Here is a 111624-nt window from a genome sequence, read left to right on the forward strand (position 1 = left end):
TCGTCGGAGGCGTAGGGCGGGGGAGCGGGGCGGCGCTCGTCCGGACGGAGCCAGAGCCTCATCCCGCGCCTCCCCGTTCCCCGGTCGCTCAGTCGGCCAGGCGCTCGATGACGTGGTCGATGGAGCCGAGCAGCGAGCGGACGTCGTCCGGCTCGATGGCGACGAAGGTCGCCACGCGCAGCTGGTTGCGGCCGAGCTTGCGGTACGGCTCCGTGTCGACGATGCCGTTCGCGCGCAGGATCTTCGCGATCAGCGCGGCGTCGACGGAGGCGTCGAAGTCGACGGTGGCGACGACCTGCGAGCGGTGCTCGGGCACCTCGACGAACGGGGTCGCGACCGGCGAGGCCTCGGCCCAGTCGTAGATCGCCGACGAGGACTCGAGGGTGCGCGCCGACGCCCAGGCCAGTCCGCCGCTCTCGTTCATCCACTGGAGCTGCGACTCCATCAGCAGCAGAGTGGAAAGGGCCGGGGTGTTCAGCGTCTGGTTCAGGCGCGAATTGTCGACGGCGTTCTGCAGGCTCAGGAACTCGGGGATGTAGCGGCCGCTCGCCGCGATCCGCTCGATCCGCTCGATCGCGGCCGGCGAGAAGAGGCCGAACCACAGGCCGCCGTCCGAGGCGAAGTTCTTCTGCGGAGCGAAGTAGTAGACGTCGGCCTCGGCCGCGTCGAAGTCGATGCCGCCGGCGGCGCTGGTCGCGTCGATCACCGTGAGCGCGCCCTCGTCGCCGTGCACGCGGCGGACCGGCGCCATGACGCCGGTGGAGGTCTCGTTGTGCGGCCAGGCGTAGACGTCGACGCCCTCGAGGACCTCGACCTCGCTGCGCGATCCGGCCGGGGCCGAGACGACGTGCGCGGGCTCGAGGAACGGCGCGGACGCCGCCTTCGCGAACTTCTGGCCGAACTCGCCGAAGGTGAGGTTCTCGGCGCGGCGGTCGATCAGCGAGAAGGCGGCCGCGTCCCAGAAGGCGGTGGAGCCACCGTTGCCGAGCAGGACCTCGTAGCCCTCGGGGATGCGGAAGAGCGTCGCGAGGTGCTCGCGCACGGACCCGACCAGGTTCTTCACCGGGGCCTGCCGGTGCGAGGTGCCGAGGAGGTGCGCGCCCTGCGTCGCGAGGTGCGCGAGCTGGTCGTGCCGCACCTTGGACGGGCCGCAGCCGAACCGCCCGTCGTGGGGGAGGAGCTCGCGAGGAATGGTGACGTCCGGCATGCGTTAATACTAGGGTTCCCGGCCCGCCCCGCCTTCGACCATCGGAGGCCCTGCGCCCTGCCCCGTCGACGGAGACGGGACACGGTGCCCAGTAAGGTTGTGCGCGCTGAGACCGGAAGGCTGAGATGACGGATCTGATCGACACGACCGAGATGTACCTGCGCACCATCCTGGAGCTGGAGGAGGAGAACATCATTCCCCTGCGGGCCCGCATCTCCGAGCGGCTCAGCCACTCGGGCCCCACCGTCTCGCAGACCGTCGGCCGGATGGAGCGCGACGGCCTCGTCGTCGTCTCCGGCGATCGCCACCTCGAGCTGACCGGCGACGGACGCCGCAAGGCGATCCACGTCATGCGCAAGCACCGCCTCGCCGAGCGCCTCCTCCACGACGTCATCAAGCTCGACTGGGAGTTCGTGCACGAGGAGGCGTGCCGCTGGGAGCACGTGATGAGCGAGCAGGTGGAGCGCCGCCTCCTCGAGATGCTCGACCACCCCACCGAGTCGCCCTACGGCAACCCGATCCCGGGGCTCGACGAGCTGGGCGACACCCCGGCGTCGCGCTTTGCGGACGGCGTCATCAGCATCCCCCGCTTCGTCGCCGGCTCGGCCGAGCCGCAGCGCGGCACCGTGCGCCGGCTCGGCGAGCCCGCGCAGGTCGACCCGGAGCTGCTGCTGCAGCTCAAGCAGGCCGGCGTCGTCCCCGGGGCCGAGGGCGAGTTCTCGGCGCTCAACGGCTACGTGCTCGTGCGCATCGACGGCGCGGAGGCGGGCATCGAGCTGCCGAACGAGGTCGCTGCGCACATCTTCCTCGTCAGCTGAACGTCCGCTCCACGCGCACTACAGCATCGGAGGGTCGGAGCGGGACACGATCTCGTCTCCGGTTGGTGACAAATCGGTAACGGTCGCTTACGCTCTGTGGAGCCCTGCGCCCGAACCCCGGTCGTGAGGCGCGGGGTCCGACGTCCCTTCCCGTCTCGGACTCCGTGAACGCCGATGCTTCGCGCACTCGAGACGGGACAGCTGCCTGGGCTGGCGGGACGTCGGAGGTCCTCCCCCTTGCCCCAGAACCCCACCACCCCCGCCGGTTCCCCCGACCGGTTCCGCTCCACCCACCCGGACAGCCCCCGCAACGCGTCCTCCTTCGAGAACCGTCCGCCGGTGATCCGCGCCCGCTACACCGACGAGGCGCCCGTCGCCCGCCGGGCCGTGCCCACGGCGCCGTCCCGCCGGGCCGACGTCACCGACTTCGTCCCGACGCCTGCCGGCTCGCCGCGCAAGCGCAGCCGCGGCCGCACGATCGGCAAGGTCGCCATCGTCGGATTCGCCGGAGCGCTCGTCGCGACGATGGCGCTGCCGGCCTACGCCTTCTCGCCCGGCACCGAGAGCGACGGGCTGTTCGCCGCCTCGCAGGCCGACCTTCTGCGACAGGGCGACGCGCAGACCGTCGCCGTCGCCGGGGGAGTGGTCCAGGCCGCGATCGCCCGCGACGGCTTCACCGCCGAGGCCGCGCCGCCGCCGCCCGAGCCGGAGCCGGTCGTCGAGCCCGTCGTCGACACCAGCGACGTCGCCGAGGCCCGCGCCGAGACCGCAGAGAGCTTCAACTCCTACGAGGGCGCCTCGGCCAGCGAGCTCGCGGCGAGCGCGCCGAGCACGAGCTACAGCCTCTCCGCCGTGTTCGACACGGCGCTGCAGTACCAGGGCGTGCCCTACGTCTTCGGCGGTGCGGACCCGAGCGGCTTCGACTGCTCCGGCCTCGTCATGTACGTCTTCGCGCAGTACGGCATCTCGATGCCGCACTCGGCGGCCGGCCAGGCGGCCATGGGCACGCAGATCCCGGTGTCCGAGGCGCAGCCCGGCGACCTGGTGATCATGCCCGGCCACGACGGCTTCTACGCGGGCAACGGCAACATCCTGCACGCGCCGTACGAGGGCGCGAGCGTCCGCGTGCAGCCGATCTGGACGACCGACTACACGATCGTCCGCATCTCCGGCTGACGACGACCGCGAGCATCGGCCGAGAGCCCGTCCCCTCACCGGGGCGGGCTCTTCCGCGTGCCCGGCAGTGCCGGCCCACCGCGCGCCGTGTGAACTGCGGATGACGAAAACCCCGGTTCCTCTGGTGTTCCGGGCGCGAAGGGTTAATCTGAATCTCAGTCCGCTCGCGTGGCGAGCGGAGCGATTCGTCGAGGGACGGAGTGCCGGGATGGCCGAGCGGAACGGGCACCACTGCGTGGGGCTGCGTTCGCGCGTGCGGCGCACCGACGCGATCCGGGCGGGGATCCTCCTCGCCGCACTCCACTCCGCCGACACTCGGATACGGCACCACGTCACCGTGCGGCTCTGCGCCGCGGCCTCGAAGGGCGCCGTCATCACGACGGCGCCCTTTCGCGTGGTCGCGGCGTCTCCGTGCGGCGGCGTGCGACAGCACGGAGGTCACTGATGCGCACACTCGTCCTCAACGCCGGCTACGAGCCGCTCGCGGTGGTGTCGTTCAAGCGGGCGCTGGTGCTGCTGATGACCGAGAAGGCGATGATCATCGTCGCCGACCAGGAGCACCCGGTGCACGGAGCGACCGGCGACTACATCCGGCCCTCGGTGATCGTGCTGACGCGCTACGTCCGCATCCCGAGCTCGCGCAGCGTGCCGGTCTCGCGCCGCGGGGTGCTGCGGCGCGACAACCACCGCTGCGGCTACTGCGGCCAGCACGCCAACACGATCGACCACATCCAGCCGAAGTCGCGCGGCGGGCGGGACACCTGGGAGAACCTCGTCGCCTGCTGCCACCGCTGCAACAACGTCAAGAGCGACCGCACGCCGCTCGAGATGGGCTGGCAGCTGCGCTCCGTGCCGCGGATGCCGCGCGCCGGCTCCTGGCTCGTGCGCGGTGCCGAGCGCACCCAGCCCGAGTGGGACGACTACCTCACGGCGGCGGCCGCCTGACCCCCGCCGCGAGATGCCACTTGTGCACGCCCGACACGGCGTGTCGCGTGCACAAGTGGCATCTCGCGGGGTGCGGGGCGGAGGTGGGGGCGGGGCTACTCGTTGTCGCCGCCGGTGGCCTCGGAGGCGTTGCCGGAGCGGGAGCCGGACCAGGTCCAGTTCGCGACCTCGGGGATGTCCTCGCCGTGCTCGCGGGTGTACGCGCGGGCGCGGATCCGGGCGTCCTGCATCTCCTGGCGGAGGCCCGCCGCCTTCGCGCCGAGGCCGGGTGTGCGGTCGATGACGTCCATCACCAGCGAGTAGCGGTCGAGGTCGTTGAGCATCACCATGTCGAACGGCGTGGTCGTCGTGCCGTTCTCCTTGTAGCCGCGGACGTGCAGGTTGCCGTGGCCGGTGCGCTTGTAGGTCAGCCGGTGGATCAGCCACGGGTAGCCGTGGTACGCGAAGATCACCGGTCGGTCGGGCGTGAAGACCGCGTCGAACTCGCGATCGGAGAGTCCGTGCGGGTGCTCGGACTCGGACATCAGCCGCATCAGGTCGACGACGTTGACGGTGCGGATCGCGAGGTCGGGCAGCGCCTCGCGGAGGATGCTGACGGCCGCGAGGGTCTCGAGGGTCGGCACGTCGCCGGCGCAGGCCATCACCACGTCCGGTGACGCGCCGCGGCGCTCGTTGCTCGCCCACTCCAGGATGCCGAGGCCGCGGGTGCAGTGCGCCACCGCCTCCGCCATGGTGAGCCAGGCGGGAGCGGGCTGCTTGCCGGCGACGACGACGTTGACGTAATCGACGCTGCGGAGGCAGTGGTCGTAGACGGAGAGCAGCGTGTTGGCGTCGAACGGCAGGTAGACGCGCACCACCTCCGGCTTCTTGTTGACGACGTGGTCGATGAAGCCCGGGTCCTGGTGGCTGAAGCCGTTGTGGTCCTGGCGCCAGACGTGGCTGGAGAGCAGGTAGTTGAGGCTCGCGATCGGGCGGCGCCACTCGATGTCGCGGGTGCCGTCCAGCCACTTCGCGTGCTGGTTGAACATCGAGTCGATGATGTGGATGAAGGCCTCGTAGCAGGTGAAGAGCCCGTGCCGGCCGGTGAGCAGGTAGCCCTCGAGCCAGCCCTGGCACTGGTGCTCGGAGAGCACCTCCATCACGCGGCCGGCGCGGGCGAGGTGGTCGTCGAGCGGGCTGAGCTCGGCGTTCCACTGCTTGTCGGTCGCGGCGTAGACGCTCTGCAGCCGGTTGCTGGCGACCTCGTCGGGGCCGAAGATCCGGAAGTTCGCCGGGTTCTCGCGGATGACGTCGGCGAGCCACTCGCCGAGCACCTTCGTCGCCTCCGCGACGGTGCCGCCCGGCTCGTGCACGACGACCTCGTAGCGCCGGAAGTCTGGCAGCCGGAGGGTCTGGCGGAGCAGGCCGCCGTTGGCGTGCGGCGTCGCGCTCATCCGCAGCTCGCCCTCGGGGGCGAGTGAGCGGACACGGTCGGCGATCCCGCCCTCCTCGGTGAAGAGCTCCTCCGGACGGTAGGAGCGCATCCAGGTCTCGAGCAGGCGGGTGTGCGCCTCGGTGTCGCGGGCGTTCGCGAGCGGGACCTGGTGCGCGCGATAGGTGCCCTCGACCTGCACGCCGTCGATCTCCGCGGGGCAGGTCCAGCCCTTCGGGGTCTTCAGGATGATCATCGGCCAGGCCGGGCGGGTGAGGTCGCCCTCGGCGGCGCGCGCCTTGATCGCGGCGATGCGGTCGAGCACGGTGTCGAGGACCGCGGCGAAGCGCTCGTGCACGCGCATCGGGTCCTCGCCGTCGAAGCCGCCCTCGACGGTGAACGGCTCGTGGCCGTAGCCGCGCATGAGACTCTCGAGCTCCTCGTGCGGGATGCGGGCGAGGACCGTCGGGTTGGCGATCTTGAAGCCGTTGAGGTGCAGGATCGGCAGCACGACGCCGTCGGTCGCGGGGTTCACGAACTTGTTCGAGTGCCAGCTGGTGGCGAGCGGGCCGGTCTCGGCCTCGCCGTCGCCGACCACGGCGGCGACCAGCAGGTCCGGATTGTCGAAGGCGGCGCCGTAGGCGTGGCTGAGCGAGTAGCCGAGCTCGCCGCCCTCGTGGATGCTGCCGGGGGTCTCGGGGGCGGCGTGGCTCGGGATGCCGCCGGGGAAGCTGAACTGGCGGAAGAGGCGGCGCAGGCCGTCCTCGGTCTCGTCGATGTGCGAGTAGATCTCGCTGTAGGTGCCGTCGAGGTAGGCGTTGGCGACCATGCCCGGTCCGCCGTGGCCGGGGCCGGTGATGTAGAGGGTCGGCTGCGCGCGCTCGGCGATGGCGCGGTTGAGGTGCGCGTAGATCAGGTTGAGGCCGGGAGTCGTGCCCCAGTGCCCGAGCAGGCGCGGCTTGATGTGCTCCCTCGCGAGGGGCTCGCGCAGCAGCGGATTGGCGAGGAGGTAGATCTGGCCGACCGCGAGGTAGTTCGCGGCGCGCCACCACGCGTCGATCGTGTCGAGGGTGGCGGGGTCGAGCGGACTGTCGTCGCGGGCGGCCCAGACGTGCTGAGCAGCGGCGGTGGTGAGGGATGCGGCCATGCTGCAACGCTCCCAGGCGAGCGGGCGGGGCGGAAGGGCCTTGCGGGCGGCGGGGCCTTGCGGGTGGCGGGGCGCCGTCCGGACGGGGCTGCTCGCCGCAGAACATCAGCTGAGACGGGAGGGCATCGCTCCTCAGCGGACGCCCCCCTCGCTCAGCTGATGTTGTGCGGCCGGATCAGCCGCGCGGGGTGGCTCGGCCCAGGATCAGGGCGCCGAGGACCGCGGACAGGACCGTCGGGACGAGCAGCAGGGCGAAGGCGCCCGTGAAGCCGATGGCCTGGAAGGCGAGCCAGACGGAGTCCCAGCTCTCGGTGAGGGTGAGCAGGGCGATCAGGCCGACGATCAGCGCGGCGAGGGCGAGGAAGAAGACGGTCATCCCCGTGGCCCGCCAGCGGACGAAGACCGCGGCGACGGCCGAGCCGGCGAAGAAGAAGAACAGGAAGAGGCTGAAGACCGCGAAGGTCTGGGCGAGCCAGGAGACGTCGCTGTAGGGGGCGGCGCGGAACATGTAGCCGCCGAGCCCCCAGCCGTTCGTCGCCTGCTCGAGCGCGGACATCGTGGAGTAGAGGACGGTCCAGGCGGCGGACATGCCGAAGAAGGTTAGTGCTGTGCCGAGGGAGTAGTCGCGGCGGGTCGAGCCGTAGCCCAGCGCGAGGGCGAAGGTGACGTTGGTGGCCTGGACGGCGACGACCAGCATGTAGATGAAGATGAAGGTCGTGCCGCCGGTGATCTGCACGCCGGAGTCGCCGCCGGCGGCCGGGACGCCGACCATCCGCAGCACGAGCAGCCAGATGATCAGGCTGCCGACGAAGATCGCGCCGAGGATCGCGAGCGGAGTGACGAGCAGCGTCGCCGGGTTCGCGAGGTGCAGGCGGACGATGCTGAGCAGGCGGTGGCGCGCGACGGAGCGCTGCGGGGCGAGGGCGGTCATGAGGCGGCCTTTCCGGTGGTCAGCTGGACGACGAGCTGCTGGAGCGAGACGGGCTCGAGCTCGAGGCCGCGGTGGCGGGCCTCGTCGCGGTCGGCGGTGCCGAGGTGGGGGAGCGTCGCGGTGGCGAGGCCGCCGACTCCGCTCCGGGAGAGGACCTCCCGGCCCTCGGTGAAGGAGTCGACCGCCGCACGGCTGCCGGTGACGGTCGCGGCGGCACCGCGCAGCTCCTCCGTGTCGCTGTCGACGAGCAGGCGGCCGTCGTCGATGACGAGGACGTGCTCGAGGAGGCTGCTGACCTCGTCGATCAGGTGGGTGGAGAGGACGACGGTGCGCGGGTGCTCGCCGAAGTCGGCGAGCAGGCGGTCGTAGAAGAGCTGCCGGGCGACGGCGTCGAGGCCGAGGTACGGCTCGTCGAAGAAGGTCAGCGGGGCGCGGGAGGCGAGGCCGACGATGACGCCGATCGCGGAGAGCTGGCCGCGGCTGAGCTTCTTGACGCGGCGGTCGAGCGGGAGGCGGAAGTCGACGATGAGCTCTTGGGCGAACTCCTCGTCCCAGCCCTCGAAGAACCAGCGGGCGCTGCGGAGGACGTGCGTGACCTTGAAGTCCTCCGGGTACTTCTGGCTCTCCTTGATGAAGCAGGTGCGGGAGAGGACGGCGGCGTTCTCGACGGGTGTCTCGCCGAAGACGCGGATGCTGCCGGTGCTCGCGAACTCCTGGCCGGTGAGCAGCGACATCAGGGTGGTCTTGCCGGCGCCGTTGCGGCCGAGGAGGCCGTGGATCCGGTTCTCCTCGAGGGTGAAGCTGACGTCGGCGACGGCGTGCGTGCTGCCGTAGCGCTTGCTGAGGCCGGCGACCTCGATGACCGCGCTCATCGCGATCCTCCTTCGATGTCGGTGATCATGGCGGTGAGCTGCTCGCGGGTGAGGCCGAGCTTGGCGGCCTCCGCGAGGAGCGGTGCGACGAACTGGTCGCGGAACTGCGTGCGGCGCTTCTCGACCAGGCGGTCGCGCGCTCCCTCGGCGACGAACATGCCGATCCCCCTCTTCTTGTACAGGACGCCCTCGTCGACGAGCAGGTTCACGCCCTTGCCGGCCGTGGCCGGGTTGATGCGGTGGAACGCGGCGAACTCGTTCGTGGACGGGACCTGGTCCTCCTCGGGCAGCGCGCCCGCGATGATGTCGTTCTCGATCTGCTCGGCGATCTGCAGGAAGATCGGGCGGGAGTCGTCCATGGGGCTCCTTCCCTCGGTGTCGGTGGTTCGTGGTGTGTTGGTTCGTTGGTGCAGTAACTAACCAATCATGCAGCTCGTGCCGTGTCAAGAGCGACGGCTCCGGGCGATCGGTACACTGGACGGCACCGGCCTCTGTAGCTCAATGGAAGAGCGACTCCGTCCTAAGGAGCAGGTTGGGGGTTCGAGTCCCTCCAGGGGCACCACTGCTCTTCTCTCCGCGAATCGCGTCCGGTCGTTCGCCGGATCCCGTTCGGCGGCACGGCAGCTGCGTCCGCGGCGCTCCGGTGGCCACGCTCGATCGAGCACTGTGAGGCGGCGTCAGGCGCCAGTCCGGCGATGCTGAGGGAAGCTCGCCTATCGTTGTCCGCAGAGACCTCGGGTTCCTCGGTCAGTGGTGCGCCGTCCGCCGTCAGCGGAGGTGCGGATGCGCTGGACGGGGCGCGGCGGGAGCCGGCCGGTGTGCGGTGGGCGTCTCGCGTTGCTGCGCTCGCCGATCGTCCCGCTCGCGCTCCTCGCGTTCGCGGTCTACTCGGTCTACTCGATCTCCCGGGCCGACCAGCTGCTCACGGCGGGGTACGACCTCGGCATCTTCGACCAGGCGGTGCGGGCGTACTCGCAGTTCCGTCCGCCGCTCTCGCCGCTGAAAGGCGACGACTTCACCCTGCTCGGCGACCATTTCCATCCGATCCTCGTCGTCCTCGCTCCGCTGTACTGGATCTGGGACGACGCGCGGGTGCTGCTCGTGGCGCAGGCCGCGCTGGTGGCCGGCTCCTCCGTCTTCGTCTGGCGCGTCGCGCGCCGGCGCGTGGGAGTGGGGGCGAGCTGCCTGCTGGCCGTGGGCTATCTCCTCGGCCGGCCTTTGCAGTCGCTGGCCGACTTCGACTTCCACGAGGTCGCGTTCGCGGTGCCGGTCCTCGCCTGGGCGGTCGACGCCTTCGACAGGAGGAGTGATCGCCAGCTCGTCGCCGCGTCGGCGGTCCTCCTCCTGATCCGGGAGGACATGGGGGCGGTGGTGCTGATCCTCGGACTGCTGCGAGCGGCGAGGAGACCGAGGATCGTCGGGGTGCTGCTGGCGTGTTCGGGGGCCGCGGCGTTCGCGGTCGTCGTCGGGGTGGTGATCCCTTCGATCGGCGGACGCGGGTACGCCTACTGGGACTACGGAGCGCTCGGAGCAAGCGGGGGCGAGGTCGTCCGGACGATGCTCGAGCGGCCGTGGATGGTGGTCGGGCTCTTCTTCACGCCGATCGTGAAGACGATGACGCTTCTGGGGCTGCTCTCACCCCTCCTCCTGTTTCCGCTGCTCTCGCCGGTGTCGCTGCTCGCGCTGCCGCTCCTGGCCGAGAGGTTCCTCTCCGACCGGCCCGCGCTCTGGACGAGCGGGTTCCACTACGACGCGCCCGTCTGGGTCGTGCTGGTCCTGGGCGCGATCGACGGGGGAGGACGGCTCCTGCGGCGGCTTCCGTCCTCCGAGTGGAGAGCTCGGTCGGCGCTGGTCGTCGGCGCGGTCGTCTTCGCCGTGCCGGTGATCGGGACGATCGTGTGCCTCGACGACGAGGCCTTCCCGCTGGCGCGGATGGTCACCGGCGATACGTGGTCACGGACGGCGCATCGAAGGGATCAGGTCGCCGCGATCGAGAGGGTGCCGGCGAGCACGTGCATCGCGGCCGACGACCGGCTCGTACCCCTGCTGACGTGGAGCAACCGGGTATCGCTGCCCGGCGTACTCAGTCGGCCGCCCGACTTCCTCCTCCTGGACCTGAGCCAGGAGGAAGCGGGGTCGGTGCGCGGGCTGGAGCTGCGGACGACCACGATCCGCGACGACGCGCTGGCGGACGGGTATCGCGTCGTCGCGAGGTTCGGCGAGGTGGAAGTCCTCGAATCGCCTCAGTACCGAGGACCGTCAGCTGAGTGCGCCCGCTGACGCGTGGGTGCAGCTGGGGCTGCCCGCGTCGGGTGAGGCCGATTCGTCGGCAGTCCGGTCACTCGTCGACCTCGTAGTCGGCGATCTGGTCGATCGTCACCCGGTGGTAGGTGTCGAGCTGCTCCTCGACGCCGTCGGGGCAGAATCCGTCGACGACCTCCACCTTCTTCGATCCCAGCTCCCCGAGGTAGCGGACGCAGAGGAGGACACTGGCGGGTCTCGTTGAGAACGGTCCGCTCGACAGCTGGCCGCGGATGGTGATCAGCGCATCTGCGGTGATATCGGCGCTGGCTCCAAAATAATCGAGGCCGGTGATCCAGTTGCCGCCGGATGAGATGGTCGACTCACCCTTCACCCACAGATCCGCTCCACCGTATGCGGATCGAGCTTCGTTCTCCACTTGCTTCTCGACGCCCGACGGCGTGCGCTGTTCGGCGAAGACCTTGCCCATGTACTCGCCCAGCCAGTGCACACGATAGGCGGCGTCGCGATAAACGAAGTCTGCAACCTTCGACGATGTGCAGGCCGACAGGGCCAGAAGAGTGGCGACGCCAATAGCGACGGAGGTGAAGACCCGTCGACCTGATCCCTCAGTTCCGGCCGGGCGCGAAATATAGCTCGTCATTGGTCAACACCTCTGAGCGCTGCGTGCATGACCTGTGCGTAGAGTGCCGCAACCATGCTGTTCCGGTGGAACGACTGCTCTGAGACGCATACGGGAACGTGGGTGTGTCTGGTTCGATCCGAGGACCTGGAGTCGTCCGCTACTAGCTGAGAGCGCACCGGGCCACTGGTCGCATTCGGGTCCCCGCTCACTCGTCGACCTCGTAATCGGCCAGTTGGTCGACGGTCACCCGCTGGAAGGAGGGAAGCTTCGTCTCGACTCCGTCAGGACAACGTCCCTCAACGGCACTCACTCTCTTCGAGTTGAATTCGCCGAGGTAATGAACGCAGAGGAAGACGCTGGCGGATTCGGATCCGAAGAACTCATCTGACGACGAAGCCGCGATGGTGATCAGGGCGTCAGCGACGATGTGGGTCTCCGATGAGCCCTGGTCGATGCCTGTGATCCAGTTCCCGCCCCACGCGGCGTGCTGTTCGGTGTCGTCCCAGAGTCGGGCACGGGGGACCTCTGCTTCTGATTCGCGCCTGAGTTGCAGTTCGACGCCAGCGAAGTCGCTCTGTTCGGCGTAGACGTCGCCGAGGTACTCAGCGACGGTATGGACTCGGCGCGCTGCTCTGCCGAAGACGAAGACGTCGATCTCGGTCGGTGCGCAGCCGGCGATGAGGAGCAACACACTCCCGACGGCGGTCGCGCTTGCGATCCTGCGTCGAAGCGGTGCTCTTCGATCCATCGGCCGTGGTACTTCTCGCGTCATCGCCTCCGCGGCGATGTCGTCGACGCCGTCGCCGTCGTGGGTCACGTTCGAGAGCGAGACCTTCGGAGTACCGGCGAAGTCCCAGCCGATGGAGGTCGATCCTGCCGAGGTACTGGCCCAGGGTGGACCGGACGCCCGGCGCGAGGGATGCGAGAGGACGCGCATCGAGATCTCCTGATCGATCGGCCGGCCGAGATGCGGCGATTCGGCAAGGGTCCGGCGCGCGACCAGGGGTACGGAAGGGAACGGGAGAGCGCCTGAGGGGAACTGCAAGAAGCACGGTGCCACGCGGTGGTGTCGCGGGGATCATTCGAGGCGGAAATGCATCACTGTGGCAGTTCGCCGCAGTATTGGCGGATTTCGTCGAATCTGTCGTCCGTCGACGAGATTCAGGGTCTCCCTGCGCGGGCGCTCCTTGCTTCCGGGTCGCGGAGGAGGTGGCGTTGATCGTCGATCGAAATGCACATCGGCTGCCAGAACATTGATCGGCGCCGCTTCTGCGATGATCGGGCACCATCGGATGTACGGTGTCCGCACCACGCAGAGTCCGCTCACAATGCCGTTCGCGCTCGACGCGACGTCGAGCTCCTGGCGGCGTGCGGGCACGATCAAAGTGGCCGAATAGTCACTGGCAGACTTCCGGGAGCTTCGATGTCAATCGCGAAACGAATCATTGCTGTCTTCGGCATAGCAGGCGTTCTCGTGGCGTGTGCCGTTGCCGGTGTTCAGGTCGCCTTTGCCGGCCAGCAGGCGACTGGCGCGCGGTCCAGCGAGACCGTGAATCGCGTACCAAGGGCTGTTGCTGAGGACGAATCGGCTCCTGCTCCGAACGTCGCGCATCCTCCGGCAGCAGCGAGCAGCGCAAGCGCGGAGGACGGCGTGCCCCACTACGACGCCTCCAGTGACATCTCGCTGATCGCCTACCCCACGTCGTTCGACTCCGTCGAACTGGCGGCTGCGCGGGAGTGGGTCGAAGTTCAGTCCGAGACGGCGGGGTGCATGCGCGACAAGGGGTTCGATTACGACTTCGTGCTCTGGTGGGATCGACCGCTCTCTCAGAACGGAGAGGGTCTGCCCTCGTCCGACGAGAAGTACGGCTCGCCGGAATTCGAGGCGCTCTACGGCGATCCGTACGCCTCCGACGACGACGTGAGCAGCGGCGCGGGTTGTCGCGGACAAGTCCTCGCGAGGAGAGACGGGTAGGAAGAGAACATCCGCGACCGGTTTGTGCGATGTCCCTGCAGCCGCGAGCGAAGTGGCGAGGGAGGGGGCTTTCAGCGCAGCGCCTCGCCGTGGAACTCGGCGCGGTACTCCGAGGGGCTCGTGCCGTTGATGGCGCGGAACTGGCGGGAGAAGTAGAAGGCGTCGGAGTAGCCGACGGCGCGGGCGATGTCGGCGATCGAGGCGTCGGTGGTGATCAGGAGCTCGCGGGCGCGGGCGCTGCGAAGACGCTTGACGTACTCGACGGCGCTCATGCCGGCGGCCTTCTTGAAGAGGGCGGAGAAGTGCGACGTGCTCATGCCGGCGAGGGTGGCGAGCTCGGTGATACTGGTGGGGGAGTCGAGGTGCTCGCGGAGGTGGTCCTGGGCCATGCGGATCCGGTCGCCCGACTCGAGGGTGCCGCGGGTGCGGTCGGAGGCGAGCTGGGCCAGGAGGTTCCAGGCGGCGCCGCTCGCGGCGTAGAGGCTCGAGTCGGTCTCGTCGCGCTCGAGGGCGGCGACGGCGTGCTCGATCAGGGTCCTCGCGGAGAAGGCGTCGCGCGCGGTGACGACGGGGGACGTCCGCCCGTGGACGACGGCCGAGATCAGGGCGGCGGCATCGGCGCCGGCGACGTGCAGCCACCAGATCGTCCACGGGTCGTCGAAGTCGGCCCAGTACCGGTGCGGGGTGCCCGCGGCGATGACGGCGACCTCGCCGGGATCGACGCGAACGGTCGAGTCCGCGATCGAGACCCAGCCCCGGCCGGCGGTGCAGAGGATCACCACGGCCTCCCGCGTGCCCTCGGGGCGGCTGCGGCCGTGAGCGGCGGCGTGCGGGAAGTGTCCAGCATCCGTCACCAGCAGACGCTCGGTGATCGGGGCCGCGAGCGCCTCGGCCACCCGCGGTTTCGGGAGGACATGCAGGCGCTGGCCGAGGAAGCCGTCGGGGATCAGCATGTCGACGAGTGTAGGTCAGGCTAGAGAATCGTCCAGCTAATGGCGTCCAACGCTTCATTGGTCGGCGCTGGGCGCGTGCCTAGGCTGGCGCCATGCTCACTGCGGAGTACCCCTCGTCCCCCTACCAGCCGGTGCCGCTCGCGGACCACCTCCCCGAGCGCCTCACCATCACCCTCTGGGACTTCTCCTGGTACGTCCGCACCGGACCGGGCGAGCCCTTCGAGGATCTCGACGCGGCCTTCGCCGGCGCCGTCGAACGGGGGTACAACACCATTCGGATCTGCGCGATGCCGTTCCTGCTGTTCGAGTCCGGTCTCGATACCCGGGAGCTCCGGCTCGGACCGCTCGGCGGCTCCTACGCGCAGCGGGTGCGCTGGTACGACGTGGCCGAGCCGACCGTCATCGACGGTCGCGCCCACCTGCTCGCGCTGTTCGCGGCGGCGAAGCGGCACGGGGTGTTCGTCATCGTCTCGTCCTGGGAGTACCAGCAGTCCTCCTCGTTCGCGCTCGAACGGGACTGGTTCGACGCGCTGATGGCGGTGCCGCCGGAGGACCGCGCCGAGCGGCTCGCCGAGGCGCAGGCCGCGCTCGTCGTCTTCCTCGCCGAGCACGACCTCGACGACCGGATCGCCTTCGTCGAGCTGCACAACGAGGTGCAGGCGGGGCACCTCACCGAGGGGCTCGACTACGACCGCGCCGACCTCGACGCGGCGACGCTCGCTCTCACGCCGCGGCTCACCCGCGGCATCGACCGGTTCCACGAGCTGACCGACGGCGTCCCGTGCTCCGTCAACTACGCGCACGTGCCCGTCGGCGGGATGCGCGGGATTCCGTGGAACTCGGACGTGCTCATCCTGCACCCCTACATCTACGGGGTGCTCAACGAGTTCATCGCCGAGTTCGCGCTCCGCAGCCCGGTCGAGGAGTTCGAGCAGGACCTCGCCGCCGAGGCCTTTCTGCTCGAGGGCGCGCCGCCCATCGCGGAGTGGACGCTCCCGGCGGAGGACCAGTGGAAGCTGACCGCGACGATCGTCGGCAAGGGCGAGATCTACGCGCACGACTGGGGCGACGCCGAGCAGATCGACCGCTGGCTGTACGAGCGCTACGGCGCTCACCACCTCGAGATGCGCTCGACGCTGAGGATCTGGATCGCCGTCGCCGCCGACCACGCCGCCCTGCGCGGGGTGCCGCTCGTCTTCGGCGAGGGCTGGGTCGGCTACACGCCGCTCGAGGGCCGCTTCGAGGAGGGGCCGATCGGCGCCGAGTACTGCCGGCTCGCGATGCGCGAGTCGCGGCGGGTCGGCGCCAGGGGATCGATCGTCTGCTCGAACGGCGCACCCCAGCACCCGATGTGGGACGACGTCGCCCTGCAGCGCGAGTGCAACGCGATCTTCGCCGCGCCCGCCTAGGCGGATCCGGCGACGGCACGACCAGCACGACCAGCACGACAGAAGGACCGGCACCACAGCACAGCACGGCCCCCCGGCATCACGGAGTCAAGGAGGACACCATGACCAACGAACAGCGATTCCCGAACCTCACCCGACGAGGCTTCCTGTACGGCGCGACCGCGCTCGGCAGCACCGCGCTCCTCACCGGCTGCATGGGCGGCGGCGGGGGTGGCGGCGGCGCGGGCGGCGGTGGGATCGTCCTGCAGTCCTCCCTCTCCGACCCGGCCCCGAAGGCGGCACTCGAGGCGCTCGTGAAGAGCTACTCGAGCGGCTCCGTCACCCTCAACACGGTGGCGATCGAGCAGTTCCGCGCCCAGCTCTCCACCTATCTCACCTCGGGCAACCCGCCGGACGTGCTCACCTGGTACGCCGGCTCCGTCGCCCGCGACTACGCCGCGCAGGACCTGCTGCTCGACCTCTCCGACCTCTGGACCGGCGACGGCGCCGCGGCCGGCTACTCCGCCGCGCTGAAGGACCTCTCGACCGACGCGAGCGGCAAGCAGATCTTCCTGCCGACGAACTACTACTGGTGGGGCGTCTTCTACCGCAAGTCGGCCTTCGAGGAGTGGGGCGTGGAGGTTCCTACCACCTGGGACGAGTTCATGGCCCTCTGCGAGACGCTGCAGGGCCAGGGGATCGTGCCGCTCTCCAACGGCATCGGCTCCACGCCGTGGATGGCGTCCGGCTGGTTCGACATCCTCAACCTCCGCGTGAACGGCGCGGATTACCACAAGGAGCTCCTGGCCGGGAAGTCGTCGTTCGACTCGACTGAGGTGAAGAACGTCATGAAGTACTACGCCGACATCGTGCCGTTCATGGACCCGAACGCCCCCTCCTACGCCTGGCAGGACGCGGTCACGCCGCTGGTGCAGAAGAAGAACGCGATGTACCTCGTCGGCGCGTTCATCAGCCAGAACATGCCGGAGGGCGAGGGCGACGACCTCGACTTCTTCTCCGTCCCGGTGATCGACGCGAGCATCCCGAGCGCGGAGGAGGCGCCGACCGACGGCTACTTCGCCAGCGCGAAGACGAAGGACGCGGACGCCACCAAGGCCTTCCTCTCCTATCTCGCGGGGGCCGAGAGCCAGTCCGCCTACATCGCGGCCTCGCAGTCGTCGAACCTGCCGACCTCGCCCGACGTCGACACCTCGGTGTTCTCGCCGCTGGTGCAGAAGGGCGTCGCGCTGCTGGCCGGCACCGAGCAGATCACCCAGTTCTTCAACCGCGACTCCTCCGACGACCTGCAGACCACGGCCGACGCGGCGCTCACCAAGTTCATCGCCCAGCCCGGCGAGGTCGACAGCATTCTGAAGGAGTGGCAGACGGCGGCCGACAAGGTCTTCAACCCGTGACCGGGACGACCAGGGCGGCCGCCGTGGAGCGGCCGCCCGCCCCTTCGCCGGGGACGCCGCCGGAGCCGACGGCCCGCCCGCTGGTCCGCTCGGGGAAGGGGCGCCGGATCACCCGGGTGCCCGCGGTGGTCTGGCTCTTCCTGCTCATCCCGCTCGCGGTCGAGCTGGCCTGGGTCTTCTGGCCGGCGATCAACTCCTTCTACCTCTCGCTCACCCGGTGGAACGGGATCGGCGAGCCGGAGTTCATCGGCCTCGAGAACTTCACCGACCTCGGCTCCGACCCGATCTTCGCGACCGCGCTGGTCAACAACGTCATCTGGGTGGTCGGCTTCGGCGGGCTCTCCGTGGCGATCGGGCTGGCGCTCGCCGTCGCTCTGAACAAGCCGCGGCGCGGCGTCGGGATCTACCGCAGCGCGATCTACCTGCCGATGGTCTTCTCGCTCGCGGTGACCGGCCTCTTCTGGCGGGTGATCTACCAGCCGGACGGCGTCGTCAACAGCTTCCTCGGCGGGATCGGCCTGGGCGACCTCGAGCGGCAGTGGCTCGCGGACCCGACGCTCGCGCTCTACGCGGTGCTGGTCGCCGCGGTCTGGCGGCAGTGCGGCTACATCATGGTGCTCTACCTGGCCGGGCTGAAGGGTGTGGACCCGAGCCTCGAGGAGGCCGCGCAGGTCGACGGCGCCTCGCGGACGCAGCGCTTCTGGCGGATCGTGATGCCGCAGCTGAAGGGCGTGAACGGCGTCGTCTTCGCGGTCACCGTGATCGACTCGCTGCGCACCTTCGACATCGTCTGGGCGATGACCCGCGGCGGTCCGTACAACTCGACGCAGCTGCTCTCGACCTACATGTTCCAGGAGAGCTTCACCGTGCTGAACCTCGGCTACGGCTCCGCGATCGCGGTCGTCATCTTCCTGCTCGCGATCGTCTTCATCATCAGCTATCTCGTGCGCGCCACGAAGGAGGAGGACTGAGATGGCCGTCATCGCTCCGGTCGCGCCTGGTCTCGCCGCGCCGACGCTCCCTCGCCGCCGGGTGAAGGGCTCGTGGATCTTCCACGCGATCATGGCGCCGGTCGCGCTGCTCTGGGTGCTGCCGATGCTGTTCGTGCTCTTCGTGGCCGTCCGCAGCTTCGACGACATCACCGGCAACGGGCTCGGCGCCCTGCCGGCGAGCTTCAGCTTCGACGGCTTCGTCACGGTGTTCACGGCCGGGCTGGTCGGCGAGGCGCTGGTGAACAGCCTGATCGTCACGGTCTTCACCGTTTTCCTGTCGCTGCTGCTCGCCTCCTGGGCGGCGTTCGCGCTCAGCCGGTTCCACATCCCGTTCCGCCGGGGGATCCTGCTGCTCATGCTGGCGGGCAACCTGCTGCCCCCGCAGATCCTGCTGATCCCGGTCTCGCGGATCACCGAGAGCCTCGGCATCTACGACACGCTCTTCGCGCTGATCGTGGTGCAGGTCGGCTTCGGGCTCGGCTTCTACACCTTCGTGCTGCACGGCTTCATGCGGTCGATCCCGGCCGAGATCTTCGAGGCGGCGCAGGTCGACGGCGCGGGGGTGCTGCGCACCTACTGGCGGATCCTACTGCCGCTGTGCCGGCCGTCGCTCGCGGCGCTCGGCGCTCTCGCGACGACCTGGATCTGGAACGACCTGATCTGGGCGGTGACCGTGCTGCGGACCGAGACGAACTTCCCGATCACGGCGGCGCTGCTGAACATCCAGGGCGGTTACGTGAGTCAGTGGAACGTGGTCGCCTCGGGGGCGGTGGTCGCGGCGATCCCGACCGCGATCGTGTTCTTCGCGTTCCAGAAGCAGTTCGTCTCGGGGCTGATGGTGGGCTCGAGCAAGTAGACGCAAGTCACGAGGAGAGGGCCGGCTGTTCGCAGCCGGCCCTCTCCTCGTGTGCGCGGTGTGCGCGGCGCGTGACGCCCCCGCCCCCTCAGTCGCGGTGGAAGAGCAGCAGTGCGGGCAGGCTCGTCGCGAAGTAGTCGGTGGAGCCGTCCTCGAGGGTCGCCTGCGGGGCGTCGAAGCGGGGACGCGCCTCGCCGAGCGTCGACGGCGGCGTCGCCGGGTCGAGGCCGAGCGCGGCGCGGGCCGCGTCCCAGGCCGCGAGGGTGCGGCCCTCGCCGCCCTCCCACGGCTGGAAGCGGCGCGACTCGAGGAGCGACAGCGCCTCCTGGGCGCGCCCCGCCTCGATCAGCAGACCGGCGTACTCGACGGTCAGGTCGTCGCGGGAGAGCGTGAGGTCGTGCTCGTCCTCGAGGCGCTCCAGGCGGTCGGCGGCGGAGTGGCCCAGGCGGTCGGCGAGCTGGTCGAGCTCGTAGAGCAGGCGGGCGTCGCGCGGGGCGAGCTCGCGGGCGCGGAGGTAGTGCGCCCAGGCGGCGTCGTCGTCGGCCTCGTCGTTGTAGGCGGCGAGGCCCGCGTTGCGGTGGGTCACGGCGTCGGCGCCGCCGTCCGCGATCGCGCGGCGCCAGTGCTCGGCGGCCTCGGCGCGGCGGCCGGTGTCGTAGAGGAGCATGCCGAGCAGCGACCGCGCGGTGCTGTCGGCGGGGTCCGCCGCGACCACGGCGGTCAGCGCGTCGTGCGCGTCGAGGCCGGCGGGGAAGGCGCGGGTGAGGTCGAGCGCGCGGGTGTCGACGGGCTCGCCGAGCCGGGCCAGGAGGTAGGCGGCGATCGGCGCGGCGTTGCCCGCTCCCGAGGTGCCGGCGTTCCCGCCGGCGACGGCGCGGAGCAGTCGGCGGGCCTCGCCGGTCTCACCGAACGACGCGAGGTCGAGCGCGACGTCGATGCTCTCGTGCGCGTCGGCGGGGTCGGTGCCGGTGAGCGTGCGGGCGAGCTGGTCGAGCGGATCCAGGCGCAGGGTCTCGTGGAGGAACCGCTCGGCCTCGCCGACGCGGCCGAGCGCGCGGAGGCAGACCGCGCGCAGGGCACGGGCGCGGAGGTCGTCGGTGTCGAGACGCAGGGAGGTCGCGAGGTCCTCCAGCGCCGCGGCGTGGTCACCGGCGGCAGCGGAGAGCCTCGCGCTCTCGAACAGGGCGGCGCGCGCCCACTTCCCGTCCCAGGCGGCCTTGCCGAACGCGGCGGCGGCGTCGGTCGTGCGGCCGAGGCGGCGCAGGATCAGCCCGCGCAGGTAGAAGGCCTCGGTGTCGGCGGGGTTGCCGTTGCGGGCGGTGAGGCGCCGGATCGCGGAGTCGGCGTGGGTGAGCGCGTCGGCGTACTCGCCGCGGCGGTAGGCGTGGTCGGCGAGGGCGAGGTGCACTCGCGCGTCGCCGGGATCGCGGCGCAGCGCCTCCTCCCAGTAGGGCAGCGGCGAGCGGGTCGGGTGCCGGTACTGCGCGAGGTGGACGCCGACGAGGTACAGCTCGTCGACGGAGGCGGTCTCGGCGGGTGGCAGCGGCTCGGTCGCGATCTCCGGCTCGGCGTCGTCGAACTCGGCGGGCACCTCGTAATCGAGGAGGGTCGAGCCGTTCGCGACGACCGTGATGCGCAGACCCTCCGGGCCGGTGCGGGTGGTCGGCAGGTCGGCGAGCAGCGGCTGCCCGGGCTCGAGGTCGACGGTCCACTCGTGCAGGACAGCGCCGTCGGCGCGCAGCGTCACGATCGCGGCGGGCACGCGGCGGGTCGTCGCGACGCCCACGCGGAGGATCCCGGCCTCGACGTCGAGGTGCACCGCCGCGTCGCGGGTCGCCTGGTGCGCCACTCCGATGCCGCTGATCGGATACCAGTACTGCGAGAAGGTCTTGGTCTCGCCGGGCATCAGCCAGGAGAAGTCGGGCTGGTTGTCGGTGTAGACGCCCGCCATCAGCTCGACGTAGGGGCCGTCGGCGTCGGTGAGCTGCGCGTCCCAGGCGTGCCCGAACGGGGCGTCGCCCCAGGTCCACTGCTTCTTGCCGGGGGCGAAGCGGCGGTCGGCCCAGTGCACGAAGCCCGCTCCGGCGCGGTGGTCGTAGCCGCCGAAGAAGGAGTCGTCGGTGCGGACGACCATGTAGGAGGTGGGGACCGGGATGTTGCGGTACCAGTCGATCCGGTCGGCGGGCGGGCCGTCCGGCGTCGGTCCGTCGCCGCGCTCGGCCGCGAGGGCGGGGTAGTCGACGCCGTAGTAGGGGCGGTCGGCCGCCGGGAAGGCGGTGATCGCGCGGCGGGCGTGGTCAGCGACGTAGCGGACGTCGCGCGGGAAGAACGACTGGTAGTCGTCGTGCACCCGCGCCGCGACGTTCGCCCACCAGAGGAAGGTGTGCCGCTCGCTGGTGCGGTTGTGCAGGCGCACGTCGAGCTCGACGAGGCTCGAGCCGGGGCGCAGGCGGACGCCGTGCAGGCCCTTCATCCGGCTGAACGGGTCGTGGTCGCTGCACCAGACGACGACCGAGCCGTCGTCGGCGCGCTCGAGGCTCCAGCCGGTGGGCAGGTAGGTGCCGGGGCGGTGGTGCTGCGGCCAGTTGAACTCGACGCCGCCGCTGATCCACGGGCCGGCCAGGCCGACGAGCGCCGGCTTGATGACGGTGTTGCGGTAGAAGAAGTCGTAGCCGGTGGTCTTGTCGTAGCCGGAGTAGATCCGGCCGCCGAGCTCGGGCAGGACGACGACCTGGACGAACTCGTTCTCGAGGACGACGACGCGCCACTCCTGGTCGACGGCCTCGGAGGCGATCCGGTCGATGAAGGGCAGCGGATACACCCGCCCGCTCGAGCCCTGGTAGACGCGGCGGTCGAGGAACATCGGCAGCTGCACCGGCTCCTCGGGGGTGTAGGTCGGGAGGGTGATCGTCGTCTCCCAGACGGCTGCCGCGCCCTGCGCGAGGAGGTCGGCCGCCGCCGGCGGGGGCGCGATGAGCTGCGAGGCTTCTGCGATGACTGCCATGGGACGAGGGTACGGAGCGCGGCGCGCGTGGAGGAATGGGCGATCTGCCGCGTCACCTGGACGATTCGCGGGCGATCGATCCTCTTTCTGACTGCTCCACCGGGTATTCCATGCGGCGGCCTGAACGAACCTGCTCAGTCCGCATCGATTCCCCATCGGAACTCGGCGCGCTCGCCCGGCTCCAGCCAGCGGAGTCCCTCGCCCGAGTTCAGGGCGTCGGGCGGGGCGGTCATCGGCTCGATCGCGATCGCGGGCGGGCGCCGGTCGCGGTCGATGTAGAGCTGCAGGACGGTGAAGGACGCGTCCGCCCAGAGCGCGGTGCGGCCGTGGCCCGGGGCGCTGAGCTCGGCGCGGACCGTGCCGTCGGGGTCACGGTCGAGAGCGGTGAAGCTCGCGTGCCAGGGTGCGTCGCGCTCCGGGACGCCGGCGCGGAGATCGAAGGGCGTGCCCGCGACCGGGAGGCGCTCGCCGGTGGGGAGGTGGCGCTCGTCGAGGACGAGGCGCTCGCGGGCGGGGAGACGGAGGCGCGGCTCGGTCGCGTCGCCGACGCGGAGGTAGGGGTGGACGCCGAGCGCGACCGGGGCGCGCCGGTCCGACTCGTTGACGAGGACGTGGCGGGCGTCGATCCCGGCGGGGCGCAGCCGGTAGCGGACGCTGGTGGTGAGGGTGAAGGGGTAGCCGGGCGGGGAGTCGAGGCGGGCGTGCAGGACGACGCTGTCGGCGGTGCGCTCGCCGACGCGGTAGCGGGTCGTGGCGAGGAGGCCGTGGTTGGCCGAGTGCGTCGCCGGGTCGGTGATCGCGAGCTGCTGGACGGCGCCGTCGAGGAGCCAGCGGCCGTCGCGGACCCGGTTCGGCCAGGGGGCGAGCACCGCGCCCGCGGCGCCGGGCGGCTGGTCGCCGTCGTAAGGCTCGACGAGGGCGCGGCCGCGCACCACGAGGGTCCGGATGCTCGCGGCGACGGGGTTGATCGAGGCGCGGACGGAGCCGTCGGCGCTGACGAGCTCGATGTCGGGCATTCAGACGGCTCCGATCGGGTGCTCGAGAGAGCGCGCGGAGGGCATGCTCGCGAGTGTACGGGCGGCTCGCTCGGCGGGGTGGATCCCGGTGCGCCGAGCGCCTGCGTCTTTCGCAAGCACGGTGAGAGTCGTCCCGGTCCGCTTTCGGTGAAGAGAGCCTTCGTCCCGCGCACTGTTTCGCGCCAGAGCGGTCGAATCACTTGTCCAGGAGCGCGCATTGCAGTTTCATACCCGTATGGCGTCCGCAATGGAGATGGACGCGCTCATAGATGGAGTGACTGACATGAAGAATTCGACGAAAGCACTTGCGACCGGCGCTCTCGTGGCCGCACTGATGGTCGGAGCGACCGGCACTGCGTACGCCGGGACGCAGGACAGTACGTTCAACGAGACTCTGCCGACCTTCCAGATCCCCGGCTGGACGGACGACCAGCACAAGGAGATCTCGAACCGAGACGGACACGTCAGGGTCGGTTCCGTGGGGAGCGATTACGTAGTGGACGTCGAGATGTGCCAGAGCGTACTGCTGGTCTGCGGAACGAAGAGATTCGGGCTGAACGACAGGAGTACTGCCGACCTGCCGAACGGATTCGCCGCCGGTTCGAAGGTGAGGCTGCAGATGCGGGTGGGCGGCGGCGGCAACGTCGTGAAGGTGCAGGTGCAGGGGACGTGGCGAAGCAATTGATGCTTCGTCACGCTCGTGCTCGTCTCCGAGCACGCGATTCGAGCCCGATCGCGGCAGCTGAAAGAGGGTGGGGATACATATGGTCTTCGTCGGTCGCTCCCGTCGAGATCTGACGACGGCGATCAGACGGGAGCTTGTCCGAGGGCGATCTCCGTGGACTCTCTGCGCCGCAGCGGGGATAGTTCTCCTGCCGACTCTGCAAGGAGTCACCGAGACCGCCAACGCGCTTTTCCGAGACGAGGGCGACGTCCTGGTCTCTCTTCTCAATTCGCCCTTGGTCTATGTGTTCCCGTTGCTCGTCGCGCTAGTAGGCTCGCGTTCTCTTGCAGACGATATCGCGCGAAGATCGTTCGTGAACGAGCGGTACCGGCAGCCTTTCTCGGCGCTGCTGTCGGCGAAGATCGTTGCCGCTGCACTCGCTTCGGCGACGGTGTTCTTCCTGCTCGGAGGAATCGCCACCCTCATCGCAGCGGTCGTCTGGCCACTGATCGGGGATCCGGCGATCGATCCCTCTGGCTACCACCCTCTTGTGCCGTTCGAGCAACGGTTCACTTTCGCCGATCTCAGCGGTGGGAGCGTTCTGGTCTTCGGGCTGCTGATGTCGCTCTGGTTCGCTTTCGCGGCGGCGGTCTACTCGGTGCTCACGTCGGCGAGTCTGGTCCTCGTCCCGAACAGAGCCGTCGCCCTGCTTCTGCCGTTCGCGGCGTATTTTGCGATGACCGTCGTACTCTCCGTTCTCCACGAGCCGGCGTTGACGCCGCTGTACTCCGTCTTCCCCGCGGGTCTTCAGCAGTCTCCGTGGCTGGTCGCAGCGTCTCCGACGCTCGTCACGGCTGCAGTCGCGGCCGCGCTCTGGCTGTTCATCGTGCGGCGCCCGAGCGAGAGCAGGCACCTCCTGTGACGGGGCAGAGACTCACCGCGCTGGTCTTCCTGGCGCTCACCGGCGCCTATGCCCTGCACTCGCGCGTCTTCGAGGAGACAGCTACCGGTCGATCGCTGGGCGTCTGGGACCTCCTCATGGACCTGGCCGGCAATCCGTACTACCTCGGCTTCGTCGTCGTTCCGCTGTGGCTGGTGCTGTCGGCGCTGCGGGCGACCCGGACTGCCTCGCCCGGAGCGCTGCTCCGCCACGGGTCGCTCCTCCGAGCCTGGGGCGGGACCCTCACGGGCCTGGCGACGCTGTACGCGAAGGCGGCGGCGGCTGCCCTCGCCGTCTGCCTTGTCTGCGGTGCGGGTCTGCAGCCGACGTCGTTCGCGCCTCCGGAGAGCGTCGCCGCCGTCTTCCGAGCGCACGGCTTCGCTCCGGTCGCGGCCTTGATCGCGCAGGTCGGCCTCCTCGGAGCGTCGCTCTGCGCGACGGCCGCTGTCGTGGTATCCGTCCGCCTGCTCTCCGGCAGGGCCGCCGCTGCCTGGGCGTCGGCCGGCGGGCTCTTCCTCTGGGTCGTCCTCTCGGTGCTCGCTGTCGTTCCGCCGAGTGCGCCCCTCAGCGCGGCCGCCTTCCTCGACGTGGCGGTCGGACTGGAGAGGACCTCCCTTGTCGGGACGGCATCGAGGTCGATGATCGTCCTCCTCGGCGTCGGACTGGTGGTGCGGCTCGCCGCGCGGGCCTCGAGCCATGAGGACCGGGTCGCCGTCTCCGCTCTCCTGGCCGTCTCGGCGCTGCTCGTCCTCTTCTCCTTCCTCGAGGCGTCCGCCGGCCGGGACCTGCTCGAGGTCGCTGGTCTCCTGGTGCCGAGTCCGCTCGGATCGATCGCGGAGTCGATGCAGTACCTGCTCGTCTTCCTCCCGTTCCTCCTGGCCGGCATGATCGGCCGGGGGTCGCCTACACCTCAGCGCGAGCATCACGAGCTCATCAGAGTCGGGAGCCGGGCGGCCCGGCTGCGGCGCGAGGTCGTCCGGAACTCGGCCGGTTCGTTCGCGGCGTGGACGGTCGCGGCTCTGCTCGTGCTCGCCGGCGTCCTCTGCGCGGCCCGGGGAATCGTCCCGCCCTCGCCGGAGTGGATCGCGGCGGCGGGTGTGGTCGCCGCGGGAGGAGTGTGCGCGGCCCTGTACTGCAGCGTCGGGGTCGTCCTGCGCTGCTCGCTCTCGAGTGTTCAGCCGAGGTTCGTCGCCGTGTGCCTCTTCGCCGTCGCCGTCGTCCTGTCCCGCTCGATCTCCCCTCACAACCCGTTCCTCCTCGGCGGACTCGCCGACGACGGCCTGGGCGATGACCGGATCCCTCTGCGGATCGCCGTCCTCGTGGCGTCCCTGCTCGCCCTGTTGCCGCTGGGAAGCGTCGGCTTCCTCGCCCGCACTGCACGAAGAAAGGTCGTGGTCCGGTGGATGTGATCACCCTCGCCGAGGTCGGCAAGAGCTTCGGCCGGAAGGAGATCCTGCGGGACGTGTCCCTCCGGATCGAGGACGGGCGGACCTACGGCCTCGTCGGACCGAACGGCGCCGGCAAATCGGTGCTGCTGCTCCTGATGTGCGGTCTGCTGCGACCCTCGAGCGGCACCGTGGCGATCGATCCGGCCTACCTCTCCCGGGGTCGGGACTACCCCGATCGATTCGGCGTCTCGATCAATGGCCCGGGCTACCTGGCCGGCAGGAGCGCTCGCCAGAACCTCGCCGACCTCGCCGCCATCCGCAAGCAGGTGGGCGAGGACCGCATCGACGAGGTCCTCGAGCAGGTCGGTCTCTCGCCGACGTCGCCGCTGAAGGCGCGGAACTTCTCGCTGGGCATGCTGCAGAAGCTCTCGCTCGCGCAGGCGCTGCTCGAGCACCCCGCCGTCCTCCTGCTCGACGAGCCGTTCAACGCCCTGGACGCGGAATCGGTCGAGCGCCTGCGCGAGATCCTCGTCGCCGAGAAGGCGAAGGGCACGACCATCGTGTTCACCAGTCATCGCGACAGCGACATCGAGATGCTCAGCGATGAGGTGCTGAGGGTCGAGGGCGGCCGGGTGACGAACGGCTGACGACCGTCCGATCGTCGCGCAGCTCGGACGGCGCGTCCTTCAGGCCCGGCGTCCGAATCCGGGTCGGCTAGGACCGCAGGATCGCCTCGAGCTCGGCGACGACGAGGTCGGGCCGGGAGAGGAAGGGGTGGTGGCCGGTCGGCAGGTCGATCGAGCGGGTGGCGCGCTCGGCGTGGAGGCGCTGGAGGCCGACCGAGGTGCTGCGGTCCTCGGTGCAGACCAGGTAGGAGGAGTCGACGCCCTGCCAGCCAGCCACGGAGGTCGGGGTGGTGAAGGCGGCGATCGACTGGGTGGTGACCCGCTCCCAGGCGGCGCGCTGGGTGCTCTCGTCGGCGTCCTGGAGGAAGCGGCTGCCGAAGGAGGCGGCGTCGTAGCCGGCGACGCCGAGCGTGCCGTCGTCGCCGGGGGTGATCGAGACGGGGTCCGTCTCACCGCTCATGATGTCGCCCTGCGCCGAGCCGATGTCGGGGAGGTAGGAGGATATGTAGACGAGGTGGGCGACGGCGGCGTGCGCGCCGGCCTCGGCGATGACGGTGCCGCCGTAGGAGTGGCCGACGACGATCGCCTCGTCGTCATCGACGTCGTCGAGTGCGGTGCGCAGGGCGGCGGCGTCCTCGACCAGGCCTGCGCCCGCGCGGTCAGCCGCTGACTCGCCGCAGGAGGGCAGGGCGACGGCGCGGCTCGCGACACCGGTGCGCTCGAGGAGCAGCTCGGCGGTGCGGTGCCACCACCAGTCGCCGTCGCGGACCAGGGCGCCGTGCACGAAGAGCAGTTCCATGGCAGGAGTCTGCCCGCGATCCTCCGGCGGCGCCTCCCCGGAGGACCCGAGTCCGCTGACAGCGGAGCGCGGGGGCGATCCCGGGTCGGAGCGGGCGCTCTCGGCTTCCCGAGGGCGTTCCACCGGGCTTCGCTCAGGAGGGCCCGCCACTATCGAACCTGTTACCCGACGGAAGGTCCCCTGTGAGCACTCTCAAGCGCATCCTCAGCATGGCGTCGAAGGCGCTCGACTCCAAGAGCTCGTCGAGCTCCTCCTCGCGCCCCGCGACCGGTGGCGGCACGGACTGGCGCGACATGGTCCGCTCGGCCGCGAACGCAGTGACGGGCGACTCCCGACCCGCGTCCTCGAGCACGGCCGCCTCGAACGCCTCGGCGCCCCGCACACCCACCCCCGCCTACGGCTCGCCGCACCCCTCGGCCCGCCCGCAGGACGCCCGGCCCGCCGCCGTCGCGCCGGAGGACCGCGCGGCGATCGCCCGCTACGACTACCTCCTCCGCACCGCCGACCCCGAGCAGCTGGAGCAGGTGCACCGCGACGCGTTCGCCAAGCTGACCCCCGCGCAGCGCGCCCAGGTCGAGGGGCGCCTGCGCGACGAGCTGCCCGCGAACGAGCAGCCGCGCTCCTCCGCCCCGGACGACCTCGCCCGGGCGGCGACGCGCGGCGAGGCGCACAACCCCGGCTTCCTCAAGAGGATGTTCTCCAAGCCGGGCACGAAGGGCGCGCTGGCCGGTGCCGGAGTCGGCGCGGTCGCCGGCGTCGGCCTGGGAGCCGCGGGCGGACTGCTCGCGGCGGTCGCGGGCGGCGCGGTGCTCAGCAGTGTCGCCGGTCCGCTGCTCGCTCAGGCGGCGGGCATGGGGGTCGACTTCGAGAACTTGGCCGGCGGGCTGGGCGAGTTCGGCGATCTGGGCGAGTTCGGCGACATCACCGGCGGCGCGGGCGAGTTCGTCTCCGGCGCCGGCGAGCACGTGTCGGGGCTCGGCGAGCAGGTCTCGGACTTCGGCTCCACCTTCGAGATGCCCGATCTCGGCGGGCTCGGGAACCTCTTCGACCGCTGAGTCAGCGGGCGCGGCGCCGCACGAGGAGTGCGAGCGCCGTGCCCACCACTCCCAGCAGCGCGAGCGCGGCGCCGGTGATCGCGACGGCGGTGGTCGACCAGTCGGGCGCGGAGTCGACGACGGTGAGGTCGAGCAGCTCCCAGCGGCAGGTGCCGCCGAGCGGCCACCAGGACCAGGAGCCGGCGACGAGCGAGCCCTCCTCGGCGGGGACGCGGCTGACGCCGTTGAGGCAGACGTCGTCGAAGCCCTGCGCGGCGAGGGTCGAGTACTGCAGGGCGACCAGCCCGAGGAGGGCGAGGCCGACGACCAGCGCCGTGAGTGCGGTCAGCAGTGCCACGCGGCGCGGGGTGAGGAAGCGGCGTCTCGCGGGGGCGGGGGTCGGCGCGCTCATCCGTCGATGGTGTCATGCGGCGGCTGGGAGGCGGGTACGTCGTGCAGGTGGCTGTTCGTTCTGCAGGTGATCCTGAGGCGAGAGCGCGTTCCGCCGCGTGGCGGTCTCCGGAGACCGCCGATCACCTGCAGATCGAACCGGTGGTGGTCGGGCGGAGGCGGTCGAACGGGGCTCAGAGCCGCTGGCCCGCGAGCCTGAGCGTGACCGCGAGCAGCAGCGCCGCCGCCGCCAGGCCGACCGCGAGGAGGAAGATCCGCGGGTCGTAGCCGGTGACCGCGAGGGGCAGCAGGGCGCCGAGGACGGTGCCGATCTGCACGACGGCCATGTAGGCGCTCGCCCCGGCGCCGGGTCCGCCGCCGCTGGTCCGCTCGAGCAGGAGCAGGCCGATGCTCTGGTAGCCGGCGGCCGCGACCGCGTAGACCGCCTGCGAGAGGAGCAGCGCGAGATAGGACTGGGTGCCCGCGAGGATCGAGAACGCCAGCACCCCTGCGAGGGCGACGACGGCGAGGGTGAGCACGCTGCCGCGGGCCGAGCTGAGCCGGGTCAGCGCGGGCAGTGCGACGAGCTCGAGGACCGCCGACGCGAGCAGCACCGGCGGAACGTGCGCGGCGGGGACGCCGGAGGAGACGGCGAAGAGCGGCAGATAGATCGCTCGGAGGGTGTCGACCGACTTCAGCAGGGCGACCAGGGCCAGGGCCGCGAGGAAGACGAGGGCGAGGCGCGGGCGAGCCGCGGCGGAGGCGACGCGGGCCTCCGGCTCCACTGCGGGGGTCGACGGGCAGCCGGTCGCGCAGACGGTCGTCAGCACGGCCGCGGCGGCCGCGGCGAGCAGGGGATCGAGACCCGCCTGCGCGAGCAGGGCGTAGAGGATCAGGCCGAGGATGTAACCGGAGATCAGTACCGCGCGCATCCGGGCGATCGACGACTCCTGAGTGTCACCGCGACCCTGCGCGGCGACGCGGCCGAAGAGCTGGGGCACGAGGGTGCTGACGAACAGCATCAGCGCGCCGCCCAGGTAGAGCACGAGGACGTGGCCGCCGCTGGCGCGCACGAGCAGGAGCCCGGCCGGGACCGCGAGCGAGGTCGCGAGCAGGGCGGACCGCGGGTAGCCGGCCCGGCGGATCCGCGGCACGAGGAGGGTGTTGTAGCCGATCGCGATCGCGGCGTTCACGACGAAGAAGACCGCGATCTGCACCTTGGCGAGTCCGGCGGCGTTCAGCGCGACGGGCACGCCGACCGCGGTGATGCCGCCGAAGACCGCGTTGCTGAGCAGTGCGCCTGCGAGGGGCCGGGGGAGCCGGGGCGCTGCGGCCGCCGTCGTCGGGAGGGGGTCGCTCGTCACTCGCACTCCTCCGGGCGCGCCCGGATCCCCTCGACGCGGCGGGACCGGGGTCCGCAGCCGTGCTCGGGGATCCTCCGATCGGCCGGTGCCGACCCTCGGCTCGGGAGGAGACGCTAGCCGCGACCGCATCTTGCTCGGAGGCCGCTGGCGCGGGAGACGCGGTCGCCGCGTGCCTCGAGGTGCACCGCCGCGGCGCCGGACACGGCGGAACGGCGACTGCGAGGATGCTCAGAGCATCGGCGACGTACCCTCGGACGCATGGGGTTTCTGTTCTCGCTGCTGACCGTCGTGCTGATGGTGCTGGCGCTCGTGGATGTCGTGCGTCAGCCGGACAACGTGGTCCGCAATCTGCCCAAGATCGTCTGGATCCTGCTGATCGTCTTCATCCCGCTGATCGGCGTGACGATCTGGTTCCTGCTCGGGCACGACTGGAAGAAGGGCGAGGGCGCGTCCTTCGTCCCGGGTGGGCGCACCCGCCGGCCCCGCCGCTCCAAGACGCCGCCGCCGCCGACCATGGTGGTGCGGCCGCCGACGAAGAGCACGGAGGAGCAGCTCGCCGATCTCGAGCGCGAGGAGGCGCACTACGCGCGGCTCGCCGAGGAGCAGCGGCGACTCCGCGAGGGCGAGCGGCCGCAGGACGCCTGAGGCGCCGAGCGGCCGCGCCGGGCGCTAGCCCGCGGCTCCGAAGTTCGACGCCGTCCACTGCACCGAGGCGATCTTCGCCTGGCCCGCGATGCTGGGGTGGAAGTAGTCGGTGGTGCCGATCAGCGCCTTGGTGACGGGCGTCGCGGTGAGCGCGCCGCCGTCGTAGTCGCAGAGGGTGCCTGCGGCGGTGCACGCCTGCTGCAGGGCGGCGTTGTACTGCGTCGTCCGGGTCTTCGCGGCGGTGGCGGAGGCCGAGGCGGCGGTGCTGCTGAGGCGACCGCCGGTCGCGCTGACGCCGCGGGTGGTGCGGCAGAGGTTGCCGGAAGACCAGATCACGGCTCCGAAGCCGCCCTTGACGACGGCCCACTCGGCGGCCACGTTCGGCATCGAGGAGAGGACGATCTTCGCGGCGGGCCAGGTGCTGCGGATCTTCGTGATCGCGGCGCTCGCTCCGGTGCTGAAGGCAGCGGCCGTGGTCATCGTGTAGCCGTCGGCGGCGACCGGGTTCTTCGCGGAGCAGAGGTCGTTGCCGCCGATCAGCAGGGTGACGACGTCGGGGCGGACGCCGGCGGCGACGGCGGCGTCGATCCGCGCGGGGACGCCGGCGATCAGGTCGCCGGTCTGCGCGTAGTTCGCGGTGGTCACCGTGGTGCCCGGGTTCGCGGTGCGCAGGCGGCTGGCGAAGGAGTTGACGGTCGCGTTCGTGCCGGTGGACCAGTTGTTGCGCGGGCAGTCCGCGAACTGGCCGCAGGTGCCGTAGGCCTGGGTGATCGAGTCGCCGAGGCTGAGCACGGACAGGGTCGGGGTCGCGGCGGAGGCGGCGCCCGCGGGCACCACCGCCGCGGCCAGGGCGAGCGCGGCACCGACGGCGAGGGCGCGTACGCGGCGGCTCCCGATGCGGCGCGGGCGGAGGGAGGTGGGGAGGCGCATGAGGGGAACCGCTCTCGGTCGGGGGACGGCGGTGGGGGCCGCCGATCCTGACGTTAGGCCTGCGGGGTCACCGGCGGTCCTGCGCGCGTGGCCCCAGAACGGGGCCCGCCGAGCCCTGCCCTGTCAGCCGGGACGGTCGCCGATCAGCCGCACCCGGCTGAGCGCCCAGACGAGGGCACCGGAGAGGACGAACGCGACCGCGACGATCAGCACCGCGATCGCGACCGCGCCGTAGCCGTTCGCGGGGTCGAGGAACGGGTACGGGACCCAGCCGTCGGTCGCGCCGCGGACGAGGACGACCACCAGCCAGACGATCGGATAGACGGTGACGACCCAGAGGCGGCGCCAGGGCAGGGCCGGCCGATCGGCGACGAGCAGCCAGTCGAGCAGTCCGTAGATCGGGAAGACCACGTGCAGCACCGTGTTGGCCCAGGGCAGCGTCACGCCCCCCGCCGTGCCGATGAGCAGGGTGTTGTAGACGATGCCGACGACGAGGATCCAGCTCGTCGCCGCTCCTCGGACGAGCGTCAGCAGCGGTCCCTGCGGTCGGTCGCCGAGCGCGACCGCCGCGGTGATCAGGAGCACGATCGCCAGGAGGATGTTGCCCTGGATCGTGAAGTAGCCGAAGAAGTTGACCGGCACGATCGGCGTCCGCGAGGCGGTGTCGAGGGCGGTGCCGACGACGGCCGCGAGGACCGTCAGGGCGACGACGAGGCGCAGGACGGCGACCGGGATCCGGGTCGCGCGCGTCCCGAGGGCGGGGGAGGGCGGCGTCATCGCACGAGCGTAGCGAGCGCGGGGCCGGGGCGCGCCCGGCGGGTAGCCTGATCCGATGCTCACCATCGGTGTCGACCTGGCCGCGGAGCCCGTGCGGACGGCGGTCGCCGCGCTGGAGTGGGGCGGCGGCGGGGCGGTCGTCCGCTCGCTGGTGCTCGGCGCCTCCGACGACGACGTCGTCGCCGCGTCCCGGGAGGCGACGACGATCGGCATCGACTGCGCGTTCGGCTGGCCGCTGGAGTTCGCGGCGTTCGTCTCGGCTCACACCCGCCGGGAGGTCAGTGCGCCGCGGACGCTCGCCGGGCGCGACTGGCGGCGACGGCTCGCCTACCGGGAGACCGACCGCGCCGTTCAGAAGGTGACGAAGAGATGGCCGCTGAGCGTGTCGACCGATCGGCTCGGCATGACGGCGATGCGCTGCGCCGAGCTGCTGGACGCCTTCGCGGCGACAGGGGAGGACGTCGACCGCTCCGGGGGAGGCAGGCTCGTCGAGGCGTATCCCGCGGCCGCGCTCCGGCTCTGGGGAGTCGACACCACCGGCTACAAGACGCGGCCCGAGGCGGTGGCGCTCGCCGTCGAGGCGCTGCGCCGGGCGGCGCCGTGGCTGGTGCTGCCGGCGGATGCGGCGGCGCTGATGGCGCGCTCGGACGACGCCTTCGATGCGGTGATCGCGGCGCTGAACGCCCGGGCGCACGCCCTCGGACGGACGGTGCCGGTGCCGGAGGAGCTTCGGGAGGCCGCGCAGGCCGAGGGCTGGATCGCCCTGCCGACCTGCGGGCTGGACGAGCTCGTCGGCTGAGGCGTCAGGCGGACAGCTTGCGGTCGGCGGCCGAGGTGATGGCCTCGGCGGCGCGCTCGGCCTCCTCGACGGTGGCGAAAGGCCCGGTGAAGGCCCCGGTCAGGACGGCTCGTCCGGGTTCGATCTCGAGTCGGAAGCGGGGCAGCTCCGCCCCGGGAACGACGACGATCCGGACTCCGTTGCGACTCCATCGTGCGGGCTGAAGAATGGGGATCTGGGTCATTGGTGCTCTTTCGCGTGCATCGTGCTCGGAAGGCTTCCGCCTCGACCGTGCGTCCTCACGCTAGGTCCGCGGGTGTCCTTCCCGAACGGGGTTGACCTCCCAGGTGCGTGGAGGTAGTCACCGACGGGACACCGTGTCCTGCCTCTCGGCGGCGAGGGCGGACTCGAGCTCGGCGTCGAGGGAGCAGTCCTCGTCCGGCTCGCCGCGACGGGGGAGCGGGGCGGTGAGACCGCGCTGCACGCGGAACCGGTGACCGAGCACGATCCCGACGAGCGCTACCAGGAAGACGGCCAGACCGGTTCCCGCGATCGGGATCGCGACCGTGCCGAGCGCGCCCGGGACGGCGTCTCCCTCGTCGGTGACGGTGAGGGTGACGCGGATCGACTCCGGGACGCCCTGGGCGTCCTGCTCCCGCGCGATCCGGTCGAGGAGGGCCGTGGTGGCGGTGCGGGAGAGCTCGACGGCGCGGGCGGGATCGAACGAGGTTCCGATCACCGAGAGGAACGGCAGGGTGAAGCGGCCGCCGTTCGACTCGTCGCCGCGCGGCTGGGTGGTGCGGCGGACGGCGCCGACGCCGTCGCCCTCCTCGAGCGGACCGGCCTGCTCGGCGACGGTGGCGCGCACCTCCTCGCCGCTGGCGAGGTAGGCGTAGATCACGGCGGTGCTGCTGAGGTCGCTGACCTGGTCGTCCTCGACGCCGGGGACGCGCTCGACCCCGGGGATCTGCGCGGCGTAGGGGTTCTTCGGGCCGCCGCCGAGCAGCACGGTGACGGCGGCGCTGTGCTCGCGGTCGCCGCGGAGGGTGAGCCCCTCGTCGGTGACGGTGAAGTGCACGGCGGTCGCGACGATCACCGCGAGGACGGCGCTCGCGACGACGAGGAGCTTGCAGCGCCAGAGGACGAGGAGGTAGGTCGGCATTTCCACTGCGTCAGCGTGACCGGCGGGACCTTTCGCCAGCCTGAACAGCCTCGGTGTCCTGCGGTCAGCCGGGAGCCGGCAGGCGGATCTCGAGCCGCGCGCCGCCGAGCGGGGAGTCGAGCAGGCGCGCCGTGCCGCCGCCCGCCCGCGCCGCTTCGGCGACGATCGCGAGGCCGAGGCCCGAGCCGCCGGTGTCGCGGGCGCGGGCGTCGTCGCGGCGCTCGAAGCGGAGGAAGACCCGCTCGCGGTCCTCGGCCGGCACGCCCGGGCCGTCGTCGTCGACGCGCAGGACCGCGGTGCCGTCCTCCTCGCGCACGGTGAAGGCGACGACGCCCGCCGCGTGCCGCCGGGCGTTCTCGGCGGCGTTGCGCACGGCGCTGTGCAGCAGCGGCTCGTGCCCGTGCACCTGGGCCGGTCCGACGTCCTCGGTGCGCACGTCGACGCCCAGCGCGCGCAGCCGCGCGGCCTCGGCGAGCACGAGGTCGTCGAGGTCGACGTCCTGCTCGGCTCCCTCGTCGCGCTCGTCCACTCGGGCCAGCAGCAGGAGGCTCGCGACGAGGTGCTGCATCCGCTCGCCCTCGTCCTCGACGACCCGGGCGAGGTCCGCCAGCGGGACCGCCTCCGGATGCCGCAGGGCGACCTGGGCGTGCTGCCGGACGGCCGCGACCGGGGAGCGCAGCTCGTGCGAGGCGTTGGAGACGAAGCGGCGCTGGGCGGCCTGCGAGCGCTCGAGGCGGTCGAGCAGGCCGTTCATCGTGCGGGCCAGGCGGGCGAGCTCGTCGCGGCCGGGCGGCTCCTGGACGCGGCGCCGGAGGTCGGCGGCCTCGATCGCCTCGACGTCGGCGCGGATCCGCTCGACCGGCCGGAGCGAGCGGCCGACGACGAACCAGACCAGCGCTCCGACCACCGCCGTGACGAGCGGGACGGCGACCGCGAGAAGCCGGACGGCCGAGCCCGCCGCATCGTCGGCGCCGGCGAGGGTGCGCGCGACGACGACCGTCTCGCCCGGGTCGCCGCCGAGCTGGAGGCTCTCGGAGCCGACGACGAAGCGGGCGCCGTCGATCGAGGTGATCTGCGGCTCGTCGGAGACCGGCAGCGGCACGGCGTAGACGAAGTCGTCGTCCGCGACCGCGACGACGGAGCCCTCCCGCTGCAGCTGGATGACGACCTCGTCGGTGTTGAACGGCGGCAGACGCCCGGCGCTCTCGGTGTCGGTGGCGATCTGGCGGGCCTGCTGGTTCGCGGTGAACGCCTCGGCGTCGACGAGGGACTGCTCCAGCAGGGCGGTGAAGGCGACGGAGCCGGCGACCAGCACGGCGAGGATCGCGGCGGAGACCAGGGCGGTCAGCCGCACGCGGATGCTCCAGGGCGGGCGGGGAGCCATCGGTCCTCAGCCCTCGACGAGCCGGTAGCCGGCACCGCGGAGCGTGGTGATCGACTCCGTGCCGAACGGGCGGTCGAGCTTGGCGCGCAGCCGCGCCACGTAGACCTCGACGATGTTGAGGTCGCCGTCGAACGCGTCGTCCCAGACACCCTCGAGGATCTCGCGCTTGGCGACCACCCGGTCGCGGTGGCGGGCGAGGAAGTCGACGACGGCGAACTCGCGCGAGGTCAGCCGGATCGCGACGTCTCCCCGGTGCACTTCGCGCAGCGCCGGGTCGATCAGCAGATCGCCGACGCGGTGGACCACCGGCCGCTCCGGCCGCCCGCGCCGCACCAGCGCCCGCAGCCGCGCCACCAGGACGGAGTACTCCAGCGGCTTCACAACGTAGTCGTCGGCGCCGGCGTCCAGACCCTCGATCTGGTCGCGGTCGCCGTCCTTGGCGGTCAGCATCAGCACCGGGGTCCAGTCGCCCTCGTCGCGGAGGGTGCGGCAGAGGGCGGAGCCGCTGAGCCCGGGCATCATCAGGTCGAGGACGATCGCGTCGTAGACCGTCTCGCGGGCCCGCCACAGTCCGTCCACGCCGTCGTGCGCGACGTCGACCGAGAAGCCCTCGGCCTCGAGACCGCGGCGGACGCCGTCGGCGAAGACCGCCTCGTCGTCGACCACCAGAATCCGCATCCCGTCGAGTATCGCCGGTGCGGCGCGACCGGCGCACGGGGAGCGGGCGGTCAGTCCAGGCGGTCGAGGGTCGCGCTGATGGTCCGCAGGCATTCGATCAGGACGCCGATCTGGCGGGAGTCGAGGTCGGCGAGGACCTCGCCCTCGGCCGCGACGAGGTGCCGCATCGCGTCGTCGACGCGCTTGGTGCCGCGCGGGGTGAGCGAGACGATCTTGCTGCGCGAGTCGGCGGCGTTCTGCTCGCGGACGACGAGGCCGCGCGCGCCCAGCCGGTCGACGCGGCTGGCGAGGTTGCCGCTGGAGATGCTCAGGCGGGTGGAGAGGACGGACGGCGTCATCGTGCCGGCCGGGTTCTGGCGCAGCAGCGAGAGCAGCTCGAACTCCCACGGGGCGAGCTCGCCGGCCGCGAAGGAGAGGCGCCGCACCTCCTGCACCCGCGGGCTGAGCCGGCGCAGGCGGGAGAGGACGTCGAGCGGGGCGAAGTCGAGATCGGGCAGGGCGTCGGCCCACGCGTCGATCACCAGATCGACATCGTCGTCTTCACGCATCCCCCGATTATCGTCGGACCCGGCGGTGCCGGGCGACGGCTGGCCGCGGCGGCGCGGGAGGCCTACCCTGCCGGCCGCGGCGCACGGGCCGCTAGCCTGGTCGGGTCGGAAGGACTCCCGTGCGCGCGCACCTCGAGCAGCTCCTCGCTCTGCTGAGCGGGACGTTCCTGCTGCTCGCGCTCGTCTCGAGTCCCGACGCCGCCGTCGTGCTGGTCGTCACCACCACCGCGGTCGCCGCTCTCGTCCTCGGGGCGCGCTACCTGGCCGTCGGCGCTCGCCGGCCCGTGCTGTCGATCGGCCGCCGCGCCCGGGAGCACCGGCTCGGCCTCGCCGCGCAGCCCTCGCCGCAGCACCCGCGCACCGCGGGTCGCGTGCGCTCGCGGGCACCGGGACTGCCGGGACTGGTCGCGTAGCCCGGAGCTCTGCCTCGGGAGGCGCGACCGTTCGCGATCGCGCTCACCTCCCGACGACAGGACTCTCTTGAACTTCTACGACTTCCCGCCCATCGCGGCGGCGCTCGACGCCGCCTCCCACCTCGTCACCGGGCTCGCCTCGGCCCTCGAGCCGCTCGCGGGCGGCGCCTCGGCCGCCGTCGCGATCGTGCTGGTGACCCTCCTCGTCCGCGTGCTGCTGATCCCGGTCGGGATCTCGCAGGGCCGGGCCGAGATCACCCGCCGCCGCCTCGCCCCGCTGCTCCGCGAGCTGCAGCGCAAGCACGCGAAGAACCCGGAGGCGCTGCAGCGCGCCACCATGAAGCTCTACGCCGACGAGAAGGCCTCACCGCTCGCGGGCTGCCTCCCGGTGCTGCTGCAGGCGCCCGTCGTCTCGCTCCTGTACGGGCTGTTCGTGCACCCGGACATCGCCGGTCACGGCAACGCGCTGCTCGACGCGCGACTGCTGGACGTGCCGCTCGGGCGCTCGTTCGTCACGGCGCTCGGCGGCGGCGACCCCGCGCAGCTCGGCGTGTTCGCGGTGCTCCTCGGGGTGATCGCGCTCGTCTCGTGGCTCGCGCGCCGGGTCGCGCTGCGCCAGGCGGCGCTCACCCCGGTGCCGGAGGGGACACCCGCGGCCGTCGCGCAGCTGACCGGGGTGCTCAGCTGGATGCCGTTCCTGACGGTGCTGTTCGCCGCGTTCGTGCCGCTCGCGGCGACGCTCTACCTGACGGTCACGACGACCTGGACGCTCTGCGAGCGCGTGATCGTGCGGCGGGTGCAGGCGGGCGGGGCGCGGGCGTGAGGCGGCGCCCGCCAGCCGGCGCGCTCACCAGCCCGTCGTCAGCACCTCGTCGAGCTGGTCGGCGAAGAAGTCGGCGCTCTCGACGGTGAAGCAGAGCGGCGGCTTGATCTTCAGCACGCACTGCCGGTCGGAGGTGGGCTGCACGATCACACCGCGCTCGCGGAGGCGCTCGCAGATCGCGCGCGTCTCCGCGGTCGCCGGCTCGAGAGTCTCCCGATCGCGGACCAGCTCGAGGCCGAGGTACAGCCCGCTGCCGTGCACGGCGCCGATCAGCGGGTGGCGCTCGGCGAGCTCCTCGAGCCGGCGGCGGAGGTGCGCGCCGGTGGTCCGCGCGTTCTCCTGCAGCCGCTCGTCCGCGAGCACGTCGAGCACCGTCGTTCCGACCACGGAGCTGACCGGGCTGCCGCCCGCCGAGGAGAAGAACGAGCCCTGCGAGCGGTAGCGGTCGGCGATCTCGCGGGTCGTCACGACCGCGCCCAGCGGGTGGCCGTTGCCCATCGCCTTCGCGACGGCGACGACGTCGGGCACCACGCGCTGCTGCTCGAAGCCCCAGAACCAGTCGCCGAGGCGGCCGTAGCCGACCTGCACCTCGTCGGCGATGCAGAGCCCGCCGTGGGCGCGGACGGCCGGGTAGACCGCGGCGAGGTAGCCGTCAGGCAGCGGGATGCCGCCGGCGTTGCCGTAGAAGGTCTCGGCGATGAAGCCGCCCGGGGGAGTCCCGGCCGCGGCCAGCTCCTCGATCCGGGCGACCGCCTCCGGGGCGTAGCGGTGCGCCTCGGCCCCGCGGTGCGTGCCGCGGTAGCTGTTGGGCGCGTCCAGGGTGTGCACCCAGTGCGGCCGGGTCGCGAGCGCGTCGGGGTTGTCGGCGACGGAGGTGGAGACCGCATCGGACAGGCCCGACCAGCCGTGGTACGCCTCCCGCACCGCCAGCACGTCGTCGCGGCCCGACCACGCGCGGGCGATCCGCAGCGCGAGATCGGCCGCCTCCGTGCCGCTGTTGACGAGCAGCACGGTGTCGAGCCCGTCCGGCAGCAGGGCCGCCAGCCGCTCGCAGAACTCGCCGATCGCGGGGTAGGAGAAGCGCGAGTTGGTGTTGAGCAGCCGCCACTGGCGCGCGACCCGCTCGACGAGCAGCGGGTGGGCGTGGCCGATCGAGGTCACGTTGTTGAGCACGTCGAGGTGCACGCGGCCGGAGTCGTCGACGAGGTGCTCGCGCCAGCCGCGCAGCATCGTGGGCGGCGACTCGAAGTAGTGCTCCTGCGCCTCGGCCAGGTGCGCGAGCCGCCGCTCGAGCACCTCGGGGTCCGGCTGCGGGGCAGGCAGGGTGCGTCCCAGGAGCAGCGGGGTCGGGTCGAGGAGCACGTCGAGCCAGGCGTCGGCCCAGCGCGCGTTCGCGAAGGGCGGGAGGTCGACCGCGTCGAGCGCGCGCGGTGCGGCCTGGGCGCGCAGGAGTCCGCGGGCCGTGCCGACCGGGTCGCCCGCTCCCACCCGGGTGCCGGGCGCGGGAGCGTCGTCGACCCCGTCGAGCCGCAGCCGGACCCCGTCGGCGAGGAGGGTGACTCCGCCGGGGACGCCGCCGCCCACCTCCGCGTCGAACGGCGCGACCAGGGGCGCCTCGGCGGCGAGGTGGACCTCGGTGACCAGTGCGATCGTCTCGGGCTCGTGCGCGGTGTGCGGGCGGCCGCGGGTCAGACGGCGCTCGCCGTAGCGCAGCACCGCGGCCCCGGCGCCGCCGGCGAGCGCGGCGCGGGCGAGGGCGGGCTCGGCGTCGTCGTCCAGCCAGCGGCCGGCGTCGAGCGCGGGGCTCTCGGGCGAGAGGTCGACGACGACGGCGTCGAGGCCGCCGAGCACGGGGACCGCGGGAGTGAGTGCGGTGGGTGCGCTCGGCCGGCCGAGGGCCCGCCGGACCAGCGCCTGCAGCACCGGCAGCGGCGCGGCGATCGCCCGGTCGAGGATCAGCCGCTCGTGCTCGAGGTTCTCGCGGGCGTAGTCGTTGGCGGGGTCGCCGGCCAGGACGTCGTGGGCGCTGACGACGAGCACCGCCGCCCGGAGCACCACGAGCGGCCAGAGCGCCTCGACCTCGGCGTCGGCGAGCGGGCGCACGGCGTCGTACGCGGTGGCGGCCCGGAGCACGGTGGCCGCGTCGGCGTCCGCGTGGTGCAGGAGCGAGGACAGCGTGATCGCGAGCTCGCCGACCGCCCAGCCCGCGCCGAGGTCGCCGAAGTCGATGACGCCGTCGGGGAGGACGCCCGCGTCGACCACGACGTTGTCGTCGGTGAGGTCGCCGTGCACGAGCTGCACCGGGAGAGCGGCGGCGAGCGGATCGACGACCGCCAGCGCTGCGTCGACGGCCGCCCGGATCGCCCGCGCCGAGCGACGGGGCACCCGGCCGATCAACGCGTCGACGACCTCGCCCGCCCGCCGCAGGTCCCACTGGTCGGTCTCCTCGAGGCCGTCGAGCGGCTGCTCGGCGAGCGCGACGTCGACGCGGGCGGCGAGGTCGCCCATCGCCCGGACGACGGCGGAGGAGAGGTAGCCGGAGCCGGAGAGGGTCCGGCCGGCGACGAAGTCGAGGACCCGGGCCGCGGCGGTCGTGCCGCCGAGGTCGATCTCGTGCAGGGTGCGGCCCTCGCGGTCGGGGCGCACGCGCGGGAGCCGGGCGCCCTCGAGGTGCTCGGCGAGGCGCGCGACGGCCGCCGTCTGCGCCTCGATCCGCCCTCTCGGCGTCGCGGGATTCGCGATCTTGAGCAGCAGCCGCTCGTCGCCGGTGTCCACGAGGACGTTGCGGTCCTGATTGCTGCCCAGCTCCCGCAGTGCGCCGTGCAGCCCGTAGCGCTCGCGCAGCAGGGCGGCCGCGACCTCGGGATCGAGCGCGGGCGGGGGCGGCGGTGCGGCGTCGGACGGCATGGCGGGAGTCCTGTCGAGCGGGGATCGGATGCGTCCATGATCGCGCGTCTGAGGGTGGGTGCTGGTGGATCTCGATACGCCCGCTTCGCGGGCCACTCGATCAGCATGATGCCCGCACCGCATCTACCTCGTGTCAGCGTGGTCAGTGCGCGTAGGCCGACGGGTCGAAGCGGCCGAGCTCCTCGCGGAAGGCGAAGGCGAAGTCGGGCCAGAGCAGGGTGAGGCGGCGGGAGGCGGAGTCGACGTACCAGCTCTCGCAGCCGCCGTTCGTCCAGACGGTATCGGCGCTGAGTGCGTCGAGGCGGGCGAGCGCGGCGGCCTCGGCCTCCGGAGTCACCTCCAGCAGCTCGACGCCGGCGGTCTCGCGGTGCTCCAGTGCGGCGAGGACGTAGTCGATCTGCGACTCGATCATGTGCACCGCAGAGTTGTGGCCGAGGCTCGCGTTCGGGCCGTTGATCACGAAGAGGTTCGGGAAGCCGTGCACGGCGGTCGACTCGTACGCCGACATCCCGTCGCCCCAGCGGTCGGCCAGCAGCTCGCCGCCGCGGCCGCGGATCCGGCGGGCGAACGGCGGGCGGGTCGCGTGGAAGCCGGTCGCGAAGACCAGCGCGTCGACCTCGTGGCCGACACCGTCGTCGCCGATCGCCGCCGAGCCCTCGATCCGGCGCAGGGGTGAGGGAACGACGCGCACGTGCGGCTGCGCGAGCGCGGGGTAGTAGTCGTCCGAGAGCAGCACCCGCTTGCAGCCGATCTCGTAGTCCGGCGTGAGGACCGCGCGCAGCTCCGGGTCGGCGACCTGCGCGGCGAGGTGGCCGAGCGCCTCCGTCCGCAGCCGGTCGATGACGTCGGGAACGCCGACGCGGCCGGCGAAGCCGAGCTCCGCGCGCCAGAACAGCTCGGAGCGCAGCCGCTTGACGGCGCCCGGCACACGGGCGAGCGTGCGGCGCTCCTCCGGCGGGTAGGCGCGGTTCCGACGCGGCACGACGTACGGCGCCGAGCGCTGGAACAGCACGACCTCGGCCGCGCGCTCCGCGAGGTGCGGCACGATCTGCACGGCGGAGGCGCCGGAGCCGACGATCCCGACGCGCGCCCCGTCCAGGTCGACGTCGTCGCGCCAGCGGGCGGAGTGGAAGACCGGCCCGGTGAAGCCCTCCAGTCCGGGCACGTCGGGCAGGCGCGGCTCCGACAGCCGCCCGGCGCAGACCACGAGCACGGCCGCGTCGAAGTCGCCCTGCGAGGTGCGCACCCGCCAGCGCTCGGCGTCCTCGTCGAAGGTCATCTCGAGCACGTCGGTGCCGAGGTGCAGCTGCGGCGCGAGCCGCTCGCGCTCGACGACCCGCTCGAGATAGGCCTGGATCTCGGCACCGGGCGCGTACAACGCCGACCAGTCCGTCTCGGGCGCGAACGAGTACGAGTACAGGTGCGAGGGGATGTCGCAGGAGACGTTCGGATAGCGGTTGTCGCGCCAGGTGCCGCCGACGCGCTCGGCCCGCTCGAGCAGCGCGAAGGAGACGCCGCCGCGGCGGGCGAGGCGCGCCGCGGCTCCGATCCCCGCGAAGCCCGCGCCGACCACGACGACGTCGACCGAGGTCGCCATCAGACGATCGTCCGGGGGAGCGTCGAACCGGCCGGGTCGCGGTGCGGGTCGGCGACGAAGCGCTCGATGAGCGCGAGCAGCTCGGCCGGCCGCTCGGCCAGCACGCAGTGGCCCGCGTCGATCAGGGCGTAGCGGGCGTCGTCGATCGCCCCGAGCAGTGCCTCCGCCCCCTCGACGCCGACGACGGCGTCGGCGGTGCAGCCGACGACCAGCGCGGGGACGCGCAGGCGGGCCGCGGACTCGGTCGCGTCGGCGCGGGCGGCCGCGGCGAGGAGCGCGGCGGTCGCGGCGTCGGCGGCCAGGGGAGTCGCGCGCCCGGGTCCGAGGTCGGCGAGCGTGCGGACGCCGATCACGCGCGCCAGGTCCGCGCGGGCGTCGGGGAGGTCGGCCAGCGACTCCCACAGCCGGGCGACCGCGACGAGGCGCTCGGTGGGTCGCAGCCAGCCGGCGGCCAGCACCAGGGCACCCACGCGCGGGTCCGTCTCGGCGGCGGTGATCGCGGCCCAGGCGCCGAGGGAGACGCCGACGACCACCGCCCGCTCGGCACCGAGCCGGTCGAGCGCGACGGTGACGGCGCGAGGCGCGTCGCGCAGCGGATCCCGCAGGTCGGCGAGCTCGAGCGCCGCCACCCGGTGCCGGCGCGCGAGCATCGGCAGCAGCAGCGCCCCGTCGGCCCGGGCACCGCGCCCCGGCCCGGTCACGAGCAGGACGACGTCCGTCACCGGCTCACCACCGGAGTAGAGGCGGACCGTGTCGTCGCCGACGTCCAGCGACGACTCCAGGATCAGCGCGGCCTGCCGCTCGAGGTACGCCGACGACCGCGTCACGAGACGCGGCCGGCCTCGCGCACCGGGAGGCGCAGCCGGCGGGTCGCGGTGCTGCCGGGCGCCGGCACCGTCATCGCGCGCTCGGGGGCGACGTGTCCGTAGTCGGTGGTGCGCTGGCGCCAGGGCCGGCCGATCTCGCCGGTGAGGCGCGCCACGGTCGCGATGTCGAGGGAGCGGTGCGCCTCGGCGCCCGCCTCCGGGCTCATCGCGCCGTCGAGCAGCAGGCCGCCGAGGTCGTCCGCGCCGCCGCGCAGCAGCTCCTGCGACAGCTGCAGCCCGAGCTTCGTCCAGGCCGTCTGCACGTGGTCGATCCGCCCGTGCAGCAGCAGTCGCGCCACGGCGTGCACCGCGCGCGTCTCGCGCCGGGTCGGCCCGCCACGGGTCTGCGCGACGACCGCCGCCGGCGCCTCGGCCGGCACGAACGGCATCGCGATGAACTCGGTGAAGCCGCCCGTCTCGTCCTGGATCGCGGCCAGCGCGCGGAGGTGGTCGATCTGCTGCTGCGGCGTCTCGACGTGCCCGTAGACCATGGTCGCGGTCGAGCGCAGCCCCCCGCGGTGCGCGGTCGTCACCGACTCCCGCCACTCGGCGACGCTCGGGTCCGCGCCCTCGCTCAGAATCGCGCGCACCCGGTCGTCGAGGATCCGCGCGGCGGTCCCCGGCACGGAGTCGACGCCCGCCTCGCGCAGCACGGCCAGCATCTCGGCGGGGGTGCGCCCGGTGCTCGTCGCGGCGTCGAGGATCTCGCCCGGCCGGAACGCGTGCAGGTGCAGGGAGGGGTGCCGTGCGTGCAGGGTCCGCACGATCAGCAGGTGGTCCTCGCCCGGCGTCGCGAGCGGTCCCTGGAGGCACAGCTCGGTGGCGCCGAGCGCGACGGCCTCGTCGGCGAGCTGCTCCAGGGTCTCGACGGTGAGCCCGCCGGCGCCCCAGAGCGCGGTGTCGATGTTGCGGTTGGCGACCACGGTGACGGTGTCGCCCACGGCGGCGCGGCGGACGTCGTCGGCGAGGGCGGCCAGCGCGTCGAGGTCGTCGCCGTCGGCGGCGAGCAGGGCCAGATAGTCGGCGTCGTCGAGACCGGCCGGGTCGGCGCTCGCGCGCTCGAGCACGGCGGCGAGGGTCGGCGCGGCCGGACGCGGTGCGGGCGGCGGCTCCTCCTCGTACGCGCGGGGGACGATCGGCGCGGCCTCGTCGGCCAGCCACGACTCCCGGTCGGCGAGCGCGAGCACATAGGGCGCGACCCGCGGGTCGATCCAGGTCTCCGCGTCGCTCAGGTACCGCGGGTGCGCGGTGAGGCGCTCGTGCAGCCGGTAGCCGGAGTCGGCGGTCAGCCGCGCGAGGTCGTCGATGTTCGGCCACGGACGCTCCGGATTCACGTGGTCCGCGGTCAGCGGGCTGACCCCGCCCCAGTCGTCGATCCCGGCGCGGAGGAGGAGCCCGAGCTCCTGCTCGTCGGTGAGGTTCGGCGGCACCTGGATCGTCATGTCCGCGCCGAGGACGAGGCGCGCGACGGCGACGTTCGCGACGTACTCCTGCAGCTCGAGGTCGACCTCGTTCTGCATCGCGGTCCGCGGCTTGGCGCGGAAGTTCTGCACGATGCACTCCTGCACGTGGCCCCAGAGCGCATGCGAGTCGCGGATCGCGAACAGCGCGTCGGCCCGCTCCGCCGTGTTCTCGCCGATGCCCAGCAGCACGCCCGTGGTGAACGGGATCCGGCTGCGCCCGGCGTCGTCGAGCACGCGCAGCCGCAGAGCGGGGTCCTTGTCGGGCGAGCCGTAGTGCACGCCGCCCTTCTCGGACCACAGCCGCTCGGCGGTCGTCTCGAGCATCATCCCCATCGAGGGCGCGACCGGGCGCAGGCGCTGCAGCTCGGCCCAGGACATCACTCCGGGGTTGAGGTGCGTCACCATGCCGGTCTCGGTCATCACCAGCACCGCCATCGCGCGCACGTACTCGAGCGTCGAGGCGTAGCCGTGCTCGGCGAGCCACGCGCGGGCGACGGGCCAGCGGTCCTCCGGGCGGTCGCCGAGGGTGAACAGCGCCTCCTTGCAGCCGAGCGCGGCGCCGGCGCGGGCGACCTCGAGGATCTCCTCCGGCTCCATGAAGGTCGACTCGCGCTTGAGGGCGAGGCCGCCCGGCGTCTCGACGAACACGCAGTAGTGGCAGCGGTCGCGGCAGAGCTTGGTCAGCGGCACGAAGACCTTGCGGGAGTAGGTGATCACTCCCGGCCGGCCGCGGCGGGCGAGCCCCTCGTCGCGCAGCCGCCCGGCGGCCAGCAGCACCGCGTCGAGGTCGTCCCCGCGCGCCTCGAGGAGCACCTCGGCGCTCGCGCGCGTGATCGGCTCGCCCTCGGCGAGGCGGGCGAGGAGGGTGGGCACGGTCATGCGGAGGCGGCTCTTCCGGAGGGGTCGGTCGGCGGGCGCCGACGGGTCGGGGCACGGGAGGGTCGGACGGCCGGCGGCACGGCGCCGCCCGGTCGCGACGGAATCAGAGGGCGCGCAGACGCGGCGCGAGGTCGCGCTCGAACGCGTCGAAGAAGCGCTGCTGGTCGTCGCCCGGCGCGTGGAACACGAGGTGGTTGAAGCCCGCGTCGACGTAGGGCTTGATCTGGGCGACCGTCTCGTCCGGGTCCGAGCCGACGATCCAGCGCTTGGCGACCTGCTCGATCGGCAGCTCGTCGGCGGCGCGCTCCATGTCGACCGGGTCGGTCAGCGAGTGCTTCTGCTCGGGAGTCAGCGAGAGCGGCGCCCAGAAGCGCGTGTTCTCGAGCGCGAGAGCCGGGTCGGGGTCGTAGGAGAGCTTGATCTCGATCATCCGGTCGAGCGCGGCGGAGTCGCGCCCGCCCGCCGCGATGCCCTCCTCGACCGCGGGGAGCAGCTTCTCGGTGTAGAGCTCCATGCCCTTGCCCGAGGTGCAGATGAAGCCGTCGCCCGCGCGGCCGGCGTACTTCGCGACGACGGGCCCGCCCGCGGCGATGTAGACGGGGACGCCGTTCTCGGGCTTGTCGTAGATGGACGCCTCATGGGTGGAGTAGTACTCGCCGTCGAAGGAGACGCGGTCGCCGGCCCAGAGGGCGCGCATGAGGCGCACGGCCTCGCGCAGCCGGGCGAAGCGCTCCTTGAAGTCGGGCCAGCTCTGCTCGCCGGCGCCCTGGTAGCCGGTCGCGACCTCGTTCAGCGCCTCGCCGGTGCCCACGCCGAGCATGATGCGGTCCGGGTAGAGCACGCCGAGCGTGCCGAACGCCTGCGCGATGACGGCGGGGTTGTAGCGGTAGTGCGGCGTCATCACCGAGGTGCCGAGCCGGATGGTCGAGGTGCGCTCGCCGGCCGCGGCGAGCCAGGCGAGCGAGAACGGCGCGTGGCCGCCGGTGTGGCGCCAGGGCTGGAAGTGGTCGGAGACCACCGCGCTCTCGAAGCCGTGCCGCTCGGCGCCGACGGCCAGCTCCACGAGCTCGCGCGCCCCGAACTGCTCCGCCGATGCCTTGTACCCGAGCGTGATCGTCATAGTGCCGCCTTCGTCAGAGGGAGGGGACCGCTCCGGACACCGGGCGGTCCCTCCATTCTGCGCCCGCGCGGGCGGCGATCGGGACGCTCAGGCGGACGCGCCCGAGATGTTGACCATCCAGTGCACGCCGAAGCGGTCGGTCAGCATCCCGAAGCGGTCGCCCCAGGGCGACGTGGTCAGCGGCTCCTGGACCGAGCCGCCGGCGGCGAGCCCGTCCCAGTAGCCGCCGAGCTCGGCGTCGTCGTCGCCGAAGAGCGCGACCGTGATGCGCGCGCCCTCCTCGAACGTCATCGAGCCCGGGGTGTCGGACGCCATCAGAATCAGCCCGCTCGGCGTGGTGAGCTGCGAGTGCATGAGCAGGTCCTGCTCGGCCGGATCCTCGCTCGCGTGGAAGTCCGCGAAGGTGCTCGACACCAGCTCCCCGCCGAAGACCGAGTGGTAGAACTCCATCGCCTCGCGAGCGTTGTCGCGGAAGCCGATGTAGGGGCTGAGACTCGTGGACATGGGGTGCCTTCCGCTCGAGGAGGGCCCCAGTATCGACCCGTCGGCGATCCCGCTGCAACGGCCGCCTTCCTGCTGATCGCCCGGTCCGCGCAGCGGGTGTCCCCCTGCTGATCGAGTAGCCCGCGGAGCGGGCGACCACATGCTGATCGAGTAGCCCGCGGAGCGGGCGACCACATGCTGATCGAGTAGCCCGCGCAGCGGGCGTATCGAGATCCACCAGCGTCAGAGGCCGAGTCTGCAGACTCGCCCTGCTGATGCCGCGGGTCTCGACACGCCCCTGCGGGACTACTCGACCAGCATGTCTGCGCGCGTCTCTTCCCAGTAGATCCCCGTGTCCGGCAGGCGGGGACGGCGCGGCTTCTACAGCTCCGCGCGGGTCGGCGGGTTCGCGCCGGAGCGGGAGGTGGTGATGCCGGCGACGCGGGCGGCCCAGTGGCCGATCGCGCGCAGCGAGGGCTCGTCAAGGAGCAGGCCGTTCGGGGCGCCGAGGCCCTGGCGGAAGGCCTCGTCGAGGATCGCGCCCATGGCGGAGTCGCCCGCGCCGATGGTGTCGGCGACGACGATGCGGGCGGCGGGGACGGTGGCCCGGGCGACGGAGGAGGCGAGGAGCAGGCCCTCGCCGCCGCGGGTCACGACGGCGAGCTGCGCGCCCAGCTCGAGCAGGCGGGTCAGCACCTCGTCGAGCTGCATCGTCGGGTAGAGCCACTCCGCGTCCTCGTCGCTGAGCTTGACGATCTCGCAGGCCGCGGCGACCCGCTCGAAGCGGGCCAGCGCGTCGTTGTGCTCACCGACGAGCGCGGGGCGGATGTTCGCGTCCACGCTCGCGGTGACGCCGGCCGGCAGCGCCTCGAGCAGTTCGACGATCGCGGAGCCGCCCGGCTCGAGGTAGACGGCGATCGAGCCGGTGTGCACGTGGGTCGCGCTCGAGGGATCGGCGGCCGGCGGGTTCCAGGAGAGGTCGAAGTCGTACTCGGCCGAGCCGTCCGCCTGCAGGCGGGCCCGGGCGGTCGAGGTGCGCTCGGCGTCGCCGTGCAGCACGGTCACGCCGGAGGCGCCCAGGTGCTCGGCGATGCGCCGGCCGCGCTCGTCGTCGGCGATGTCGGTGACGAGGGTCGCCTCGCGGCCGAGGCGAGCGAGGGTGAGCGCGACGTTCGCGGGCGAGCCGCCCACGTGCTCGGTGCTCTCGCCGTCGCGCTCGACGATGTCGATCAGGGCTTCGCCGATGACCAGGATGCGGGGCGCCGCGCTGTCGCGGACGTCGGTGGAGGGCATCCCGCCATCATGCCGGTCCGCGCGGCGCCGCCGCGAGACCTCCCGCGCCTCGTCACATTCCGGCGGGGAGTCCGGCCAGCACCTCGTCCACCGTGGTCAGGGTGATCAGCGGCCCGAACAGCGCCATCGCGTCGAGCGCGCGGGTGTGGTCGGCCACGGAGGCGCCCGCGCAGGCATCCGTCACCACGCGCACGGCGACGCCCGCGTCGGCCGCGGCGAGCGCCGTCGCCAGCACGCAGCAGTCGGTCGAGACCCCGGTCAGCACCATCGAGCGGGAGTCGTCGAGCAGCGCCTCGAGCTCGGGGCCCCACTTGCCGAACGTCGGCGCGGTGATCGTGCGGTGCCCCTCGAAGCCGGGGACCAGCGCGTAGAGCGGATCCTCGTCCGGGACGAGCGCGAACGGCCAGTCCCGGTAGTAGGGGATCCAGGCGCCGCGGGGCTCGGCCGGGGCGACGAAGCGGGTGGTGACCACCCGCTCGCCGAAGTGCGGGAGCAGCCGGGTCGTCCCCTCCGCCGCACGGTCGAACTCCTTCGACGCCCACGGCGAGCCCTCGTCGGCGAAGACGTGCTGCAGGTCGATCGCGACGAGCAGGCTCACGCGTCGGCCTCCTGGCGTCGCACCGCGGACCGCGAGAGGACCAGCGTGCCGGCGAAGCCGATCACGAGGGCGACCAGCACGCCGAGGTTCGCCCCGGCCCACTCGCCGTCGCGCCCGCCGATCGGGCCGAGCAGGTAGCCCTCCCACTCGAAGCCGGGGGAGTAGTTGACGACGAGGCCCCAGCCGATCACGGCGCCGATCACCACGAGCAGCACCGGTGCGAGCGAGACGCTGCCGTAGCGGCCCCGCGAGGTGTAGAGCGCCTCCTGGTCGTAGTCGCGGCGGCGGAGGAGCAGGTCGGCCAGGAACACGCCGAGCCAGCCCGCGATCGGCACGCCGAGGGTGATGAGGAAGCCCTGGAAAGGGCCGAGGAAGTCGCCCGCGACGAAGACGACGTAGATCGCGCCGAGCACCATCAGCACGCCGTCGATGCCGGCTGCCACCGGCCGGGACACCTTGAGGCCGGTGCTGAGCAGCGCGAGGCCCGAGGAGTAGATGTCCATCACCGCACCGCCGATCAGCCCCAGCAGGGCCACGACGATGAAGGGGAGCAGGAACCAGGTCGGCAGGATGCTCGCGAGCGCGCCGATCGGGTCGGCCGCGATCGCGTCGGACAGCTCCGTCGAGGAGGCGGCGAGCAGCAGCCCGACCACCACGAGCACGACGGGCGCGACGGCGCCGCCGATCGTGGTCCAGCCGATGACCCCGGCGGTGCCGGCGGTGCGCGGGAGGTAGCGCGAGTAGTCGGCCGCCGCGTTCACCCAGCCCAGCCCGAAGCCGGTCATCATGAAGACGAGTCCGCCGATCACGGCTCCGGCCGAGCCCGCGGGCAGGCTGCCGACGGCGGCGAGGTCGATGCGGTCGAGCACGAGCACGACGTAGACGACGGTCAGCACGGCGGTCGCGATCGTGATCGCGAGCTGGAGCCGCATGATCAGCCGGAAGCCGGCGATCCCCGCGATGACGATCAGCGCCGCGACGACGATCAGCGCGACGACCTTGGTCAGCACGCCGCCGTCCCAGCCGAACTCCTCGAAGACGGTCGCCGTCGCCAGCACGGCGAGGGAGGCGAGCACCGTCTCCCAGCCCACCGTGAGCAGCCAGGAGATCACCGCGATCAGGCGGTTGCCGTCGACGCCGAAGGAGGCGCGGCTGAGCACCATCGTCGGGGCCGAGCCGCGCTTGCCGGCGACCGCGACGAAGCCGCAGAAGAGGAAGGAGACGACGATCCCGATCACGGCGACCGCGGTCGCCTGCCAGAAGGACAGGCCGAAGCCGAGCAGGAACGAGCCGTAGCTCAGCCCCAGCACCGAGACGTTGGCCGCGAACCACGGCCAGAACAGGTCGCGCGGGCGGCCGTGCCGCTCCGACTCCTGGATGGTGTCGAGACCGTTGAGCTCGATGCCGCCGGCGGGGCGGGTGGTCGGTTCGGGAGAGGTCATGACATCCCTCGTTGTCGCGCGGAAGGCCCGGGCGAACGCCGGATCCTGTCGAATGTAGTGCAGGATCGGCGCCCGATCGCGGCGGGCCGGAAGACCGGTGGACGACTCCGCGAGGTCCGCTCCTGGGGAGGAGACCCGCGGCCGCGCCCGCTCAGTCCTCCGCGCGCTCCATCAGCCCCCGCAGCGTCTCGAGGTCCGCCGCGACCCGGTCGCAGTCCTCGTCCCACTGCTCGAGCGTCATGCCGTCGTACCGGCGGACGGTGAAGGCGATCTCGGCGCCGTCGCCGTTGGCGAGGATCCGGAGCGGGTTGTCGAAGACCCGGCCGCCCTCGGTGATCACCCGGTGATCCGCCACGCCGTAGGGGTTCCGCGGCGCGAAGACGATCTCGACCCGGCCCATCGGCGAATCGGCGAACCAGTGGCCGTCCACCTCCTCGACGGAGGCCCGCGCCAGCCCCGCCGCCCAGAGCGACAGGTTCGAGGGATCGACCACGAAGGAGTACACCTCGTCCGCCGGCGCGTCGATCACGACGCCGACCGGGCGCGACTCGTACAGGACCATCTCAGTCTCCCTCCGCGGCGAAGCTCGCCACGAGCAGCGCCGCGAGCGCGGTCCGCTCGAGCATCCCCTCGATGCTCACCGATTCTCCCCGGGCGTGCGCGCCCTCGCCAGGGGCGCCGAGCCCGTCGAGCACGGGGATCCCGAGCGCGGCGATCAGATTGCCGTCGCTGGCGCCGCCCACCGCCGTCTCGGTCAGCGGCAGGTCCATCGTCTTCGCCACCCGCTCGGCCCGGCGGTAGAGCGCGCCGACGGCGGCCGTCCGCTCGAAGACGGGCCGCTGCCACGACCCGCGGACCTCGATCCGGATCCGCGGGTCCGACGCCTCGAGCGCGTTCATCTCGGCCTCCACCCGCGCCGCCTCGGCCGCGCCGCGGATCCGCACCTCGAGCTCGAGCCGCACCTTCGCGGTCGTCACGTTCACCCGGTTGCCGCCCTTCACCACGCCGATGTTGACGGTCGTCCCCGCCTCCGGCCGGGCGATCCCGAGCACGCGAGGGATCAGCGCGCCGAGCTCGTGGATCGCGCTGGCCCCCTTCTCGGGCTCGACGCCCGCGTGCGCCTCGACTCCGACGACGTCCACCACGAAGTTGCCGATGCCTTTGCGCGCCGTCTTCACCGCGGTGCCGATCGCCCCCTCGAAGACGAGCGCCGCCTCCGCCCCGCGGCTCTGGTGCTCGAGGAAGCTCCGCGAGGTGAGGCTGCCGACCTCCTCGTCGCCGTTCATCACCAGGCGGACGGCCGGGTGCGCCAGGCGGGCGTGCCGCAGCGCGAGCACGAGCCAGACCATCTGCACGAGGCCGACCTTCATGTCGTAGCTGCCCGGGCCGCTGAGGCGGTCGCCGTCGATCGCGAACGGCCAGCCGCGGGTCGTGCCGAGCGGCCAGACGGTGTCGTAGTGCCCCACCAGCGCCACGAACGGGCGGGACCCGCGCGGTCCGCGCCCCGGGGCGCTGCCCGGGAAGGTCCAGCTCGACGCGCTCGGGCAGTCCTGCTCGCGGAGGTGCTCGAGCTCGCCCGCGTGTCCGAGCCGCTCGCCGACCCAGTGCACGAGGAACGCGTGCAACTCGTCGAGCGCCTCGAGGGAGTCGCTCGGGCTCTCCATCATCACGAGGTGGCGGACGTCGTCGAGGATGCGCGCGCGCTGGTCGCGGAGGAAGGTGCGGACGCGGGCGGCGTCGGCGGCATCGGGGAAGGTCACCGCTCCGGAGTACCAGAGTGCGGCGCCCGGCGCGAACCGGCGGCGGGAGTGAACCGGACGCCGCCCCTCTACGTTGAAGGAGGAGAGGTGGAGATGTCCGAGGATCAGGCCGAGATGCTGCGTGCCCTGCACGACGAGCACTCGGCGGCGCTGTGGCGGTTCGTCCTCCGGCTCACGGGCGACCGCCAGCTGGCGGAGGACGTGGTGCAGGAGGCGCTGCTGCGCGCCTGGAAGCACCCGGAGATCCTGGCCCAGGGCGAGGCCGCGGCCCGCTCCTGGCTCTACACCGTCGCCCGCAACATCGTCATCGACGACCGCCGCAGCGCGCGGCACAACCGCGAGTTCGGCACCGACGAGGTGCCGGAGCGCGCGCACGGCGACCGGACCGACCAGGTGCTCGACGCCTGGCTGCTCTCGGAGGCGCTGGGCACCCTCAGCCACGACCACCGCGCGGTGATCGTGCACGCCTACTACGGCGGGCGCACGGTCGGCGAGATCGCCGAGCTGCTGGGCATCGCGCCCGGAACGGTGAAGTCGCGGATGCACTACGGGATGCGGGCGCTGAAGCTCGCCCTCCAGGAGAAAGGCGTGACCGAACCGTGAGCACCGAGCAGCAGAGCGACGACGCCTCCCGCGACGACGCCTTCCGCGACTGGGACGCGGCGTACCTCCTCGGCGCACTCTCGCCCGCCGACCGCCGCGCCTACGAGCAGCACCTGCGGGGCTGCGCCGGCTGCCGCGAGGCGCTGGGCGAGTTCGTCGCGATCCCCGGCCTGCTCGCGCATCTGCCGCAGGAGGACGCGCTCGCGCTGCTCGAGACGGAGCAGCGCGTCGAGGAGTCCGCCCCGCCCGCCCTGCTCGCGCACCTCGCCCGGGCGACCGACGCGCTCCGCCGCCGCACCCGCTTCCGCATCGCCGGCCTCGTGCTCGCCGCCGCCGGGGTCTCCGCGGCCGCCGCGATCGCCCTCCCGCTCGTGATCGGCACCCCGCCCACGGTGGTCGAGAACACGGTGGCTCTCGCCGCGGCGCCCGGCGTCCCGGTCGAGGCGTCGGTCCGCTTCGTCCCGGAGGCGTGGGGCACCCGGATCGACATGGACTGCAGCTGGGAGGAGAGCGGCGCGGCGACCGGGGGCGCGGCGTCCGTCGGCTACGTCATGTACGTGACCGACACGGCCGGCTCCACGGAGCCGATCGGCTCGTGGACGAGCACGCCCGGCTCGACGGTGGAGCCGAGCCTCTCGACCGGTCTGCCGCTGGCCGAGATCGCCTCGGTCGAGGTGCGCCTGCAGGGCTCCGAGCAGGTCGTCCTCACCGGCAGCCCCTGACGCGGACCTCACCCCGGCACGGGCAGCCCCTGACGCGGGGTCCGGCGCCGACCCCGATCTCCCAGGTGCGGAGCCCCGGGACTGAGTAGCTTCTCAGTCATGACGATCGCGACCCTCGCCCTCGCCCCTGCCTCCGTGACGGCGGCCTCCTCCACCGACAGCATCGACGAGCTCTCCGGTCTCGTCGGCGTCGCCGCCCGCGTGATCGCGGCGCTGGGCGAGGCCGGTGTCGGTCTGCTGACACTGATCGAGACGGTCTTCCCGCCGATCCCGAGCGAGCTGGTGCTGCCGCTGGCGGGCTTCCTGGCCCAGCAGGGGCGGATGAACCTGGTGCTCGTCGTGATCACCGCGACCTTCGGCGCCTACCTCGGCGGCCTGATCCTCTACTGGCTCGGCTACCGCATCGGCACCGAGCGCTCGATCCGCCTGCTGTCCAAGCTGCCCCTGGTCGACCGCGAGGACTTCGAGAAGGCCGTCGGCTGGTTCCGCCGCCACGGCACCTGGGCCGTCCTCTTCGGCCGGCTCATCCCCGGAGTCCGGAGTCTGATCTCGCTGCCCGCGGGTGCCGAGCGGATGAACCTGCTGCTGTTCTCGGGGCTGACGATCCTCGGCTCCGGCGTCTGGAACGGCCTGCTGATCGGCCTCGGCGCGGCGCTCGGCACCCAGTACGAGCTGGTCGACCAGTACGCGGGCGTGCTCGACGCGATCATCTACGGCGCGATCGGCGTGGTCGTGCTGCTGCTGGTGGTCCGCAGCATCCGCCGGCACCGCGCCGCCCGCCGCACCGGGGCCGGCCGCCGGCACTGACCCGGGCCGCCGGCACCGCAGGGTAGCGGGCGCACGGGCTGAGCGCGACCGCCCCCGTGTCCCGCTCGCCGCGGGGCGGAAGTGCCCTAGCGTTCGAGAGGTCAGCCCCCGACGAGAGGACCCTCATGCCCGAGAACACGGCCGAGAACGCCGCCGCCGCGACTCCCTCTCCCGCCCTCTCCCGCACCGCCGTCGAGCGCAGCTGGATCATCGGCGTCTCGCTGATCGCCATCGCCCTCGGCGTGATCGCGGTGCTGATCCCCGGCCCTACCCTGCTCACCGTCGCGATCGTCTTCGGCATCCACCTGATCGCTGCCGGCGTCTTCCGGCTCCTGCTGGCCTTCACCGCCACGCGCCTGCAGAACCGGGTTCGCTGGCTCGCGGGCCTGCTCGGCGCCCTGATCCTGGTCGCCGGCATCCTCTGCCTGTCGAACCCGTTCGAGTCGCTGAGCATCCTCGGCCTCGTGATCGGCCTGGGCTGGATCCTCGACGGCGTCTCGAGCATCACCAGCGGCCGCACCGTCGCCGGCCCGGTGTGGCTGCCGATCGCCGCGGGCATCGCCTCGGTGATCGCGGGCCTGCTCACCGTCATCATGCCGGTGCTGGCGCTGTCCGCCTTCGTCACCGTCGCGGCGATCCTGCTGATCGTCGTCGGCGTCTCGGGCCTGCTGCTGCTGCCGGGCCGCACGAGGACCGCGCCGGAGACCGCCGAGGCGCGCTAGACGCTCCAGAGCCCGAGCGCCTGCACCGGGATCGCGTAGGCGAACCAGGAGAGCGGCGCGAGGATCCAGTTCGCGAGGATCCGCCGCCGGCCGTCCGCGTGCGCGAGCACCACGGCGACCTCGGAGCGGGCGATCCGTGGGGAGTACAGCAGGGGCGCGTTCGCGACGATCGACAGCAGCGCCCCGATGATCACCGGCCCGCCGGCGAGGACGAAGAGCCCCGGCTCGGTCTGCAGCGCGAACGCCGTGGCGACGACCAGCCAGATCGCGAGCAGGGTGGCGGCGGTGGCCCGGGTCGCCCGCTGGGAGAGGCTGCGGCCGGAGGCGATCACCGGGTCGAGCGGCTCCGACCGGTCCGCCCGCACGGCCCGCACGGCCCGGAGGCGGAGCGCGACGGCGACGATCAGCGCGAGCACGGCGTAGGGCAGTCCCGCCCGCGTCAGCGCCATCGGCAGCCACGGAGTGCTCAGGGCGAGGACGCTCCCGAAGAGGCCGCCGAGCACCAGCATCCCGAGCGGGACGACGACCACCAGGCTGAGGGGGAAGCGCGGGGGGCCGTCGTGCGTCGTACGGGCGTCCGCGTGCTCCGGCTCTCCGAACGGTCGCTCACCGGTCGCCTGCGCGGCGTGCTCGTGATCCCCGTCGTCCCCGATCCCCGTGCTCCCGGCCCCCATGCCGTCGACCCTAGTCCGGCCGCCTTTCCGCGGCGGGTCCGTGGCGGGTCCGTGGCAGCATGGCGCCGTGACCGCCGCCGACCCCGCCTCCGAGCCCGACCTCGTCCCCGAGCTCCTCGTCGAGGACCTCGAGCGCAGCCTCGCGTTCTGGTGCGGCCCCTGCGGCTTCGCGGTCCGCTACGCGCGACCGGAGGAGGGCTTCGCGTACCTCGTCCGCGGCACCGCCCACGTCATGCTCGACCGGATCGGCAGCACCCGCGACTGGATCACCGCGCCGCTGGAGCGCCCGCTCGGCCGCGGCGCGAACCTCCAGATCCGCGTCGACGACGCGGACGCGGTCGCGACGGCCCTCGAGGCCGCCGGAGTGCCGCTGTTCGCCCCGTCCGAGACCCGCTGGTACCGCGCGGGGGAGGAGGAGGCGGGCGTCCGCCAGGTCCTCGTCACCGACCCCGACGGCTACCTCCTGCGCTTCCAGTCCTCGCTCGGGCGGCGCCGCGCGACGTGAGCCGAACGGCGCGCGCCATCATGCCAGCGGAGGACGCCGGAGACGGCCGCCGACTGGTTCCATCGGTTCCATGTCCACTCCGTCCACCGGCACCCTCGCGCTGCCGACCACCGACCCGGCCGCCGCCGCGCCTCCCGCTCCCGCCGCCCTCTCCGACGACGACGAGGTCCTCCGTCCGGCCGATCTCGTCACCGCGCTGACCGGCGTCGCCCTCGGCTTCTTCGCCCTCTTCGTCCACGGCCTCACGCAGTGGTCGTACGTCGGGCCCACCGTCGAGCGGGCGGGCGTGCTCGGCTGGCTCGCCCCCGCGCTGGTCGGGCTGATCTGCGTCCTCACGGCCGTGACGTCGGTGGCGGTCCGCGCCGCCCGCCGGGCGAGCCGCCGCGGGACGTCCGCGCCGACCGGAGCCGCCTCGTGACCGCCGCGCCCGCCGTCCCGTCCACCGCGACCCCCGCCGTCGCCCTCGCGCAGGAGCTGCTCCTGCGCACCGGCTGCGCCCGCCCGGGACTGCCCTGGGTCCGTGAGAGCGCAGCGGGATCCGCGGTCGACCTGGCGGTCCTCGAGCGCGGCGCGCACCTGCTCGACCTCTCCGAGGAGGCGGTCGCCCGGATCGCGCTGTCGCTCGCCACCGGCCGCCCGGTCGACCTGCGCGCGGCGTTCGGGCACCTCACCCGCGACCACGCCGAGGCCGTCATGATCGCCGTGGCCGTCGCCGGCGGGCACGACCGCGTCGAGAGCCGCGTCGTCGTCGTGGACGGCGAGCGCCGGGTCGAGAGCGTGCCCCCGCTCGGCGTCTGGCCCGATCGCGGAGCGCGACCCGGCGAGGAGGGGCTCGCCCGCGCCGCGGCCTGACCGACCCGCACGACCCCCAGACGCGGGTGACGCCTCGGTCGTCCGGCCGATCCGAGTCGCTACGGCCTTTCGCAGATCCCCGGCTTAGGGTGTCCGTGTGCAACGTGTCGACGATTTCCCAGGAGCCGGACCGGTGGCGACCTCCCCCGAGTCCGGTGACCCGCGCGAGGCGTCCGCCCTCCAGCTCCCCTCCAACGCCACCACGCCCGTCCAGGTGACGAGCGGCGAGGCCGGCTACCAGGGCGGCAATGCGGCCGACCCGGTCTGGCAGTCCTGGCGGGAGGAGCTCGCCAAGGTCGGCGGCCCCTCGCCGCTCCTGCACTTCGTCGACTCCCCGCGCACTCGCATCGAGCTGTCCACCACGCACCCGGGCGGGCTGCCGCCGTTCATCTCGGGCAAGACGACCCTGCTCTCCTCCCTCATCCGCGACGAGCTGGCGCTGCGCACCGCGAAGAACGCCGCCGCCGCCATCACCGACAAGGGGATCGAGCTGCGCTCGGTCCGCGGCATCGAGGGCGTGCACCTCGCGATCGGCCTCGCCCAGTGGCGCGCCGGCGAGACGGAGTTCACCGCCCCCGTCCTGCTGCGCCCGCTCGCGATCCGCCGCTACGGCCGCGACTTCGAGCTCAAGCTCAAGGGCCAGCCCTACTTCAACCCGCAGCTCGCCCGCGCGCTCAAGCAGCAGTTCGGCATCACGATCGACCCCGAGCAGTTCGTCGAGCTCGCGGTGCAGAGCGGCGTCTTCAAGCCGCAGCCGGTCATCGACCAGCTCCGCGGACTCACCTCGCACCTGCCCTGGTTCGCCGTGCACCCGCGCCTGGTGGTGTCGAGCTTCGCCGACGTCGCCGGCGACATGCTCCGCGACGCCCGGATGCTCGAGCACCCCGTCCTGGACGCGGTCGCCGGCAACCCGGCCGCCAAGCGCGCGCTGCAGCAGTCGCAGAAGGTGGCGTCGATCATCCCGCAGGACGAGCGTCCGCCGGCGACCGACAACCTCCTCCTGGACGCCGACGCCGAGCAGGAGCAGGTCATCGCGAACATCGCGGCCGGCAACTCGCTCGTCGTGAAGACCCTCCCCGGCACCGGCGGCACGCAGACGATCGTCAACGCGATCGGCGCGCTCGCCGCGCAGCACAAGCGCGTCCTCGTCGTCGGCGCCCGCCGCTCGAGCCTCGACAGCATCCACCAGCGACTGCTCTCCGCCGGCCTCGGCGGCATCGCCGTCAGCCCGCGCACGCTCCGCCGCGACCTGATCCAGTCGATCGGCCGCAACGAGAAGGCCGCGCGCCCCTCCGTCAGCGAGATCGACGACGCTCTGCTGCGCCTGCGCAAGGTGCTGCTCGACTACCGCGGCGCGCTCTCGCGCCGCGACCCCAGCTTCGGCGTCTCCGCGCTGCAGGCCCTCGAGGAGCTGGCGCGCCTCTCGCAGCTGCGCACGCCCCCGTCGACCGCCGCCCGCCTCGACCGCCGCGCCGTCACCGCCCTCGCGCACAGCCGGCCCGAGGCGACCCGGATGCTGATCGAGTCGGCCCGGCTCGGCGAGTTCCGCTACGGACCGGGCGACTCGCCCTGGTACGGCGCGCAGTTCGACTCGACCGCCGACGCGGAGGCCGCGCACGAGCTGGCCAAGCGCCTGCACTTGCGCGACCTGCCGCGCCTGCTAGACCGCGCCCAGGACGTCATCGCGCAGACGCGCATGCGCCCGTTCGAGTCGGTCGCCGAGCTCGGCATCTACCTGCGCCTGCTGCAGGACGTCCGCGAGACGCTCGACAAGTTCCAGCCGGCCGTCTTCGACCGCTCGATCCAGGACCTCATCGTCGCCACCTCGCCGCGCCGCGAGGCCGCCGAGATGTCCTCGACCAACCGCCGCCGCCTGAAGAAGCTCGCCCGCGAGTACATGCGGCCCGGCGCGCACGTCACCGACCTCAACGCGTCGCTCCGGCGCGTGCAGCAGCAGCGCACGCTCTGGCAGCGCTACGCCGTCGCGGGCACCGTCCCCGAGGTGCCGGTCGGCGTCGCCGACGTGCAGGTCGCGTTCCAGCAGGTGTCCGACCAGCTCGGCCGGCTCGACGAGCCGCTCGGCCGTCGCGGCAGCAGCACGCCGCTCGCCTCCCTGCCGCTCGCCGAGCTCGTCTCGATGGTCTCCGGGCTCGCCGAGGACAGCGAGGTGCTCGCCAACCTGCAGGAGCGCACGACGCTGCTCTCGACGCTGCGCGAGTGGGGCCTGGACCCGCTGCTGACCGACCTCTCGCGCCGCCACGTGCCGGCCGAGTTGGTCGCGATCGAGCTCGACCTCGCCTGGTGGCGCTCGGCGCTCGAGATCATGCTGACCGACGAGCGCGCCCTGCTCGGCGGCAACACCAGCGTGCTCGACCGCCTCGAGGCCGACTTCAAGCTCGTGGACGAGGCGCACGCCGCCTCCAGCGCCGAGCTGCTGGCCTGGAAGCTCTCGGAGACCTGGAAGATCGGGCTCGTCGACTGGCAGCTCGAGCGCGACGCCCTGCGCGCGCTGCTGCGCTCCGAGGCGTCGACCACGCCGCAGGAGCTGCAGAAGGCCGCGCCGCACCTGTCGCGGGTGCTCGCTCCGGCCTGGCTCGCCTCGCCCTACGAGGTGCACCGCATCGGCACCGAGACCACCTTCGACGCGGTCTTCCTCGTCGACGCCGGCGCCACGACCCTCGCCGAGAACGTCGGAGCGATCCGCCGCGCCAAGCAGGTCGTCGCGTTCGGCGACCCGGTGACGCAGACGCCGACGCCGTTCTCGCTCCGGGTCGACGAGACCGTCGAGTTCGGCAGCGCCGCCTCGCGCACCGACGTCGAGGCCCTGCACGCGCAGTCGGCGCTGGCCCGCCTCGGCGAGCTGCTGAACACCGTCACGCTCACCCGCAGCTACCGCGCGGGCGGCGAGGACCTCGCCGAGCTGGTGAACCGACGCTTCTACGGCGGCCGGATCGACTCGCTGCCGTGGGCCGGCTCGTTCCTCGGGCACGACTCGCTCCGCTTCCACTACATCGCCAGCGGACACGGCATGCCGGAGAACGACTCCGGAGCGGTCGAGTCCGTCGACGCCGAGGTCGCGAAGGTGGTCGAGCTGGTGCTCGAGCACGCGGTCATCCGCCCGCGCGAGTCGCTGATGGTGATCACCGCGAGCCCGCGGCACGCCGTCCGGGTCCAGCAGGCCGTGCTCACCGCGTTCGCGAAGCGCGCCGACCTCAACGACTTCATCCTCGGCGACCGGCCCGAGCCGTTCGCGGTGGTGACGCTCGAGCAGTCGGTGGCGCAGAGCCGCGACCGGGTGATCTTCTCGATCGGCTACGGCCGGACCCCGCACGGCCGCCTGCTCTCCAACTTCGGTGCGCTGGCCGAGCCGGGCGGAGAGCGCCTGCTCGCCGTCGGCATGACCCGGGCCCGCCGGTCGATGGACATCGTCTCCTGCTTCCGCCCCGGCGACATCGACGAGTCGCGGATGCGCTACGGCATGGTCGCGCTCGCGCAGGTGCTCCAGGAGGCGGAGGACCGCGTCCAGCCGAGCGACCGTGACGACTACTCCGAGCCGATGCTGGTCGACCTGGCCGCGCGCCTCGAGCGCCGCGGACTGCGCGTGAACATCGGGCACAAGGGCAAGCTCGCACTGGTCGCGGCGCACGGCACCCGCGCCGTCGTCGTCGAGACCGACCGCGACGTCAGCACGCAGAGCCTCCGGGTCTCGCTGCGGCTGCGCCCGGAGCTGCTGCGCCGCCTCGGCTGGCACTACCTCCGCGTGCACAACTTCGAGCTGTTCGCCGATCCCGAGGCCGTGGCCGCGCGGGTCGCCGGGCTGATCGGCGCCCCGCAGGACGAGACGTCGACCGGTCCGATCGAGGTGCCGGTGGGCGCCGGCGCGCCGATCGTCGAGGACACCGCCCCGGCGTCGAACGAGACGCAGCCGATCACGCCCCTGCCCGCCGACTGAGCGTGCCCGAGGACTCCCGGGCCGCCGCGCCCGCCGGCGCCGACCGACCGCTCCGGCGCTCGCGCGGCGGCCGGCGGGCGACCCTGCCCGCGAAGCCGGGCACCGACCCGTCGCCGCACGACGCCGTCGTCCCCGACCCCGAGGCGCCCGCCCTGCGCCCCGATACGGGCCCGAACGACGCCCGCCTCCGCCAGGACGTCCCCCCGCACTACTGACCCCCTCCGCGAGATGCCACTTGTGCACGCGACACGCCGTGAAAAGCGTGCACAAGTGGCATCTCGCGGGCCGCGTACGACGACGGCCCACCCTGCCGGAGCACGATGGGCCGTCGTCGTCGCGGGAGCGGGTCAGCCGCAGGTGCGGGCCGCGTAGGGGGTCTTGACCGTCGAGGTGACGGGCTTGCCGCCGACCGTGGCGGTCGCCGTCACCGTCGCCTCGCCGGCCGCGAGCTGGGCGGCCCGGACGGTGAAGGCGGCGGAGGCGTTCGAGCCCGCCTTGACGCCGGCGAAGGACTTCGTGCCCGCCGTCGAGGTGACCGTGACGTCCATCGGGACGGTGTCGCCGTTGGTCGCGACGACCGTCAGCACCACCTTGCCGGCGACGCAGCGGGTGCTCGCCGCGGCCGTCAGCTTCAGTGAGGACTGGACGGTGACCGTTGCGGTCACCGGCATCCGCGAGTCGTCCTGCGCCACTCCCCGCACCGTGAAGGTGCCGGCGGCGGCGTAGGAGGCGGGAGCGACGGCGTCCCAGGTGACGGCGACGGTGCGCTTCGCGCCGTCCGCCGTCGTGAGTTCCGCGCTCGGCAGCACCGGGGCGACGCCGGCGGCGGTCGAGACCGCGATCGGAGCGACCGAGGTGACGGCGATCGCCGGGGCGTACGCCTCGAGCATGCGCTGGTACTCGGCGCGGGTCACCGGGATGACCGTGCCGTGGCGAGGCTTGCCGCCGTCGGAGTTCTGCGGCAGGTTCTCCCGCAGCTTCGCTCCGAGCGGCTGCCAGGCGTCGGCGGCCAGGTCGTCGGTGCCGAACGGGATGTAGTGGTTCGGTCCCGCGTGGTAGTCCGGCTGGTCGATGAAGAGGAACCAGTCGAGGCCGTTCACGTCGCCCTCGTTCGCGGGGAAGACGTTCGGGCCCTCACCGCTGGTGAAGGTGCCGTTCGGCTCGCCGTTGGGCAGGCCGGAGGCGACGCGCTCCTTGACCAGGGTCCACTCGTCCGCGGGTCCGGAGGTGCCGGGCAGCGAGCCGCTGATCGTGGCGAGCAGGTCGGTGCTCTTCTCCTCGCGCAGCGTCATCGACGCCTCGTCCTTCGTGAAGCGGTAGTAGGTGTCGCCGTCCTTCGCGATGGTCGAGTCGATCGTGCCGCGGCCGGTGCCGCGCTGGACGTCGATCCACGGCTTCGCCTCCGAGAAGGTGACGAAGTCGTCGGTGGTCGCGTACATCATCTGGTTGTAGGTGACGGCGGTGCGGTCGGCCGCGTTCGTCGTCGGGTACATGTTCGAGGCCCAGAAGACGACGTAGGTGTCGAGCTCGTCGTCCCAGTACGCCTCGGGCGCCCAGGTGTTGCCGGCGAAGTCGGTCGAGACCTTCACGTGGCGCTGCGCCGACCAGTTCACCAGGTCGGTCGACTCCCAGACCTCGATGTACTTCGAGCCCGACTTCTGCGCGGTGTCGAAGCCGCCGGCCAGGCCGTCGATCTTCAGGTCCGTCGCGAGCATGAAGAACTTGTCGCCCTCGTGCGAGCGGAGGATGAACGGGTCGCGCAGGCCCTTGGTGCCCTGGTCGGAGGTGAAGACGGGCTGTCCGCCGTTCAGGGTGTTCCAGTCGAGGGCGTCGTTCCCCTTCGAGGCGGCGAGGCTGACGCGCTCGGCGCCGGCGCCCTCACCGGTGAAGAAGGCCCAGACGTAGGCCTCGGTGTCGACCGTGCCCGTGGGCAGCGGCTGGAGGCGGAGGGTGAAGTCGCGGGTGCGCGTCACCGATCCGCTGGTCGCGGTCGCGCGGACCGTCACGTCGACGGCCGGGCTGCCCGCGGTGGGGCGCTCGACGACGATGGTGCGGCTGTCGGCGGTGCTGCCGTCGCGGATCGTCGCGGCGTTCGAGCCGATGACGCTCCAGGCGATGCTCGAGCCGAGGGCGCCGCGCGCCGGGACCGAGATGTTGGTGCGGACGTCGCCGGCCTGGGCGACGGTCACGGCGTCGAGGTCGCGCTGGACCTTGTCGGCGTCGGCGAGCTGCGCGGTGACGAGCACCGGGTAGTCGACGGTGCGCGTGTCGCTGCCGGAGGTGAATGTGGCGGTGAGCGTCACGGCGGCGTCGGGGGAGCCGGCGGCCGGTCGCGTGACGACGGCGCTGCCTCCGGAGACCGCGATGGCGGCGCTGCTCGAGCGCCAGGTCACGGCGACGCCGGCGCTGCTGGTGGGCAGCGCGAAGTCGGCGGTCGCGGTCGTCGGGATGCTGACGGAGGCGACGGCGCGGTCGATCGCCTGCGACGAGTACAGCGCGGTGACCGCGTCGGCGGTGAGCGCGCTGTCGTAGACCGCGAAGTCGTCGACGAGGCCGTTCCAGCCGGCGTCGTTGTAGGTCGAGCGGCCGAGATAGCCGACCAGCGAGGTTCCGAAGGACGAGACGTTGCGCGCGATCGCGTTCTGGCCGATCCGGGTGCCGTTGACGTAGACCGAGAGGGTGCCGTTCGTGCCGTCGATGACGGTCGTGTAGAGCGAGTAGCCGGCGGGAGTGCGCAGGCCGGTGCTGGCGGCGTTCGTCGAGCCGGGGCCGACCTCGGTGCCCCACGGGGCGCCGGCGTTGGTCGCGTTCGTGACGACCGACTTGACGAAGCCGGCCGGGTTCGTCGGGTTGAGCAGGTAGTAGCCGGAGGAGTAGGACGCGCCGGCCGCGACCGGGGCGCCGAGGAACGCGGCCGCGGTGTTCGCGGGCCCGGTCCGGTTCGACAGCCAGGTGGAGACCGTGAGGTCCTTCTTGCCGACGAGGCCCGCCGTCGGGATGTCGACGTAGGGGGCCGCGGCGGCGGAGCCGCCCGGCAGGCTGAGCGCGCCCGCGGCGACGGTGGCGCCGCTGCCGCGCAGGGTGCCGTTGTAGCCGTTGCCGCTGGTGTCGGCGACGGTCGTGCCGGTCGGCGCGGTGTCGAAGCTGTAGTGGAGCAGCGGCTGGGCCGTCGCTCCGGAGGCGGAGACCGGGAGGGCGGCTCCGAGCAGCGCGGTGGCTGCGATCGTCGTGGTCGCCAGAGCGGTCCGCAACGTCGATCGTGATCGTCTCATGCAGGATTCCTCGTCGTCGAGAGGGCGACGAGGCCGCGGGTCCTCGAGGGTGAGGGTGCCGGTGCTCCGTCGCACGGGTGGTGAGGAACCACACACTAAAGGCTCGCGAGGGCGACACGCGAGCACTTTGTTACCGTTAACAAGAATTGACACGGCGGACGCCGCGGGAGTGCGCTCCGGGGACATCGCCGGACGCGACGAGAGGGGCGGCGACCTCGCGATCGCCGCCCCCCTCCTCCGTCACGGAGCGTCAGTCGACGTGCTTGCCGGAGTTCGCGGTGGTCGCGGTGCCGCCGTTGGCGAGCAGGTCGCGGATGTCGGCGAGGAGCTCGAGCTCGGTCGGCGCCTTGTCCTCGGCGGCCGGGGCGTCGTCCATCTTCTTCTTGAACGCGGTGTTCTTGAGGTGGTTGATCGGCAGGACGAACGCGAAGTAGAGCACGAACGCGACGATCACGAACTGGATCAGGGCCGAGAGGACGCTGCCCCAGGCGATGACCGACGCCTCCTGGCCGTTGCCCTCGGGGCGGATCGTCCAGACGAGCGTCTCGAGGGAGGAGGCGTCGAAGATGACGCCGATGATCGGGTTGAAGATGCCCGTCACGATCGCGTTGACGATGGTGGTGAACGCGGCGCCGATGACCACGGCGACCGCCAGGTCGATGACGTTGCCGCGGAGGATGAACTCTTTGAAACCGTTGATCATGATCTGTTCCGTTTCTGCCGGCGGGCGGAGTGGGGTGCGCGGAGGCGGGCTCGCTCCCGGGGGAACGGCGGCCCTAGGAGGAAGAGGAGGAGGACCCCGACCCGGAGGACGAGGGCTTGGAGGAGGAGGAGCCCGAGGAGCCGGAGCCCGATCCCGAGGACGAGGAGCCGGAGGAGCCCGACCCCGAGGAGCCCGACGACGAGCCGGAGCCGCCCGAGGACGACCCGCCGGAACCCGAGCCGGTCGACGCGGGAGCGGACGACCCTCCGCCCGACTCGCCCTTCGACTCCTTCGAGCCGGAACCGGACCCCGGCCCCGAGGCGCGCGAGTCGGTCCGGTAGAAGCCCGAGCCGTTGAAGGTCACGCCGACCGCGCTGAAGACCTTGCGCAGCGCGCCCTGGCAGCTCGGGCACTCCGTGAGGGTGTCGTCGGTGAACTTCTGCTGGATGTCGAAGGCGTTGCCGCACTGGGTGCAGCGGTAGGAGTAGGTGGGCACTGGTGCTCCTGAGGCGGGTGGCGGCGGGGGAGTGGGGGAAGAGGGGAGCGGGTCAGCGCGGGATGTCGACGATGCCCGAGGGAGTGACGACGCCGTCGACCGCCTGGTCGTGCACCTCGCTGGGCACGTGCTCGACGAACTCGCTGTCGAAGACCACCGCGTAGACGGGCGGGCACTTCTCCATCGAGCCGAGCGTCTTGTCGAAGTAGCCGCGGCCCCAGCCCATCCGCATGCCCGAGCGGTCGACGGTGGCGGCGGGGACGATGATCAGGTCGACGTCGTTGATCGCGATCGGGCCGAGCAGCTGACCGACCGGCTCCGGCATCCCGAACAGGCCCTGGGTCTCGGTGTGGCCGTCGCCGACCGCCCAGTCGAGCAGGCCGTCCTGGCGGGAGATGGGGAAGAGGACCCGGATCCCGCGGCTCTCGGCCCAGCCGAGGAAGGGACGGGTGCTCGGTTCGTCCGGCGCCGAGAGGTAGCAGGCGATCGACCGTGCGCCGACCCGGGTCGCCAGCTCCTCGAGGTGCTCGGTGAGGTGCAGGGTGGCCTGCTCGCGGGCGGTCGCGGTCTGCGTGCGTCGGCGCTCACGGAGCTCGGCGCGCAGCGCCCGCTTCTCGTGGGTGATGTCGGCTGGCATGGGGCCCAGTCTAGATCGGGGGTGTCGGGCCGTCCTCGCGGCCGGAGCCGCGGTCGTGGAGGAGGCCGGAGTCGCGGTCGTGAGGAGTCCGGGGTCGCGGTCGCGAGGAGTCCGGGGTCGCGATCGTGAGGAGTCCTGCGGCGGCTCCGTCCGCGAGCGGGGTACACCGTTGGCAAGCCCCTCTCGGGGCCGAAACGTGCCCGACCACGGCCGCCGCTAGTATGGCGCCCCATGGGCACTCGAATCCGCAAAGCCGTCATCCCCGCCGCCGGTCTCGGCACCCGCTTCCTGCCGGCGACCAAGGCCATCCCCAAGGAGATGCTGCCCGTCGTCGACAAGCCGGCGATCCAGTACGTGGTCGAGGAGGCCGCGGACGCCGGACTCCAGGACGTCCTCGTCATCATCGGGCGCAACAAGAACGCGCTCGCCAATCACTTCGACTCGGTCCCCGAGCTCGAGCAGAACCTCGCCAAGAAGCTGGACGACGCCAAGCTGGCGCACGTGCAGTACGCGAGCGACCTCGCCGACGTGCACTTCGTCCGCCAGGGCGAGCCGAAGGGCCTCGGCCACGCCGTCTCGCGCGCTCAGCGCCACGTCGGCGACGAGCCGTTCGCCGTCCTCCTCGGCGACGACCTGATCGACGCGCGCGACCCGCTCCTCACCCGCATGATCGACGTGGCGGAGCAGCGCGACACCACGGTCGTCGCGCTCCTCGAGGTCGACCCGGACCAGATCCACCTCTACGGCTGCGCCGCGGTCGAGACGACCGACGAGGACGACGTGGTGCGCATCACCGGCCTCGTCGAGAAGCCCTCCAAGGAGGACGCGCCCTCGAACCTCGCGATCATCGGCCGCTACGTCCTCAAGCCCGACGTCTTCGGCGTGCTCGAGCACACCGCGCCCGGCAAGGGCGGCGAGATCCAGCTGACCGACGCCCTCGAGCGCATGGCGCAGGACCCGGCGGAGTTCGGCGGCGTCTACGGCGTCGTCTTCCGCGGCCGCCGCTACGACACCGGCGACAAGCTCGACTACATCAAGGCCATCGTGCAGCTCGCCTCCGACCGGGAGGACCTCGGCGTCGACCTCAAGCCCTGGCTGAAGGACTTCGTCGCGGGGCTCTGAGCGAGGAGCCCGCGGGGCGGGCGCCCGTCCATGAGCGGGGCCCGCTGCGCGGGCGCTGCACTTCGCGCGGCCCGCTTCGCGGCCCCTCCATGCTGATCGAGTAGCCAGCGCAGCGGGCGTCCGTTCCATGCTGATCGGGTAGCCCGCACAGCGGGCGTATCGAGATCCACCTTCGCCTGCAGTCGAGTCTGCAGACCCGGCGCACTGGCGGACGTGGGTCTCGATACGCGCCTTCGGCGCTACTCGACCAGCATGAAGTCCGCCGGGTTCGCCCCTTCAGGAGCGGGCAGGCCCCTGCATGCTGATCGAGTAGCCCGCGCAGCGGGCGTATCGAGATCCACCGTCGCTTGCAGTCGAGTCTGCAGACCCGCCCTTCTGGCGGACGTGGGTCTCGATACGCCCCTTCCGGGGCTACTCGACCGGCATGGAGTGGCGGCCCCCCTTGCTTCGGCCCCTGCCGCGTTCCGGCGCTCCGGTCCACCCCCTTCTCCCGCCGCGACTGCGCAGTAGGGTCAGCACATGCCGCTGCCGATCCCGACGCTCACCGAGGGTCGTGTCACCATCCGCCCGATCCGGGTCCGGGACGCCCGCCCCCTCGAGCGGGAGCTGATCGCCAACCGCGCCTGGCTGCGGCAGTGGGAGGCGTCCGACCCCCGCGGCGGCGCGGCCTTCGACGTGCGGGCCAGCATCCGCTCTCTGCAGCAGAACGCGCGGGCCGGCGGCGGCGTGCCGTTCCTGATCGACTGGGACGGCGAGCTGGCCGGCCAGCTCAACATCTCCAACATCGGCTACGGCTCGCTCTCCTCCGGCTCGATCGGCTACTGGGTCTCCGAGCGCTACGCCGGCCGCGGCATCACCCCGGTCTCCGTCGCGCTGGCCACCGATCACGCCTTCTTCGATCTCGGCCTGCACCGGATCGAGATCTGCATCCGACCCGAGAACCGGCCGAGCCTGCGCGTTGTCGAGAAGCTCGGCTTCCGCTACGAGGGCCTGCGCCGCCGATTCATCCACATCAACGGCGACTGGCGCGACCACTTCTGCTTCGCCCTCGTGGCGGAGGAGGTGCCGCGCGGTGTCCTGCGCCGCTACCTCGAGGGCCAGGTGCCGAGCGACGTCGGCGTGCCGACCGACGCCGACCAGCGCGCCTCCCGCCGATCGGGCCTCTCCGGGCCGCCCGACGGCGCCGGTGTCCCCCCGACGGGGAGCCGATTGATCCGCGATCCGCACGGACACACCTACCCGTAATGACGGACGGGAGCGCCCCGTGCTCCTAGCGTTGGTCGCATGAGTAGCGACTGGCTGGGTGGGGGCGTCGTCTGGGCGCTCGCCGCCGTTCTGTGGGTCGCCTATCTCATCCCCGCGTGGATGCGCAGGCGGTCGTTCTACGCGACCGAGCGCAACGCGGTGAGGCTCCAGCAGACCCTGCGGATCCTCGCCGAGACCGCCGAGGTGCCCGAGCACGTGCGTGCGGAGGCGACGGCCCGCGAGGTCGCGCTGCAGCAGCGCACCCTCCGGGCGACCGAGACCAAACAACGAGCCGAAGAGAAGGCACAGGCGATGGAGCTGGCACAGGCGGAGAAGGCGGCGCGCGAAGCGCTGCGGCGGGCGGCCGCGAGCACGCGGCAGAGCACGCGGACGGCTCCCGGCGCGATGCGCTGGCGCCAGGGCGCGGCGCTGACGGTGCTGATCGGCCTCGTCGTCGCCCTCGTCGGGCTGGTCATGCTGCCCTTCGGCGGTGCGGGCGTCGTACCGCTCGTCGGCGTGCTGGTGCTCGCCGCCGGGCTGGGCACCCTGATCCTGCTCGCTCCGGGCCGTCAGCGCAGCGCCGCGCCCGCCGCGGTCTCGACCAGCACCGCCGAGGTGGCCCGCCGCCGTGCTGAGGTCTTCGAGGCCGAGCTCGCCGAGGAGGCCGCCGCCCCCGAGGAGGAGGCCGCCGCTGCCGAGGAGACGCGCTGGACACCGCAGCCGCTGCCCAAGCCCCTCTACCTGTCCCGCGGCACCGTCGCGGCCAGCGCGATGGCCTCGATCGACGCCGTGGAGCGCCTCCGCGCCGCCGCCGCGGACGCCGAGATCGCCCAGCGCGCCGCCGCTTCGGCCCCCGAGGTCGCGCCGATCCGCTCGCCCCGCGCGACCGGCCCGGTCCCTGTCCCCGAGGCACCGCGCCCGTCCTCGCGCTTCGCCTCGATGGGCGTCGTCGAGGGCGTCGACGCGATCGACCTCGACCAGGCCCTGCAGCGCCGCCGCGGAGCCTGAGCGGTCCTCCGCCCCTCGGCCACGTGCTAATGTGGACGAGTTGTTCGGGCCGGTGACGGCTCGGAAGGCACGGGTCCGTGGCGCAGTTGGTAGCGCGCTTCGTTCGCAATGAAGAGGTCAGGGGTTCGAATCCCCTCGGATCCACCACCACACGGAAGGCCCGCTCGAGAGAGCGGGCCTTCCGTCGTTTCAGGGGCGGGATCGCTCGAGCGGGCGGTTCTTCTGTTTCTCGCGCGTCGGGCCGGCTCGGGTTGCCGCCGAGCGCGCCCGCTTCGTACGCGTTATCACGCCCGCCGTCACTGCTTCTCGCGCCATCAGCCGGTCCGGTCCACCAGACACGTATGGTTCTCACAGAACACATCCGACGAACGGCACCGACGGTGCTGGAAAGCAGGCAGAAACATGGTTCGACGCAGGACGACGGCGATGGTTGTGGGCGCCCTCGTGGCAGGAGGCATCCTCGCGGGCGGCGCGGTCAGCGCCTCCGCCGTGACGGAGCGTCCCTCCGAGGGCGGGGTCTGGGATCACGGAACCCGCTCTGGCGGCATCTACGGAAGCGGCGGTCAGGTCTACTCCGAATACCAGCACAGTGGAAAGAGCCACAAGGCGACGGCCTGCGGTCACCGCGGCTGCGCGTACAGCGGTTGGCAGCCGTCCTCGACGCTCGCCGTAGCGCACTGGTCGCCCCTGCGAGCTTCGGGCAACACTGCTTACTACGACGTCCGCGAGTAGGTCGTCCGCCCGTCATGAAGATGAAACGACTGGTCGTAGGAGGCGTAGTGCTGATGCTCGGCCTGGCCGGATGCGCGGCCCACGGACCGTCAGCCAACGGGTCTGCTCCCGCCCGGGACGTCCCCGCTTTCAGTGGTCCGTGGGCCTCGGAGTTCGCCGCCTCCTACGACCGGGCGACGGACGACTTCACCAGGTCCGTCATCGAGGACGGCGTGGTCTCGGAACAGGAGCGCTCGGAGATGATCGACCGCTTCACCAGGTGCGTCGCGGATCTCGGCTACGGCATCGACGAGTACGCGCTCGACGGGTCGTTCCACCTGACGTTCGCTCCGGATACCGACGCCGACGCCGCCTACGAAGATGTGAAGGGCTGCTCGCGCAGCTCGGGCGAGACCGAGATCGGCGCCCTCTACAGCTGGACCCATCGCAACCCGGATCGAGCTGACGAGACCACGCTGATCGTCGAGTGCCTTGCCCGCTCCGGCGTCGTGCCCTCCTCCTACTCGAAGGGTGATTACGCGGACGACACGTCGCACGATGACTTCCCCTTCGTCGACGAGGCCGCGGGGCGGGAGGCGCTGCAGGGGTGCCGAATCGATCCCCTGGGAGTCGGCTCGTGAGCCGTCTACTCGCAGTCGGGGACCAGCCGCTGCTCGCGATCCGTTGGTTCTTCGAGCATGGGTGACAAAGGCGGACCCGGCCTCGTCGTCCTCGCGGCCGTCGTCCTCGCCGGCGCCGCCGTCGCGATCGCTCTGACCGTGGCGGCGACGCCGGAGGTGCCGCCGTCGGTCGCGTTCCCGACCTCCGCTCCTGCGGAGTTCGAGCCGACGGCCCAATCGACGGTCGATGCGCGGGCCGTGAAGATCGCGGTCGAGCAGGGCGCACGAGAGCAGCTGCAGGTGCGGCGCTCCGGCACGATCACGGCGCTGGACTGCGCACCCGGGGCCGCCATCGACTCCTGGGGCAGCGTGCTCGCGGTCGACGGCTCGCGGCTCCTCAGCATCGCCACTGTGATGCCGCTCTACCGGGACCTCCGCGTCGGCGACACCGGAGACGACGTGCTCGCGCTCCAAAACGAACTCCGCCGCTTGGGTCACGCAGTCCGGGCGGACGGCGTCCTCGGGCAGACGTCGGTGAAGCTCGTCGACACGCGGCTGCGCGAGCTGGGTGCGGCGACGGAGCCGGACGTCATCGCAAGGGAGAGCCTCATCTGGCTGCCATCCCCGACGGCTCAAGCGGCGGGCTGCTCCGTCGAGCTCGGGACCACGGTGGAGTCCGGCGCGGCGATCGCCGAGCTGGAGTCGCCAGTGACGGCGGCAGCGGTCGATCCCGTCCCCGGTGATCTCCTGCCCGGTGAGCGCGTCGTGCTCGTCGCGGAGCATCCGTTGGCCGTGGATGGTCTCGGGGCGATCCGGTCCGCGGAGGACCTCCGCCTGCTGCGGTCGTCGGCGGAGTTCGAGCAGGCGGTTCGAGCAGTCGGCTCCAGCGCGGGCGGGAGTGCAAGCGCCGCAGGCGGCAGCGCCACGGTCGTGCTGGACGCGACCCTCGAACTGGCGGTGCCGATCGAGACCTGGGCTGTCCCTCCGGCCGCGATCTACGCCCTCGAGGGGCGCCACGGCTGCGTGCTGGCCGGAGGTGAGGCGGTCGCCGTCGAGGTCGTGGCGTCCGAGCTCGGGAAGTCCTTCGTCCGCTTCGCCTCACCCGAGCCACCCGCGCGGATCAGCACGGCCCCGGAGAGGACGGGAGGATGCTGAACGGTCGGAATCGGGAGTCCGCCGAGAAACTCGACTCCAGCGCGGTCTTCGTCGAGCTGGTGGCGGTGAGTCATTCGTTCGACGCCCGCGCACCGCTCTTCGCTCCGGTGAGCCGACTCCTCCTGCCGTCGCGGACCTATGCACTGACCGGTCCTTCCGGCTCGGGGAAGTCGACGCTGCTCGGGATCCTGGCAGGATCCCTCGCGCCCTCGCTCGGAACCGTCCGGACCTGCGGCGTCGCGCGGACGGGCCGGGTGCTGCAGAACCCGCACGGCACCGCGAGGCGCTCGACACTCGACCATGTCGTGCTCCCCTTCCTCGCGAGGGGCGAACGACGGTGGTCGGCCCAGGTCCACGCCGAGGCACTGCTCAGCACCTTCGGTCTGGCGGAGCGCGCCGCGACGCCGTTTGCGCGGCTCTCCGGCGGGGAGGCGCAGCGGCTCATGCTCGCGCGGGCGGTCGCCTCCGCTCCCGACCTGCTGCTCGTCGACGAGCCGACCGCGCAGCTCGACTCGAGGAGTGCGGAGACCGTCATCGAGGTGCTTGGCCACGTCTCGAGCGGCGGGAGCATCGTCGTCGTGGCGACGCACGATCGGCGTGCTGCGGCAGCCTGCGAGACGGCCATCGAGCTGGCGCCCTAGTGCGGCTCTCGTCCGTCCTCACCGAGGCGCTCCGCAGCACGGCCACCCGCACGAGCAGGCCGATCCTCGCGCTGGTGTCGTTCGTCGTCGTCATCGGAGCGCTCTGCCTCTACGACGCGATAACGGTGAGGTCGATCATGGCCGAGTTTCGAGCGTTCCACTCCGCCGGTGCGACCATCAGCACGGTGGTGTCGACGCATGGCATCTCCGGCAGGGCCTGCGAGAGGCTCGCCGGAGTGGCGGGGGCCGGAGCGGCGGGCGCGATGTCCGACGGTGGAGGGGTCGTCTTCGAGGCGCTGCCGTCCACGACGGTCCCCAGCCGACACGTGACACCGCACTTCGTCGACCTCCTGCTGCACCGGGTCGATCCCGCTATCGCCGGTCTGCTCCTCTCCCGGGAGGTCGCGGTCGCCCTCGGCAGCGACGTCGGCCAGACGGTGGCGACGACGGCGGGTCCCGTCGCGGTCGCGGGGATCTTCGACTACCCCGACGACGGCCGCCTGCCCGGACTCGGCTGGTCGGTCCTCGTCGTCGTGCCGGCGGACGGGGTGTTCGACGCCTGCTGGCTCGATGTCCCCTTCGTCCAATCACCCACGGCGTCGTTCCTCCTCACCGCAGTCGCTCCGAGTCCGGTCGAGAAGCCGTCCGCAAGTCGGTTGAACTCCCGACTGGGCGAGCCCTACGACGTCGGCGAGGCGGTCCGCACCAGACCTTCCCTTCTCGCGGTGCCGAGTGCGGCAGTGGTTGGAGTCGTACTCGGAGCGATACTCGTCCGCCTTCGTCGCCTCGAGCTGGCCTCGGCGTTGCACATCGGCGTCCGTCGATCGGCTTTGCTGGTGCAACTCCTGGCCGAGAACGCGCTCTGGCTGGCCGCTGCCTGGGCCGTGATCCCGGTCGGCGTGCTCGTTCTCGCTCTGCCCGAGAGCCCCGGCGATCGGGCCGCCCTGCTGCACGGCTGCCTCCGTCTGCTCGTCCTGGCCTCGGCGGCGACGGCCGCGGGCTGCGCCGCGGGGACTCTCCTCGTGCGGGAGAAGCACCTGTTCCGCTACGCGGCGGAGCGCTGACGGCGGTCCTGGAAACCCGTGAACTCGAGAACGGTGAGCGTGGGCGACAGCCTGTAGGCGCCCGTCGCGACGGTGGCCACAGAACCTTCCAGTTCTTGTCGGAAGCTGAACGAGGCGAGGTTATCGAGGTTGTGTCCAGCCGCCGAGAAGGCCGGGCAAAAGGGTGTGCGCATATTTCCCAAGCGTCTAGTCCTAGCAACGGGAGGAGCCGAGAGTTTCTGCGATTCGAGAACGGCGTTAGAACCTGTAGCAGTACAAATCGTCTTCTGATTCATCTACTTTCGGTTAGCCTCTGCCGCCTTCAATATGCGAGGAATCTCGGCGATTTCATCCCGACTCACGACCGCGACGCTCGACTGGCCGGCAAAGTCACGACGAGCTGATTCGAGAAGGTGGGATCGAACTACCACGATAGCTTGAGTAGCGACACCAGCATCAAGGATCCGCTTGATTCGCCTCCTCGTAATTTCCGAGACTGAAGAAGTCCATGTGCTCTTGATTTCCACAACGACTTCATTGCCTCCAATCTGCCCTTTCATGTCGACGATCGGGGGGCGACCAACGCTGGCACCTAGAACGGGAACGTCTTCCCCAACATCCGCCTGGAAGATCTTGGCTTTGAGAGCGGAGCGTACGTCTGATTCGAAGGAAGCGTCAGCGGCCCGATCATCGTCTGCAGAGTCCAGTACAGACTCAGACGCCTGGCCTGGCCTAATGCCGCTGCGAATGATATCCTCAACGTCCTTTGCTAGGTCGGGGGATTCGGACTGGATGAGCGCGAGAATCTGTCTGACGCTGTCGGGTTGGAATTCAATAGATACACCGCCACCAGAGAGCTTCTCAGGGAGTCTCCCCGCCAGGGCAAAAAGCAAGATCACTACCGAACCGAGAAGTATGGCAGACCCTCCTGCTTCAGCGGCAGGACTCTTTAGTATGGCGAATGTGCCGACAGAGGACCCCACTAAAGTCAGTAGACCTAAGAGCAGCCTAACCAGGTTCGTAAGGCCGCCGATGTGCTGTCGACGCAATACCCAGTGGGTCGATGACAATTGCATTATTTTCCCCCATAAAGTTTGAACACAGGCTAGCAGCATCGCCTCCGCCAGATTCCGCGACTCCTAGGTGAAACTACCTATGAATGTCTGGCCTGCCCTCCAAGGGGGGGTAATGCACCGTGGCGGGCAAGTTTTGGTGTACTAAAAGCAGGACTTGATTCAGGGCTGATATTTCTTTCTAGGTGGCGACTTACGTAATAGTACTTACGAGAGCTGACTGATGGCTCTACTCGCTGAAGGTCAAGTAGGTGGCACATTTGACAAGCGGGCCGCCGCGTCCGGGTCGCGCCAGTTCTCGATGGTCTGCAGGATCCAGAAGGCGGTGAAGAGGGCGAGGGCGACGGCCTCGACGATCAGCAGCCACTGCTCGCCGAGGAGCGCCGAGGCCCGGCCGGTCAGCAGCAGGACGATCGCGGCGGCGTCGACCGCGGCCAGGAGGACGGCGAGCGCGGAGTAGGCGAGCGAGTAGGCGCGGAGCGAGCCCGGTCCGCGGACGCCCTGCGAGCGCACGGCATGGGCGTGGATCCCGGCGACGGCCGCGATGAGCAGGAAGAAGAGCGCGGCGGCGGCGTAGTGGCCGAGGTCGGCGAAGGCCGGGGTAGTGGAGAAGACAGCGAGGGCGGTGAGCAGCACGGCGGCACCGCCGGCGCGCAGCCAGGCGCCGCGGTCGAGCGCGCGGTCGACGGCGAGGAAGGCGAGCGAGGCGACCAGGGCCGCCGCGGCGACGACGAGGTAGGCGAGCATCCCGACGGCGATCGCGTCCTCCGTGCCGGGGGCGACGCAGCGCGCGACGCCCGCGGGGCAGCCGGTGCCCGTCAGCAGCTCCAGCTCGTCGGAGGGGATCGGCGCGGGCACCAGAGCGATGACGGGAGCGGTGAACCCGGCGATCACGAGCAGCGTGCGGCGGAGGCTGCGCCCGGCGAGGACGACGAGGCCGACCGCGACGGCGAACAGCGAGCCGACGAAGATCGAGCGCACGGGGGTGTAGTAGGCGGCGCTGATCGAGCGCAGCGGGCAGAGCGCGACGAGGTGCCACGTCACTCCGACGCCGAGGAACAGCACGGCGGCCACCAGTGACACCCGCACGTAGCGGTAGGTCCGCAGCGACGAGACGGTGCCGTCGGCCCGCAGCGCGTCGGGGGAGTGCACGGGGCTACTCCGCGCGCAGGCCCGAGGAGGCGAGGGCGAAGTCGACGTCGATGCGGATCGCGACGCGGAGCGGGTTCTCGCGGGGCGTCCGATAGCGCTGCGAGTACAGCTCTACGGCGTGCGCGACGGCATCCGGGTCCTCCTCGATCGAGGCGGGGCCGCCGAGGCTGAGCCAGCGGATGCCGTCGACCTGGCTCACCGTCGCGGTGCCGCCGCGGCGGACGTTCAGCACCTTCTGGCTCTCGCGCGAGGTGATGACGCGGACGACGCCGTCCTCGTAGGTGAAGCCGACGGCGACGACGTGCAGGCGTCCCTGCTGCCACGGGGTCGACAGGGTGGCCAGGTGCCGCTGGGTCACGAACTCGAGGCCGTCCGCGCTGAGGATGCTCATCCCGCGAGCGTAGCCGGGCGGGCTGACACTCCCCGCGAGATGCCACTTGTGCACGCGACACGCCGCGAAAGGCGTGCACAAGTGGCATCTCGCGGGGGCGTCAGGCGCGGAGGAGGAGGGCCTCGCCCTGGCCGCCGCCGCCGCAGAGGGCCGCGACGCCGAGGCCGCCGCCGCGGCGGCGGAGGGCGAGGGCCAGGTGCAGGGCGAGGCGGGCGCCCGAGGCGCCGACGGGGTGGCCGAGGGCGATGGCGCCGCCGTCGAGGTTGACCGACTCGGGCGGCACGCCGAGGTCGTCGGCGGATTGCAGGACGACCGAGGCGAAGGCCTCGTTGATCTCGATCAGGTCGAGGTCGGCGACGGTCGCCCCGCGACGGGCGAGGGCGCGGAGGATCGCGGCGGAGGGCTGCGAGTGCAGCGAGTTGTCCGGGCCGGCGACCTGGCCGTGCTCGGCGATCTCGGCGAGCCAGGGCAGGCCGCGCGAGAGAACCCAGCCCTTGCTCGCGATGACGAGGGCGGCGGCGCCGTCGGTGATCGGGGAGGAGCTGCCCGCGGTGATGGTTCCCTCGGGGCTGAAGGCGGGGCGGAGGCCCGCGAGGATCTCGACGGTGGTCTCGGGGCGGATGCCGTCGTCCTCGGACACCAGGAGGTCCGGGCCGCGGCGCTGCGGGACCTCGACCGGCGCGATCTCCTCGGCGAGGACTCCGGAGTCGCGGGCCGCGGCGGCGCGCTGGTGCGAGAGCGCCGCGTAGGCGTCCTGGCGCTCGCGGCGGATCCCGCGCTCGGCGTTGCCGTCGTCGGTGACGCGGCCCATCATCCGGTCGTCGAAGGGGTCGAGGAGGCCGTCGTGCAGGAGGGCGTCCTCGAGGGGCTGTGCGCCGACGCCCAGGCCGGAGCGGGCGCCGAGCAGCAGGTGCGGGGTGTTCGTCATCGACTCCTGACCGCCGGCGACGACCACGGAGGCCTCGCCGGTGCGGATCAGGCGGGCGGCGTCGATCACGGCGGTGAGGCCGGAGAGGCAGAGCTTGTTGATCGTGGTGGCGGGAACGTCCCAGCCGAGGCCCGCGCGGATCGCGGTCTGGCGGGCGGGGCCCTGGCCGGCGCCGGCCTGGATGACCTGGCCGAGGATCACGGCGTCGATGTCGGACGGCTGCGCGCCGGAGCGGGCGAGGGCCGCGCGGACGGCGGCGGCGCCGAGCTCGACCGCGGAGAGCGGGGCGAAGGCGCCCTGGAAGCGGGCGAAGGGGGTGCGGGCGCCGCCGAGGATGACGGGGGTGGTGTCGTCGGTGGTCATGGCGGGACTCCTTCGTCGGCGGGTGGATCTCGGTACGCCCGCTCTGCGGGCTACTCGATCAGCATGCATCTGCATCCTGGGGCGGGTCGCCCTGGCGGAGACATCTGCACTCTTGCTGGTCGAGTAGCCCCGCAGGGGCGTATCGAGACCCGCCGTCACCAGCAGGGCGGGTCTGCAGACTCGTCCTGTTGAAGCTGGTGGATCTCGATACGCCCGCTGCGCGGGCTACTCGATCAGCATGTGGTGCGCGTATTGCTCGATCAGCATGTGGTGCGCGTATTACTCGATCAGCATGAGGTGCACGTAGTGCTCGATCCGCATGAGGTGCGCGGGTCGCTCGATCAGCATGCAGTGGGCGGGGTGCTCGATCAGCGGTGGGTCAGGGGACGAGGAGGATCTTGCCGCGGGTGTGTCCGTCCTCGCTGAGGCGGTGGGCGTCGGCGACGTCGTCGAGGGCGAAGCGCGGGCCGAGCTCGATCGAGAAGCGGCCGTCGGCGGCGAGCTGCGCGGCGCGGGGGATGCCCTCGCGGCGCAGCGCCTTCTCCTCGTCGGTCAGCGGGACGGGGCTGCCGCCCATCCAGGCGCGGATGCCCAGCTCGGCCGCCCGCGCGCCGACGACGACGGTGCCGACGTGCTGGGGGTCGCTGACCAGCGCGAGGGAGGCGGCGAGCGCCTCGTCGGTGCCCGCGGCATCGAGCACGCGGTCCACTCCGCCGGGAGCCGCCGCGCGCAGGCGCTCCTCGAGGCCGGGTCCGTACGCGACGGGCTCGGCGCCGAGCTCGCGCAGCCGGTCGTGGTTGGCCGGGCTCGCCGTCGCGATCACGCGCGCACCCCGCTCCACCGCGAACTGCACCGCGGCCTGGCCGACGGCGCCGGCACCCGCGTGCACGAGGAAGACGGAGCCCTCGGCGACGCCGAGCGAGACGACCGCCTGGTAGGCCGTGCTGATCGGGACGCCGAGCGCGGCGGCCTCCTCGAAGCCGAGGCCCGCGGGCTTGCGGTCGAGGCTCTCGGGGGCGACGACGACGGACTCGCCGTACGTGCCGCTCGCGCTGCTCACGATCACCTCGTCGCCGACGCTCCAGCCGGAGACGCCCGCGCCGACGGCGGTGATCACGCCGGCGCCGTCCGAGCCGAGGCGGCGGGGGAAGGGCGGCCCGGAGCGGATGCCGGAGCGCATCTTCCACTCGATCGGGTTCACGCCGGCCGCGCGGATCGCGACGACGACGCCGCCCTCGGGGGCCTCGGGCTCGGGCGCCTCGACGACCTCGAGCACCTCGGGGCCGCCGTTCTCGGTGTACTGCACGAATCGCGTCATGTCGTTCTCCTTCATCGGGCTGTGACCAGTCGAGCTGTGACCAGTCGAGCTGTGATCCATCGAGCTGTGACCGGGAAGAGGGAAGAGCCGGCCGGCTCAGCCCAGCAGCGTCTCGCGCACCTCGCGGCGCAGCACCTTGCCGATCAGCGAGGTCGGCAGCGCGTCGACCGTCACCACCCGCTTCGGCACCTTGTAGGCCGTCAGGTGCAGGCGGCAGAAGTCGCGCAGCGCCTCGGCCTCGACGACCGTCCCGGCGCGCAGCACGACCGCGGCCGCGACGCTCTCGCCGCCCTCCGCGCGGGGCAGGCCGACGACCGCGGCGCGCACGACGTCCGGGTGCGACTCGAGCACGCCCTCCACCTCGGACGGCGAGACGTTGAAGCCGCCCGTGATGATCAGCTCCTTCGCCCGGTCGACGATCGTGACGAAGCCGTCCGCCGAGACCGTGGCGATGTCGCCGGTGCGGAGCCAGCCGTCGGGCAGCAGCGTCGCCGCGGTGTCCTCGGGGCGCTTCCAGTAGCCCTGGAACACCTGCGGTCCCTGCAGCAGCAGCTCGCCGGACTCGCCGGGTCCGCGGTCGACGGAGGGGTCCGACGGGTCGACCAGGCGGATCCGCGTGCTCGGGAACGGCACGCCGACGGTGCCCGGCCGGCGGCTGGGGCCGACCGGGTTGCCGAGCGCGACGGGCGAGCTCTCGGTCATCCCGTAGCCCTCGACGAGGAGTCCGCGGCTCGCGCGCTCCCAGCGGTCGACGGTCGCGACGGGCAGGCTCATCGCTCCGGAGATCGCGAAGCGGATGCCGCGCAGGCCGAGCTCGCCGCGCTCGGAGGCGCGGGCCAGCGCGTCGTAGACTGGCGGCACGGCGGGCAGGAAGGTGGGCGGCGACTTCTTCGCGGCGGCCTTGACCAGTCCGACGTCGAAGGTGGGGAAGAGCACGACCTTCGCGCCGATGCTGATCGCGAAGGTGAGGCAGAGCGTCAGCCCGTAGGCGTGGAACAGGGGGAGGACCGCGTAGAAGGTCTCGTCGCCCTCGCGCAGCCCGGGCACCCAGGCCTGGCCCTGCAGCGCGTTCGCGCGGAGGTTGGCGTGCGAGAGGATCGCGCCCTTCGGCGTGCCGGTGGTACCGCTCGTGTACTGGAGCAGCGCGGTGTCGGCGAGCGCCGGGCGCGGGTGCGAGCGGGCGATTCGGCGTCCGCCCAGGAGTCGGTCGAAGGGGATCAGCGAGCGGGTGCGCGGGCTCGTGGTGAGCTTGGCGCGCGCCTCGCGCGCCTTCGCCAGGGGCAGCCTCAGCGCGAGCCGCTTGCCGAGCGGGAAGGACGCGGTGAGGTCGACCGAGACGACGCGCTCGACGCCGAGGTCGGCGGGCAGCGCGGCAATGACGTCGGCGGTCTTGTTCCAGACCACCGCGACGCGGGCACCGTGGTCCTCGAACTGCCGACGCAGCTCGCGCGGCGTGTAGAGCGGGTTGTGCTCGACGACGATCGCGCCGAGCCGCAGCACCGCGTAGAACGCGACGACGTGCTCGGGGCAGTTGGGCAGCACCAGGGCGACGCGGTCGCCGGCGCGCACGCCGAGGCGGCGCAGCCCCTCCGCGGCGCGGGCGACCTTCTCGCCGAGCTCGGCGTAGCTCGTCTCGGCGCCGAAGAACTCGAGCGCGATGCCGCGCTTGTAGCGGGCCACCGAGTCCTCGAGCAGATGGACGAGGGTCTGCGTGGGCGGGTCGATCTCGGCCGGGACGCCCTCCGCGTAGGAGGTCAGCCACGGCTTCATCGCCAGGTTCGAGGTTCCGGAGGTCACGGAGCGAGTATCCGGCACCCGCCTCCGGGGATCCTCCGAGCACTCGGCAGGGGGTGACGCGACACGGGCGCGGCGAGCAGACTGGCGGGATGACTGCAGCCATCGACCTCCTCCGCGACGCCTTCGACCGGGTGCACGGCACTGTGCACGCCGTTCTGGACGACAGCACCCCCGAGCGGCTCGGCTTCCGGGCCGACGCGCAGGCCAACTCCGCCGCCTGGCTCGTCTGGCACCTGACCCGGGTGCAGGACGACCACCTCGCCCCGCTCGCCGGCCGTGAGCAGCTCTGGATCTCCGGCGGCTTCCACGATCGCTCGGGCCTGCCGTTCCCGGCCGAGACGAACGGCTACGGGATGGAACCGGCCGAGGTCGCGGCGCTCGCCGCGGTGCCGGCCGAGCTGCTCGCCGAGTACTACGACGCCGTGCACGGGCAGACGCTCGCCTACCTCGACACGCTGGAGGACGCCGACCTCGCCCGCGTGGTCGACGAGGACTGGGACCCGCCGGTGACCCTCGCGGTGCGGCTCGTCTCGGTGATCGACGACGACACGCAGCACGCGGGGCAGGCCGCGTTCTCGGCCGGCCTCGCGGAGCGCGCCGGGCTCTGAGCGGCGCCGGCCGCCCCTACGGTGGGACGGTGCGGTGGGGGATGAGGGCCCGAGGGGTCGGGGCGGAGTCGATCCCGGCGGGTCTCGTGCTCGTCGTCGCGACGCTGCTGACCCTGGTCGGCTCCTGGATCCCCTCTTACTGGAACGACGAGGCCGCGACCCTGCGCCTCGCGCGGCTCCCGTTGCCCGAGCTGCTCGCCTTCGCGCAGCAGAAGGACGCCGTGCACGTCGTCTACGCGCTGCTGATGCACGGCTGGATCGCGATCGCGGGGGAGTCGGAGCTGGCCGTGCGCGCGCCGTCCGCCCTCGCGGCGGGGGCGGGAGCGGCGGGCGTGCTGGTGCTCCTGCGCTCGCTGGGCCGGCCGCGGGCCGCGCTGCTCGCCGCGATCGTGTTCGTGCTGCTGCCCCGGACGTCGTTCAACGGGACGGAGGCGCGCTCCTCCGCGCTCGCCACGGCGCTCGTCGTGTGGGCGGCGGTGCTGGTGGTCCGAGCGGCGCGGGACGGCGGAGTGCTGCGCTGGGTCGGCTTCGTCGCGGTGGCCGGGCTCGCGAACGCCGTCTTCCTCTACTGCGTGCTCGTGCTGCCGGCCTTCGTGCTGCTCGCGGCGGCCGTCGGGCCGCGGCGTGGCAGGGCGTTCGGGGCCGGCGTGCTCGGCGCGGTGCTGTCGGTCGGCGTCGCGAGCCCGGTGATCGTCACGGCGGCGGGCCAGAGCGGGCAGATCGGCTGGCTCCGCTCGCAGCCGGTCAACGCCTACACGGTGGTCGTCGAGTCGTTCTTCGGCTCGGCGTGGTGGCTGGCGGCGCTCGCCGTGGGGCTGCTGGTCGTCGCGGCGGTCCGGACGCGGGCGGTGCGGTCGCGCGCGACCGGGGCGGGGGCGATCCACCCGCCGCTCGTCCTCGTGCTGGCCGTCTGGCTGCTCCTGCCCGCGGCCGTGCTGCTCCTGGGCACCGCGCTGATCGAGCCGATGTTCACCCCGCGCTACCTCAGCCTCAGCTCGCCCGCGCTGGCGGCGGCGCTCGGTCTGGCCCTCGCCTCCTGGCGGCCGGTGACGGCGGGGGTCCTCGTCGGTGCGCTCGCGGTCGCCGCCCTGCCCGCCCTCGTCCTGATCCGGACGGAGACCGGCAAGCCGGCCGGTCAGGATCTCCGAGGCCTCGCGCGGACGATCCGCGACGGCGCTCTCCCGGGCGACGCCTTCCTCCTCGGCGACAGCGGCACCGTGTCGCTCCGGCCGCGGATCGCCCTCGCGGCCTACCCGGCGGCGTTCGCCGGACTCGACGACGTCGCCCTCGAGCGCTCCTACGCCACCACGGGCTCCTACTCCGACGTCCTGCTCGAGGACGACGCGCTGCGCGCCGCTCTCGCCGCCGAGCAGCGCGTCTGGGCCGCCGCCCCCGCCGCCGACCCGGAGGCCTTCGACTGGCTCGCCGCGGAGGGCTTCGAGGCCGGGCGGAGCTCGACCGTGCCCACCGCGACGATCACCCTCTGGGAGCGGCGCTGACGCGTCCGCTCCGCCCCGAGCCGTTACCCTGGACCCCGGCACCGTCGCTGAGCGGCGGGGCTCGCGGTGCGAAGACCGCGCCACCGGAAGGACCTGCTCACGTGACGCTGCCCACCACCTCCACCCCCTCCGGCGAGACCGGCCTGAAGCGCAAGGGGCGCGACGTCGCCCCCGAGATCGCCCGCTCCTGGCTGCTCGTCAACGCGACCCGCACCGACACCTTCGACGCCGCGCACGCCTCGCGTGCCGACCAGGTCGTCCTCGACATCGAGGACGCGGTCGACCCGAAGGCCAAGCCCGAGGCCCGCGCCGACGTCGCCGCCTGGCTCAGTGGCGAGAAGCGCGCCTGGGTGCGCATCAACGACCACTCCACCCCGTTCTGGTCGGACGACGTCGACGCGCTGAAGGGCCTGCCCGGCCTGGCCGGCGTCATGCTCGCGAAGACCGAGGCCGGCGAGCACGTCACCGAGACCTTCGACCGCCTCGGCGGCGCGACCCCGGTGCTCGCGCTGGTCGAGTCGGCCCTCGGCATCGAGGAGGCGGTCTCGATCGCCCGCGCCCGCGGGACCTTCCGCCTCGCCTTCGGCAGCGGCGACTACCGCCGCGACACCGGCACCAGCGCCGACGACCTGGCGATGGCCTACCCGCGCTCGCGCCTCGTCGTCGCCTCGCGCATCGGCGACCTGCCCGGCCCGATCGACGGCCCGACCGTCTCCAACAGCCACCCGGTGCTGCGCGAGCAGTCCGCGCTCACCGTCTCGCTCGGCCTCACCGGCAAGCTCTGCCTCGACACCGAGCAGCTCGCGGTCATCAACGAGGTCATCAGCCCGACCCCGTCCGACGTGGCCTGGGCGCGCGACTTCCTCGACGACTTCGAGGCCCGCGGCCGCGTCATCCGCGACGGCAGCGACCTGCCGCGACTGGGCCGGGCGAAGAAGATCGACAAGCTCGCGACCGCGTTCGGGGTCAACCCGCTCTGACGCTCGGGCCGCTGACACGTCGGCGGCTCCGACCGCTCCGGCCCGCGGAGGGGCACACTGGGGATCGACGAGGAGGCCGGCATGGGTGCAGTCAGCACGTTCCTGTGGTTCGACGACCAGGCGAGGGAGGCGGCCGAGTTCTACACCGAGCTCGTGCCGAACTCGCGGATCCTGAGCACCGAGGTGCTGCCCGAGGGCTCGCCCTCCCCGGGCACCGTCACGGTCGTGACCTTCGAGCTCGACGGGCAGCTCTTCCGGGCGATGAACGCCGGCCCGCGCTTCCCGTTCACGGAGGCGGTCTCGATCGAGGTCTCGGTCGAGGACCAGGCCGAGGTCGACCGGCTCTGGGACGCGCTGATCGCCGACGGCGGCGAGGAGAGCCGCTGCGGCTGGCTCCGCGACCGGTGGGGGCTCTCCTGGCAGATCGTGCCGACCGCGCTCGCGACCGTGCTCGGCGGCTCCGACGCGGAGGGCGCGGCGCGGGCGCTGCAGGCGATGCTCGGGATGACGAAGCTCGACGTCGCCGCCCTCGAAGCGGCCTATGCCGGCGCCTGAGCGGGGGCGCCCGCGGCGCTCGTCCGCCTCGCTGCGCGCGGCCTATCTGCGCGACTACCGCTACGCCTACGGCTCGCGGTTCACGCATCTTCGCGAGGGCTGGGACGTCTCGCGCTACGCCTCGGGCGACGGCGCGCCCGTCCTGCTGATCCCCGGGATCTACGAGACCTGGCAGTTCCTGCGGCCGATCGCCGACCGGCTGCACGCGGCCGGGCATCCCATCCACGTGCTGCCCGCGCTCGGCTACAACACTCGGTCGATCGTCGCGTCGGCCGCGCTCGGGCAGGAGTACCTGCGCGAGCACGACCTGCGCGGGGTCGTCGTCGTCGCACACAGCAAGGGCGGCCTGATCGGCAAGCACATGATCGTCGTCGACGACCGCGACGAGGGCCGGATCGACCGGATGATCGCCGTCTCGACGCCGTTCAACGGCTCACCGCTCGCGCGCATCGCGCCGGCCCGGGCGCTGCGCGAGTTCGGTCCGAACCGGCCCGTGATCCGGACGCTGCTGGCCGAGCGCGACGCCGACCGGCGCATCGTCTCGATCTACGGGATGCGCGACCAGTACATCCCGGGCGGGAGCCGCCTCGCCGGCGCGCGCGAGAACATCGCGGTGTCGGTGGTGGGGCACTTCGTGCTGCTGTCGCATCCGCGGGTGCTGGCGCTCATCGCGGCCCGGGTGGAGCCGGAGCGCGACGCGCCGGGAACGGACGACGTCACTCCGGAGACGACGGTCGTCGCTCCGGAGTGACGGCCGGCCGGGTCAGGACCAGGGCGTGAGCAGCACCAGCGGGATCTGCCGGTCGGTCTTCGTCTGGTACTCGGCGTAGTCGGGCCAGGCCGCGACCGCGCGCTCCCACCAGGCGGCGCGCTCGTCGCCCTCGAGGACGCTCGCGGTGTAGTCCTTCTTCACCGGGCCGTCCTGCAGCTCGACGTGCGGCTCCTTGACCATGTTCAGGTACCAGACCGGGTGCTCGGGTGCACCGCCCTTCGAGGCGACGACGACGTAGGAGCCGTCGTGCTCGACGCGCATCAGCGCGGTCTTGCGCAGCTTGCCGCTGCGGGCGCCGACCGTGGTCAGGACGATGATCGGCTTGCCGCGGAGGAGGTTGCCCTCCGCGCCGCCGGTGGCCTCGTAGAGCTCCGCCTGCTCGCGGGCCCAGGCGGACGTGCTCGGTTCGTATTCTCCGGTGAGGGGCATGAGTCGATCGTATTGCGCGCAGAACATCAGCTGAGAAGGTCCTTCATCGGCGATGAGCGACGAACTCGGCTCGCAGCTGATGTTCTGCACCGCCGCCGCACCGTCCGGGCTCCGGGTGTGCACGAGGATGGAGCGGTGCAGCCAGCAGACCAGCTCGACCGAGCCCGCATCGCGCTCCTCGGCGACGACCTCTCCCGTGCCCGCTACCGCGTCGACGCCGTCCGCGAGCTGTGGGGCGAGGCCGCGGGCGAGGCGCTGCACCGCGGCGACCGGGTCCCGGCGCGGCGGGCGCTCGAGCGCAGCGGCGATCGCGGGCCGCTGGCCACGCTGGCCCGGCTGTTCCTCCTCGCCGATCCGGTGCCGACGGAGCAGGCGGCGGCGGCGTTCCCGTCGCTCGGCCTCGACGGCGCCCTGGAGCTGGGGCTCGTGCGCTCCGAGGCCGGAGCGGTGGTCACCGCCGCGCTCGACCTGCGGCCCTACGACCTCGTCGACCTGCACGGCGCCGCCTCCTGGTGGATCGCCTCCGATCTCGGCGAGCTCGCGCTCGGCCGGCCGCTCGACGAGGACCACGTGCTCGGCGTCGGCGGCGCGAGCCTCACCCTCGCCGGGCTGATGATCCAGCGGCCGGTCGGCAGCCTGCTCGACCTCGGCACGGGCTGCGGGATCCAGGCGCTGCACGCCTCCCGGCACGCCGACCGCGTGGTCGCGACCGACGTCTCGCACCGCGCGCTGGCGATCGCGGCCTTCAATGCGGCGCTGAACGGCATCGACTCGATCGAGTTCCGGCACGGCAGCCTCTACGAGCCGGTCGCGGGGGAGCGGTTCGACCAGATCGTCACCAACCCGCCGTTCGTGATCACGCCGCGGACCGCGGGCGTCCCCGCCTACGAGTACCGCGACGGCGGGCTCGAGGGCGACGAGATCGTCCGCCGGGTGATCGTCGGCGCCGCCGAGCACCTGGTGCCGGGCGGTGTCGCGCAGCTGCTCGGCAACTGGGAGTACCGGGCCGACGCGGACGCGTTCGACCGGGTCCGCGCCTGGCTGGCCGACGGCCGCAGCCCGCTCGAGCAGGCGCTCGAATCCGGGCACGCCGGACTCGCCGCCTGGATGGACGGCACCGCCTCGCCGCTCGACGTCTGGATCGTGGAGCGCGAGCAGCAGGATCCGGCGATCTACGCCGAGACCTGGATCCGCGACGGCGGGACCACCCGCGGCGCGGAGTCGGACGCCCTCGTCGACGCCTGGCTCGAGGACTTCGAGCGGCGCGGCGTGACCGGCGTCGGCTTCGGCTACGTGACCCTGCGGCTCCCCGCGACGCCCCGGCCGCCGATCCGCCGCCTCGAGCGGCTCGATGCGGCGTTCGCGACCGCGGGGCTGGGCGGGCACCTCGCGCACTGCCTCGACGCGCTCGACGCGCTGTCCGCGGTCGACGACGCCGACCTCGCGCGGCTGGCGCTCGTCGTCGCCGGCGACGTGACCGAGGAGCGGCACTACTGGCCGGGCAACGACGACCCGACCGTGCTCCGGCTGCGCCAGGGCGGCGGCTTCGCCCGGGTGGAGGAGGCGGACACGGCTCTCGCCGCGGTCGTCGGGGCGTGCGACGGCGAGCTGTCCGTCGCCGCCATCACGGCCGCGGTGGCCTCGCTCCTGCACGTGGAGGAGGCCGCCGTGCTGGACTCCGTGCTGCCGCGGGTGCGCGAGCTCGTCGCGACCGGGATGCTGCGGCTGCCCTGAGCGCGAGGCGTCGGGTCAGAACAGCGTGGCGGGGGCGTCCTCGGTGTCGACGGCGGGCGTCACGGCGGGGGCGGCTCCCGGCCAGCCCGGACCGGCGTCGACGGCCGTGCGGCGCTGGTAGGCCGTGGCGGCGGCGCGGGCGCGCACGTCGGCGGCCTCGTTCATCCGGTGATTGGCGTGCCCCTTCACCCACTCGAAGGTGACGGCGCGGCCCTGCAGCTCCTCGTCGAGCGCCTTGATGATCTCGACGTTCATCACCGGCTTGCCGTCGGCCTTCCGCCAGCCCTTCCGCTTCCAGCCCGGCAGCCACTCGGTGCAGGCCTTGATGGCGTACTGGCTGTCGCAGAGGATGTGCACGGGCTCGCTCTCCTGCGCGGTGGCGCGGAGCAGCTCGAGGACCGCGGTGAGCTCGCCGATGTTGTTGGTGCCGTGCGACCAGCCGCCGGCCGCCCAGCGCTCGTCGTCGACGTACCAGGCCCAGCCCGCGGGGCCGGGGTTGCCCAGCGCTGATCCGTCTGCGGCGGCGATGATGCTCACGTGCGGTCCTCCTCGGAATCGGTGCGCCCTCGCGAGCGCCCTTCGAGGGTAGTCGCCCGCGCCGACGCCGGTCGCCGGGCGCAACCCGGTACCCGGTGTCGGGGGCTGCTGGCAGGGTGGAGGGATGACCAGCATCCCCACCCTCACTCTCAACGACGGCACGAGCATCCCGCAGCTCGGGTTCGGCGTCTTCCAGGTCGACCCCACCGAGACGGAGCGCATCGTCGCCGAGGCGCTCGAGGCCGGCTACCGGCACATCGACACCGCGGCGATCTACGGCAACGAGGAGGGCGTCGGGCGGGCGCTCGCCTCCTCCGGGATCGCGCGCGACGAGCTGTACGTGACGACGAAGCTGTGGAACGACGACCAGGGCCGCGACACGGCGGCCGGGGCGCTCGACGCCAGTCTCGGGAAGCTCGGACTCGACGCGGTCGACCTGTACCTCATCCACTGGCCGAAGCCGAAGCAGGACCGCTACGTCGAGAGCTGGGAGGCGATGCAGGAGCTGCAGGCCGCCGGACGCACCCGCTCGATCGGCGTCTCGAACTTCCTCGTGCCGCACCTGGAGCGGCTGCTCGCCGCGACCGAGGTCGTCCCCGCCGTCAACCAGATCGAGCTGCACCCGTACCACCAGCAGCCGACGGTCACCGCGTTCGGCGCGCAGCACAGCATCGCGACGGAGGCCTGGGGCCCGCTCGGGCAGAACAAGTACCCGCTGCTCGAGCTGCCGGTGATCACCGGCGCGGCCGAGGCGCACGGGGTCACGCCCGCGCAGGTCGTGCTGCGCTGGCACCTCGACCGCGGGCACATCGTCTTCCCGAAGTCGTCGACGAAGGCCCGCATCGTGGAGAACATCGACGTCTTCGGCTTCGAGCTGACCGACGACGAGCGCGACGCGATCACCGCGCTCGAGCGCGCCGGCCGCGTCGGCGGCGACCCGAACGAGGTCTGACGCGGGGTCTCCGGGGGAAGTATGGGGAAGCCATGCTGATCGAGTAGCCCTCTCAGAGGGCGTATCGAGATCCACCACCGTCGGAACGCGAGTCTGCAGACCCGCCCAGTCGGTGATGGTGGGTCTCGATACGCCCCTGCGGGGCTACTCGACCAGCATGATTCCCCGCCGCCGGCGCGGCTGTTCGACCAGCATGATGTGCTCGCCGCCGTCCCAGTGCGGGTGCCCGCTTCCATGTTGATCGAGTAGCCCCGGAGGGGCGTATCGAGATCCAGGTGTTCGGAGTGCGGTTGGGTCTCGATACGCCGCTGGCGCGGCCACTCGACCAACATGAGGCGCTAGGAGGCGCGGCGGGCGATCGTGACGCGGGTCGCGTACGGCATGGCGACGCGGTCGCCGGGCACCGCGTCGACGACCTCGCCGACGGCTGCGAGGACCGCGGCGCGCTCCTCCTCGGGCATCGCGATCACGTAGCTGCGGGAGGCGAACATGTCGAGCAGCGCCGGCCGGTCGAGCTCGTACTTCCAGTCGAACTCGGCGTACGCGACGCGCTCCAGCGCGGAGCCGAGCGGCGGCTGCACCGTCTCGAAGCGCTCGGCAGCGGAGGAGCCGGCGACCTCGCCGAGGCGCCGCACCCACGGCACGGACTCGTCGCGGATGTTCCAGACCAGCGCGAGCACGCCGCCGGGGACCAGCAGCCGCGCGACCTCGGCGCTCGCGCGCTCGGGGTCGACCCAGTGCCAGGACTGTGCTGCGGTGACCAGCTCGACGGACGCGTCCGGCAACGGGATCGCCTCGGCCGTCCCCGCCAGCGCCCGGACCGACGGCAGCTGCGCGGTCAGCCGCTCCAGCATCGCCGCGTCCGGCTCCACGGCGGTCACGTCGAGTCCGCGCGCCACCAGAGACGCGGTGAACTTCCCGGTGCCGGCCCCGAGGTCCGCGACGCGCACCCGGTCGGAGGCGTCCGCGCCGGCCGCCCGCGCGCGCTCGGGCACGAAGGCACCGGCCACCCGGGCGGGCGCGTGCCCGATGAGCCAGTCCACCGCGTCGTCGGGGTAGCCCGGGCGCCCGCGGTCGTAGGCGTCGACGGCCGAGCCGAAGGAGCGGCCGAGCTCGGCGGGAGAGGCGGAGGGTGTCGCGTCGGAGGGCGTCATGCCCCCGACGCTACGCCCCGGCGACTCGCCCCGGAGCTACGCGTCCGGAGCCGTCGCCCCCAGGGTCCGCGCGAGGACGTCCACCGCGTAGCCGTAGCCCGCGATGCCGGCACCGACGATCACGGCGACCGCGATGTCCGACAGGTAGGAGTGCCGCCGGAACTCCTCGCGCCGGTGCACGTTGCTCACGTGCACCTCGACCAGCGGCAGCTCGGTGGCGAGGACGGCGTCGCGGATCGCGATCGAGGTGTGGGTGTAGGCGCCGACGTTGAGCAGCAGGCCGGCGGCCGTGCCGCGCGCCTCGTGCAGGCGGTCGATGATCGCACCCTCCGAGTTGCTCTGGAAGAACTCGATCTCGAGGCCGAGCCGTTCCGCCGCGCGGGTGGCGAGCGCCTCCGCATCCGCGAGCGTGTCGGAGCCGTAGACCGCGGGCTCGCGGGTGCCGAGGAGGTTCAGGTTCGGGCCGTTCACGACGAGGATCTTCACGCTCCGACCCTAGCGACCCGGGAGTGCCGACCGGTCAGGCGAGCGTCGCCGCGATACCGACCGGCAGCGCCGGCAGCTCGGCGCGCAGCCGGATCAGCTCCCGCGCGTGCTCGTCCAGGCGGCGGTCCTCGTCGCTCCGCGGCTCGAGCGCCGGCACAGCGTCGGCCGCCCCGTCGTCGCCGCGCACCACGAAGACGCTCATGCACTGCGTCGTCAGCTCGAGCTCGCCGGTCCGCGGGTCGCCGGAGCGCACGTGGATCGCGAGGTGCATCGAGCGCGGCCCGGTGTGGATCAGCCGCGCCTCCACCTCGACGAGGTGCCCGATCCGCACCGGCCGGTAGAAGTGGATGCCGCCGGAGTAGACGGCGACCGCGTCGCGGCCGCTCCAGCCCTGCGCGACGGCGTTCGCGGCCTCGTCGATCCAGCGCATCACGATGCCGCCGTGCGCGTTGCCGCCCCAGTTGACGTCTCCGGGCGCGGCCAGGAAGCGGAAGACGATCCGCGGGCCGGTCCCCGCCTCCGTGTACTCCTGCGCGCGCATCACCTCGTGCAGCGCGCGCCGGCCGTCGATGCGGGCGGCGGCGCCCTCGGCCAGGGCGAGGTCCTCGATCGTGCGGGGGCTCCACTCCGGCACCGGGCGCGGGCGCTTCTCCTCGTCGACGGCGACGAAGATGAGGAGGCAGTGCGTCGCCTCCTCGTAGCGCCCGGTGCGCGGGTCGGCCTGGGCGACGCGCACCAGCACGTGCATGCTCGTGCGGCCGGTGTGGATGACCTGCGCGGTCGCCTCGATCAGGTTGCCGACGGCGATCGGCCGGGTGAAGTGCACGTTGCCGACGTAGGCGGTGACGCAGTAGCCGCCGCTCCAGCCGACCGCGCAGGCGTAGCCGGCCTTGTCGATCCACTCGAGCACGCGGCCGGCCTGGGCGCTCCGGCCGTCGGCGGTCGCGTCCTGCGGCGCGGCGAGGAAGCGGAGGGTGATGCGGTCGTCCATGGTGCCCGTCTGGTCGTGCGGAGGAGGGGGATCTCGACATGCTGGTCGAGTAGCCGCGCCAGCGGCGTATCGAGACCCACGTGCTCGGCGGTGGAGGATCTCGATACGCCCCTGCGGGGCTACTCGATCAGCATGAAGGTCGGAGGGGAGTGGACCCGCGGAGGGGGATGCGAAGAAGGGGATGGTTCCCCTCCGCGGGCCACAGGGACGCCGGCGCGCGGCCGGCGGGATCGGGATCAGGCCGCGTGGGCGGCCGGCAGCTCCTCGGCGAGCAGCCGGAGCCGCAGCGCCCGCAGCTCGGCGGTCAGCTCGGGCGGCAGGCGGTCGCCGAAGCGGGCGAAGAACGCCTCCGTCAGGGCGCACTCGTCGAGCCACGCCTCCACCGGGACGGAGAACAGCTCCTCCTTCGCGGCGGCCGAGAGGTTCAGCCCGTGCGTGTCGATCGACAGCGGCAGGTCGCCGATCGCGCTGGGCCGCGACTCCGCGAGCCCCTCGATCCGCCGGACGAGCCACTGCAGCACCCGCGCGTTGTCGCCGAAGCCGGGCCAGAGGAAGGAGCCGTCGGCGCCCTTGCGGAACCAGTTGACCTGGAAGATCGCGGGCGCCTTCTCGCCGAGGTCCGCGCCGACCGCGAGCCAGTGCGCGAAGTAGTCGGCCATGTTGTAGCCGCAGAAGGGCAGCATCGCGAACGGGTCGCGGCGCAGCTCGCCGACCGTCCCCTCCGCGGCCGCCGTCTTCTCCGACGCGATGGTCGCGCCCAGGAACACGCCGTGCTGCCAGGAGGTCGCCTGGGTCACCAGCGGCACGTTGCTCGCCCGGCGCCCACCGAAGACGATCGCGTCCAGCGGCACGCCCTCGAAGGCGTCCCACTCGGCCGAGAGGGTCGGGCACTGCTGGGCCGGTGCGGTGAAGCGCGCATTGGGATGCGCGGCCGGGGTCCCGGAGGCAGGCGTCCAGGGCTCGCCCCGCCAGTCGGTGAGGTGCTCGGGCACCTCGTCGGTGAGGCCCTCCCACCAGACGTCGCCGTCCTCGCGGAGTGCGACGTTGGTGAAGATCGTGTTGCCCCAGAGGGTGTGCACGGCGTTCGGATTGCTGCTCTGCCCGGTGCCGGGCGCGACGCCGAAGAACCCGGTCTCGGGGTTCATCGCCCAGAGGCGGCCGTCCTCGCCCTTCTTCATCCAGGTGATGTCGTCGCCGAGCGTCTCCACGCGCCAGCCGGGGATCGTCGGCTGCAGCATCGCCAGGTTCGTCTTGCCGCAGGCGCTCGGGAACGCCGCGGCCACGTGGTAGCTCCGGCCCTCGGGCGAGACGATCCGGATCAGGAGCATGTGCTCGGCCAGCCAGCCCTCCTCGCGGCCCATCGCGGAGGCGATCCGCAGGGCGAAGCACTTCTTGGCCAGCAGGGCGTTGCCGCCGTAACCGGAGCCGAACGACCAGATCTCGCGCGTCTCGGGGAACTGGGTGATGTACTTCGTCGCATTGCACGGCCAGGCGACGTCGTCGCGGGTCGTGCCGTCGGCGTCGCGGAGCGGGAAGCCCACCGAGTGCACACCGCGGACGAAGGCGGTCTCCTCGGTGAAGGCGGCGAGCGGCTCAGCGCCGACGCGCGCCATGATCCGCATGTTCAGCACGGCGTAGGCGGAGTCGGTCAGCTGGACGCCGAGCTGCGAGAGCGGCCCGCCGACCGGGCCCATCGAGAACGGGACGACGTACATCGTCCGGCCGCGCATCGAGCCGGCGAAGCAGGGGGCGAGCTCGGCCTTCATCGCGGAGGGCTCGCGCCAGTTGTTGGTCGGGCCGGCGTCGGCCTCGTCCGTGGTGCAGAGGAACGTGCGGTCCTCGACGCGGGCGACGTCGTCGGGGTCGGTGCGGGCGAGGAACGAGCCGGGCCGCCACTCCGGGTTCAGGGCGATCAGCTTCCCCTCCTCGACCATCCGGGCGGTGAGGCGGTACCACTCGGCAGGGGAGCCGTCGCACCACTCGATCGCGTCGGGCTGGAGGATCGCGGCCGTCTCGCGCACCCAGCGGCGCAGGGCCAGCGGGGCGGGCGGCACGACCGGTGCGGCGACCGGCGTCGGAGCGGTCATGGTGGTCGTCTCGAGGAGGAGGGTGTTGCTGTAGATGCTCATGCTGGCTCCGCTTTCAGTGCAGTCGTCGTCGACGGGGTGGGGAGTCGGTCCTCGTGGCGGTCGTGATCCGACGGTGCGAGGGGCGCTCTCTGGCGCCTGAAGCCAGGATGGAGGAGGATCGAGGGGTATTTGCGAGGCCTTGACCGTCAAGAACCGCGGTTTTTGCGCCTCCGTCACAACCGATCGCTGGAGCTCGCCGTGACCGACACCACCGACCCCGCCACCGTCCCCACCGCCGGGACCGATGCCGCCCTGCTCGGGCAGCGCATCCGGCACTTCCGCACCCGCCGCGGGCTGACCCTCGGGCAGCTCGCCGAGCGCGTGGGCGTCTCGGGCAGCCAGCTCTCCCTGATCGAGACTGGACGCCGGGAGCCGCGGCTCTCGCTGATGCAGGCGCTCGCCACCGCGCTCGGCGTCGAGCTCGCCGCGCTGCTCTCGGACGAGCCGCCGAGCGAGCGCGCCGCCCTCGAGATCGAGCTGGCGCGGGTGCAGAAGGGGTCGCTCTACCGCTCGCTCGGGCTGCCGGAGTTCAAGGTCAACAAGGGCCTGACCACGCCCGTCCTCGAGGCGTTCCTCGGCGTCTACCGCGAGCTGGCGCGCCGCAAGAGCGAGGCCAGCGCGACACCGGAGGAGGCGCGGCGCGCCAATACCGCCCAGCGGCTGCAGCTGCGCGAGCGCAACGCGTACCTGCCCGAGATCGAGGCGGTCGCCGGCGAGATGCTCCGCACGGTCGGGCACCGCGGAGGCGCGCTGACCCACAGCTCGGTCTCGAAGATGGCGCGGCACCTCGGCTTCGAGATCATCCACGTCGGTGATCTGCCGCACTCGGCCCGCTCGGTGATCGACCTCGCCAACGGACGGATCTACCTGCCGCCCGCCTCGATCCCCGGTGGCCACGGGCTCCGGGCGCTCGCGCTGCAGGCGATGGCGCACCGGCTGCTCGGCCACGAGCGCCCGGTCACCTACGCCGACTTCCTCCGGCAGCGGCTCGAGATCAACTACTTCGCGGCCGCCTGCCTGATGCCGCTCGAGCCGGCCGTGGCGTTCGTGGAGGAGGCGAAGCGCGATCGGGACATCTCCGTCGAGGACTTCCGCGACGGCTTCGGCGTCACGCACGAGGCGGCGGCGCTGCGCTTCACCAACCTGCTGACCTCGCACCTCGACATCCGGATGCACTTCCTCCGCGTGCTCGGCGACGGCTCGATCCAGAAGGCCTACGAGAACGACGGGCTGCCGCTGCCGACGGACGTCACCGGCGCCGTCGAGGGGCAGATCGTCTGCCGCTACTGGTCGGCGCGCTCCGCCTTCAGCCGCACCAACCGGACGACGGAGTACTACCAGTACGTGGACACGCCGGCCGGCACCTTCTGGTCGGCCTCGCAGACCGGCACCACCGCCACGGAGGAGTTCTCGATCACGGTCGGCGTCCCCTTCGCCGAGGCGCGCTTCTTCCGCGGGCGCGACACCGACCGCCGCGAGCAGTCCCGCTGCCCCGACGAGTCCTGCTGCCGCCGCGCCCCCGCCGAGCTCGCCCAGCGCTGGGACGGCAACGCCTGGCCGAGCGCCCGCCTGCACGCCCACGTCCTCGCCCCGCTGCCCTCCGGCACCTTCCCCGGCATCGACGACGCCGAGGTCTACGCCTTCCTCGACACCCACGCCCGCGAGTCCTGACCCTCCTCCCCAGCCCTGCCGCCCTCCGCGAGATGCCACTTATGAGGTGATTCCTCGGCGTGTCGTGGTCATAAGTGGCATCTCGCGGGAGGGGGCTGTGGAGAACGCGCGCGGGGGAGCGCGGGGTGCGGCAGGGTCCTCGCATGCAGGACGACACAGAGACAAGGATCGTGAACGCGTCGACGAGCGAGCTGGCGCGGCACCGGCTGGTGGCGGAGTACCCGGTCGGCGTCTTCCGGGGTGCTCGTGCCGCGATCGAGCCGGTGACATACGGCGAGAGGATCGCGGCGTTCGCCGCGGTGATGCGACCGGGCGAGTTCTTCTCGCACGTCACCGCCGCTCATCTCCTCCAGCTGCCCGATCGGCGGGCGACGGAGACCACTCCGCTGCACGTGTCGGTCACGCCGCCGATGCGCGCCGCCCGTCGGGTCGGCGTGAAGTCGCACCATCTCTGGGACGAGGCGGTGACCGTCATCGACGCGGGCCATCCGGTGACGGATCCCGCCTCGACCTTCTGCCATCTCGCCGACTCGCGATCGCTCGACGAGCTGGTCGTCCTCGGCGATGCTCTCGTGCGGCCCGACGAGGAGCTCGGTCGCCGCGGCCTCCGCGTCGATCTCGAGATCCTCGCGGCGCGGGCGGCACGGTATCGCGGGCGGGGCGGCCGGCGCGCTCGGGAGGCGGTCGGGTTCGTCCGGGTCGGCTCCGAGTCGCCGAAGGAGACGCTCCTCCGGCTGCTGCTGATCCGCGCGGGGCTGCCCGAGCCGGAGCTCAACGTCGAGCTGTACGACGCGGACGGTGTCTTCGTCGCGCGGGTGGATCTGCTCTATCGAAATCAGTGGGTCGTCGTCGAATACGACGGCGATCAGCACCGGACGGACACGCGGCAGTACGAGCGGGACATCGCGCGCAGCGAGGCGATTCAGGCGCTCGGCTACCGCCACATCCGCGTGCGTCTCTCCGGCCTCGTCGACCACCCCGAGGCGACAGCCGCCCGCGTCCGTCGCTCTCTCGGCCTCTGACCACCAGCGCGGCATGCCACTTATGACGAGATTCTGCGGCGTGTCGTGTTCGTAAGTGGCATCTCGCGGGAGGGGAAGGGGAGGGCGGCGTCAGCCGGAGATCAGGGCGCGGGCCGTGCCCTCGTCGAGGATGAGGTCGGTGAGGAGGCCGGCGGCGAGGGCGCCGCGCAGGCCCGGGAGCTTCGAGGCGCCCGAGACGACGCAGATGCGGCGGGAGGCGCGGCGCACGGTGGAGAGGTCCGGGCCGCTTGCACGTTCGTTCATGGGGATGTCGTCCCAGGTGCCGTCGGCCCGGTAGAACACGGTGGCGACGTCGCCGACCACGCCGGACGCACTGAGCGAGGTGAAGTCGCTCGGCTCCAGGTAGCCGCCGATGTAGACCTTCGAGGGCACCGCCGCGAACGGCGAGCCGAGGCCGAAGAGCGCGACGTCCATCCGCTGCTGCAGCTCCAGCACCCGCTTGGTCGAGCGCTCGCGCCAGACCGCCTTCTTGGTCATCGGGTCGTCGAAGAACGCCGGCACCGGGAACTGCTGCACCTTCGCGGCGTATGCGTCGCCGAAGCGGCGCAGGATCTCGCTGGAGTAGTTGATGCCGGTGGTCTCGGTGTTGCCCGCGCCGTTGAGCTGCACGATCTGGGTGTTGTGCGTCTCCTTGGCGATCAGGTGCCGGCTCATCGCGCTCATCGTCGATCCCCAGGCGATGCCGACGATCATGTTCGAATCGATGAACGGCCCGAGGATCCGCGCGGCCGACAGCGCGACGCGCTCGAGCCGGTCGATCTCGCTGGTGTGATCGGGCACCGGGACGATGTGCGCCGTGATGTCGAAGTGCGCGCGCACCTCCGCCGACAGGGCGCTCGCCCGGTCGAGGGGGGAGCGGATCTGGATGTCCACCAGCCCCGTCGCGCGGGCGTGCGAGAGCAGCCGCGACACCGAGGAGCGCGAGGTGTGCAGCTCGTGCGCGATGGCGTCCATCGTCAGGTCCTGCATGTAGTACAGCTGCGCGGCCCGGAGCGCGTCGCGCGTCTTGTCCGGGTGGGTCGCGTGCGTCGTCTCGTCCAGCTCGACGACCGGTCGGACAGGGGTCATTGCCACTCCTTGCACGTATTTCCACCCGTCTTGACCGGATGTGTTGTCGGGTCAAGGATGGCTGTATTCCCTCGCGATATCAACCGTCCATCTGGGGCGGCCACACTCGCACGAGGCATTCGACGCAACACCTACGACACGAAGGCGAGTACGAAGTGGCACAGTCTGTCGGAACTCCCGGAAGCTCCTCTCTCCGCGAGAGCGTCTCCGCACTGCGGGACACCCCCCGCGCGACCGTCCTCGTGATCGGCGGTGGCATCAACGGCATCGGGACGTTCCGCGAGCTCGCGCTCAACGGCGTCGACGTCGCCCTCGTCGAGCGCGGCGACTACGTCTCGGGTGCGTCCAGCGCCTCGAGCCACATGATCCACGGCGGCATCCGCTACCTCGAGAACGGCGAGTTCCGCCTCGTCAACGAGGGCGTGCACGAGCGCAACGGCCTGCTCAAGATCGCGCCGCATTACGTGAAGCCGCTGCAGACCACGATCCCGATCTACTCGACGTTCTCGGGCATCCTGGCCGCGCCGCTGCGCTTCCTCACCCACAAGTCGGGCAAGCCCCAGGAGCGCGGCGCGCTGCTGATCAAGGTCGGCCTGACCCTGTACGACTTCTTCTCCCGCGACGGCGGCGTCGTCCCGCGCCACCAGTTCCACGGCCGCAAGCGCTCGCTGAACGAGCTGCCCAAGCTCGACCCGAAGATCAAGTACACCGCCACCTACTTCGACGCCTCCGTGCACGAGCCCGAGCGCCTGGCGCTCGACGTGCTGCGCGACGCGCTCGTCGGCGGCACGAAGGCCCGCGCGGCCAACTACGTCGAGGCCGTCGGCACCGCCGAGGGCGGCGTGCTGCTGCGCGACCGCGAGAGCGGCGAGGAGTTCGCCTTCCAGGCGGACGTCGTCGTCAACGTCTCCGGACCGTGGACCGACTTCACCAACACGGCGCTCGGCACGACCACGAAGTTCATGGGCGGCACCAAGGGCTCGCACATCGTCCTCGACAACCCCGAGCTGGTCGAGGCCTGCGAAGGCCGCGAGATGTTCTTCGAGCACAGCGACGGCCGCATCGTGCTGATCTACCCGCTCAAGGGCCGGGTCATGGTCGGCACCACCGACATCGAGGCCGACCCCAACGAGCCGGCCGTCTGCACCGAGGAGGAGATCGACTACTTCTTCGACCTGGTGAACCACGTGTTCCCCTCCATCCCGGTCACCCGCGAGCAGATCGTCTTCAAGTTCTCCGGCATCCGCCCGCTGCCCCGTCACGACGACGAGACCCCCGGCTTCGTCTCCCGCGACTACCGCATCGAGCCCTCGACCCTCCCCGGCGGGAAGACCCCCGTGCTGAGCCTGGTCGGCGGCAAGTGGACGACGTTCCGCGCCCTGTCCGAGCACCTCTCGAACGAGGTCTTCAAGCGGATCGGCGTCACCCGCCGCGTCTCGACCGTGAAGACCGCGATCGGCGGCGGCAAGGGCTTCCCGCGCACGGACGCCTCGCGCGCCCAGTGGATCAGCCAGCACCGCTCCGGTTTGTCCTCGGCCCGCACCGGCCAGCTGCTCGAGCGCTACGGCACCCGGGCGGAAGAGGTCATCGAGGCCCTGGCCGACGGTCACGACGAGGCGCTCGACTTCGACAAGGACTTCACCACCGGTGAGATCCGCTACCTCGCCCAGCGCGAGAGCGTCGTGCACCTGATCGATCTGGTCATGCGCCGCACCAACCACGCCTTCACCGGCGGCCTGAGCCGCGAGCTGCTCGAGGAGCTCGCCCAGCACACCGGCGAGGTCCTCGGCTGGGACGAGGCGGAGCGCGCCCAGGAGGTCGACGCGACGATCGAGCACCTGAAGAAGTACAACGGCGTCGATGTCGGCGGCACCTCGGTGCAGGCGCCGACGGCGGTCGCAGCCTCCTAGCGGGGCGACTGGCGCGGATCGACGGGAGTCCCGGTTCGAGGAGTGATCTCGAGCCGGGACTTCCGTCGTCACAACGCACAAACGTGCACGCGGCGTTCCTTGTCCCCGGTACGGGGCGCCGATAACTTCACACTCGTCGGGCATCGATGCCCGATGCGGACGCGCTCGCGCGTTCCGACCGATGAAAAGGAAATGGTCAACGTGGACAATCTCGGAGTGGTGTTCCTCGCGGAAGTCGTGGGAACGGCGATGCTCGTGCTCCTCGGCTGCGGCGTGGTCGCCAACGTCGCGCTCGTGAAGAGCAAGGGTCTCAACGGCGGGACCCTGATGGTCAACTTCGGCTGGGGCTTCGCCGTCTTCGCCGGTGTGATCGTCTCCTACAACTCGGGTGCGCACCTCAACCCGGCCGTCACGCTCGGCCTCGCGGCCAGCGGAGCGACGGAGTTCGGCTCGGGCGTCCCGGTCAACATCGTCTCGATCCTGATGTACATCCTCGCCCAGATGATCGGTGCGATCCTCGGCGCCGTCTTCTGCTGGCTCGCCTACAAGCAGCACTTCGATCAGGAGCCCGACCCGGCCAACAAGCTCGGCGTCTTCTCCACGGGTCCTGCGATCCGCAGCTACGGCTGGAACTTCGTCACCGAGGTCATCGGCACCTTCGTCCTCGTCTTCGTCGTGATCGGCTTCGGCGGCGGACGCCAGGGCGACGGCGGACTCGCGGCGCTGGGCGCCCTGCCCGTCGCCATCCTGGTGATCGCGATCGGCGCCTCCCTCGGCGGCCCGACCGGCTACGCCATCAACCCCGCCCGTGACCTCGGCCCCCGCATCGCCCACGCGCTGCTGCCGATCAAGGGCAAGGGCTCGAGCGACTGGAGCTACGCCTGGGTCCCCGTCGCGGGCCCGATCGTCGGCGGTGTCCTCGCCGGTCTCGCCTCGACCGCGCTGCTGCCGATCCTCTAGCCGGTCCTGCGGGCCGCTGCGGCTCGCGATCCGCACTCCACTTCACCCTGTTACGAAGGAGTAATCATTCATGGCTGACTACGTCATCGCTATCGACCAGGGGACCACGTCGTCCCGCGCGATCATCTTCGACAAGAAGGGCTCGATCGTCTCGACCGGGCAGAAGGAGCACGAGCAGATCTTCCCGCGCGCGGGCTGGGTCGAGCACGACCCGATCGAGATCTGGAACAACGTCCGCGAGGTCATCGGCCAGGCGCTCTCCCGCGCCGACCTGACCCGTCACGACATCGCCTCCGTCGGCATCACCAACCAGCGCGAGACCGCGGTGGTCTGGGACAAGACCACCGGCAAGCCCGTCTACAACGCCATCGTCTGGCAGGACACCCGCACGCAGTCGATCGTCGACCGGCTCGCCGGCGACGAGGGCGCGGACCGCTTCAAGTCGATCGTCGGGCTCCCGCTCGCGACCTACTTCTCCGGCACCAAGATCGTCTGGATCCTCGAGAACGTCGAGGGCGCCCGCGAGAAGGCGGAGGCCGGCGACCTGATCTTCGGCACCACCGACACCTGGGTCCTCTGGAACCTGACCGGCGGAGTCGACGGCGGCGTGCACAAGACCGACGTCACCAACGCCTCGCGCACCCTCTTCCTCGACCTCGAGACGCTCGAGTGGCGCGACGACATCCTCGAGGCCTTCGGGGTGCCGAAGTCGATGCTCCCCGAGGTGTGCTCCTCCTCCGAGGTCTACGGGCAGGTCGAGTCCTCCTCGCTGCTGCGCGAAGTCCCGATCGCCGGCATCCTGGGCGACCAGCAGGCCGCGACCTTCGGCCAGGCGGCGTTCGATCCGGGCGAGGCGAAGAACACCTACGGCACCGGCAACTTCCTGATCTTCAACACCGGCACCGAGATCGTGCACTCCAAGAACGGGCTGCTCACGACGATCGGCTACAAGCTCGGCGACGGCGAGGTGCACTACGCGCTCGAGGGCTCGATCGCGGTCTCCGGCTCGCTGATCCAGTGGCTGCGCGACAACCTGGGCCTCATCGGCTCGGCCCCCGAGGTCGAGGCGCTGGCCGCGACGGTCGAGGACAACGGCGGCGCGTACTTCGTCCCGGCGTTCTCCGGCCTCTTCGCGCCGTACTGGCGAGCGGACGCGCGCGGTGCGCTCGTCGGCCTCACCCGCTACGTCAACAAGGGCCACATCGCCCGCGCCGCGCTCGAGGCGACGGCGTTCCAGACCCGCGAGGTCCTGGACGCGGTCAACGCCGACTCCGGCGTCCCGCTGCAGGAGCTCAAGGTGGACGGCGGCATGATCGCCAACAACCTGCTGATGCAGTTCCAGGCCGACATCCTCGGCGTCCCGGTCGTCCGGCCGGTCGTCGCCGAGACCACCGCGCTCGGCGCCGCGTACGCCGCGGGCCTCGCGGTCGGCTTCTGGGAGAACCTGGACGACCTGCGCCAGAACTGGCAGGAGGACTCGCGCTGGACCCCGCAGATGGACCAGGACGAGGCCGCCCGCCAGTACCGCCTCTGGAAGAAGGCCGTCACGAAGACCTTCGACTGGGTCGACGAGGACGTGCAGTAGGCACTGCACCACTGAACGACGAGGGCCCGCGCACGCAGAGTGCGCGGGCCCTCGTGCGTGGGTCCACTGGGAAGAGATGCCCGCAGACATGCTGGTCGAGTAGCGCGCAGCGCGTCTCGAGACCCGCCCCCGGCGGAGCTCCGTCAGAGCAGTGGGCGCCGACGCCCCGTCGCGACCGCGACGAGAGCGAGTGCCAGCAGCCAGGCCGGGCCCGCCAGCACGGCCGCGACCGTGGGCGGCGCGGACGCCGACAGGGCAGCGAGGGGCACGACGTCCTCGAAGGCGGTGCCGCTCGTGAAGGTCCCGGCGCTGAGCGGCACCAGGGCCGCGAAGAGCACGAACAGCGGTGCCCGGACGATCGTGCCGACCAGCGCGCCCCAGATCGCACCACCGACACCGGCCACAGGCACGAGGGCCACGACGCCGAGGTCCGGAGTGACCCTTCCCGCCGAGACGACCGCGACGCCGGCGACTCCGATCGCGACCACCGCCGTCGCGAGCACCGCACCGGCACCCGCCGCCACCAGGAACCGAGCCGCGAGCGCCGGCCGGAGCCCCGACGAGAGCACATCGCGCGCGAGGATCCCCTTCTCGAAGGCGCTCGCCGTCCGCAGTGCCGCGAAGGCGGTTGCCCCGACGACACCGCCCTGCAGCAGCGCCGCCGAGATCGCGTGCTCGAGCGAGTCCGATTCCCCCGGTGGGAGCGCGCCGAGGTCGACCTGCGTCACGGCGACGAGGAGAGGGAGCACGGGCAGCAGTCCGAAGATCAGTCCCCAGAGCGGCGTCCGGCTCGCGACGATGCGCCGGAGCTCCGCGGAGACGGCGCGGTCGAGAGGTCTCTCCGCGGCCGCCCGTTTCACCGGGCCCGCCGCTGCTCGAGGATCCGCGCGCCGCCGATCGCCAGGAGCGCCCAGACGGCCAGGACGGCCAGGGCGAGCAGCGCGGGGAGCATCCCCTCGACCGGCGCACCGGTCGCTCCCGCGACGGCTCCGATCGGGAGCAGTCGCCCGACGTCACGGGCGATGGTGAGCAGCGGCGCGGCGAGGGCGGCGGGGAGGACCAGCACGATCGGGATGCAGGCGTAGTAGTTCCGCACCGCGTAGCCGATGCCGACGCCCAGCACGCCGCTCAGGGCACAGGCGAGGACGACGCCGACCGAGGCGGACAGCAGAGTGATGTCCGGCGTCAGGCGACGGCCGGCCGTCGCCAGGACCACCGCGGTGATCGGCCACCAGCCCACGACCGCCACCACCCCGAAGACCGCGCCCGAGACCGCGCCGGCCAGCGCCTTCGCCACCAGGATCGCGTCCCGGCTGCCGAGCAGCAGCGTCCGGTCGAGCGAGTGGTAGTACGTCTCCCGGGTGTAGGCGTAGGACCCGTAGAAGCAGGCGCCCAGGGCGGCGCAGGCGGCGAAGCCGAGGACGAGGCGTGTCGCCCCGGCGTCGTCGAGGCCGTCGAGACGGTCGGTGACGTCGGCCAGGTTGATGCCGAAGAGGGGGATCAGGATCGCGTAGGCGAGGAGGACCGGGAACGACGAGCCGCTGCGGGAGCGCAGGATCTCGGCCCGTGCGAGCGCGCCGGCCCCGCTCATCGGCCGGCCTCGCCGTCGACGAGGTCGAAGTAGCCGTCCTCGAGACTCCGCCCTCCCGAGCGGGTGAGGTCCTCGAGCGGGCCGTGGAAGAGCATCCGGCGGCGCAGGACGACGACCTCGTCGACGGTGTGCTCGAGCTCGGCGAGCTGGTGGCTGGAGACGAGGACGGTCCGTCCGCGCTCGGCCTCGGCGCGGATCAGGCGCCGCAGCCAGCGGATCCCCTCGGGGTCGAGCCCGTTCGCCGGTTCGTCGAGGACGAGGATCTCCGGGTCACCCGCCAGGGCCGTGGCCAGGCCGAGGCGCTGGCGCATCCCGGTCGAGTAGCCGCGGACCGGCCGCCGCGCCGCCTCGGCGAGGCCGACCGTCTCCAGCAGCTCGTCGACGCGGGAGAGCGGTGCGCCGACCGCGCGGCCGACGATCGCGAGGTGCCGACGGCCGGTGATGCCGTTCTCGAAGCCGAGTCCGTCGAGGTGCACGCCGACGACCCGCGCGGGAGCGCGCAGCTCCGCGAACCGGTGGCCGCCGATCCTCGCCTCACCGGAATCGGGGCGCAGCAGTCCGACCAGCCCGCGGAGCGCCGTGCTCTTGCCGGCGCCGTTCGGGCCGAGGAGCCCGACGACCGTCCCCTGCCGCACGGAGAAGCTGAGGTCGTCCACGACGCGGCGGCCGCGGAAGGTCTTGGTGAAGTGCTGGAAGTCGAGCGCAGAGCTCATGGGCGGGCCTTTCGAGGGAGGGGGGTCATCGTCGTCGAGCGGTCGTCCCGCCGGCGCCGAGCGGTCGCGCGGACAGGTCGTCCAGGAGCCGGTGCACGGGGTCGACCAGCGTCGGGTAGTCGCCGGAGACCGACCGCGCGAGCACCTTCGCGGCGGCGAAGGCGAGGGCGGGCAGTGCGGCGTCCGAGTGCAGCCGCTCGCCGAGCACCTCGACGAGGGAGCGCCGGGCGTCCGGGGCGGCGAGGCTGTGCACGTAGAGGGTCGCGACGTCGAGGTGCTCGGGTCCGCGCCCCCAGGCCTCCCAGTCGGCGAGGCCGAGCGGTGCGACGAGCAGGTTGCCGGGGTGCAGGTCGCCGTGCGCCGTCGTCCAGCACGGGGTGCCGCGCGGGAACCGGTCGCCGAAGAAGCTGTGCAGCAGCCGGTCCACCGTGGCGGGGACGGTCGACTCCCGCTGCGTCGGGACGGCGGCGAGCGCGTCGAGGATCTCGCCGAGCTCGACCCAGACCGCCGGATCGACCTCCGTCTCGAGGGCGAGCTCCGCCGTCGGGGACAGGGCGCGACCGGGCAGGCGGGTCATCAGCTCGGCGCGGAGCCGGAACCCCTCGACGGAGGGCGGGTCCCACTCCTCGACGGCGAGCACGACCGGCTTGGGCAGGGCCGGGAGCACGGCGCTGTCCGCCGTGCCGGTCCACCACGCCCCCTGGGCGAGCGCCGAGGGGGAGCCGACGAGACGGAGCCAGAGCGGCTCGCGGTCGCGCCGGACAGGACCGGAGAGGGTCCTGCCTCGCCAGCCGGGGACCGAGTCACCGTCCCTCGCGACGGCGAGCACGCGGAGGGCGTGCTCGAAGGCGCGCTCGAGCGCGTTCCCGCCGGTCACCGGCCGACCCACAGTCGGCGGAGTGCGTCCCCGGCGACGAGATCGAGCACCGCGCCGCCGATCGTGCCGCCGCCGAGGGAGACCGAGGCGCCGCCCACCGGGGGAGTGCTCGCGGAGTCGGGCAGGGCGAGGGGATAGCCGACGGCCGGCACGTCGTCGAGCCCGGTGAGGGGCGCGAGCGCGGCGATCGGGGCGAGCAGCGGCTCCGCGGGCCCGCTGACGACGGCCGTCGACCGCGGGGACCGCACCGCGATCCCGTTGCTGGTCAGCCGAACCGGGGTGCCCGGCACGATCCTCGGGTCGGCCGAGGTCCGCACGAGGAAGGCCTCGCCGTCGCGGACGACGTAGCCGGCCTCGATGCGCTCCTCGAGGGGGAGGGCGCCGACTCCGGCGAGAGCGGCAGCGAGGACCGCGGACGCGATGGCGACCCGGAGCCCTTCGACCCGGGCCTTCCTCGCGGCTCGCGCGAAGCGGACGAGGGAGACGACGAGCGCGCCGGAGAGCGCCGCCGCGAACACCAGCGCGATGATCGCCCCCGGCTCCGTGAGGATCAGGACGGGGACGCTGCGGACGTAGGCCCAGCCGATCAGGAGCAGGGCGAAGCCGCGGCAGCCGACCCCGAACAGGACGAGCCAGGGGGAGGCGCGTGGCGAGGTTCCGCCCAGCAGGCGCAGGACGGCGTCGCCGACGGCGCCGATCGCGGTTCTGCGCAGGAACGGCCGGTCGAGGACCGCGACCAGGGCGAGATAGCCGTCGAGGTGCACGAGCGGAATGAGATTGGTCACCGCGCTGAGTGCGGCCGCGACGACGAAGCACGCGAGAGCGGACCGGCCCGTCGGCGCCCACAGCAGGGCGGTGGCGGCGCTCGCCGCGAGGACGAGGTGCACCGCCGGGCCGGCGAGCGCGACCGCCGCGCGGGAGCGCCGGTCGCCCAGACGCCAGCCGTCTGTGACGTCGCAGAAGAACGCGGGCGCGAGGTAGAAGATCATCAGCCCGGCCCGGCGGGGTCGTCCGCCGAAGGCGGCGAGGGACACCGCATGACCGGCCTCGTGCACCGCTCCCGCGAGCAGGAACGCGACCGACACCGCGAGCAGCGAGGGCAGCGGCAGCGGCTCGGCGAGGACAGCGGCGATCTCGACGGAGTGGACGATCGCGCTCGCGCCGCCCAGGAGCAGCACGGCGCCGGCGGCGGTGACCGCGAGCAGCCGGACCGGTCGTCGGCGCAGGAGCCGCGCGAGCACGAGCGCCGGCCGCGTCGCATCGAGCAGGGTCAGCTGGAGACTCGCCGGCGGTCGGAACTGCAGCCGATGCGACCGCGGCTCGCGGCGCTCGGAGCCGGCGAGGAGCCCGGCCGCCGCGAACTCGCGGAGCAGGGCGGCCGTCTCCTCGTCCGTCAGGGAGGTGCTCCCGGTGCCCTCGGTCTCGTCCGTCTCGTGCGCGCTCGGACGCAGCCCGGCGGCGAAGGTCGCCACCGCGGGACCGACCCGTGCGCGCGGGACGCCCCGCACCGAGAGGATCCACGGAGCGCCGGGAGCGATCGGCTCGTCGATCGTCACGGTGTCCGCCAGCCGGGGCGCGGGATCACTCATGCCCGGACCAGCTGCAGCAGCGTCGAGTCCTCGGTCTCCACCAGCGCGGTCCGCGCGACGAGCCGCAGTCCCGCGCGCTCGGCCTCCACCGCGACCTGGTCGGCGTCGACGACGTTCACCCGCGAGCGGAAGAAGCGCGCCGCCGCACGCCCCTCGGGATCGAGACCGACCTGCACGACCTCGACGTCCCGGTGGAGACCGTCGGGGGTGACGGCGGACGTCACGACGGCCGCCCCCGGTCCGCCGGACGGCCCGGGCACGGCGCGGATGCGCGAGCTGCGGCTTCCGGCGACGTAGGCGTGGTCGGGGCTCGACGCGGTGATCAGGAGGATGCCGTCCGCTCCGAGGTGCTCGCGGGCGGCTCGGAGGAAGGCGTGCCGGCCGGCTCGGTCCAGGAGCGCGATGGACGTGGCGCCGAGGACGACGGCGCCGAAGCGCTCCGGCAGGTGGAAGCAGGTCATGTCGCCGACCAGCGCCCGGGAGCCGTCGGCGATCCTGGCGGCGGGCAGCGCCGCGATCCGCGACCGGAGGATGTCGGCCATCGTCGGCGAGAGGTCGAGGCCGACGACGGGGCGGCCGAGGCCCAGGAGGGGCACCGTGAGGCGTCCGCCGCCGCAGGCCAGCTCGAGGATCGGCCCCTCGGTCCGGCGGACCGCTGCCAGCAGCGGGCTGATCTCGCTGCGGTCCTCCGCGGTGAAGTACTCGTAGACGACGGACCCGTCGGGTCCGTAGAGGTCCTCCGGCGCCACGGTGGCGGGGGAGAGGGCGCCGAGGAGGGCGGCGCTCGCCGCGGTGAGGGGCGGCGGGTCCGAGGGGTGCTGCATGGTCGCTCCAGGTCTGAGAGGGAGCGGTCCCGGCAGCGCGAGCGGCCCGGGCCGCGGGAGGTGCACGGTCGGCTAGGTCGCGAGCAGCACGATGCTGCCGAGCGCGATCACGATCCTCAGACCGGCGTCGGCGGTCCGCCAGCCGTCGGCCGGAGCGACCGCGGGTTCGATCTCCTGGAAGAGAACGGGATTCTCCATTTCTCACCTCCTCGGTGATGAGGTCCTCGGTGAAGAGGTGCTCTCCTCGAGAGCTAGGTCAGGACGATCGCGCCGAGCCCGAGGCCGACAGCGATCCCGAGCTTCGTGGCGATGTACCAGTCGGAATCGGGTGCGGCCATCGACTCGATCTCCTCGAATCGCAGGGGGGTGGGTGGTTGCATGCGTCGTCTCCTCGTGTCGTCGTCTGGAATCCGGGTGTCATCGGTCGGTCCCGGTCAGGTGAGGAGACCGACGAAGACGCCCGCGACGAGGAGCCCCGTCGTGAAGCCGGAGGCCGCCGACTCCCAGTCGGGAGCGACCGCCTGCTCCAGCTCATGGAATTCGAGCTCGTTCGTGGTGTTCATGTGTTCACCTCCCTCGTTCGGTCGTAGGGCCCGCGCCGGCGGGAAGGCCGCGCGCAGGAGTCGGAGGGCGTCGTCGAGCGCCAGGCCGGGCAGCGCCGAGCTGTCCCAGCGGGCGACGATCGCGAGTGCCACGTCGCGGAGGGCGCGGTCGGCGACGGCCGGAGCGGTGATCCCCCACCGCTCGGACCACTGGGCGCTGCCGACGACGGGGTCCGGGTCGAGCCCGAGGGGAGCGGCGAACCACTGCCAGACGGCCCGTCGTCGCGCGCGACGCTCCGGGGAGTCGCGACTCCACAGGACGGGCAGCAGCGGCATCGTCGCCGGCACCTTCCGCAGGCCCGCGCGACTGCTCACCTCGTTCGCGAGGTACCAGTGCGTCGCCGCGAAGGGATCGGCGGTCGCCGAGCGCAGCACGCCGTGACTGCCGGCGCTCGCCGATGCGAGCGCCGAGCGGTCGGCGCGGCGGACGAGTCCGGCGCTCCCGGCGACGCGGCCGCCGGCCTCGGCCAGCGCCTCCAGCAGTCGCCTCGACCCATCGTCGGCGGAGCGGTCGGCGGGCGATCCGGACCGCGAGCCGATCAGCCGCAGGGCCGCCTCCGCCGCTCCCTCGAGCACGGAGGAGCGGGTCAGCGTCGCCGTGAGCTCGGCGTCGAGCACGGCGGCGTCGGCCCGGAGCGCTTCGCCGACCACGACGGAGCGGAGGCCGCCGATCTCGCGGCAGGCCGCGGCGCTCGTCTCGCTGCCGGGCCCGATCGTCGTGGGCACCAGGACGAGACGAGGGACCTCCGTCGACGCGGGGAGGTCCGGGGCGAGAAGGCCGCCGTGCCTGCCCAGCAGTCCGTCGAGGCGCGATCGGAGGGCGCGGTCGACGGCGAACAGGCGCGCCAGCGCCGCCACGTCGTGCAGCCTGCCGCCGCCGATGCCGACGAGGCGGTCGGGACGGACGGCGCGGAGGGCGCGGTCGACGGTGTCGAGCAGCCGACCCTGCTCGGACGCGACGTCGAGGACGACCACCGGTCCGTGCAGTCGCTCGGGCTCGACGGCTCCGCACCGGACGAGCGCGCTGTCGAGCACGAAGAGGGTCCGCCGGGAGCCGGTGGCCGCCGCGTCCGACGCCAGACCGGACCGCAGATCGGTGCTGCGGACCCTCATGCGTCGAGCGCCGCACTGATGATGCGCGGGATGTCCGCGAGGTCGCGGTCGCTGGACACCGCCGCAGGGAGGAACTGGATCCCGCCCGGCGCGGGGTGCACGACCGCCCCGCGCCGCCGGATGTCCTCCACCAGGCCGAGGACCTCCTCGGCGCTGGCGACCCCCGCGATCCGCAGGGCCCGGAAGGACCCGGCACCGGAGGATCCGAGCACCCGCGGATGCGCGGACAGCGCGGTGACGGCACGGTCGAGGCCGGTGCTCACGCGCGGGAAGCCGTCGGCTCCGAGCAGCTCGGGGAGCAGCGCGAGGCTCTGCAGGACGGCGGCGCAGACCGCGGGTGTCCCCGCCTGGGTCTCCGCATGGACGAACGGGGCGTCGGCGGCATCGATCTCGGCGAGGAGCCGCTCGCCGACGACCACGGCGGCCGCCGCGAGAGTGCCGTTCGTCAGCGCCTTCGACAGAACGACCGCGTCGGGCGCGAACGGCCAGCGCGAGGAGGCGAGGAACGGGCCGGTGCGGCCGAAGCCGGTCGCCACCTCGTCCGCGACGACGGGGACGCCGTCCCGGGACACGCGCTCGAGCACCGCGAGGAGTGCGTCCGAGAGCGGGAGAGCACCGGAGCCGAGGACGGGCTCCACGACGATGCCGCAGATGCGCCGTCCCTCCCGGTGGAGCAGCGACTCCAGCGCGTCCGGATCGTCATGCGCCACGTGCCGGACCCCCGAGCGGTCGACACCGTAGACGTCCTGGCCCAGCTCGTCGCCGCTCAGCGCGTGGGCGCCGTAGGTGAGCCCGTGGTAGCTGCCGGACAGGCCGACGACCAGCCGGCGCTCCGGCCGCCCGAGGAGCGCGGCCCACTGGCGGAGCAGCTTCATGACCGCGTCGTTCGCGCTGCCGCCCGAGGTGGTGAGGAGGACGCGCCGGAAGGAGGCGTCCGGGAGCGCGTCGCCGACGACCGCGAGCAGTGCCGAGGCCGCCCGCTCCGCCCAGGGGTGACTCCGCCGGAAGAGGGACAGGTAGGAGGCCTCGGCCAGAGCCGCGGCGATGGCAGCGGTGAACTCCGGTCGGCCGCAGCCGAACGGCGCGTTCCACAGTCCGCTCGTGAGATCGATCGCCTCGACGCCGTCGGCGAAGCGGATGCGTGTCCCCGTCGCGCCCACTGCCGCGACGGTCCTGGCCGCCGCCGTCGGCGAGACCAGGGGGACGAGGACCGGCGAGGCCGTCACGCTCCTCTCCGGAGGTGGACGCCCTCGTGCTCGAATCGCTCGACGAGCCGCGCGACGAAGGCCTCGTCGGCCGGCGTTCGCACCCCGTCGTCCGTGCCGTCGCTCAGCAGCCGTTCGACGACGACCGCGGTGGCCGGTGCGAGGGCGAAGCGCCGCAGGGTCCGGGGCTCCACCAGGACGCGCTCGCCGCCCCGGTGCAGGAGGATCAGATCGGAGCGCGTGAGCGTCGCCACCTCCCCGTCCGGTCGGAGGGACGTTCCGAGCCCGACCACCGACCACGCCGGGCCGGTGTCGTCGGCGGCGGCGAAGGCGAGGCCGGCGCGGTACAGCGCCAGCCAGGGGCGGCGCGCGATGTCGTCGGCGACATCGCCGCCCAGCGCGGCGAGCCGGTCGAGCGGACGGTACGACCTGTCGAGGGCGGCCGCCAGACCGTCGGGATCGCGGGCGTCGCCGAGGACCAGCCCGTCCGGACCGAGCGTCGCGACTCCGTCCCGGCCGACATCGACGGCAGCGACGGGTCCGGCAGCGGGGTCGTCCGTCAGCGGCAGACCGCTCACGGCGACCGCGGCTCCCAGGAGCTGCGGGACCAGCCGACCGGAGGCGCGGGCGGCGTCGGCGTCCTCCCGATAGGCCTGCCAGCCGTTCGCATCGCGGAGCCGTGCGGTCGTCGCACCGGTGACCGGGAGGAACGCGATCGAGGCGTAGTCCTCCGTCTGGACCCGCAGCTCGCCGAACCAGGCGACGTCTCCCGGCTCGTCGAGTCCACCGCG

Annotated in this window: 108 protein-coding genes and 2 tRNA genes (2 of these 110 only partly in view); 49 read left to right on the top strand and 61 right to left on the bottom strand. The window is 72.4% G+C overall.

The features are described from left to right. Together MT355_RS04890 and serC are read right to left on the bottom strand one after the other, a co-directional pair. A protein-coding gene (locus MT355_RS04890) for a DUF2530 domain-containing protein (protein ID WP_243598744.1) crosses the window boundary here: on the bottom strand, positions 1-62 show its 5' end (the start). The gene continues 166 nt to the left of window position 1, outside the view; the window shows 62 of its 228 coding nt (coding positions 1-62); the start codon lies at positions 60-62; the stop codon falls past the left edge of the window. Between the two features lie 26 nt (positions 63-88). Continuing rightward, entirely contained in the window at positions 89-1207 is a 1119-nt protein-coding gene (serC, locus tag MT355_RS04895; RefSeq protein WP_243598745.1) for a phosphoserine transaminase, read from the bottom strand. A gap of 125 nt (positions 1208-1332) precedes the next feature. Between serC and MT355_RS04900 the strand changes: the two genes are divergently transcribed. The 3 genes from MT355_RS04900 to MT355_RS04915 all read left to right on the top strand — a co-directional run bounded on the left by MT355_RS04900 (position 1333) and on the right by MT355_RS04915 (position 4146). Further along, a complete protein-coding gene (locus MT355_RS04900) occupies positions 1333-2025 on the top strand; it encodes a metal-dependent transcriptional regulator (RefSeq protein ID WP_123445176.1) in 693 nt (230 codons plus the stop codon). 237 nt (positions 2026-2262) lie between these two features. Beyond that, on the top strand, positions 2263-3201 hold the full coding sequence (locus MT355_RS04910; RefSeq protein ID WP_279392132.1) for a C40 family peptidase: 939 nt from the start codon (positions 2263-2265) through the stop codon (positions 3199-3201). Between the two features lie 444 nt (positions 3202-3645). Then, on the top strand, positions 3646-4146 hold the full coding sequence (locus MT355_RS04915) for an HNH endonuclease (protein ID WP_243598746.1): 501 nt from the start codon (positions 3646-3648) through the stop codon (positions 4144-4146). Positions 4147-4241: 95 nt separating this feature from the next. On the opposite strand, the gene MT355_RS04920 is transcribed toward MT355_RS04915, so the two are convergent. The 4 genes from MT355_RS04920 to MT355_RS04935 form a co-directional block, all read right to left on the bottom strand. Then, positions 4242-6704: a phosphoketolase gene (locus tag MT355_RS04920; RefSeq protein ID WP_243598747.1), complete on the bottom strand. Its 2463-nt coding sequence runs from the start codon at positions 6702-6704 to the stop codon at positions 4242-4244. Positions 6705-6879: 175 nt separating this feature from the next. After that, the gene (locus MT355_RS04925; protein ID WP_243598748.1) at positions 6880-7635 is read right to left on the bottom strand and encodes an ABC transporter permease; all 756 of its coding nucleotides are present in this window, start codon (positions 7633-7635) and stop codon (positions 6880-6882) included. Then, positions 7632-8507, bottom strand: coding sequence for an ABC transporter ATP-binding protein (locus MT355_RS04930; protein ID WP_243598749.1), 876 nt, complete (start codon positions 8505-8507; stop codon positions 7632-7634). The genes MT355_RS04925 and MT355_RS04930 overlap by 4 nt, the downstream gene beginning before the upstream one ends. Next, positions 8504-8866 (bottom strand): GntR family transcriptional regulator, encoded by a 363-nt coding sequence (locus MT355_RS04935; protein ID WP_123445182.1) that lies wholly within the window; start codon positions 8864-8866, stop codon positions 8504-8506. Before MT355_RS04935 ends, MT355_RS04930 begins: the two co-directional genes overlap by 4 nt. Positions 8867-8994: 128 nt before the next feature. Between MT355_RS04935 and MT355_RS04940 the strand changes: the two genes are divergently transcribed. Continuing rightward, positions 8995-9069: transfer RNA gene (locus MT355_RS04940), tRNA-Arg, on the top strand. Positions 9070-9290: 221 nt separating this feature from the next. Then, a complete protein-coding gene (locus MT355_RS04945) occupies positions 9291-10787 on the top strand; it encodes a DUF2079 domain-containing protein (RefSeq protein WP_243598750.1) in 1497 nt (498 codons plus the stop codon). Between the two features lie 58 nt (positions 10788-10845). On the opposite strand, the gene MT355_RS04950 is transcribed toward MT355_RS04945, so the two are convergent. Both MT355_RS04950 and MT355_RS04955 read right to left on the bottom strand, forming a co-directional pair. Further along, positions 10846-11412, bottom strand: a complete 567-nt coding sequence (locus MT355_RS04950) for a hypothetical protein (RefSeq protein ID WP_243598751.1) — start codon at positions 11410-11412, stop codon at positions 10846-10848. Between the two features lie 187 nt (positions 11413-11599). Further along, the gene (locus MT355_RS04955) at positions 11600-12331 is read right to left on the bottom strand and encodes a hypothetical protein (protein WP_243598752.1); all 732 of its coding nucleotides are present in this window, start codon (positions 12329-12331) and stop codon (positions 11600-11602) included. A gap of 486 nt (positions 12332-12817) precedes the next feature. Between MT355_RS04955 and MT355_RS04960 the strand changes: the two genes are divergently transcribed. Further along, complete coding sequence (locus tag MT355_RS04960) at positions 12818-13369, top strand: hypothetical protein (protein ID WP_243598753.1); 552 nt, start codon at positions 12818-12820, stop codon at positions 13367-13369. Positions 13370-13440: 71 nt separating this feature from the next. On the opposite strand, the gene MT355_RS04965 is transcribed toward MT355_RS04960, so the two are convergent. Then, positions 13441-14322: an AraC family transcriptional regulator gene (locus MT355_RS04965; protein ID WP_243598754.1), complete on the bottom strand. Its 882-nt coding sequence runs from the start codon at positions 14320-14322 to the stop codon at positions 13441-13443. Positions 14323-14414: 92 nt separating this feature from the next. On the opposite strand from MT355_RS04965, the gene MT355_RS04970 reads away from it, so the two are divergent. From MT355_RS04970 to MT355_RS04985, 4 genes are all read left to right on the top strand, one after another. Beyond that, positions 14415-15731: a cellulase-like family protein gene (locus MT355_RS04970; RefSeq protein ID WP_243598755.1), complete on the top strand. Its 1317-nt coding sequence runs from the start codon at positions 14415-14417 to the stop codon at positions 15729-15731. A gap of 101 nt (positions 15732-15832) precedes the next feature. Continuing rightward, on the top strand, positions 15833-17125 hold the full coding sequence (locus MT355_RS04975) for an ABC transporter substrate-binding protein (RefSeq protein WP_243598756.1): 1293 nt from the start codon (positions 15833-15835) through the stop codon (positions 17123-17125). Then, the gene (locus MT355_RS04980; RefSeq protein WP_243598757.1) at positions 17122-18096 is read left to right on the top strand and encodes a carbohydrate ABC transporter permease; all 975 of its coding nucleotides are present in this window, start codon (positions 17122-17124) and stop codon (positions 18094-18096) included. Before MT355_RS04975 ends, MT355_RS04980 begins: the two co-directional genes overlap by 4 nt. Position 18097: 1 nt before the next feature. Continuing rightward, entirely contained in the window at positions 18098-18973 is an 876-nt protein-coding gene (locus MT355_RS04985) for a carbohydrate ABC transporter permease (protein WP_185019943.1), read from the top strand. An 88-nt stretch (positions 18974-19061) separates the two neighbouring features. Here MT355_RS04985 and MT355_RS04990 read toward each other — a convergent pair whose 3' ends face one another. Continuing rightward, complete coding sequence (locus tag MT355_RS04990) at positions 19062-21977, bottom strand: DUF5107 domain-containing protein (RefSeq protein WP_243598758.1); 2916 nt, start codon at positions 21975-21977, stop codon at positions 19062-19064. Positions 21978-22111: 134 nt separating this feature from the next. Next, positions 22112-22993: a galactose mutarotase gene (locus tag MT355_RS04995; RefSeq protein ID WP_243598759.1), complete on the bottom strand. Its 882-nt coding sequence runs from the start codon at positions 22991-22993 to the stop codon at positions 22112-22114. A 235-nt stretch (positions 22994-23228) separates the two neighbouring features. Here MT355_RS04995 and MT355_RS05000 point away from each other — a divergent pair, with 235 nt between their 5' ends. The 4 genes from MT355_RS05000 to MT355_RS05015 all read left to right on the top strand — a co-directional run bounded on the left by MT355_RS05000 (position 23229) and on the right by MT355_RS05015 (position 26632). Further along, positions 23229-23678: a hypothetical protein gene (locus tag MT355_RS05000; protein ID WP_123735125.1), complete on the top strand. Its 450-nt coding sequence runs from the start codon at positions 23229-23231 to the stop codon at positions 23676-23678. A 79-nt stretch (positions 23679-23757) separates the two neighbouring features. Next, entirely contained in the window at positions 23758-24579 is an 822-nt protein-coding gene (locus MT355_RS05005) for a hypothetical protein (RefSeq protein WP_243598760.1), read from the top strand. Then, the gene (locus tag MT355_RS05010) at positions 24576-26006 is read left to right on the top strand and encodes a hypothetical protein (RefSeq protein WP_243598761.1); all 1431 of its coding nucleotides are present in this window, start codon (positions 24576-24578) and stop codon (positions 26004-26006) included. The genes MT355_RS05005 and MT355_RS05010 overlap by 4 nt, the downstream gene beginning before the upstream one ends. Beyond that, positions 25997-26632, top strand: a complete 636-nt coding sequence (locus tag MT355_RS05015; RefSeq protein ID WP_133960526.1) for an ATP-binding cassette domain-containing protein — start codon at positions 25997-25999, stop codon at positions 26630-26632. Before MT355_RS05010 ends, MT355_RS05015 begins: the two co-directional genes overlap by 10 nt. Positions 26633-26699: 67 nt before the next feature. Here the strand turns inward: MT355_RS05015 and MT355_RS05020 are convergent, their stop codons facing one another. Continuing rightward, positions 26700-27410, bottom strand: a complete 711-nt coding sequence (locus MT355_RS05020; protein WP_243598762.1) for an alpha/beta hydrolase — start codon at positions 27408-27410, stop codon at positions 26700-26702. 182 nt (positions 27411-27592) lie between these two features. On the opposite strand from MT355_RS05020, the gene MT355_RS05025 reads away from it, so the two are divergent. After that, positions 27593-28465 carry a cation-transporting ATPase gene (locus MT355_RS05025; protein WP_243598763.1) on the top strand — a complete coding sequence of 291 codons (873 nt, stop codon included), beginning with the start codon at positions 27593-27595 and terminating at the stop codon, positions 28463-28465. A 1-nt stretch (position 28466) separates the two neighbouring features. On the opposite strand, the gene MT355_RS05030 is transcribed toward MT355_RS05025, so the two are convergent. Beyond that, positions 28467-28856 (bottom strand): hypothetical protein, encoded by a 390-nt coding sequence (locus MT355_RS05030; protein ID WP_243598764.1) that lies wholly within the window; start codon positions 28854-28856, stop codon positions 28467-28469. Positions 28857-29028: 172 nt separating this feature from the next. Continuing rightward, entirely contained in the window at positions 29029-30198 is a 1170-nt protein-coding gene (locus tag MT355_RS05035) for a hypothetical protein (RefSeq protein ID WP_243598765.1), read from the bottom strand. Positions 30199-30456: 258 nt separating this feature from the next. On the opposite strand from MT355_RS05035, the gene MT355_RS05040 reads away from it, so the two are divergent. Next, the gene (locus tag MT355_RS05040; RefSeq protein WP_123445203.1) at positions 30457-30843 is read left to right on the top strand and encodes a PLD nuclease N-terminal domain-containing protein; all 387 of its coding nucleotides are present in this window, start codon (positions 30457-30459) and stop codon (positions 30841-30843) included. A gap of 24 nt (positions 30844-30867) precedes the next feature. Here MT355_RS05040 and MT355_RS05045 read toward each other — a convergent pair whose 3' ends face one another. Together MT355_RS05045 and MT355_RS05050 are read right to left on the bottom strand one after the other, a co-directional pair. Further along, on the bottom strand, positions 30868-31773 hold the full coding sequence (locus MT355_RS05045) for a GDSL-type esterase/lipase family protein (protein ID WP_243598766.1): 906 nt from the start codon (positions 31771-31773) through the stop codon (positions 30868-30870). 123 nt (positions 31774-31896) lie between these two features. Then, positions 31897-32550 (bottom strand): Pr6Pr family membrane protein, encoded by a 654-nt coding sequence (locus tag MT355_RS05050; RefSeq protein ID WP_243598767.1) that lies wholly within the window; start codon positions 32548-32550, stop codon positions 31897-31899. Positions 32551-32605: 55 nt separating this feature from the next. On the opposite strand from MT355_RS05050, the gene MT355_RS05055 reads away from it, so the two are divergent. Then, the gene (locus MT355_RS05055; protein WP_243598768.1) at positions 32606-33349 is read left to right on the top strand and encodes a DUF429 domain-containing protein; all 744 of its coding nucleotides are present in this window, start codon (positions 32606-32608) and stop codon (positions 33347-33349) included. Positions 33350-33353: 4 nt separating this feature from the next. Here the strand turns inward: MT355_RS05055 and MT355_RS05060 are convergent, their stop codons facing one another. The 5 genes from MT355_RS05060 to MT355_RS05080 all read right to left on the bottom strand — a co-directional run bounded on the left by MT355_RS05060 (position 33354) and on the right by MT355_RS05080 (position 37100). Next, positions 33354-33572 carry a hypothetical protein gene (locus tag MT355_RS05060; protein ID WP_123445207.1) on the bottom strand — a complete coding sequence of 73 codons (219 nt, stop codon included), beginning with the start codon at positions 33570-33572 and terminating at the stop codon, positions 33354-33356. Positions 33573-33689: 117 nt separating this feature from the next. Beyond that, on the bottom strand, positions 33690-34490 hold the full coding sequence (locus MT355_RS05065) for a hypothetical protein (protein WP_243598769.1): 801 nt from the start codon (positions 34488-34490) through the stop codon (positions 33690-33692). Between the two features lie 64 nt (positions 34491-34554). Next, the gene (locus MT355_RS05070; RefSeq protein ID WP_243598770.1) at positions 34555-35874 is read right to left on the bottom strand and encodes a HAMP domain-containing sensor histidine kinase; all 1320 of its coding nucleotides are present in this window, start codon (positions 35872-35874) and stop codon (positions 34555-34557) included. A gap of 6 nt (positions 35875-35880) precedes the next feature. Then, complete coding sequence (locus MT355_RS05075) at positions 35881-36552, bottom strand: response regulator transcription factor (protein WP_123702432.1); 672 nt, start codon at positions 36550-36552, stop codon at positions 35881-35883. Positions 36553-36602: 50 nt separating this feature from the next. Further along, on the bottom strand, positions 36603-37100 hold the full coding sequence (locus tag MT355_RS05080; protein ID WP_243598771.1) for a MarR family winged helix-turn-helix transcriptional regulator: 498 nt from the start codon (positions 37098-37100) through the stop codon (positions 36603-36605). A gap of 119 nt (positions 37101-37219) precedes the next feature. Between MT355_RS05080 and MT355_RS05085 the strand changes: the two genes are divergently transcribed. Together MT355_RS05085 and MT355_RS05090 are read left to right on the top strand one after the other, a co-directional pair. Further along, complete coding sequence (locus tag MT355_RS05085; protein WP_123733838.1) at positions 37220-37513, top strand: hypothetical protein; 294 nt, start codon at positions 37220-37222, stop codon at positions 37511-37513. 67 nt (positions 37514-37580) lie between these two features. After that, positions 37581-38336, top strand: a complete 756-nt coding sequence (locus MT355_RS05090) for a membrane protein insertase YidC (protein ID WP_243598772.1) — start codon at positions 37581-37583, stop codon at positions 38334-38336. Between the two features lie 24 nt (positions 38337-38360). Here the strand turns inward: MT355_RS05090 and MT355_RS05095 are convergent, their stop codons facing one another. The 11 genes from MT355_RS05095 to MT355_RS05145 all read right to left on the bottom strand — a co-directional run bounded on the left by MT355_RS05095 (position 38361) and on the right by MT355_RS05145 (position 52744). Next, positions 38361-41243: an aminotransferase gene (locus tag MT355_RS05095; protein WP_243598773.1), complete on the bottom strand. Its 2883-nt coding sequence runs from the start codon at positions 41241-41243 to the stop codon at positions 38361-38363. A 142-nt stretch (positions 41244-41385) separates the two neighbouring features. After that, positions 41386-42840 carry an NAD(P)/FAD-dependent oxidoreductase gene (locus MT355_RS05100; RefSeq protein WP_243598774.1) on the bottom strand — a complete coding sequence of 485 codons (1455 nt, stop codon included), beginning with the start codon at positions 42838-42840 and terminating at the stop codon, positions 41386-41388. After that, complete coding sequence (locus tag MT355_RS05105) at positions 42840-43667, bottom strand: alpha/beta fold hydrolase (protein ID WP_243598775.1); 828 nt, start codon at positions 43665-43667, stop codon at positions 42840-42842. Before MT355_RS05105 ends, MT355_RS05100 begins: the two co-directional genes overlap by 1 nt. Then, positions 43664-46048, bottom strand: a complete 2385-nt coding sequence (gene cofG / locus MT355_RS05110) for a 7,8-didemethyl-8-hydroxy-5-deazariboflavin synthase CofG (protein WP_243598776.1) — start codon at positions 46046-46048, stop codon at positions 43664-43666. Before cofG ends, MT355_RS05105 begins: the two co-directional genes overlap by 4 nt. Before the next feature lie 103 nt (positions 46049-46151). Continuing rightward, the gene (fgd, locus tag MT355_RS05115) at positions 46152-47168 is read right to left on the bottom strand and encodes a glucose-6-phosphate dehydrogenase (coenzyme-F420) (protein WP_123445218.1); all 1017 of its coding nucleotides are present in this window, start codon (positions 47166-47168) and stop codon (positions 46152-46154) included. Positions 47169-47255: 87 nt separating this feature from the next. Then, positions 47256-47672 carry a VOC family protein gene (locus MT355_RS05120; RefSeq protein WP_243598777.1) on the bottom strand — a complete coding sequence of 139 codons (417 nt, stop codon included), beginning with the start codon at positions 47670-47672 and terminating at the stop codon, positions 47256-47258. 360 nt (positions 47673-48032) lie between these two features. Beyond that, positions 48033-48944, bottom strand: coding sequence for a carbohydrate kinase (locus MT355_RS05125; protein ID WP_243598778.1), 912 nt, complete (start codon positions 48942-48944; stop codon positions 48033-48035). 52 nt (positions 48945-48996) lie between these two features. Then, a complete protein-coding gene (locus MT355_RS05130; protein ID WP_243598779.1) occupies positions 48997-49542 on the bottom strand; it encodes a cysteine hydrolase family protein in 546 nt (181 codons plus the stop codon). Next, the gene (locus tag MT355_RS05135) at positions 49539-50984 is read right to left on the bottom strand and encodes a cytosine permease (RefSeq protein WP_173250483.1); all 1446 of its coding nucleotides are present in this window, start codon (positions 50982-50984) and stop codon (positions 49539-49541) included. Before MT355_RS05135 ends, MT355_RS05130 begins: the two co-directional genes overlap by 4 nt. Positions 50985-51135: 151 nt before the next feature. Continuing rightward, positions 51136-51546 carry an SRPBCC family protein gene (locus MT355_RS05140; RefSeq protein WP_243598780.1) on the bottom strand — a complete coding sequence of 137 codons (411 nt, stop codon included), beginning with the start codon at positions 51544-51546 and terminating at the stop codon, positions 51136-51138. A 1-nt stretch (position 51547) separates the two neighbouring features. Then, a complete protein-coding gene (locus MT355_RS05145) occupies positions 51548-52744 on the bottom strand; it encodes a M20/M25/M40 family metallo-hydrolase (protein WP_243598781.1) in 1197 nt (398 codons plus the stop codon). 93 nt (positions 52745-52837) lie between these two features. Here MT355_RS05145 and MT355_RS05150 point away from each other — a divergent pair, with 93 nt between their 5' ends. The 4 genes from MT355_RS05150 (at position 52838) to MT355_RS05165 (ending at position 55598) form a co-directional block, all read left to right on the top strand. Continuing rightward, positions 52838-53347, top strand: coding sequence for a sigma-70 family RNA polymerase sigma factor (locus tag MT355_RS05150; RefSeq protein ID WP_132435921.1), 510 nt, complete (start codon positions 52838-52840; stop codon positions 53345-53347). Next, the gene (locus MT355_RS05155; RefSeq protein ID WP_243598782.1) at positions 53344-54069 is read left to right on the top strand and encodes an anti-sigma factor; all 726 of its coding nucleotides are present in this window, start codon (positions 53344-53346) and stop codon (positions 54067-54069) included. The genes MT355_RS05150 and MT355_RS05155 overlap by 4 nt, the downstream gene beginning before the upstream one ends. A gap of 99 nt (positions 54070-54168) precedes the next feature. Further along, complete coding sequence (locus MT355_RS05160) at positions 54169-54876, top strand: DedA family protein (RefSeq protein ID WP_243598783.1); 708 nt, start codon at positions 54169-54171, stop codon at positions 54874-54876. Positions 54877-55001: 125 nt separating this feature from the next. Further along, on the top strand, positions 55002-55598 hold the full coding sequence (locus MT355_RS05165; protein WP_123735153.1) for an HdeD family acid-resistance protein: 597 nt from the start codon (positions 55002-55004) through the stop codon (positions 55596-55598). Here MT355_RS05165 and MT355_RS05170 read toward each other — a convergent pair. Next, positions 55595-56272, bottom strand: a complete 678-nt coding sequence (locus MT355_RS05170) for a hypothetical protein (protein WP_243598784.1) — start codon at positions 56270-56272, stop codon at positions 55595-55597. The two genes, MT355_RS05165 and MT355_RS05170, sit on opposite strands and share 4 nt — an antisense overlap. A 67-nt stretch (positions 56273-56339) precedes the next feature. Here MT355_RS05170 and MT355_RS05175 point away from each other — a divergent pair, with 67 nt between their 5' ends. From MT355_RS05175 to MT355_RS05195, 5 genes are all read left to right on the top strand, one after another. Further along, complete coding sequence (locus tag MT355_RS05175; protein ID WP_243598785.1) at positions 56340-56777, top strand: VOC family protein; 438 nt, start codon at positions 56340-56342, stop codon at positions 56775-56777. A gap of 70 nt (positions 56778-56847) precedes the next feature. Further along, positions 56848-57195 carry a hypothetical protein gene (locus MT355_RS05180; protein ID WP_243598786.1) on the top strand — a complete coding sequence of 116 codons (348 nt, stop codon included), beginning with the start codon at positions 56848-56850 and terminating at the stop codon, positions 57193-57195. After that, positions 57192-57629: a hypothetical protein gene (locus MT355_RS05185; RefSeq protein WP_164874404.1), complete on the top strand. Its 438-nt coding sequence runs from the start codon at positions 57192-57194 to the stop codon at positions 57627-57629. Before MT355_RS05180 ends, MT355_RS05185 begins: the two co-directional genes overlap by 4 nt. Positions 57630-57762: 133 nt before the next feature. Then, positions 57763-61581 (top strand): DEAD/DEAH box helicase, encoded by a 3819-nt coding sequence (locus tag MT355_RS05190; protein ID WP_374204639.1) that lies wholly within the window; start codon positions 57763-57765, stop codon positions 61579-61581. Positions 61582-61583: 2 nt separating this feature from the next. After that, positions 61584-61796 carry a hypothetical protein gene (locus MT355_RS05195; RefSeq protein WP_123733856.1) on the top strand — a complete coding sequence of 71 codons (213 nt, stop codon included), beginning with the start codon at positions 61584-61586 and terminating at the stop codon, positions 61794-61796. 132 nt (positions 61797-61928) lie between these two features. Here MT355_RS05195 and MT355_RS05200 read toward each other — a convergent pair whose 3' ends face one another. The 4 genes from MT355_RS05200 to MT355_RS05215 all read right to left on the bottom strand — a co-directional run bounded on the left by MT355_RS05200 (position 61929) and on the right by MT355_RS05215 (position 66689). Next, positions 61929-64853 carry an immunoglobulin-like domain-containing protein gene (locus tag MT355_RS05200; protein WP_243598787.1) on the bottom strand — a complete coding sequence of 975 codons (2925 nt, stop codon included), beginning with the start codon at positions 64851-64853 and terminating at the stop codon, positions 61929-61931. A 250-nt stretch (positions 64854-65103) separates the two neighbouring features. Continuing rightward, positions 65104-65556 carry a large conductance mechanosensitive channel protein MscL gene (gene mscL, locus MT355_RS05205; protein WP_243598788.1) on the bottom strand — a complete coding sequence of 151 codons (453 nt, stop codon included), beginning with the start codon at positions 65554-65556 and terminating at the stop codon, positions 65104-65106. 73 nt (positions 65557-65629) lie between these two features. Further along, positions 65630-66052 (bottom strand): FmdB family zinc ribbon protein, encoded by a 423-nt coding sequence (locus MT355_RS05210; RefSeq protein ID WP_243598789.1) that lies wholly within the window; start codon positions 66050-66052, stop codon positions 65630-65632. A gap of 52 nt (positions 66053-66104) precedes the next feature. Continuing rightward, complete coding sequence (locus MT355_RS05215; protein ID WP_123445234.1) at positions 66105-66689, bottom strand: 5-formyltetrahydrofolate cyclo-ligase; 585 nt, start codon at positions 66687-66689, stop codon at positions 66105-66107. Between the two features lie 231 nt (positions 66690-66920). Here MT355_RS05215 and galU point away from each other — a divergent pair, with 231 nt between their 5' ends. The 9 genes from galU to MT355_RS05260 all read left to right on the top strand — a co-directional run bounded on the left by galU (position 66921) and on the right by MT355_RS05260 (position 74255). Further along, entirely contained in the window at positions 66921-67811 is an 891-nt protein-coding gene (gene galU / locus MT355_RS05220; RefSeq protein WP_123445235.1) for a UTP--glucose-1-phosphate uridylyltransferase GalU, read from the top strand. A 519-nt stretch (positions 67812-68330) separates the two neighbouring features. Then, positions 68331-69056, top strand: coding sequence for a GNAT family N-acetyltransferase (locus MT355_RS05225; protein ID WP_123445236.1), 726 nt, complete (start codon positions 68331-68333; stop codon positions 69054-69056). Positions 69057-69095: 39 nt separating this feature from the next. Continuing rightward, positions 69096-70064, top strand: coding sequence for a hypothetical protein (locus MT355_RS05230; RefSeq protein WP_243598790.1), 969 nt, complete (start codon positions 69096-69098; stop codon positions 70062-70064). 71 nt (positions 70065-70135) lie between these two features. Beyond that, positions 70136-70211, top strand: a tRNA-Ala gene (locus MT355_RS05235). A 255-nt stretch (positions 70212-70466) separates the two neighbouring features. Next, positions 70467-70796 (top strand): lactococcin 972 family bacteriocin, encoded by a 330-nt coding sequence (locus MT355_RS05240; protein ID WP_243598791.1) that lies wholly within the window; start codon positions 70467-70469, stop codon positions 70794-70796. 47 nt (positions 70797-70843) lie between these two features. Further along, entirely contained in the window at positions 70844-71416 is a 573-nt protein-coding gene (locus tag MT355_RS05245; protein WP_243598792.1) for a hypothetical protein, read from the top strand. A gap of 57 nt (positions 71417-71473) precedes the next feature. Beyond that, on the top strand, positions 71474-72550 hold the full coding sequence (locus MT355_RS05250; protein WP_243598793.1) for a peptidoglycan-binding protein: 1077 nt from the start codon (positions 71474-71476) through the stop codon (positions 72548-72550). Then, a complete protein-coding gene (locus MT355_RS05255; protein WP_243598794.1) occupies positions 72544-73191 on the top strand; it encodes an ATP-binding cassette domain-containing protein in 648 nt (215 codons plus the stop codon). Before MT355_RS05250 ends, MT355_RS05255 begins: the two co-directional genes overlap by 7 nt. Further along, complete coding sequence (locus MT355_RS05260) at positions 73191-74255, top strand: hypothetical protein (RefSeq protein WP_243598795.1); 1065 nt, start codon at positions 73191-73193, stop codon at positions 74253-74255. Before MT355_RS05255 ends, MT355_RS05260 begins: the two co-directional genes overlap by 1 nt. Before the next feature lie 275 nt (positions 74256-74530). On the opposite strand, the gene MT355_RS05265 is transcribed toward MT355_RS05260, so the two are convergent. The 6 genes from MT355_RS05265 to MT355_RS05290 form a co-directional block, all read right to left on the bottom strand. After that, positions 74531-75217 (bottom strand): hypothetical protein, encoded by a 687-nt coding sequence (locus tag MT355_RS05265; protein ID WP_243598796.1) that lies wholly within the window; start codon positions 75215-75217, stop codon positions 74531-74533. Positions 75218-75550: 333 nt separating this feature from the next. Continuing rightward, positions 75551-76459 carry a hypothetical protein gene (locus tag MT355_RS05270; RefSeq protein WP_243598797.1) on the bottom strand — a complete coding sequence of 303 codons (909 nt, stop codon included), beginning with the start codon at positions 76457-76459 and terminating at the stop codon, positions 75551-75553. A gap of 4 nt (positions 76460-76463) precedes the next feature. Next, positions 76464-76850 (bottom strand): pyridoxamine 5'-phosphate oxidase family protein, encoded by a 387-nt coding sequence (locus MT355_RS05275; protein WP_132435910.1) that lies wholly within the window; start codon positions 76848-76850, stop codon positions 76464-76466. Positions 76851-76950: 100 nt separating this feature from the next. Continuing rightward, positions 76951-78141, bottom strand: coding sequence for an acetyl-CoA C-acyltransferase (locus MT355_RS05280; protein WP_243598798.1), 1191 nt, complete (start codon positions 78139-78141; stop codon positions 76951-76953). Positions 78142-78520: 379 nt separating this feature from the next. After that, positions 78521-79459, bottom strand: a complete 939-nt coding sequence (locus MT355_RS05285; RefSeq protein WP_243598799.1) for an NADP-dependent oxidoreductase — start codon at positions 79457-79459, stop codon at positions 78521-78523. 96 nt (positions 79460-79555) lie between these two features. Continuing rightward, positions 79556-81256, bottom strand: coding sequence for a long-chain-fatty-acid--CoA ligase (locus tag MT355_RS05290; RefSeq protein WP_308197302.1), 1701 nt, complete (start codon positions 81254-81256; stop codon positions 79556-79558). 89 nt (positions 81257-81345) lie between these two features. Between MT355_RS05290 and MT355_RS05295 the strand changes: the two genes are divergently transcribed. The 5 genes from MT355_RS05295 (at position 81346) to MT355_RS05315 (ending at position 85649) form a co-directional block, all read left to right on the top strand. After that, the gene (locus MT355_RS05295; RefSeq protein WP_243598800.1) at positions 81346-81864 is read left to right on the top strand and encodes a DUF664 domain-containing protein; all 519 of its coding nucleotides are present in this window, start codon (positions 81346-81348) and stop codon (positions 81862-81864) included. 41 nt (positions 81865-81905) lie between these two features. Then, positions 81906-83363, top strand: a complete 1458-nt coding sequence (locus tag MT355_RS05300) for a glycosyltransferase family 39 protein (protein WP_243598801.1) — start codon at positions 81906-81908, stop codon at positions 83361-83363. A gap of 143 nt (positions 83364-83506) precedes the next feature. After that, positions 83507-84343, top strand: coding sequence for a CoA ester lyase (locus MT355_RS05305; RefSeq protein ID WP_123445387.1), 837 nt, complete (start codon positions 83507-83509; stop codon positions 84341-84343). An 81-nt stretch (positions 84344-84424) separates the two neighbouring features. Then, positions 84425-84898, top strand: a complete 474-nt coding sequence (locus MT355_RS05310; protein ID WP_123445250.1) for a VOC family protein — start codon at positions 84425-84427, stop codon at positions 84896-84898. Further along, complete coding sequence (locus MT355_RS05315) at positions 84885-85649, top strand: triacylglycerol lipase (protein WP_243598802.1); 765 nt, start codon at positions 84885-84887, stop codon at positions 85647-85649. Before MT355_RS05310 ends, MT355_RS05315 begins: the two co-directional genes overlap by 14 nt. Positions 85650-85661: 12 nt before the next feature. Here MT355_RS05315 and MT355_RS05320 read toward each other — a convergent pair whose 3' ends face one another. Then, on the bottom strand, positions 85662-86099 hold the full coding sequence (locus MT355_RS05320; protein WP_123445252.1) for a nitroreductase family deazaflavin-dependent oxidoreductase: 438 nt from the start codon (positions 86097-86099) through the stop codon (positions 85662-85664). A gap of 135 nt (positions 86100-86234) precedes the next feature. On the opposite strand from MT355_RS05320, the gene MT355_RS05325 reads away from it, so the two are divergent. Continuing rightward, positions 86235-87833 (top strand): methyltransferase, encoded by a 1599-nt coding sequence (locus MT355_RS05325; protein ID WP_243598803.1) that lies wholly within the window; start codon positions 86235-86237, stop codon positions 87831-87833. A 15-nt stretch (positions 87834-87848) separates the two neighbouring features. Here the strand turns inward: MT355_RS05325 and MT355_RS05330 are convergent, their stop codons facing one another. Then, entirely contained in the window at positions 87849-88370 is a 522-nt protein-coding gene (locus tag MT355_RS05330; RefSeq protein ID WP_123445254.1) for a ribonuclease H, read from the bottom strand. Between the two features lie 124 nt (positions 88371-88494). On the opposite strand from MT355_RS05330, the gene MT355_RS05335 reads away from it, so the two are divergent. Further along, a complete protein-coding gene (locus MT355_RS05335; protein ID WP_243598804.1) occupies positions 88495-89322 on the top strand; it encodes an aldo/keto reductase in 828 nt (275 codons plus the stop codon). 338 nt (positions 89323-89660) lie between these two features. On the opposite strand, the gene MT355_RS05340 is transcribed toward MT355_RS05335, so the two are convergent. The 4 genes from MT355_RS05340 to MT355_RS05355 form a co-directional block, all read right to left on the bottom strand. Continuing rightward, positions 89661-90476 carry a class I SAM-dependent methyltransferase gene (locus tag MT355_RS05340; RefSeq protein WP_243598805.1) on the bottom strand — a complete coding sequence of 272 codons (816 nt, stop codon included), beginning with the start codon at positions 90474-90476 and terminating at the stop codon, positions 89661-89663. 36 nt (positions 90477-90512) lie between these two features. After that, entirely contained in the window at positions 90513-90962 is a 450-nt protein-coding gene (aroQ, locus tag MT355_RS05345; protein WP_123735176.1) for a type II 3-dehydroquinate dehydratase, read from the bottom strand. Between the two features lie 34 nt (positions 90963-90996). Next, the gene (locus tag MT355_RS05350; protein WP_243598806.1) at positions 90997-91953 is read right to left on the bottom strand and encodes an acyl-CoA thioesterase; all 957 of its coding nucleotides are present in this window, start codon (positions 91951-91953) and stop codon (positions 90997-90999) included. A 236-nt stretch (positions 91954-92189) separates the two neighbouring features. Further along, the gene (locus MT355_RS05355) at positions 92190-94040 is read right to left on the bottom strand and encodes a phosphoenolpyruvate carboxykinase (GTP) (protein WP_243599273.1); all 1851 of its coding nucleotides are present in this window, start codon (positions 94038-94040) and stop codon (positions 92190-92192) included. Between the two features lie 240 nt (positions 94041-94280). Here MT355_RS05355 and MT355_RS05360 point away from each other — a divergent pair, with 240 nt between their 5' ends. Then, complete coding sequence (locus tag MT355_RS05360; RefSeq protein WP_243598807.1) at positions 94281-95753, top strand: helix-turn-helix domain-containing protein; 1473 nt, start codon at positions 94281-94283, stop codon at positions 95751-95753. Positions 95754-95896: 143 nt separating this feature from the next. Then, entirely contained in the window at positions 95897-96775 is an 879-nt protein-coding gene (locus tag MT355_RS05365; RefSeq protein WP_243598808.1) for a DUF559 domain-containing protein, read from the top strand. A gap of 90 nt (positions 96776-96865) precedes the next feature. On the opposite strand, the gene MT355_RS05370 is transcribed toward MT355_RS05365, so the two are convergent. Then, complete coding sequence (locus tag MT355_RS05370; protein WP_123445261.1) at positions 96866-97864, bottom strand: sugar-binding transcriptional regulator; 999 nt, start codon at positions 97862-97864, stop codon at positions 96866-96868. Between the two features lie 155 nt (positions 97865-98019). On the opposite strand from MT355_RS05370, the gene MT355_RS05375 reads away from it, so the two are divergent. The 3 genes from MT355_RS05375 (at position 98020) to glpK (ending at position 102319) form a co-directional block, all read left to right on the top strand. Next, complete coding sequence (locus MT355_RS05375) at positions 98020-99774, top strand: glycerol-3-phosphate dehydrogenase/oxidase (RefSeq protein ID WP_243582883.1); 1755 nt, start codon at positions 98020-98022, stop codon at positions 99772-99774. A 192-nt stretch (positions 99775-99966) separates the two neighbouring features. Continuing rightward, on the top strand, positions 99967-100734 hold the full coding sequence (locus MT355_RS05380) for an MIP/aquaporin family protein (protein ID WP_243586379.1): 768 nt from the start codon (positions 99967-99969) through the stop codon (positions 100732-100734). A gap of 70 nt (positions 100735-100804) precedes the next feature. Beyond that, positions 100805-102319 carry a glycerol kinase GlpK gene (glpK, locus tag MT355_RS05385; RefSeq protein WP_123445264.1) on the top strand — a complete coding sequence of 505 codons (1515 nt, stop codon included), beginning with the start codon at positions 100805-100807 and terminating at the stop codon, positions 102317-102319. Between the two features lie 143 nt (positions 102320-102462). Here the strand turns inward: glpK and MT355_RS05390 are convergent, their stop codons facing one another. From MT355_RS05390 to MT355_RS05430, 11 genes are all read right to left on the bottom strand, one after another. After that, positions 102463-103179, bottom strand: a complete 717-nt coding sequence (locus MT355_RS05390) for a hypothetical protein (protein ID WP_243598809.1) — start codon at positions 103177-103179, stop codon at positions 102463-102465. Next, positions 103176-103910, bottom strand: a complete 735-nt coding sequence (locus tag MT355_RS05395; protein WP_243598810.1) for a hypothetical protein — start codon at positions 103908-103910, stop codon at positions 103176-103178. The genes MT355_RS05390 and MT355_RS05395 overlap by 4 nt, the downstream gene beginning before the upstream one ends. After that, positions 103907-104623, bottom strand: coding sequence for an ABC transporter ATP-binding protein (locus tag MT355_RS05400; RefSeq protein ID WP_123702532.1), 717 nt, complete (start codon positions 104621-104623; stop codon positions 103907-103909). The genes MT355_RS05395 and MT355_RS05400 overlap by 4 nt, the downstream gene beginning before the upstream one ends. A 25-nt stretch (positions 104624-104648) precedes the next feature. Beyond that, a complete protein-coding gene (locus MT355_RS05405; protein ID WP_243598811.1) occupies positions 104649-105500 on the bottom strand; it encodes a phosphotransferase in 852 nt (283 codons plus the stop codon). Next, complete coding sequence (gene mpaP, locus MT355_RS05410) at positions 105497-107089, bottom strand: daptide biosynthesis intramembrane metalloprotease (protein ID WP_243598812.1); 1593 nt, start codon at positions 107087-107089, stop codon at positions 105497-105499. The genes MT355_RS05405 and mpaP overlap by 4 nt, the downstream gene beginning before the upstream one ends. Further along, on the bottom strand, positions 107086-107913 hold the full coding sequence (gene mpaM / locus MT355_RS05415) for a daptide-type RiPP biosynthesis methyltransferase (RefSeq protein WP_243598813.1): 828 nt from the start codon (positions 107911-107913) through the stop codon (positions 107086-107088). The genes mpaP and mpaM overlap by 4 nt, the downstream gene beginning before the upstream one ends. Positions 107914-107985: 72 nt before the next feature. Then, on the bottom strand, positions 107986-108111 hold the full coding sequence (locus MT355_RS21180) for a hypothetical protein (RefSeq protein ID WP_260311822.1): 126 nt from the start codon (positions 108109-108111) through the stop codon (positions 107986-107988). A 53-nt stretch (positions 108112-108164) separates the two neighbouring features. Next, positions 108165-108293 (bottom strand): daptide-type RiPP, encoded by a 129-nt coding sequence (locus MT355_RS21185; RefSeq protein WP_260311824.1) that lies wholly within the window; start codon positions 108291-108293, stop codon positions 108165-108167. Positions 108294-108347: 54 nt separating this feature from the next. Beyond that, positions 108348-109628 carry an iron-containing alcohol dehydrogenase gene (locus tag MT355_RS05420; RefSeq protein ID WP_243598814.1) on the bottom strand — a complete coding sequence of 427 codons (1281 nt, stop codon included), beginning with the start codon at positions 109626-109628 and terminating at the stop codon, positions 108348-108350. Further along, on the bottom strand, positions 109625-110854 hold the full coding sequence (gene mpaD / locus MT355_RS05425; RefSeq protein WP_243598815.1) for a daptide-type RiPP biosynthesis aminotransferase: 1230 nt from the start codon (positions 110852-110854) through the stop codon (positions 109625-109627). The genes MT355_RS05420 and mpaD overlap by 4 nt, the downstream gene beginning before the upstream one ends. Beyond that, a protein-coding gene (locus tag MT355_RS05430) for a hypothetical protein (RefSeq protein ID WP_243598816.1) crosses the window boundary here: on the bottom strand, positions 110851-111624 show its 3' portion. Its footprint extends 357 nt past the window's final position; 774 of the gene's 1131 nt are visible here — the last part of the coding sequence; its start codon lies beyond the right edge, outside the window; its stop codon occupies positions 110851-110853. Before MT355_RS05430 ends, mpaD begins: the two co-directional genes overlap by 4 nt.

The organism is Rathayibacter sp. VKM Ac-2929 (assembly GCF_022815495.1).
Classification (GTDB): Bacteria; Actinomycetota; Actinomycetes; order Actinomycetales; family Microbacteriaceae; genus Rathayibacter; species Rathayibacter festucae.

What these genes read in the sequence shown, in the direction of transcription:
- MT355_RS05340 (WP_243598805.1), bottom strand. Translation starts at nt 90,476, where the DNA reads ATGACGCCCTCCGACGCGACACCCTCCGCCTCTCCCGCCGAGCTCGGC.
- MT355_RS05250 (WP_243598793.1), top strand. Translation starts at nt 71,474, where the DNA reads ATGGGTGACAAAGGCGGACCCGGCCTCGTCGTCCTCGCGGCCGTCGTC.
- MT355_RS04965 (WP_243598754.1), bottom strand. Translation starts at nt 14,322, where the DNA reads ATGCTGATCCCCGACGGCTTCCTCGGCCAGCGCCTGCATGTCCTCCCG.
- MT355_RS04920 (WP_243598747.1), bottom strand. Translation starts at nt 6,704, where the DNA reads ATGGCCGCATCCCTCACCACCGCCGCTGCTCAGCACGTCTGGGCCGCC.
- MT355_RS05040 (WP_123445203.1), top strand. Translation starts at nt 30,457, where the DNA reads ATGGGGTTTCTGTTCTCGCTGCTGACCGTCGTGCTGATGGTGCTGGCG.
- MT355_RS05295 (WP_243598800.1), top strand. Translation starts at nt 81,346, where the DNA reads ATGACTGCAGCCATCGACCTCCTCCGCGACGCCTTCGACCGGGTGCAC.
- MT355_RS05070 (WP_243598770.1), bottom strand. Translation starts at nt 35,874, where the DNA reads ATGGCTCCCCGCCCGCCCTGGAGCATCCGCGTGCGGCTGACCGCCCTG.
- MT355_RS05275 (WP_132435910.1), bottom strand. Translation starts at nt 76,850, where the DNA reads ATGAGCATCCTCAGCGCGGACGGCCTCGAGTTCGTGACCCAGCGGCAC.
- MT355_RS04935 (WP_123445182.1), bottom strand. Translation starts at nt 8,866, where the DNA reads ATGGACGACTCCCGCCCGATCTTCCTGCAGATCGCCGAGCAGATCGAG.
- MT355_RS05075 (WP_123702432.1), bottom strand. Translation starts at nt 36,552, where the DNA reads ATGCGGATTCTGGTGGTCGACGACGAGGCGGTCTTCGCCGACGGCGTC.
- MT355_RS04990 (WP_243598758.1), bottom strand. Translation starts at nt 21,977, where the DNA reads ATGGCAGTCATCGCAGAAGCCTCGCAGCTCATCGCGCCCCCGCCGGCG.
- MT355_RS05225 (WP_123445236.1), top strand. Translation starts at nt 68,331, where the DNA reads ATGCCGCTGCCGATCCCGACGCTCACCGAGGGTCGTGTCACCATCCGC.
- MT355_RS05000 (WP_123735125.1), top strand. Translation starts at nt 23,229, where the DNA reads ATGGCGTCCGCAATGGAGATGGACGCGCTCATAGATGGAGTGACTGAC.
- MT355_RS05280 (WP_243598798.1), bottom strand. Translation starts at nt 78,141, where the DNA reads ATGACCACCGACGACACCACCCCCGTCATCCTCGGCGGCGCCCGCACC.
- MT355_RS05140 (WP_243598780.1), bottom strand. Translation starts at nt 51,546, where the DNA reads ATGGTCCTGTACGAGTCGCGCCCGGTCGGCGTCGTGATCGACGCGCCG.
- MT355_RS05285 (WP_243598799.1), bottom strand. Translation starts at nt 79,459, where the DNA reads ATGACGCGATTCGTGCAGTACACCGAGAACGGCGGCCCCGAGGTGCTC.
- MT355_RS05150 (WP_132435921.1), top strand. Translation starts at nt 52,838, where the DNA reads ATGTCCGAGGATCAGGCCGAGATGCTGCGTGCCCTGCACGACGAGCAC.
- MT355_RS05030 (WP_243598764.1), bottom strand. Translation starts at nt 28,856, where the DNA reads ATGAGCGCGCCGACCCCCGCCCCCGCGAGACGCCGCTTCCTCACCCCG.
- MT355_RS04975 (WP_243598756.1), top strand. Translation starts at nt 15,833, where the DNA reads ATGACCAACGAACAGCGATTCCCGAACCTCACCCGACGAGGCTTCCTG.
- MT355_RS05400 (WP_123702532.1), bottom strand. Translation starts at nt 104,623, where the DNA reads ATGAGCTCTGCGCTCGACTTCCAGCACTTCACCAAGACCTTCCGCGGC.
- serC (WP_243598745.1), bottom strand. Translation starts at nt 1,207, where the DNA reads ATGCCGGACGTCACCATTCCTCGCGAGCTCCTCCCCCACGACGGGCGG.
- MT355_RS05380 (WP_243586379.1), top strand. Translation starts at nt 99,967, where the DNA reads ATGGTCAACGTGGACAATCTCGGAGTGGTGTTCCTCGCGGAAGTCGTG.
- MT355_RS05255 (WP_243598794.1), top strand. Translation starts at nt 72,544, where the DNA reads ATGCTGAACGGTCGGAATCGGGAGTCCGCCGAGAAACTCGACTCCAGC.
- MT355_RS05120 (WP_243598777.1), bottom strand. Translation starts at nt 47,672, where the DNA reads ATGTCCACGAGTCTCAGCCCCTACATCGGCTTCCGCGACAACGCTCGC.
- cofG (WP_243598776.1), bottom strand. Translation starts at nt 46,048, where the DNA reads ATGACCGTGCCCACCCTCCTCGCCCGCCTCGCCGAGGGCGAGCCGATC.
- MT355_RS21185 (WP_260311824.1), bottom strand. Translation starts at nt 108,293, where the DNA reads ATGCAACCACCCACCCCCCTGCGATTCGAGGAGATCGAGTCGATGGCC.
- MT355_RS04925 (WP_243598748.1), bottom strand. Translation starts at nt 7,635, where the DNA reads ATGACCGCCCTCGCCCCGCAGCGCTCCGTCGCGCGCCACCGCCTGCTC.
- MT355_RS04930 (WP_243598749.1), bottom strand. Translation starts at nt 8,507, where the DNA reads ATGAGCGCGGTCATCGAGGTCGCCGGCCTCAGCAAGCGCTACGGCAGC.
- MT355_RS05230 (WP_243598790.1), top strand. Translation starts at nt 69,096, where the DNA reads ATGAGTAGCGACTGGCTGGGTGGGGGCGTCGTCTGGGCGCTCGCCGCC.
- MT355_RS04900 (WP_123445176.1), top strand. Translation starts at nt 1,333, where the DNA reads ATGACGGATCTGATCGACACGACCGAGATGTACCTGCGCACCATCCTG.
- MT355_RS04970 (WP_243598755.1), top strand. Translation starts at nt 14,415, where the DNA reads ATGCTCACTGCGGAGTACCCCTCGTCCCCCTACCAGCCGGTGCCGCTC.
- MT355_RS05125 (WP_243598778.1), bottom strand. Translation starts at nt 48,944, where the DNA reads ATGCCCTCCACCGACGTCCGCGACAGCGCGGCGCCCCGCATCCTGGTC.
- galU (WP_123445235.1), top strand. Translation starts at nt 66,921, where the DNA reads ATGGGCACTCGAATCCGCAAAGCCGTCATCCCCGCCGCCGGTCTCGGC.
- MT355_RS05310 (WP_123445250.1), top strand. Translation starts at nt 84,425, where the DNA reads ATGGGTGCAGTCAGCACGTTCCTGTGGTTCGACGACCAGGCGAGGGAG.
- MT355_RS05100 (WP_243598774.1), bottom strand. Translation starts at nt 42,840, where the DNA reads ATGGCGACCTCGGTCGACGTCGTCGTGGTCGGCGCGGGCTTCGCGGGG.
- fgd (WP_123445218.1), bottom strand. Translation starts at nt 47,168, where the DNA reads ATGACGATCACGCTCGGGTACAAGGCATCGGCGGAGCAGTTCGGGGCG.
- mpaP (WP_243598812.1), bottom strand. Translation starts at nt 107,089, where the DNA reads ATGAGTGATCCCGCGCCCCGGCTGGCGGACACCGTGACGATCGACGAG.
- MT355_RS05080 (WP_243598771.1), bottom strand. Translation starts at nt 37,100, where the DNA reads ATGCGTGAAGACGACGATGTCGATCTGGTGATCGACGCGTGGGCCGAC.
- MT355_RS05020 (WP_243598762.1), bottom strand. Translation starts at nt 27,410, where the DNA reads ATGGAACTGCTCTTCGTGCACGGCGCCCTGGTCCGCGACGGCGACTGG.
- MT355_RS05420 (WP_243598814.1), bottom strand. Translation starts at nt 109,628, where the DNA reads ATGAGGGTCCGCAGCACCGATCTGCGGTCCGGTCTGGCGTCGGACGCG.
- MT355_RS05395 (WP_243598810.1), bottom strand. Translation starts at nt 103,910, where the DNA reads ATGAGCGGGGCCGGCGCGCTCGCACGGGCCGAGATCCTGCGCTCCCGC.
- mscL (WP_243598788.1), bottom strand. Translation starts at nt 65,556, where the DNA reads ATGATCAACGGTTTCAAAGAGTTCATCCTCCGCGGCAACGTCATCGAC.
- MT355_RS05315 (WP_243598802.1), top strand. Translation starts at nt 84,885, where the DNA reads ATGCCGGCGCCTGAGCGGGGGCGCCCGCGGCGCTCGTCCGCCTCGCTG.
- MT355_RS05050 (WP_243598767.1), bottom strand. Translation starts at nt 32,550, where the DNA reads ATGACGCCGCCCTCCCCCGCCCTCGGGACGCGCGCGACCCGGATCCCG.
- MT355_RS05355 (WP_243599273.1), bottom strand. Translation starts at nt 94,040, where the DNA reads ATGACCGCTCCGACGCCGGTCGCCGCACCGGTCGTGCCGCCCGCCCCG.
- MT355_RS04960 (WP_243598753.1), top strand. Translation starts at nt 12,818, where the DNA reads ATGTCAATCGCGAAACGAATCATTGCTGTCTTCGGCATAGCAGGCGTT.
- MT355_RS05350 (WP_243598806.1), bottom strand. Translation starts at nt 91,953, where the DNA reads ATGGACGACCGCATCACCCTCCGCTTCCTCGCCGCGCCGCAGGACGCG.
- MT355_RS05180 (WP_243598786.1), top strand. Translation starts at nt 56,848, where the DNA reads ATGTCCACTCCGTCCACCGGCACCCTCGCGCTGCCGACCACCGACCCG.
- MT355_RS05170 (WP_243598784.1), bottom strand. Translation starts at nt 56,272, where the DNA reads ATGGGGGCCGGGAGCACGGGGATCGGGGACGACGGGGATCACGAGCAC.
- MT355_RS05335 (WP_243598804.1), top strand. Translation starts at nt 88,495, where the DNA reads ATGACCAGCATCCCCACCCTCACTCTCAACGACGGCACGAGCATCCCG.
- MT355_RS21180 (WP_260311822.1), bottom strand. Translation starts at nt 108,111, where the DNA reads ATGGAGAATCCCGTTCTCTTCCAGGAGATCGAACCCGCGGTCGCTCCG.
- MT355_RS05365 (WP_243598808.1), top strand. Translation starts at nt 95,897, where the DNA reads ATGCAGGACGACACAGAGACAAGGATCGTGAACGCGTCGACGAGCGAG.
- MT355_RS05055 (WP_243598768.1), top strand. Translation starts at nt 32,606, where the DNA reads ATGCTCACCATCGGTGTCGACCTGGCCGCGGAGCCCGTGCGGACGGCG.
- MT355_RS05240 (WP_243598791.1), top strand. Translation starts at nt 70,467, where the DNA reads ATGGTTCGACGCAGGACGACGGCGATGGTTGTGGGCGCCCTCGTGGCA.
- MT355_RS04945 (WP_243598750.1), top strand. Translation starts at nt 9,291, where the DNA reads ATGCGCTGGACGGGGCGCGGCGGGAGCCGGCCGGTGTGCGGTGGGCGT.
- MT355_RS05060 (WP_123445207.1), bottom strand. Translation starts at nt 33,572, where the DNA reads ATGACCCAGATCCCCATTCTTCAGCCCGCACGATGGAGTCGCAACGGA.
- MT355_RS05300 (WP_243598801.1), top strand. Translation starts at nt 81,906, where the DNA reads ATGAGGGCCCGAGGGGTCGGGGCGGAGTCGATCCCGGCGGGTCTCGTG.
- MT355_RS05135 (WP_173250483.1), bottom strand. Translation starts at nt 50,984, where the DNA reads ATGACCTCTCCCGAACCGACCACCCGCCCCGCCGGCGGCATCGAGCTC.
- MT355_RS04985 (WP_185019943.1), top strand. Translation starts at nt 18,098, where the DNA reads ATGGCCGTCATCGCTCCGGTCGCGCCTGGTCTCGCCGCGCCGACGCTC.
- MT355_RS05215 (WP_123445234.1), bottom strand. Translation starts at nt 66,689, where the DNA reads ATGCCAGCCGACATCACCCACGAGAAGCGGGCGCTGCGCGCCGAGCTC.
- MT355_RS05370 (WP_123445261.1), bottom strand. Translation starts at nt 97,864, where the DNA reads ATGACCCCTGTCCGACCGGTCGTCGAGCTGGACGAGACGACGCACGCG.
- MT355_RS05320 (WP_123445252.1), bottom strand. Translation starts at nt 86,099, where the DNA reads ATGCCCCTCACCGGAGAATACGAACCGAGCACGTCCGCCTGGGCCCGC.
- MT355_RS05065 (WP_243598769.1), bottom strand. Translation starts at nt 34,490, where the DNA reads ATGCCGACCTACCTCCTCGTCCTCTGGCGCTGCAAGCTCCTCGTCGTC.
- MT355_RS05200 (WP_243598787.1), bottom strand. Translation starts at nt 64,853, where the DNA reads ATGAGACGATCACGATCGACGTTGCGGACCGCTCTGGCGACCACGACG.
- mpaM (WP_243598813.1), bottom strand. Translation starts at nt 107,913, where the DNA reads ATGCAGCACCCCTCGGACCCGCCGCCCCTCACCGCGGCGAGCGCCGCC.
- MT355_RS05045 (WP_243598766.1), bottom strand. Translation starts at nt 31,773, where the DNA reads ATGCGCCTCCCCACCTCCCTCCGCCCGCGCCGCATCGGGAGCCGCCGC.
- MT355_RS04955 (WP_243598752.1), bottom strand. Translation starts at nt 12,331, where the DNA reads ATGCGCGTCCTCTCGCATCCCTCGCGCCGGGCGTCCGGTCCACCCTGG.
- MT355_RS05165 (WP_123735153.1), top strand. Translation starts at nt 55,002, where the DNA reads ATGCCCGAGAACACGGCCGAGAACGCCGCCGCCGCGACTCCCTCTCCC.
- MT355_RS04915 (WP_243598746.1), top strand. Translation starts at nt 3,646, where the DNA reads ATGCGCACACTCGTCCTCAACGCCGGCTACGAGCCGCTCGCGGTGGTG.
- MT355_RS04995 (WP_243598759.1), bottom strand. Translation starts at nt 22,993, where the DNA reads ATGCCCGACATCGAGCTCGTCAGCGCCGACGGCTCCGTCCGCGCCTCG.
- MT355_RS05160 (WP_243598783.1), top strand. Translation starts at nt 54,169, where the DNA reads ATGACGATCGCGACCCTCGCCCTCGCCCCTGCCTCCGTGACGGCGGCC.
- MT355_RS05005 (WP_243598760.1), top strand. Translation starts at nt 23,758, where the DNA reads ATGGTCTTCGTCGGTCGCTCCCGTCGAGATCTGACGACGGCGATCAGA.
- glpK (WP_123445264.1), top strand. Translation starts at nt 100,805, where the DNA reads ATGGCTGACTACGTCATCGCTATCGACCAGGGGACCACGTCGTCCCGC.
- MT355_RS04950 (WP_243598751.1), bottom strand. Translation starts at nt 11,412, where the DNA reads ATGACGAGCTATATTTCGCGCCCGGCCGGAACTGAGGGATCAGGTCGA.
- MT355_RS05095 (WP_243598773.1), bottom strand. Translation starts at nt 41,243, where the DNA reads ATGCCGTCCGACGCCGCACCGCCGCCCCCGCCCGCGCTCGATCCCGAG.